The organism is Streptomyces sp. 2-1 (assembly GCF_048564895.1).
GTDB lineage: Bacteria > Actinomycetota > Actinomycetes > Streptomycetales > Streptomycetaceae > Streptomyces > Streptomyces phaeochromogenes.
The window spans coordinates 10,933,257-11,046,697 of sequence record NZ_CP183383.1; the positions used below are offsets into that span (position 1 = coordinate 10,933,257).

General features: G+C 69.1%; 104 protein-coding genes and 3 pseudogenes (2 of these 107 cut by a window edge). 60 read left to right on the top strand and 47 right to left on the bottom strand.

Annotation, left to right across the window (positions count from 1 at the left end; all coding sequences use genetic code 11):
- On the top strand, positions 1-1,014 hold the 3' end of the coding sequence (locus tag ACN20J_RS47775) for a glycoside hydrolase family 36 protein (RefSeq protein WP_419668565.1). 1,122 nt of this gene lie to the left of the window's left edge; only the last 1,014 of its 2,136 coding nucleotides appear in the window; the start codon falls outside the window, past its left edge; the stop codon is at positions 1,012-1,014.
- A gap of 68 nt (positions 1,015-1,082) precedes the next feature.
- On the opposite strand, the gene ACN20J_RS47780 is transcribed toward ACN20J_RS47775, so the two are convergent.
- Complete coding sequence (locus tag ACN20J_RS47780) at positions 1,083-3,743, bottom strand: cellulosome protein (protein ID WP_419668566.1); 2,661 nt, start codon at positions 3,741-3,743, stop codon at positions 1,083-1,085.
- A gap of 680 nt (positions 3,744-4,423) precedes the next feature.
- Here ACN20J_RS47780 and ACN20J_RS47785 point away from each other — a divergent pair.
- The 9 genes from ACN20J_RS47785 to ACN20J_RS47825 all read left to right on the top strand — a co-directional run bounded on the left by ACN20J_RS47785 (position 4,424) and on the right by ACN20J_RS47825 (position 14,512).
- On the top strand, positions 4,424-5,479 hold the full coding sequence (locus ACN20J_RS47785; protein ID WP_419668567.1) for a LacI family DNA-binding transcriptional regulator: 1,056 nt from the start codon (positions 4,424-4,426) through the stop codon (positions 5,477-5,479).
- A gap of 215 nt (positions 5,480-5,694) precedes the next feature.
- Entirely contained in the window at positions 5,695-6,939 is a 1,245-nt protein-coding gene (locus tag ACN20J_RS47790) for a sugar ABC transporter substrate-binding protein (protein ID WP_419668568.1), read from the top strand.
- A gap of 19 nt (positions 6,940-6,958) precedes the next feature.
- Entirely contained in the window at positions 6,959-7,945 is a 987-nt protein-coding gene (locus tag ACN20J_RS47795; RefSeq protein WP_419668569.1) for a carbohydrate ABC transporter permease, read from the top strand.
- 80 nt (positions 7,946-8,025) lie between these two features.
- On the top strand, positions 8,026-8,787 hold the full coding sequence (locus ACN20J_RS47800; RefSeq protein WP_419669085.1) for a carbohydrate ABC transporter permease: 762 nt from the start codon (positions 8,026-8,028) through the stop codon (positions 8,785-8,787).
- 110 nt (positions 8,788-8,897) lie between these two features.
- Positions 8,898-10,655, top strand: coding sequence for an amylo-alpha-1,6-glucosidase (locus tag ACN20J_RS47805; protein ID WP_419668570.1), 1,758 nt, complete (start codon positions 8,898-8,900; stop codon positions 10,653-10,655).
- 130 nt (positions 10,656-10,785) lie between these two features.
- Positions 10,786-11,208 (top strand): hypothetical protein, encoded by a 423-nt coding sequence (locus ACN20J_RS47810; protein WP_361911314.1) that lies wholly within the window; start codon positions 10,786-10,788, stop codon positions 11,206-11,208.
- A gap of 201 nt (positions 11,209-11,409) precedes the next feature.
- Positions 11,410-12,387: an aldo/keto reductase gene (locus ACN20J_RS47815; protein WP_419668571.1), complete on the top strand. Its 978-nt coding sequence runs from the start codon at positions 11,410-11,412 to the stop codon at positions 12,385-12,387.
- A 293-nt stretch (positions 12,388-12,680) separates the two neighbouring features.
- The gene (locus ACN20J_RS47820) at positions 12,681-13,595 is read left to right on the top strand and encodes a hypothetical protein (RefSeq protein WP_419668572.1); all 915 of its coding nucleotides are present in this window, start codon (positions 12,681-12,683) and stop codon (positions 13,593-13,595) included.
- Positions 13,596-13,678: 83 nt separating this feature from the next.
- Positions 13,679-14,512: an alpha/beta fold hydrolase gene (locus ACN20J_RS47825; protein WP_419668573.1), complete on the top strand. Its 834-nt coding sequence runs from the start codon at positions 13,679-13,681 to the stop codon at positions 14,510-14,512.
- A gap of 114 nt (positions 14,513-14,626) precedes the next feature.
- Here the strand turns inward: ACN20J_RS47825 and ACN20J_RS47830 are convergent, their stop codons facing one another.
- The 6 genes from ACN20J_RS47830 to ACN20J_RS47855 form a co-directional block, all read right to left on the bottom strand.
- A complete protein-coding gene (locus ACN20J_RS47830) occupies positions 14,627-17,614 on the bottom strand; it encodes a glycoside hydrolase family 2 TIM barrel-domain containing protein (RefSeq protein WP_419668574.1) in 2,988 nt (995 codons plus the stop codon).
- Between the two features lie 51 nt (positions 17,615-17,665).
- On the bottom strand, positions 17,666-20,395 hold the full coding sequence (locus tag ACN20J_RS47835) for a glycoside hydrolase family 38 C-terminal domain-containing protein (protein ID WP_189842427.1): 2,730 nt from the start codon (positions 20,393-20,395) through the stop codon (positions 17,666-17,668).
- Between the two features lie 59 nt (positions 20,396-20,454).
- Positions 20,455-21,261, bottom strand: coding sequence for a carbohydrate ABC transporter permease (locus tag ACN20J_RS47840; protein WP_107102414.1), 807 nt, complete (start codon positions 21,259-21,261; stop codon positions 20,455-20,457).
- A 47-nt stretch (positions 21,262-21,308) separates the two neighbouring features.
- Entirely contained in the window at positions 21,309-22,115 is an 807-nt protein-coding gene (locus ACN20J_RS47845) for a carbohydrate ABC transporter permease (protein ID WP_419668575.1), read from the bottom strand.
- Between the two features lie 119 nt (positions 22,116-22,234).
- Positions 22,235-23,569 (bottom strand): ABC transporter substrate-binding protein, encoded by a 1,335-nt coding sequence (locus ACN20J_RS47850; RefSeq protein ID WP_189842425.1) that lies wholly within the window; start codon positions 23,567-23,569, stop codon positions 22,235-22,237.
- A 301-nt stretch (positions 23,570-23,870) separates the two neighbouring features.
- Positions 23,871-24,875: a LacI family DNA-binding transcriptional regulator gene (locus ACN20J_RS47855; protein WP_189842424.1), complete on the bottom strand. Its 1,005-nt coding sequence runs from the start codon at positions 24,873-24,875 to the stop codon at positions 23,871-23,873.
- A 179-nt stretch (positions 24,876-25,054) separates the two neighbouring features.
- On the opposite strand from ACN20J_RS47855, the gene ACN20J_RS47860 reads away from it, so the two are divergent.
- Entirely contained in the window at positions 25,055-25,240 is a 186-nt protein-coding gene (locus ACN20J_RS47860; RefSeq protein WP_055613218.1) for a hypothetical protein, read from the top strand.
- Positions 25,237-25,548, top strand: coding sequence for a hypothetical protein (locus ACN20J_RS47865; protein ID WP_190231479.1), 312 nt, complete (start codon positions 25,237-25,239; stop codon positions 25,546-25,548). The genes ACN20J_RS47860 and ACN20J_RS47865 overlap by 4 nt, the downstream gene beginning before the upstream one ends.
- Positions 25,549-25,605: 57 nt before the next feature.
- On the opposite strand, the gene ACN20J_RS47870 is transcribed toward ACN20J_RS47865, so the two are convergent.
- Both ACN20J_RS47870 and ACN20J_RS47875 read right to left on the bottom strand, forming a co-directional pair.
- Positions 25,606-26,196, bottom strand: a complete 591-nt coding sequence (locus ACN20J_RS47870; RefSeq protein ID WP_190231480.1) for a hypothetical protein — start codon at positions 26,194-26,196, stop codon at positions 25,606-25,608.
- A 92-nt stretch (positions 26,197-26,288) separates the two neighbouring features.
- Complete coding sequence (locus ACN20J_RS47875; protein ID WP_190231481.1) at positions 26,289-26,948, bottom strand: dihydrofolate reductase family protein; 660 nt, start codon at positions 26,946-26,948, stop codon at positions 26,289-26,291.
- A gap of 116 nt (positions 26,949-27,064) precedes the next feature.
- Between ACN20J_RS47875 and ACN20J_RS47880 the strand changes: the two genes are divergently transcribed.
- Positions 27,065-27,928: a LysR family transcriptional regulator gene (locus tag ACN20J_RS47880; protein WP_190231482.1), complete on the top strand. Its 864-nt coding sequence runs from the start codon at positions 27,065-27,067 to the stop codon at positions 27,926-27,928.
- 12 nt (positions 27,929-27,940) lie between these two features.
- Here the strand turns inward: ACN20J_RS47880 and ACN20J_RS47885 are convergent, their stop codons facing one another.
- Together ACN20J_RS47885 and ACN20J_RS47890 are read right to left on the bottom strand one after the other, a co-directional pair.
- On the bottom strand, positions 27,941-28,480 hold the full coding sequence (locus tag ACN20J_RS47885; RefSeq protein WP_190231483.1) for a DinB family protein: 540 nt from the start codon (positions 28,478-28,480) through the stop codon (positions 27,941-27,943).
- Positions 28,481-28,533: 53 nt separating this feature from the next.
- The gene (locus tag ACN20J_RS47890; RefSeq protein ID WP_190231484.1) at positions 28,534-29,232 is read right to left on the bottom strand and encodes a class I SAM-dependent methyltransferase; all 699 of its coding nucleotides are present in this window, start codon (positions 29,230-29,232) and stop codon (positions 28,534-28,536) included.
- Between the two features lie 134 nt (positions 29,233-29,366).
- Between ACN20J_RS47890 and ACN20J_RS47895 the strand changes: the two genes are divergently transcribed.
- The 4 genes from ACN20J_RS47895 (at position 29,367) to ACN20J_RS47910 (ending at position 34,052) form a co-directional block, all read left to right on the top strand.
- The gene (locus ACN20J_RS47895; protein ID WP_372505337.1) at positions 29,367-29,981 is read left to right on the top strand and encodes a helix-turn-helix domain-containing protein; all 615 of its coding nucleotides are present in this window, start codon (positions 29,367-29,369) and stop codon (positions 29,979-29,981) included.
- 106 nt (positions 29,982-30,087) lie between these two features.
- Positions 30,088-31,221 (top strand): ABC transporter substrate-binding protein, encoded by a 1,134-nt coding sequence (locus ACN20J_RS47900; protein ID WP_419668576.1) that lies wholly within the window; start codon positions 30,088-30,090, stop codon positions 31,219-31,221.
- 235 nt (positions 31,222-31,456) lie between these two features.
- Positions 31,457-33,340 carry an ABC transporter ATP-binding protein gene (locus tag ACN20J_RS47905; RefSeq protein ID WP_419668577.1) on the top strand — a complete coding sequence of 628 codons (1,884 nt, stop codon included), beginning with the start codon at positions 31,457-31,459 and terminating at the stop codon, positions 33,338-33,340.
- Positions 33,341-33,593: 253 nt separating this feature from the next.
- On the top strand, positions 33,594-34,052 hold the full coding sequence (locus tag ACN20J_RS47910) for an SRPBCC family protein (RefSeq protein WP_189842415.1): 459 nt from the start codon (positions 33,594-33,596) through the stop codon (positions 34,050-34,052).
- A gap of 143 nt (positions 34,053-34,195) precedes the next feature.
- On the opposite strand, the gene ACN20J_RS47915 is transcribed toward ACN20J_RS47910, so the two are convergent.
- Entirely contained in the window at positions 34,196-35,023 is an 828-nt protein-coding gene (locus ACN20J_RS47915) for an SDR family NAD(P)-dependent oxidoreductase (RefSeq protein WP_419668578.1), read from the bottom strand.
- A gap of 199 nt (positions 35,024-35,222) precedes the next feature.
- Here ACN20J_RS47915 and ACN20J_RS47920 point away from each other — a divergent pair, with 199 nt between their 5' ends.
- The gene (locus tag ACN20J_RS47920; protein ID WP_419668579.1) at positions 35,223-36,125 is read left to right on the top strand and encodes a helix-turn-helix transcriptional regulator; all 903 of its coding nucleotides are present in this window, start codon (positions 35,223-35,225) and stop codon (positions 36,123-36,125) included.
- A 30-nt stretch (positions 36,126-36,155) separates the two neighbouring features.
- Here the strand turns inward: ACN20J_RS47920 and ACN20J_RS47925 are convergent, their stop codons facing one another.
- On the bottom strand, positions 36,156-36,896 hold the full coding sequence (locus ACN20J_RS47925) for an RNA polymerase subunit sigma (protein WP_419668580.1): 741 nt from the start codon (positions 36,894-36,896) through the stop codon (positions 36,156-36,158).
- Between the two features lie 57 nt (positions 36,897-36,953).
- Positions 36,954-38,654: an L-aspartate oxidase gene (locus ACN20J_RS47930; RefSeq protein WP_419669086.1), complete on the bottom strand. Its 1,701-nt coding sequence runs from the start codon at positions 38,652-38,654 to the stop codon at positions 36,954-36,956.
- A gap of 369 nt (positions 38,655-39,023) precedes the next feature.
- On the opposite strand from ACN20J_RS47930, the gene ACN20J_RS47935 reads away from it, so the two are divergent.
- Positions 39,024-39,185, top strand: coding sequence for a hypothetical protein (locus ACN20J_RS47935; RefSeq protein WP_419668581.1), 162 nt, complete (start codon positions 39,024-39,026; stop codon positions 39,183-39,185).
- Between the two features lie 116 nt (positions 39,186-39,301).
- On the opposite strand, the gene ACN20J_RS47940 is transcribed toward ACN20J_RS47935, so the two are convergent.
- The 3 genes from ACN20J_RS47940 to ACN20J_RS47950 form a co-directional block, all read right to left on the bottom strand.
- A complete protein-coding gene (locus tag ACN20J_RS47940; RefSeq protein ID WP_419668582.1) occupies positions 39,302-40,051 on the bottom strand; it encodes an SDR family oxidoreductase in 750 nt (249 codons plus the stop codon).
- Positions 40,052-40,205: 154 nt separating this feature from the next.
- A complete protein-coding gene (locus tag ACN20J_RS47945; RefSeq protein WP_190231492.1) occupies positions 40,206-41,102 on the bottom strand; it encodes an RNA polymerase sigma-70 factor in 897 nt (298 codons plus the stop codon).
- A gap of 211 nt (positions 41,103-41,313) precedes the next feature.
- A complete protein-coding gene (locus ACN20J_RS47950; protein ID WP_419668583.1) occupies positions 41,314-41,787 on the bottom strand; it encodes a carboxymuconolactone decarboxylase family protein in 474 nt (157 codons plus the stop codon).
- 300 nt (positions 41,788-42,087) lie between these two features.
- Here ACN20J_RS47950 and ACN20J_RS47955 point away from each other — a divergent pair, with 300 nt between their 5' ends.
- The 6 genes from ACN20J_RS47955 (at position 42,088) to ACN20J_RS47980 (ending at position 47,347) form a co-directional block, all read left to right on the top strand.
- Positions 42,088-42,807: an alpha/beta fold hydrolase gene (locus tag ACN20J_RS47955; protein WP_190231494.1), complete on the top strand. Its 720-nt coding sequence runs from the start codon at positions 42,088-42,090 to the stop codon at positions 42,805-42,807.
- A 142-nt stretch (positions 42,808-42,949) separates the two neighbouring features.
- Positions 42,950-43,534, top strand: coding sequence for a nitroreductase (locus tag ACN20J_RS47960; RefSeq protein WP_419669087.1), 585 nt, complete (start codon positions 42,950-42,952; stop codon positions 43,532-43,534).
- A gap of 266 nt (positions 43,535-43,800) precedes the next feature.
- Complete coding sequence (locus ACN20J_RS47965; protein WP_419668584.1) at positions 43,801-44,715, top strand: patatin-like phospholipase family protein; 915 nt, start codon at positions 43,801-43,803, stop codon at positions 44,713-44,715.
- 26 nt (positions 44,716-44,741) lie between these two features.
- On the top strand, positions 44,742-45,932 hold the full coding sequence (locus ACN20J_RS47970; protein WP_419669088.1) for a macrolide family glycosyltransferase: 1,191 nt from the start codon (positions 44,742-44,744) through the stop codon (positions 45,930-45,932).
- Between the two features lie 3 nt (positions 45,933-45,935).
- The gene (locus ACN20J_RS47975; protein ID WP_362303457.1) at positions 45,936-46,418 is read left to right on the top strand and encodes a hypothetical protein; all 483 of its coding nucleotides are present in this window, start codon (positions 45,936-45,938) and stop codon (positions 46,416-46,418) included.
- Positions 46,415-47,347, top strand: coding sequence for a hypothetical protein (locus ACN20J_RS47980; protein WP_419668585.1), 933 nt, complete (start codon positions 46,415-46,417; stop codon positions 47,345-47,347). The genes ACN20J_RS47975 and ACN20J_RS47980 overlap by 4 nt, the downstream gene beginning before the upstream one ends.
- A 150-nt stretch (positions 47,348-47,497) precedes the next feature.
- Here the strand turns inward: ACN20J_RS47980 and ACN20J_RS47985 are convergent, their stop codons facing one another.
- Entirely contained in the window at positions 47,498-49,609 is a 2,112-nt protein-coding gene (locus tag ACN20J_RS47985; protein ID WP_419669089.1) for a LamG-like jellyroll fold domain-containing protein, read from the bottom strand.
- 245 nt (positions 49,610-49,854) lie between these two features.
- On the opposite strand from ACN20J_RS47985, the gene ACN20J_RS47990 reads away from it, so the two are divergent.
- Genes ACN20J_RS47990 through ACN20J_RS48000 form a run of 3 tightly spaced genes read left to right on the top strand, consistent with a single transcriptional unit; the run spans position 49,855 to position 52,342 of the window.
- Complete coding sequence (locus tag ACN20J_RS47990) at positions 49,855-50,679, top strand: metal-dependent hydrolase (protein WP_419668586.1); 825 nt, start codon at positions 49,855-49,857, stop codon at positions 50,677-50,679.
- Positions 50,676-51,251: a helix-turn-helix domain-containing protein gene (locus ACN20J_RS47995; RefSeq protein ID WP_190231500.1), complete on the top strand. Its 576-nt coding sequence runs from the start codon at positions 50,676-50,678 to the stop codon at positions 51,249-51,251. Before ACN20J_RS47990 ends, ACN20J_RS47995 begins: the two co-directional genes overlap by 4 nt.
- 29 nt (positions 51,252-51,280) lie before the next feature.
- On the top strand, positions 51,281-52,342 hold the full coding sequence (locus ACN20J_RS48000; protein ID WP_419668587.1) for a threonine aldolase family protein: 1,062 nt from the start codon (positions 51,281-51,283) through the stop codon (positions 52,340-52,342).
- Between the two features lie 81 nt (positions 52,343-52,423).
- Here ACN20J_RS48000 and ACN20J_RS48005 read toward each other — a convergent pair whose 3' ends face one another.
- From ACN20J_RS48005 to ACN20J_RS48025, 5 genes are all read right to left on the bottom strand, one after another.
- Positions 52,424-53,785 (bottom strand): dihydrolipoamide acetyltransferase family protein, encoded by a 1,362-nt coding sequence (locus ACN20J_RS48005; RefSeq protein ID WP_419668588.1) that lies wholly within the window; start codon positions 53,783-53,785, stop codon positions 52,424-52,426.
- A gap of 17 nt (positions 53,786-53,802) precedes the next feature.
- On the bottom strand, positions 53,803-54,777 hold the full coding sequence (locus tag ACN20J_RS48010) for an alpha-ketoacid dehydrogenase subunit beta (RefSeq protein WP_419668589.1): 975 nt from the start codon (positions 54,775-54,777) through the stop codon (positions 53,803-53,805).
- Positions 54,774-55,934: a thiamine pyrophosphate-dependent dehydrogenase E1 component subunit alpha gene (locus tag ACN20J_RS48015; protein WP_419668590.1), complete on the bottom strand. Its 1,161-nt coding sequence runs from the start codon at positions 55,932-55,934 to the stop codon at positions 54,774-54,776. Before ACN20J_RS48015 ends, ACN20J_RS48010 begins: the two co-directional genes overlap by 4 nt.
- A 71-nt stretch (positions 55,935-56,005) precedes the next feature.
- Positions 56,006-56,767: an SDR family NAD(P)-dependent oxidoreductase gene (locus ACN20J_RS48020; protein WP_189842398.1), complete on the bottom strand. Its 762-nt coding sequence runs from the start codon at positions 56,765-56,767 to the stop codon at positions 56,006-56,008.
- 91 nt (positions 56,768-56,858) lie between these two features.
- Positions 56,859-58,010: an acyl-CoA dehydrogenase family protein gene (locus tag ACN20J_RS48025; RefSeq protein WP_419668591.1), complete on the bottom strand. Its 1,152-nt coding sequence runs from the start codon at positions 58,008-58,010 to the stop codon at positions 56,859-56,861.
- Positions 58,011-58,173: 163 nt separating this feature from the next.
- Here ACN20J_RS48025 and ACN20J_RS48030 point away from each other — a divergent pair, with 163 nt between their 5' ends.
- The 4 genes from ACN20J_RS48030 (at position 58,174) to ACN20J_RS48045 (ending at position 61,093) form a co-directional block, all read left to right on the top strand.
- Entirely contained in the window at positions 58,174-58,623 is a 450-nt protein-coding gene (locus ACN20J_RS48030; RefSeq protein WP_189842396.1) for an Lrp/AsnC family transcriptional regulator, read from the top strand.
- Positions 58,624-58,759: 136 nt separating this feature from the next.
- A complete protein-coding gene (locus ACN20J_RS48035) occupies positions 58,760-59,569 on the top strand; it encodes a class II aldolase/adducin family protein (RefSeq protein ID WP_419668592.1) in 810 nt (269 codons plus the stop codon).
- A 95-nt stretch (positions 59,570-59,664) separates the two neighbouring features.
- Entirely contained in the window at positions 59,665-60,057 is a 393-nt protein-coding gene (locus tag ACN20J_RS48040) for a RidA family protein (protein WP_246575558.1), read from the top strand.
- 88 nt (positions 60,058-60,145) lie between these two features.
- Complete coding sequence (locus ACN20J_RS48045; RefSeq protein ID WP_419668593.1) at positions 60,146-61,093, top strand: alpha/beta hydrolase fold domain-containing protein; 948 nt, start codon at positions 60,146-60,148, stop codon at positions 61,091-61,093.
- A 200-nt stretch (positions 61,094-61,293) separates the two neighbouring features.
- Here ACN20J_RS48045 and ACN20J_RS48050 read toward each other — a convergent pair whose 3' ends face one another.
- From ACN20J_RS48050 to ACN20J_RS48060, 3 genes are all read right to left on the bottom strand, one after another.
- Entirely contained in the window at positions 61,294-61,788 is a 495-nt protein-coding gene (locus tag ACN20J_RS48050; protein ID WP_419668594.1) for a GNAT family N-acetyltransferase, read from the bottom strand.
- A 183-nt stretch (positions 61,789-61,971) separates the two neighbouring features.
- On the bottom strand, positions 61,972-62,727 hold the full coding sequence (locus ACN20J_RS48055; protein WP_419668595.1) for an SDR family oxidoreductase: 756 nt from the start codon (positions 62,725-62,727) through the stop codon (positions 61,972-61,974).
- 16 nt (positions 62,728-62,743) lie between these two features.
- Positions 62,744-64,222, bottom strand: coding sequence for an FAD-dependent monooxygenase (locus tag ACN20J_RS48060; RefSeq protein WP_419668596.1), 1,479 nt, complete (start codon positions 64,220-64,222; stop codon positions 62,744-62,746).
- Between the two features lie 94 nt (positions 64,223-64,316).
- On the opposite strand from ACN20J_RS48060, the gene ACN20J_RS48065 reads away from it, so the two are divergent.
- Together ACN20J_RS48065 and ACN20J_RS48070 are read left to right on the top strand one after the other, a co-directional pair.
- Positions 64,317-64,928 carry a TetR/AcrR family transcriptional regulator C-terminal domain-containing protein gene (locus ACN20J_RS48065; protein ID WP_364181137.1) on the top strand — a complete coding sequence of 204 codons (612 nt, stop codon included), beginning with the start codon at positions 64,317-64,319 and terminating at the stop codon, positions 64,926-64,928.
- A gap of 87 nt (positions 64,929-65,015) precedes the next feature.
- Positions 65,016-65,606 (top strand): cupin domain-containing protein, encoded by a 591-nt coding sequence (locus tag ACN20J_RS48070; protein ID WP_364181140.1) that lies wholly within the window; start codon positions 65,016-65,018, stop codon positions 65,604-65,606.
- 65 nt (positions 65,607-65,671) lie between these two features.
- Here ACN20J_RS48070 and ACN20J_RS48075 read toward each other — a convergent pair whose 3' ends face one another.
- From ACN20J_RS48075 to ACN20J_RS48090, 4 genes are all read right to left on the bottom strand, one after another.
- Complete coding sequence (locus ACN20J_RS48075) at positions 65,672-66,367, bottom strand: alpha/beta fold hydrolase (protein ID WP_419668597.1); 696 nt, start codon at positions 66,365-66,367, stop codon at positions 65,672-65,674.
- A 249-nt stretch (positions 66,368-66,616) separates the two neighbouring features.
- Complete coding sequence (locus tag ACN20J_RS48080) at positions 66,617-67,000, bottom strand: hypothetical protein (protein ID WP_189842387.1); 384 nt, start codon at positions 66,998-67,000, stop codon at positions 66,617-66,619.
- 259 nt (positions 67,001-67,259) lie between these two features.
- On the bottom strand, positions 67,260-70,553 hold the full coding sequence (locus ACN20J_RS48085) for a GH92 family glycosyl hydrolase (protein ID WP_419668598.1): 3,294 nt from the start codon (positions 70,551-70,553) through the stop codon (positions 67,260-67,262).
- A 318-nt stretch (positions 70,554-70,871) separates the two neighbouring features.
- Positions 70,872-71,711 carry a helix-turn-helix domain-containing protein gene (locus ACN20J_RS48090; protein WP_419668599.1) on the bottom strand — a complete coding sequence of 280 codons (840 nt, stop codon included), beginning with the start codon at positions 71,709-71,711 and terminating at the stop codon, positions 70,872-70,874.
- A 112-nt stretch (positions 71,712-71,823) separates the two neighbouring features.
- Here ACN20J_RS48090 and ACN20J_RS48095 point away from each other — a divergent pair, with 112 nt between their 5' ends.
- From ACN20J_RS48095 to ACN20J_RS48120, 6 genes and pseudogenes are all read left to right on the top strand, one after another.
- Positions 71,824-72,420 carry an NADPH-dependent FMN reductase gene (locus ACN20J_RS48095; RefSeq protein ID WP_419668600.1) on the top strand — a complete coding sequence of 199 codons (597 nt, stop codon included), beginning with the start codon at positions 71,824-71,826 and terminating at the stop codon, positions 72,418-72,420.
- A 669-nt stretch (positions 72,421-73,089) separates the two neighbouring features.
- Positions 73,090-73,784, top strand: a pseudogene (locus ACN20J_RS48100) (GNAT family N-acetyltransferase).
- A gap of 88 nt (positions 73,785-73,872) precedes the next feature.
- Entirely contained in the window at positions 73,873-73,941 is a 69-nt protein-coding gene (locus ACN20J_RS48105) for a putative leader peptide (protein WP_361911634.1), read from the top strand.
- Positions 73,942-74,075: 134 nt separating this feature from the next.
- Positions 74,076-74,447 (top strand): hypothetical protein, encoded by a 372-nt coding sequence (locus ACN20J_RS48110; RefSeq protein ID WP_419668601.1) that lies wholly within the window; start codon positions 74,076-74,078, stop codon positions 74,445-74,447.
- The gene (locus ACN20J_RS48115) at positions 74,444-75,526 is read left to right on the top strand and encodes an LLM class flavin-dependent oxidoreductase (protein WP_419668602.1); all 1,083 of its coding nucleotides are present in this window, start codon (positions 74,444-74,446) and stop codon (positions 75,524-75,526) included. The genes ACN20J_RS48110 and ACN20J_RS48115 overlap by 4 nt, the downstream gene beginning before the upstream one ends.
- Positions 75,519-76,646, top strand: a complete 1,128-nt coding sequence (locus ACN20J_RS48120; protein WP_419668603.1) for an LLM class flavin-dependent oxidoreductase — start codon at positions 75,519-75,521, stop codon at positions 76,644-76,646. Before ACN20J_RS48115 ends, ACN20J_RS48120 begins: the two co-directional genes overlap by 8 nt.
- A 199-nt stretch (positions 76,647-76,845) precedes the next feature.
- Here the strand turns inward: ACN20J_RS48120 and ACN20J_RS48125 are convergent, their stop codons facing one another.
- From ACN20J_RS48125 to ACN20J_RS48160, 8 genes are all read right to left on the bottom strand, one after another.
- The gene (locus ACN20J_RS48125; protein WP_190231519.1) at positions 76,846-77,835 is read right to left on the bottom strand and encodes a zinc-dependent alcohol dehydrogenase family protein; all 990 of its coding nucleotides are present in this window, start codon (positions 77,833-77,835) and stop codon (positions 76,846-76,848) included.
- Entirely contained in the window at positions 77,832-78,719 is an 888-nt protein-coding gene (locus tag ACN20J_RS48130) for a carbohydrate ABC transporter permease (protein WP_419668604.1), read from the bottom strand. The genes ACN20J_RS48125 and ACN20J_RS48130 overlap by 4 nt, the downstream gene beginning before the upstream one ends.
- On the bottom strand, positions 78,716-79,681 hold the full coding sequence (locus ACN20J_RS48135; protein ID WP_364181166.1) for a carbohydrate ABC transporter permease: 966 nt from the start codon (positions 79,679-79,681) through the stop codon (positions 78,716-78,718). Before ACN20J_RS48135 ends, ACN20J_RS48130 begins: the two co-directional genes overlap by 4 nt.
- Positions 79,682-79,766: 85 nt before the next feature.
- Positions 79,767-81,137: an ABC transporter substrate-binding protein gene (locus ACN20J_RS48140; RefSeq protein ID WP_189842378.1), complete on the bottom strand. Its 1,371-nt coding sequence runs from the start codon at positions 81,135-81,137 to the stop codon at positions 79,767-79,769.
- An 82-nt stretch (positions 81,138-81,219) separates the two neighbouring features.
- Positions 81,220-81,981 (bottom strand): DeoR/GlpR family DNA-binding transcription regulator, encoded by a 762-nt coding sequence (locus ACN20J_RS48145; RefSeq protein ID WP_189842377.1) that lies wholly within the window; start codon positions 81,979-81,981, stop codon positions 81,220-81,222.
- A 614-nt stretch (positions 81,982-82,595) separates the two neighbouring features.
- Positions 82,596-83,039 carry an HIT family protein gene (locus ACN20J_RS48150; protein ID WP_419668605.1) on the bottom strand — a complete coding sequence of 148 codons (444 nt, stop codon included), beginning with the start codon at positions 83,037-83,039 and terminating at the stop codon, positions 82,596-82,598.
- Between the two features lie 213 nt (positions 83,040-83,252).
- Positions 83,253-84,569, bottom strand: coding sequence for a cytochrome P450 (locus ACN20J_RS48155; protein WP_419668606.1), 1,317 nt, complete (start codon positions 84,567-84,569; stop codon positions 83,253-83,255).
- Between the two features lie 53 nt (positions 84,570-84,622).
- The gene (locus tag ACN20J_RS48160) at positions 84,623-85,978 is read right to left on the bottom strand and encodes a glutamine synthetase family protein (RefSeq protein ID WP_190231523.1); all 1,356 of its coding nucleotides are present in this window, start codon (positions 85,976-85,978) and stop codon (positions 84,623-84,625) included.
- A 359-nt stretch (positions 85,979-86,337) separates the two neighbouring features.
- Between ACN20J_RS48160 and ACN20J_RS48165 the strand changes: the two genes are divergently transcribed.
- The 8 genes from ACN20J_RS48165 (at position 86,338) to ACN20J_RS48200 (ending at position 94,294) form a co-directional block, all read left to right on the top strand.
- Complete coding sequence (locus ACN20J_RS48165) at positions 86,338-86,526, top strand: ferredoxin (RefSeq protein WP_190231524.1); 189 nt, start codon at positions 86,338-86,340, stop codon at positions 86,524-86,526.
- Between the two features lie 19 nt (positions 86,527-86,545).
- A complete protein-coding gene (locus ACN20J_RS48170; protein WP_419668607.1) occupies positions 86,546-87,754 on the top strand; it encodes an NAD(P)/FAD-dependent oxidoreductase in 1,209 nt (402 codons plus the stop codon).
- Positions 87,755-87,765: 11 nt separating this feature from the next.
- On the top strand, positions 87,766-88,572 hold the full coding sequence (locus tag ACN20J_RS48175) for an acetoacetate decarboxylase family protein (RefSeq protein ID WP_361995699.1): 807 nt from the start codon (positions 87,766-87,768) through the stop codon (positions 88,570-88,572).
- 34 nt (positions 88,573-88,606) lie between these two features.
- Positions 88,607-90,070, top strand: coding sequence for an aldehyde dehydrogenase (locus ACN20J_RS48180; RefSeq protein WP_419668608.1), 1,464 nt, complete (start codon positions 88,607-88,609; stop codon positions 90,068-90,070).
- Complete coding sequence (locus ACN20J_RS48185; protein ID WP_419668609.1) at positions 90,063-90,998, top strand: 3,4-dihydroxyphenylacetate 2,3-dioxygenase; 936 nt, start codon at positions 90,063-90,065, stop codon at positions 90,996-90,998. The genes ACN20J_RS48180 and ACN20J_RS48185 overlap by 8 nt, the downstream gene beginning before the upstream one ends.
- A gap of 20 nt (positions 90,999-91,018) precedes the next feature.
- Positions 91,019-91,864: a fumarylacetoacetate hydrolase family protein gene (locus ACN20J_RS48190; protein WP_189842369.1), complete on the top strand. Its 846-nt coding sequence runs from the start codon at positions 91,019-91,021 to the stop codon at positions 91,862-91,864.
- A 143-nt stretch (positions 91,865-92,007) separates the two neighbouring features.
- A complete protein-coding gene (locus ACN20J_RS48195; RefSeq protein WP_189842368.1) occupies positions 92,008-92,634 on the top strand; it encodes a TetR/AcrR family transcriptional regulator in 627 nt (208 codons plus the stop codon).
- A gap of 202 nt (positions 92,635-92,836) precedes the next feature.
- Complete coding sequence (locus ACN20J_RS48200; RefSeq protein ID WP_361995693.1) at positions 92,837-94,294, top strand: APC family permease; 1,458 nt, start codon at positions 92,837-92,839, stop codon at positions 94,292-94,294.
- 90 nt (positions 94,295-94,384) lie between these two features.
- Here the strand turns inward: ACN20J_RS48200 and ACN20J_RS48205 are convergent, their stop codons facing one another.
- Entirely contained in the window at positions 94,385-95,095 is a 711-nt protein-coding gene (locus ACN20J_RS48205; RefSeq protein ID WP_361995691.1) for a type 1 glutamine amidotransferase, read from the bottom strand.
- A gap of 116 nt (positions 95,096-95,211) precedes the next feature.
- Between ACN20J_RS48205 and ACN20J_RS48210 the strand changes: the two genes are divergently transcribed.
- Both ACN20J_RS48210 and ACN20J_RS48215 read left to right on the top strand, forming a co-directional pair.
- Complete coding sequence (locus tag ACN20J_RS48210; RefSeq protein WP_361995690.1) at positions 95,212-96,702, top strand: aldehyde dehydrogenase; 1,491 nt, start codon at positions 95,212-95,214, stop codon at positions 96,700-96,702.
- Positions 96,699-97,421 carry a gamma-glutamyl-gamma-aminobutyrate hydrolase family protein gene (locus ACN20J_RS48215; RefSeq protein ID WP_246575559.1) on the top strand — a complete coding sequence of 241 codons (723 nt, stop codon included), beginning with the start codon at positions 96,699-96,701 and terminating at the stop codon, positions 97,419-97,421. Before ACN20J_RS48210 ends, ACN20J_RS48215 begins: the two co-directional genes overlap by 4 nt.
- Before the next feature lie 244 nt (positions 97,422-97,665).
- On the opposite strand, the gene ACN20J_RS48220 is transcribed toward ACN20J_RS48215, so the two are convergent.
- Together ACN20J_RS48220 and ACN20J_RS48225 are read right to left on the bottom strand one after the other, a co-directional pair.
- Positions 97,666-98,238, bottom strand: coding sequence for a MarR family winged helix-turn-helix transcriptional regulator (locus tag ACN20J_RS48220; protein WP_189842571.1), 573 nt, complete (start codon positions 98,236-98,238; stop codon positions 97,666-97,668).
- Positions 98,239-98,355: 117 nt separating this feature from the next.
- Positions 98,356-99,393: a helix-turn-helix transcriptional regulator gene (locus ACN20J_RS48225; protein WP_189842364.1), complete on the bottom strand. Its 1,038-nt coding sequence runs from the start codon at positions 99,391-99,393 to the stop codon at positions 98,356-98,358.
- 240 nt (positions 99,394-99,633) lie between these two features.
- Here ACN20J_RS48225 and ACN20J_RS48230 point away from each other — a divergent pair, with 240 nt between their 5' ends.
- The 6 genes and pseudogenes from ACN20J_RS48230 to ACN20J_RS48255 form a co-directional block, all read left to right on the top strand.
- On the top strand, positions 99,634-100,668 hold the full coding sequence (locus tag ACN20J_RS48230; protein WP_419668610.1) for a sugar ABC transporter substrate-binding protein: 1,035 nt from the start codon (positions 99,634-99,636) through the stop codon (positions 100,666-100,668).
- 9 nt (positions 100,669-100,677) lie between these two features.
- Positions 100,678-102,303, top strand: a complete 1,626-nt coding sequence (locus ACN20J_RS48235; RefSeq protein WP_419668611.1) for a sugar ABC transporter ATP-binding protein — start codon at positions 100,678-100,680, stop codon at positions 102,301-102,303.
- On the top strand, positions 102,300-103,298 hold the full coding sequence (locus ACN20J_RS48240; protein WP_190231534.1) for an ABC transporter permease: 999 nt from the start codon (positions 102,300-102,302) through the stop codon (positions 103,296-103,298). Before ACN20J_RS48235 ends, ACN20J_RS48240 begins: the two co-directional genes overlap by 4 nt.
- A 22-nt stretch (positions 103,299-103,320) precedes the next feature.
- Positions 103,321-105,018 (top strand): amidohydrolase, encoded by a 1,698-nt coding sequence (locus tag ACN20J_RS48245; RefSeq protein ID WP_419668612.1) that lies wholly within the window; start codon positions 103,321-103,323, stop codon positions 105,016-105,018.
- Positions 105,019-105,105: 87 nt separating this feature from the next.
- Positions 105,106-106,047 (top strand): TIGR03619 family F420-dependent LLM class oxidoreductase, encoded by a 942-nt coding sequence (locus ACN20J_RS48250; protein WP_419668613.1) that lies wholly within the window; start codon positions 105,106-105,108, stop codon positions 106,045-106,047.
- Between the two features lie 11 nt (positions 106,048-106,058).
- A pseudogene (locus ACN20J_RS48255) lies at positions 106,059-106,267 on the top strand (IS5/IS1182 family transposase); the annotation flags it as partial.
- Here the strand turns inward: ACN20J_RS48255 and ACN20J_RS48260 are convergent.
- The 4 genes and pseudogenes from ACN20J_RS48260 to ACN20J_RS48275 form a co-directional block, all read right to left on the bottom strand.
- A pseudogene (locus tag ACN20J_RS48260) lies at positions 106,268-106,414 on the bottom strand (dihydrofolate reductase family protein); the annotation flags it as partial.
- 21 nt (positions 106,415-106,435) lie between these two features.
- Complete coding sequence (locus tag ACN20J_RS48265; RefSeq protein WP_419668614.1) at positions 106,436-107,419, bottom strand: hypothetical protein; 984 nt, start codon at positions 107,417-107,419, stop codon at positions 106,436-106,438.
- Between the two features lie 106 nt (positions 107,420-107,525).
- Positions 107,526-107,975: a hypothetical protein gene (locus ACN20J_RS48270; RefSeq protein WP_419668615.1), complete on the bottom strand. Its 450-nt coding sequence runs from the start codon at positions 107,973-107,975 to the stop codon at positions 107,526-107,528.
- 442 nt (positions 107,976-108,417) lie between these two features.
- A complete protein-coding gene (locus tag ACN20J_RS48275; RefSeq protein WP_419668616.1) occupies positions 108,418-109,338 on the bottom strand; it encodes a LysR substrate-binding domain-containing protein in 921 nt (306 codons plus the stop codon).
- Positions 109,339-109,397: 59 nt separating this feature from the next.
- Here ACN20J_RS48275 and ACN20J_RS48280 point away from each other — a divergent pair, with 59 nt between their 5' ends.
- The 4 genes from ACN20J_RS48280 (at position 109,398) to ACN20J_RS48295 (ending at position 112,226) form a co-directional block, all read left to right on the top strand.
- The gene (locus tag ACN20J_RS48280; protein ID WP_189842355.1) at positions 109,398-110,063 is read left to right on the top strand and encodes an RraA family protein; all 666 of its coding nucleotides are present in this window, start codon (positions 109,398-109,400) and stop codon (positions 110,061-110,063) included.
- The gene (locus tag ACN20J_RS48285; RefSeq protein WP_189842354.1) at positions 110,060-110,725 is read left to right on the top strand and encodes an RraA family protein; all 666 of its coding nucleotides are present in this window, start codon (positions 110,060-110,062) and stop codon (positions 110,723-110,725) included. Before ACN20J_RS48280 ends, ACN20J_RS48285 begins: the two co-directional genes overlap by 4 nt.
- Positions 110,722-111,336 carry an RraA family protein gene (locus ACN20J_RS48290; RefSeq protein ID WP_189842353.1) on the top strand — a complete coding sequence of 205 codons (615 nt, stop codon included), beginning with the start codon at positions 110,722-110,724 and terminating at the stop codon, positions 111,334-111,336. Before ACN20J_RS48285 ends, ACN20J_RS48290 begins: the two co-directional genes overlap by 4 nt.
- A 68-nt stretch (positions 111,337-111,404) precedes the next feature.
- Positions 111,405-112,226, top strand: a complete 822-nt coding sequence (locus ACN20J_RS48295; RefSeq protein WP_419668617.1) for an alpha/beta fold hydrolase — start codon at positions 111,405-111,407, stop codon at positions 112,224-112,226.
- A 75-nt stretch (positions 112,227-112,301) separates the two neighbouring features.
- Here the strand turns inward: ACN20J_RS48295 and ACN20J_RS48300 are convergent, their stop codons facing one another.
- On the bottom strand, positions 112,302-113,126 hold the full coding sequence (locus ACN20J_RS48300; protein ID WP_419668618.1) for an HpcH/HpaI aldolase/citrate lyase family protein: 825 nt from the start codon (positions 113,124-113,126) through the stop codon (positions 112,302-112,304).
- Positions 113,123-113,441: the 3' portion of a hypothetical protein gene (locus tag ACN20J_RS48305; RefSeq protein ID WP_419668619.1), read on the bottom strand. It continues 551 nt past the right edge of the window; 319 of the gene's 870 nt are visible here — the last part of the coding sequence; its start codon lies beyond the right edge, outside the window; its stop codon occupies positions 113,123-113,125. The genes ACN20J_RS48300 and ACN20J_RS48305 overlap by 4 nt, the downstream gene beginning before the upstream one ends.

Here is a 113,441-nt window from a genome sequence, read left to right on the forward strand (position 1 = left end):
TTTCCCGACGCCGGAATCCAGGCGGTCCTCGACCGGATCCGGGAGCGCGGCATGGTGCCCGGGCTGTGGCTGGAGCCGGAGGTCGTGGGCGTGCGCAGTCCCGTCGCGGATTCGCTCCCGCCGGACGCCTTCTTCCAACGCGACGGCTGGCGCATCACCGAACAGGGCCGCCACCAGCTGGATCTGCGACACCCCGCCGCCCGTGCGCACCTGGACAAGACGGTGGACCGGCTCGTCGGCGACTGGGGGGTGGGCTACCTCAAACTGGACTACAACATCGTGGTCGACCCGGGGACCTGTGCCCCCGGCGACACCGCGCCGGGAGCCGGGCTGCTCGGCCACGCAGAGGCGTACCTGGACTGGCTGTCGGAGGTGCTGGACCGGTACCCGGGGCTGGTGATCGAGAACTGCGCCTCGGGCGGGATGCGGATGGACGGGGCGACCCTGGCCGTCACCCAGCTCCAGTCCACCAGCGACCAGCAGGACCCGCTGCGCTTCCCCCCGATCGCCGCCGCCGCGCCGACGGCGGTACCGCCCGAGCAGGGCGCCGTCTGGGCCTACCCGCAGCCCGAGTTCGACGACGACCTGATCACCTTCACCCTCGGCGGGGCGCTGCTCGGGCGGATCCATCTTTCGGGCCACCTGAACCGGATGTCGGAACGCCAACTCGGGCTCGTACGGGAGGCGGTGGCCGTGTACAAGTCGATCCGCGGGGACCTCGCGGAGGCCGTACCGTACTGGCCCCTCGGCCTTCCGGGCTGGACGGACGAATGGCTGGCCCTGGGCATGCGGGTGCCCGGAGACAACACGTCGTACCTCTCGGTCTGGCGCCGCGGCGGGGAGAGTGAACTCCGTTTGCCGGTGGGGCACTTGGCGGGCGGGGACGTTCGTACGGAGATCCTGCACCCGTCAGCTCCGGCAGGCGGCTCGGCGGTCTGGGACGGGGACGGATTGCGGGTTTCGCTGCCGCGCACGCCCGCAGCCCTGTTGATCCGTCTCACGTCGGGCGCATAGAACACGGGCCGCCCAGGCGCCGGCCGGAGTCCGGTCGGCACCTGGGCGTTCCGAGGACGCTCAGGCTGCTACTCCTCCGTCAGCTGGGTGACGGCGACCTGGTCGATCACCGGTGCGTACGGGGATCGCTGGTCGTACTGGTTGTAGGTGTCGCCGTTGAAGTCGGGGAGTTCCTGCGCGGTGAAGGTCAGCCGATTCGTGCCCTTCTTCAACGTGACCGGGACGGTCAGGTCCCGGAAGCTGTTGAAGTGGAAGGTGGTCGGGAACAGCACCCGGTGGGCCGGCCCGCCGTTGACCGAGAGGTCGGCGTGACGGGCGATCGGGTCGGGGTTGTAGTGGGTGGCGGGCGCCTGTTCGGCGTTGGAGTAGCGGATGGTCACCGCGTGCTGTCCGGCGCGCTTGGCGACGACGTCGAGGGTGAGGGCGTTGGCTGTTCCGTTGCCGATGTCCGTGACCGCCTTGCCGCCCGTGGCGAAGGTGTACGCCTCGGTGGCCTTGGCGGTGCCGGTCAGTGTGCCGGTCTCCGCCTGGTAGACCTTCGTCGCCAGGTTGCCGCTGGACGGCGCGACCCGCAGCCGGTCGAGGACCAGTTCGCGTGAGTCGCCGGTGACGGTGATCTTGTTGATGCCTGCGGACAGGAACACCCGCATGACGTCCGTGCCACGCTTGCCCGCCCCCACCTTGGGGATGTCGAGCTTCTCGCCGTTGAGGGACACCTTCGCCCGGCCCCCGCCGAGGTGGTCGAGGGACACGGCCGCCTCGCCGTCGGTGGGGGAGTGGACCCAGAAGGTGGCGGAAGCGCCCTTGGGCAGTGGTACCGCGCCCGGCCCCGAGGCATTGCGGTAGTTGTAGCCGGGCCGGGTTCCGGAGACGGTGGCGTACTCGGCCTCGTAGATCGCCGGCCGGGTCACGTTCTCGTCGCGCAGCGCCAGGTCCAGCTTGTCGATGATCGCGTCGCCCTTGGTGACGCCGAGGTCGGGGTCCTGGGCGGCGAGCGTGATCCTGTGCTTGCCGGCGGTGAGGTTCACCGTCGTGTCGGTGTGGCCCCAGACCACCCACTTGTAGCCGAGCGGCAGCCGCAGTTCCTGTGGGTCCTTGCCGTCGACGCGCAGGAAGACGTTGGTGGGGCCCTGCTCCTTCACCAGGTCGAACAGGTTGTAGGAGTTGGCGAAGACGCTCAGGTCGTACGTCCCGTTCTGCGGGACGTCCACGTCGAAGGAGAGCACCCCGTCGGAACCGGTGCGCAGGCCGCCGACGTTGTAGTTGCCCGACGTCGCGAACTTGCCGACGTCGGAGGGCGTGCCCTCAGGACCGTTCTTCGAGTAGCCCTTGCCGGTGTAGGTGGCGTTCTCCGCCTCGTACGTCTTGCGCCAGCTGACCGACGGCTCGGCAGGCTCCCCGCTGTTCCCGCCGGGGGAGAGGATGACCTGGTACGCCGACATCTCGTTCATGGCGGTCATCGGCAGAGTCACCGTGCCGTCCGTGCCGACGGTGACCTCTTGGTCCGCCAGCCGCAGCGGCTGCGCCGAGTCGCCGACCTGCCCGGTCCACGGGATCTCCTGCACGGTGGCGTGCACCGTCTTCCCGAACAGCCTCGGGTCGATGTTCTGGAAGACGATGTCCGCGTCGCCGCTCTTGCCGCCGAAGATGGCCCGGGACTGCTTCTTCTTCTCGTCGAGGGTGGCCACGCCCTGCAGCGTGTACTGCTGGTTCGGATGCGGCGCGGTCACCTTCACCGTGTGCCCGGACATCTGGCCGTAGGCGTTGAACAGCCACCACTGGCCGTTGCCCTTGTTGGCGTCGACGGCCGAGTCGTTGAGGTTGCCGTCGATGTTCCAGTACGCCAGGTCGGCGTCGATCTTCGACTCCTCGATGGCGGAGACCCACTGGACGACCTGGCCCGGTACGGAGAGGTGGTAGTTGTGCCCGTACTCGTTGACGTTGATGGGCAGCGGGTCGATCCCGACCTCCTTCTCCCACTGCCGGTACTTGGCCACGCTCGTGCGGACCGTGGCGGGGCTGGACAGCTCGTGCCAGGTCATCACGTCCGGGACGACGTCGTTGGCCTTGGCGTACTGCAGGAAGCCCTTGACCTGGTCGAAGAGAAGGGAGGTGTTCGGGCCTGCGATCCGCGCGTCCGGATCCAGGCTCTTGATGAGGTGGTAGGTCTCCTTCCAGGCCGCGAAGAAGTCCTTCGGGTCGTTGAGCCAAGAGGTCTTGTTGTAGCTCCAGTTGCCGGTGCCGAACATGTTCCCTTCGGGCTCGTTGAAGGGGACGTAGACGACGTGGTCCTTGTAGTCGCCCATGGTCAGGACCTGCCGGACCTGCTTCTTGATCTTCTCCTGGAAGTCGGCGAGCTTCGCGGGACCGTCCGCGCCCGGCCACTCGTAGGGAAAGCCCCGGTAGATGTCGGTCATGTAGATGTAGACGTCCTTGCCGCCGGAGTCGACGAACGGCGGCAGGATCTCCAGCGCGTCGGCGCCGGGGTGTTGCGGGCCGTCCTGCGCCTTGGTGGACACCGTGCGCAGGTGCATGCCCTCGATGAGGTTGCGGCTCGGGGCTCCGTCGCCGTAGATCCCGTACAGGGAGCCGCTGGCACCGCCGTGGAAGGCGCCGGTGTCGGTGGCGAGATCGATGACGAGCCGTTCCGGTTCCGCCGCCTGGGCCGTGCCGGCGGACGGTACGGCGAGCATGGTGGTGAGGACCGCCGCCACCGCGGCGGCGCCCATCGTTCTCTTTCCTGGTCGCACTGGGTCTCCGTGGGTTCGGTGGCTTCTCGGACATGGGGGTCCGACGCGTTTCGTACGTGGAGGGGCGGGCCGTGCAGCGGTCCGGCCCCCCGCTCCGTGGGGAGTGCCTTTCAATGGTCGAACCGGTTCGATTTCGCACAGCGAGACAGGAGTCGTTCCGGTTGGGCGGCGCTGAGGTTGCGGGCTTCGGACGCACCCGGCCGGAAGATGCGCAGGGGGCAGGGGCCTGGCGATGCCCCAAGGCATGGGTGACGCCTCGATTGCGGTCGTGGGCCCTCGAACTTCATCGAACCGGTTCGGGGAAGCTAGCACCGAGGAAACCGGCCAGCAATAGCCCCGACATCTATCTCTTTGACTCTCTCAGAGCCGCGCACGGGCGGTCGTCCCGACGGGCCAAGGGTGCCCTGGCCCGTCGGATCCGGCCCCTGGCCTGCTGGTGAGCGGATGTGCAGCTGCTCAGGCCAGGAGTCGGGCCTCCGTCTGTCCAGGCTTCCGGGCCGTTACGAGAAATTCGGTGCGAGGCGTTGACAGTCGTCCGGGTTGCTCCTAGCTTCACTTCACGCGAACCGGTTCGACGGTCGGCGTCAGTCCGATCTCGTTGATCGCAATAATCGAACCGGTTCGCACGACCTCGGCAGGATCTCAGCAAGGGGAGTCCCGTGAACATCGGTGAGATTGCCAAGCGGGCCGGTGTCTCGCGGAGCACCGTGTCCTACGCACTGAGCGGGAAGCGCCCCGTGTCCGAGGACACCCGCCAGAAGATCCAGCGGGTCATCGACGAGCTGGGCTACCAGCCCAACGCCAGTGCGCGTGCCCTGGCAAACGGCCGGACCAACACCATCGGTCTGGTATTCCCGCCGGCCGGGAACCACTACACCGGCATGCAGCTGGACTTCATCGGCAGCGTCACCGAGGCTGCCGCGGCGTACGACTACGACGTGCTGCTCTCTCCGAGCGGTGCGGACAGCGACCGCTCGTTCCAGCGGCTGCTGGGCGAACGCCGGGTCGACGGCGCGATCCTGATGGAGATTCGGCTGGAGGACGACCGGCTGGAGCACCTCGCCGCGGTGGACTTCCCCTCCGTCGCCATCGGACGCACCGCCCGTCCGGAGGGCAGCTGGTGGGTGGGCCTGGACCACACGGCACTCGCGGCGGCCTGCGTGCACCACCTCGCGGACCTCGGCCACCGCAGGATCGCCTTCGTCAACCGGCCCGAGCAACTCCTGCGGGCCGGGTACGAGTCGGCCCACCGAGGTCTCGACGGGTTCACCAAGGCCGCGGCGGAGCGCGGGCTGACAGTGCGGACGTACTGCTGCGGGGACGACGCCGCCTCGGGCCTGGCCTGTCTGGAGCGGATCCTGCACGACGAGCCCGCCACGACGGCCCTGGTCACGCTGAACGAGGCAGCGCTCGGTGGCCTCTACCGAGGGCTGGCCCAGGCCGGCCGCCATGTACCGCGCGACTTCTCCGTCACCGGAGTCGTGGCCAGCAGGTGGGCGGAGACGGTGACCCCGCAGCTCACCGCGGCGGACGTGCCGGCGGAACAGCTGGGCCGCCTGGCCGTCGAACTGCTCGTCGAACGGCTCGACCACCCCGACGCACCGGCCCGGCACCACCTGCTCGCGCCGCCGATCTCGCTGCGGGCGAGCACCGCGCCTGCCGGCACCACGCCCACCGACCCGGCTCCGGACCTCGGCTCCTCCACGAACGGCTGACCGCCGCTCGACCCGGCTCCGGACTTCGGCGCCTCTGCGAACGGCGAACTGCCGCCCCGCTCGTGCCCCTTCCCGTCTCCGATCCCTTCACCGGCGGCTCGTAAAGCTCACCGCTCGATCTCGGCGAGCCCAGCAGCCCTCGACGACCCCTCCTAGGGCACGCACGTGTGCCGATGCCAGGGCACGCCTGTGCCAAAAACCATGAGGAACACGCCATGAACAGATCTGCCGGACGGCGTCTCACCGCCGCAGCCCTGACCGTCGTCGCCGTCACCGCCAGCGCCACCGCGTGCTCCTCGGGCGAAGGCGGTGGCTCCTCGAAGGCCGCGGACAGCGGCACGTACACCATCTGGGACCCGTACCCGCAGTTCGACAAGGGCTCGGCGTGGGTCAAGCTGCTCGACGACTGCGGCACCAAGGCCGGTGTGAAGGTCAAGCGGACTGCCTTCGACACCAGTGACCTGACCAACAAGGCACTGCTGGCGGCACAGCAGGACAATTCCGCGGACGTCCTCATCGTCGACAACCCGGTCGTGTCGACCCTCGCCGAGGCGGGGGTGCTCACGACGACCGAGGACAACAAGCTGGACACCTCGGCCGTGGACCCCAACCTGCTCGCCGCGGGCCAGGCCGGCGGGAAGACGTACGGCACACCGATCGGCGCGAACACCCTGGCCCTCTACTACAACAAGGCCGTGCTGAAGAAGGCCGGAGTGGACATCGCCTCCGTCAAGGACTGGAGGACGCTGACCGCGGCACTGGAGAAGGTCGACAAGGCGGGGAAGAAGGGCATCACCTTCTCCGCGATCGGGACCGAGGAGGGCAGCTTCCAGTTCCTGCCGTGGCTGTGGGGCTCGGGCGCGCAACTGACCGAGCTGGACTCGGCCGAGGCCGTGTCGGCGCTCTCGCTGTGGAACGACTGGCTGAAGAAGGGCTACGCCCCCAACTCGGTCATCAACAACACCCAGACCACCAGCTGGCAGGAGTTCGCGAGCGGCGACTACGCGTTCGCCGAGAACGGCACCTGGCAGCTCGCCAACGCCGAGAAGGCCGGCTTCGACTACGGGGTCATCCCCGTCCCGGGCGCCAAGGGCGGCAACGCCGCGGCCCCGACGGGCGGCGAGTTCGTCACCATCCCGGCGCAGGGCGCGACCGACCGCTACACCACCTCGCAGAAGCTCGTGTCCTGCCTGACCAGCGGCCAGAACCTCCTCGACACCGACACCACGCTGTCCTATGTCGCACCCACCGGCGAGGTCCAGGACAAGCAGGTGGCCGCCGACGCCAAGCTGAAGCCCTGGGTCGACGCGGTCAAGGCGGCCAAGGGACGCACCAGCGACGACCTCGGCACCAAATACCCGAAGATCTCGGAGCAGATGTGGAAGGCCGTCCAGTCGGCACTGAGCGGGTCCAAGTCGCCCAAGGACGCGCTGACGGCCGCTCAGTCCGCCGTCAAGTGACCGGAACACGGGCCCGCCGATGAAGCACACGACACAGCTGCCGGACCGCCGGCCTGTACGCGACCGGACCGGGGCGGCGACCGCCGCCGCCCCGCCCCCGGCACGCACCACTGCCCGACGCCGACCCAGCTCTCAGCAGTGGGCAGCCTGGGGCTTCCTCGCCCCGGTGACCCTCTACCTCGCCCTCTTCTACGCCTATCCGCTCTACCGCAACATCGATCTGAGCTTGCGCAACTACACCGTCCGCTCCTTCGTCCAGGGCGACGCGCCGTTCACCGGCCTGCAGAATTATCTGACCGTCTTCGACGACCCGACCTTCGCCCCCGCACTGCTGCACACCGTGGTGTTCACCGTCGTGTCACTGGTCTTCCAGTACGCCATCGGCCTGGCGCTCGCGGTCTTCTTCACCCAGCACTTCCGGCTGTCCGCGACCCTGCGCGCGCTGTTCCTGGTGCCCTGGCTGCTGCCGCTGATCGTGTCGGCCTCCACCTGGTCGTGGATGCTCAACAGCGACTCCGGCATCGTCAACGCCGCCCTGCACGCCGTCGGCATCGGCCCGGTGAACTGGCTGACCTCACCGGACTGGTCACTGACCTCGGTGATCCTCGCGAACATCTGGATCGGCGTCCCGTTCAACCTCGTGGTCCTCTACAGCGGCCTGCAGTCCATCCCGGCCAGCCTGTACGAGGCGGCGGCCCTGGACGGTGCGAACGCCTGGCAGCGGTTCTGGCGCATCACCTTCCCGTTGCTGCGCCCGGTCTCCGCCATCACATTGCTGCTGGGCCTGGTCTACACACTGAAGGTCTTCGACATCATCTGGATCATGACCAAGGGCGGCCCGGCGGACTCGTCCACCACCTTCGCCACCTGGTCCTACCAACTCGGCTTCGGCAACCTGCTTCCCGCCTTCGGCCCAGGTGCCGCCGTCGGAAACCTGCTCGTCGTCGCCGCTCTGGTGTTCGGCCTGGTCTACATGCGCGTCCAGCGAAAGCAGGGACTGTCATGACAGGGGTTGTCGTGACCCGACGCAATCGACACAGCCGTACGTGGTGGAAGACAGCCATCGGCCTCCTACTGACCGCGATCATGCTCTTCCCGGTCTACTGGATGCTGAACGTGTCCTTCACCCGCGACCAGGACATGCGCAAGAGCCCGCCCGGCCTCTTCCCGACCGACGCCACCCTGGAGGGCTACCGGGCAGTCGTCGACCAGCAGTTGCCCTACCTCGGCACCAGCCTCGTCATCGGTCTGGGCACCGTCGTGCTGACCGTGGCACTGGCAGCCCCCGCCGGGTACGCGCTGGCCAAACTGCGCCCGCGTGGCGGCGGCCTGCTCAGCTTCGTCCTCCTGGCCGCCCAGATGATCCCCGGAATCATCATGGCGATGGGCTTCTACGCCATCTACCTCAGCCTCGGCCTCCTCCAGTCCGTCCCCGGCCTCATCGTCGCCGACTCCACGCTGGCCGTCCCCTTCGCCGTACTCATCTTCACCGCGTTCATGTCCGGCATTCCAAGTGAACTGCTCCAGGCCGCGAAGACGGACGGAGCCGGAGCCGTGCGGACCTTCTGGTCCATCGTCATGCCGATGAGCCGCAACGCCGTCGTCACGGTGTCACTGTTCGCGTTCCTCTGGTCCTGGTCCGATTTCATCTTCGCCAGCACCCTCGCGAGCGGCGGCGCGCACCAGCCGATCACCCTCGGCATCTACCAGTACATCGGCAACAACAACCAGGAGTGGAACGCCATCATGGCCACCGCCGTCGTGGCCTCGCTGCCGGCCGCGGTCATCCTCGTCCTCGCCCAGCGCTATGTCGCCGCCGGCGTGACCGCCGGAGCAGTCAAGGACTGACACCGGGTGACCGTTCCACCCGCCACACCGCCCCGGACCGGTGCGCGACCGCCGTCACCCCGCCCCGGCAGCCGCTGTCCACCTCTGCTCGAGAAACGAGTACCGCTCTCATGACCGCCGTCCCATCCGGCCCGGCCTTCTCCGTCCACGACATACCGTTCAGCGCGCACGGATCCTGGTTCGGCATCTCTCCCGTGCTCGCGGAGAAGGTACGCGCCGAGGACCTCCACCTCGTCTCGCACCAGAACGGCATGCACGCCGTCCTGTGTTTCGTCCCCCTGGAGATGGTGACGGGTGAGCGGGCGGAGACCGCCGTCGACGCGACGCCGAGCCGGCTCAGCTGGACGGGCTCGGACGGGCGCATCGATCTCGCCTACGAGACGCCGGACACCGTCCGCCTGCGCGGCGAAGGACTGGGCCTGCGCGTCACCGCGGCGGCGAAGATCCTGACCCCCTTCAGTGGGACCTACTTCTACCGCGACCCGGTGGACGGCACGCATGTGTTCACCTCGTACGAGACCGGGCGCCGCTACCGGATCACCGTGCTGTCCGGCACGGTCGCCGATGTGTCCGGCGCTCAGGCCCTGGGCACCGGTGACCGCGGTCTCACGGTCACCGCCGACGCCGACGGACCGTGGGAGATCGCGGTCGAGGAACTCGACAGCGCGCGACGGCCCTACAAGTCGTCGTCGACGTTCGGCGAGGTCACGGAGACCGCGCAGCGCTCGTTCGCCGAGTTCGCCGACACGGTCGCCCCGTGGCGCTCGTTGGGCACCCCGGCAGCCGAACTCGCCGCCTACGTGGTGTGGTCCGCGACCGTACAGCCGGCCGGCCTGGTCACCCGGCCCGCCGTGCTGATGTCCAAGCACTGGATGGACAAGGTCTGGAGCTGGGACCACTGCTTCAACGCCCTTGCCCTGGCCCCCGGTTCGCCCGGTCTCGCCTGGGACCAGTTCTCGCTGCCCTTCGACCACCAGGACGACAGCGGCGCACTGCCCGACTCCGTCACTCACTCCGAGGTCCTCTACAACTTCGTCAAACCTCCCATCCACGGCTGGACCCTGGGCCATCTGCGCCGACGGCTTCCCGAACCTCTCGGCCGGACCGAACTGGCCCACGCGTACGACGGACTGGCGCGCTGGACGGACTTCTGGCTCACCGCACGGCGTGCACCCGGTGCCGCCCTGCCCCACTACCAGCACGGCAACGACAGCGGCTGGGACAACGCCACCACCTTCGACCCCGAACGCCTGATCGTCACCGCCGATCTGGCCGCCTTCCTCATCCTCCAACTGCGCGAACTGGCGGACCTGGCAGCCGAACTGGACCGACCGCACGAGGCCCGCCGCTGGACGCGTACGGCTGACACCACCCAGGCCGCGCTGCTCGACCGGCTCTGGACCGGCGAGCGGTTCGTCGCTCGCGGCGTCGACAGCGACGACACGTGGACCAGTTCCAGCCTGCTCGACCTGATGCCCATCGTGCTGGGGGAGCACCTGCCCGAAAGCGTCAGCAGTGTGCTGGCCACCCATATCGAGGCCCACCTGACTCCGTACGGTCTGGCCACCGAACTGCCGGTCTCGCCGCACTACCGTTCCGACGGTTACTGGCGCGGCCCGATCTGGGCTCCCGCGACGGTTCTCATCGAGGACGGCCTGCGCCGTGCCGGACATCAGGGCCTGGCGGACGAGATCAGCGCCCGATTCCGCGCCCTGTGCGAGACCTACGGCTTCGCGGAGAACTTCGACGCCCTGACCGGCACGGGTCTGCGCGACCGCGCCTACACCTGGACCGCCAGCAGCTACCTCCTCCTCGCCGAGGCCCACGAACTCCGCCGCGCCGAGACCGCCAGGGCAGTCGGCGGCTGAGCTCCGTGGGCGATGGCTCTCGTTCGGTAGCCGGTGTCGGGCCGGAGCGCCCCATCGCATCGCGTCGCCGGAATCATGAAGAGGGACGGCAGGGATCGAACGGAACACACATCAGCAGCGTCTGAGATGCATGAACGTACCGCGCCAAGCCGTCGTCGTGCTCCTGAGTGCCGGGCTGCTGCTCTCCGGCTGCTCGTCCTCGTCCGACACCCCGGAGGACGAGGGCTACACCGGCCCCACCCTGCCCGCCCGCACCGTCGTGAAGGACAAGTGGCAGGAGGGGCCGGCCAAGCCGAAGCAGCACAAGCCGTATCCGTACGACATCTACACGCACTGCGGGATCAAGTGGGTGAACTTCGGCGGCCGTTGGTGGGTCCTCGACTCCGTGTTCCCCGGGCCCGAGCAGGTGAAGGGTGAGCCGCCCGCGCAATACACCCAGAGGCTCGCCGGCTACATGACTCTGATCGGCCCGGACACCGCCAACTTCGACGCCGCCGGGATGCCCACGATGCAGTTCGTACCGAGCGAGGACGAGCCGCCGGGCTGCGCCTAGGCATCTGCTGTTAAGGGGGCTCTGTCACGCCCCCGAACAGCGCTCCCTGGCTCAGCGGGGTCTCCCTTGTGACGGCCGAAGCGGGCAGGGTCGATGTTGGTCAGAGACTGGATCGGATCGACACGCACGGCGGCGGAACGCCGCCGCAGGTGGGCCCGAGCCCCGTCCGCAGGCAACCGAGAGATGCACGGAGCAGCAGTAATGAAGCACATCGAACTGGGGGACCTGGACGTTTCCCGTATCGGCCTGGGCACGATGGGCATGAGCGCCTTCTACACGGGCCACAGCGCGGACGACGCCGAGTCGATCCGTACCATCCACCGGGCGTTCGAGCTGGGTGTCACCTTCATCGACACCGCCGAGGTCTACGGGCCGTTCACCAATGAGGAACTCGTCGGCCGGGCCGTCAGGGGCCGTCGTGACGAGGTCGTCGTGGCGACGAAGTTCGGTTTCGTCTCCCACACGGGGCGCCCCTCCGGCTCCCTCGACAGCAGCCCCGCGAGCATCCGCACCGCGGTCGAGGGCTCCCTGAAGCGGCTGGGCACCGACTACATCGACCTGTACTACCAGCACCGGGTCGACCCGGACACGCCCATCGAGGACACCGTCGGCACCCTGGCCGAACTGGTCGCCGAGGGCAAGATCCGCCACATCGGGCTCTCCGAGGCAGGCGCGCAGACGATCCGCCGCGCCCACGCGGTCCACCCGGTCACCGCCGTGCAGTCCGAGTACTCGCTGTGGACCCGTGACCCGGAGGAAGACGTGCTGTCGGTGGTGCGCGAGCTGGGCATCGGCTTCGTGCCCTACTCCCCGCTGGGCCATGGGTTTCTCACCGGCCAGATCCGCTCGACGGCCGACTTCGCCGAGGACGACTGGCGCAGGACCAACCCGCGGTTCATGGGCGAGAACCTCCGGCGCAACCTGCGGGTGGCCGACGAGGTCAAGGCCGTCGCCGACGAGGTCGGCGCCACCCCGGCGCAGGTGGCCCTCGCATGGCTGCTGGCCCAGGGCGACGACATCGCCCCGATTCCCGGCACCAAGCGCGTCGAACGTGTCGAGGAGAACACCTCCGCCGACGGAGTCGAACTGAGCGCCGAGCAGATCGCCAAGCTCGACAACCTCACCCCCGCCTCCGGCGACAGCCACAACGAGGCGGGCATGCGGCTCCTGGAACGCTGACTCCAGCCGCCCGAAGGCAGGTTTGGGAGGTGCCCCGATCCACGGTCGGGTGATGTTCACCAGCTTTGTCAGTACCGCGGTTCTTGCCAGGGCAGCCTCGGGGTGAGGTACGCGCCTCTCACCGGAAACCGTCTCATCGGAAGCCCTCTGGCCGGAAACTACGTACGGAAGGAAGCGGTGTGGACTCGACAGGCCGCCGAATGATCAGGCACCCCCGACCGCCTGGCGTGGAAACCCTCCAATGCACCGCGCGGAGCGGCCTCGATGCGGTTCCGGATCCCCGTCATCGCGCCATGGTCGCCGGCGTCGTGGGCTCGGGTCTCGTCGACGAGATGATCGCCCTGACCGAAGCCTTCGATCCGCCCGTCGACCTCGCGCGGGCCCGTGCCCATGCGGACGTGCTCACCACCGAGTTCGCGCTGTTCGGCGTCACCGTCCCCGCCGCCACGACCTACAACATCACGCTGATGCGCGCCCTCATGGTGCCCATCGCCGACGAGGCGCTCGCCCTCGCACTCGATCGCATCTGGGTGTTCACCACCAACGCGGATGACGTGTGCTGCCACGACCCCGCGGAGGCCGAAGCCATCCTGCGGGCCGGCGCACTGCCCGAGCAAGGCGCGTCATCGCCGAACACCCGGTACATCCGGCACATGTTCAACGAGGTCGCGCCCTTCTGTGATCCGACGTTCCTCGCCGTCTTCAAGACCTTCTTCTACAACGCGATGACCGGCGTCCTCATGGAGGCGGAGTTCACGCCGGAGGCGTCCGACGAGGTCGACAGCGACTTCGTCCGCGTCTTCAACGGCTTCTCCCAGTTCTGGTTCACCGCACTTCAGTTCACCGACCCCTGCTTGAGCGCCCAGCACCATCGGGCGTTCTGGTCGGCGGCGCTGAGTTCCTGTGTCGCGTTTCTGAACGACGTCAACGACGTCCTGTCCTTCTACAAGGAGGCGGTGGACGGCGAGGACTTCCTCGCCAGCCGGATCTACCGCCGCTCGGTGAGCGAGAACATCCCCTACCTCGCCGCCTACCGCCGAAGCCTCGACAGCGGCCTGGCCGCCTACCGCCGCGTCCTGGACCTCGCCACCGACGAGCAACGCCCGCACCTCGACCGGTACATGACCGGCTTCGCGTACTTCCACTTCCACTGCCGTCGCTACCGCTGGCACGACATCTACCCGGGGCTGACCCCGATCGACATCTGATTCAGTGACCATCGCCTCCGTGCTGATGTCGTGGCACGATCAGTATCTGACGTCCAATCAGATAATCGGCGCGAGGGGCAGCCATGGAGTCGGTGTCGGTCGGTGGCGAGGTGCGGATCGCGTACGAGCGTTGTGGGGCCGGGCGGCCGGTGGTCCTGGTCGGGGGTACCGGCATGCCGCCGGTCGCATGGGAACTGTGCGGTCTGCGCGGTGCGTTGGTCGACGCGGGCTTCGAGGTGGTGACCTATGCCGCGCGTGGTGTGGCACCATCCGACGCACCGCCTGCCCCGTACACCGTCGAGGCCCTTGCCGCGGACCTGGCCGGCCTGCTGGACGCGCTGCAACTGACCGAGGTCACGGTCATCGGCTACTCGCTCGGCAGCTTCACCACCGAACTCCTGGCCCGTACCCGTCCGGATCTGGTGCGCGCGGCGGTGCTGCTGGCCGGCGCCGGGCCGCTGACGGGTGTGCTGGACGCTGTCCTTCAGGCGGAGACCGAACTGGTCTCGGCCGCCGGTCACGTTCCCCCGGCGTTCGTGAAGCTGCAGACCCTGCTGAGCTCACTGTCGCCGGAAGTGCTGCGCGACGACGAGGAACAGGTGCGCACCTGGCTGGAGTTGCTCGACGCACAGGAGTCGCTGTGGGCCTCCCGCGAGGGAGCAGCCGGGCAGTTGGCGGCCTCGGACCGGTGGTTGCGTGACGAGTACCGCATGTCGGCTCTCGCGGACATCCAGCAGCCGGTGCTGGTCGCGGCTTTCGAGCATGACCTGTATTTCCCGGCGCGGTCCGGAAAAGTCGCAGCCGAGGTCCTTGCGCGAGGCGAGTTCGTTGCGATTCCCGGGGCCGCTCACGCGGGCCTGCTGACCCATCCGAAGGAGACCACTGAGGTACTCCTCGGCTTCCTCGCCCGCACCTGAACACTACGGCACGCCAACTCCCGGCGCAGCGCCGGGAGTTGGCCGGTGTCCCGCGGCGTGCGCGGTCTGCGGATCGCAGGCCGCGCACCACGCCACAGGCACCGGCGCGGATCTCTATCCCGCCGAGATACGCAGCCTGATCGTGCGCGACTCGGGCCGAAGCGCGAACTCGGGCCAGACATCAGGTCCGCACGTCCGTGAGCCGAGACCGTGCTGGGCCGCGTCGACGATCAGGTGGCTCGTCGTCGAGTCGCCGAGCTCGAACGGGTGCTGCGCTCGGGCGATCTGCTGGGGGGTGTGGCGGCTGAGTGTGAAGCCGGGGCGACGCCCCCGGGTGTCGGGCAGGGCCTCGATGCGCAGCACCTCGGTGGAGCCGCTCGTCAGTGCCAGTCGGCGCAGTTCGGAGCGGTGGCCGGTCTCCTGGGGGCGTGCGTAGTCGACCGAGAGGTCCTGGATCGTGGCGGAGAAGCGGCCGGTGCGGGCCGCGCGGAGACTGTCGGGGTAGGTCTCCAGCGGGCCCAGGCCGAACCACTGAGCCCCGTCGACGGGAGCCGCGCCGTCGGGCAGTTCGAAGCGGACCCCGATCCGGGGCCACACCGTCTGCCAGCCGCGCGAGGGCTCGATCTCCACGCGCAGTTCCAGCTCGCCGTCCACCAGCGACCAGAGGGACTCCACCATCACGCTCAGCGCGGAGTCCGCCGCGGAGACCTTGTCGAGGGTGCGCAGGGCGTCCGAGGTGTGTTCCACGGAGACGCGCCGGGTTGTCAGCCGGTCGAGTCCGTCACGACGCCACAGGTCGGCGCTGGACACCCCGGCGATGCTGTTGTCGCTCTCCTCGATCCCGTCGGACGGGCTCTCGTCGTTGTCGGTCGGTGCGCGAAACAGCTCCAGCCGAGGCCCGGTCACGGCACGGTCGGCGAGGCGGACAAGGGATCCACCGGCGAACTCGGCCATTCCGAGCGACAGGGTTCCGTCGCCTGGTCGCCAATCGGCCTGTGGCTGTGGCCGGACCGCGGGCACGGGACGCCGTGTCGAGCAGTCCAGTTGGGCCGTCGCGATCACGTGTCCTTCAGGTGCCCAAGGAGTTGGCGCCGCCAGCGTCGCGTCGATCGTGAGCCACGTCTCGGCGTCGGGGGCGACGGCGATCGGGGGCAGTGACGCCCGCTGCGACTCGCCCGCGACGACGACAGGGATCTCCAAGTCCCCCGAGGCGACAGGGAGTCCGTCGTGTTCGACGCGCCAGCGGAAGCGCAGGTCCGACGTGTCGGTCGAATGCCGCAGGTTCGTGACCGCGACCTTCCCGCCGTCGAAGACGAACTCGACCGGCTGCACGACCGCCTTGTACTCGTGGAGGCTGGGAGTGGGGACGTCGTTGCTCAACAGCATGCCGTCCATCACGAAGTTGCCGTCGTGCACGACTTCTCCGAAGTCGCCGCCGTAGGCGTAGTACGGCGTCCCGTCCGGGGCCGTGGCGAGGATGCCATGATCGCGCCACTCCCACACGAAGCCACCGTGCAGCCGCGGATACTGCCGGACGAGCGCCTCGTACTGGTCGAACGCGCCCGGCCCGTTGCCCATCGCGTGCGCGTACTCGCACAGCAGGAACGGCTTGGTGCGCTGCCTGGCGCTCTGCGCGGGAGTGCAGTTCAGCAGCGCCGAACGTGTGCCGTCGGCTCCGATCTGCTCGGTCTCCGGCACCGACGCGTACATGCGCGAGTAGATGTCGGTGTACTCGCCGGTGTAGTCGCCTTCGTAGTGGACCGGGCGTCCGGTGTCGCGGGCGTGGACCCACGCCGACATGGCCGCCAGGTTGCTGCCCGTGCCGGATTCGTTGCCGAGTGACCAGATCACGATGCTGGGATGGTTCTTGTCCCGTTCGACGGTGCGCCGGATGCGGTCCAGATAGGCCTCGCGCCAGGCCGGGTCGTCACTCGGATTGCCGACCCAGTCGAGCTTCTCGAAGCCGTGCGTCTCCAGGTCGCATTCGAGGACCACCCAGAAGCCGAGCTCGTCGGCCAGGTCGAGGAGCCGGGGATGCGGCGGGTAGTGACTGGTGCGGATGGCGTTGACGTTGAACTGCTTCATGCGGGCCAGGTCCTCGCGGGCGTGCTCCTCGTCGAAGACGCGGCCACGCTCGGGATGCGTCTCATGACGGTTCACCCCGTGGAAGACGACGCGGCTGCCGTTGACCAGGAACCGGTCGCCGAGGATCTCGACCGTACGGAAGCCCACGCGCAGCGCGATGCTCTCCGCCGCCGTGGACACAGTGGCGTCGTACAGGCGGGGATGCTCGGCGGACCAGGGCTCCACGCCGGTGACGTCGAAGGGGGCCACCTCGGCAGGAGTGGCCCAGACGTGTTCGACGCCGAGTTCGGGGATGCGCAGGGTGACCGGGAACGCGGCCGTGTCGGCGGTGATCTCCGCTTCGACGCTTCCGCTTCCGCGCTCGTGGTCGAATCCGGTCCGCAGCCAGACGTCCTCGATGCCTCCGGCGGGCCGGGCGATCAGGGTGACGTCGCGGAAGATGCCCGGCAGCCACCACTGGTCCTGGTCCTCGACATAGCTGGCCGCCGACCACTGGTGGACCCGTACGGCGATGACGTTGTCGCCCGTGCGCACCGCGGAGGTCACGTCGAATTCGTGGGCGAGCCGGCTACCGCTCGCGCTGCCGATCTCGACGCCGTTGACCCACACCCGGAACAGCGACTCGACACCGTCGAAGCGCAGCACCACGCGTTCGGCGTCCGACCAGTCGGCGGGGACGTCGAAGTGGCGGCGGTAGTCGCCGGTCGGGTTCTCGTCCGGGACGTGGGGCGGGTCGATCGGGAAGGGGAACTGGATGTTCGTGTAGATCGGCCGGCCGTAGGCTCCGTCACCTTCCAGCACCCAGTGGGAGGGCACGGGGATGCTGTCCCAGCCGTCGTCGACGAAGCCGTCGGCCGCGAAGTCCTCAGCCACCGACGCCGTGGGGGACAGCCGGAACCGCCAAGGCCCGTTCAGTGAACGCGAGGGCGCGTCGGAGTGCAGCCACGAGCGCGCCGGGCGCAGTGCACCACGGCCTGGCGCGATGTCCGAAACATGGGGGGAGAGCTCGCTGGGCAAGAGGTCACAACTCTTTCTGTGTGTCACGTACGACGCTGATACGACGGGGCTCTACCGGAGTACGACCGTGCGGATCTCCCATGGACCGAGGGCCAGTTCGAGTTCGTCCTGGGCCTGGGTGCTGGAGATCGGCCGTCCGAGCAGGTCCACGGTGGTGGCCTCGGAGAACGTGCCCGTCACACGGACGGTGGACACGCTGTCGTTCATCGCGGCCAGCCGCAATTCGATCCCGGCCCCGGACTGGTCGTCGGTGACGCGGCGGACGCCGGACACGAGGACGTCCTGGCCGTCGACGTTCAACCCGGCTGTGTCGGGAGGCAGTTGGCACCCGGCGGGCGCTGTTCCGCGCGTGACGAGCACGTCGTTGCGGAACTCCTCGGCGAGGGCCACCGCGTTCGCACCGCGCCAGCCGGTCGCCGAGGGGACGACGGCGAAGCGGTTCTCGACGCGCATGCCGAGGTCCTGCGCACCCGGCGCGGGGATCTCGCTCGCCGCGGGTTCGTCGCGGAGAGGATGGATGTTGACGCTGATCGAGCCGATCGCGCGCAGCAGGGTGACGGCGAGTTCGGTGCCGTCGCCCACGAGTTCGTACTCGCTGGAGTGGTCGAGCAGGACACTCGCGGCGCCTGCCGACACGAACGTACTGGCCGGGAAGGTCGGCAGCGGGAACTCGCCCCAGCCGCCCTCGGCGGTGAGCCCGCGCTCGGTGACGGCGAACTGCCCGGCGGACGAGGACGTGGCAACCGGCTCGGGCAGCGGCACGTGGAAGCGCAGCCGGTGGTCCGCGGACTGGTTCAGGAACGAGGTCGAGACCCGTACGAACGGTTCACCGGTACGTACTTCCACGAGCGTCTCCACCGGTGTCGGCACGATCCGTTCGTCGCGCAGATCGCGGTCGGAGGAGAGCGCGGCGGGCCACGCGTAGACGCGGGTGACTCGAAGGCGTGACCGCAGTGGGCCGTCCTCGAGGAGCTCGACGGTGATCTCCGACGGGTCCGAGACGAGGATGTCGTGCGCCGGGGGAGCGTAGTTGTAGCTGTCGCCGCGGTCACCGCCGTCGACGAGCCGACCGACTCCGTTCAGTACGGTCCCGTCGGAGCCGGTGATGTCCAGCGTGCCGTCGGCGGCGACCGTGACCTCGACCAGGCCGTTGGAGAGCGTGCGGTCCGCCGCCGTCGCGGGCTCGTACGAAGTCGGCGAGGGAGCGGTGTCCTCGCGCGGCTCGACCCGGAAGGCGGTCAGCCCCGAGGCGGGGACCTGGACGGGTACGAGCGCGGTGGCCCGGGCTTCTTCCACCGTCAGCACCCGCCACTCACCGGGATACTCGGCGGCTGCGGCGGCGACCTCCTGGCGCAGGATCAGCAGGTCGAAGGGCCCGCTGGTGGGGACCTCGGCGAGGTGGAAGACGAGCTGGCCGGGGGTGAGTTCGTAGCGGTCGATGAGTCGGCCGAACAGTTCACGGCGGTGGATACGGCGCAGCACGCGTTCGAGTTGAGAGGCGTCCATGCGCTCGTCGCTGAGGACCGTCGGTGCCTCCGCGATCAGCTGTACGGGGTGCGCCGAGCCGTCGGTGGCGATCGCGGCCAGGCCCGTTCCCGCGGGCGGGGCCGCGACATCCACCTCGACCAGCGCCGTACGCCGGAACGGCAGCGGGTTGGCGACGAGGTAGCCGTCGCTCGGCACCAGGGCGGCGGGTTCGGCGAGTGCCGCGTCCCGCACGGCGCGTGCGGTCTGCGCGGCCTCCGCCAGACGTGCCGCGACCTGGTCGCAGGTCTCGTCGGTGCCGGAGCCGACGACCGAGTCGTGCGCCGTCGACTCGATGATCTTGTGCCAGGCGAGGGAGAGGAACGGGGAGTCGTCGCGCCGGGACCACAGCGCGTTCATGCGCTCGGCGTGGTCGATCGTGCGCTCGGCGATCGCCATCCGCTGCTTGAGCCCGAGCCGCACGGAGAGCACGCCCGGCAGGATGTTGCCGCGCACATGGCTGCGCAGTTCCCCGGTGACGACGGCGGACACCTCGTCGCGCACATGCTTGCGCAGGTACTCGTCGAGGGTCGCGATGGTGATGGTCCGTCCTTCGCCGGACGCCTGCCGCAGCCAGGCCGCCAGGTGCGGGTCGGGCGCGTTGTGATCGGTGCCGGCCATCGCCAGTACCGGATCGCCGCCCCACCGCTCGGTCGTCATCTGCGCGTACTCGCCCAGCGCACGGCCGATCTGGTCGGGCACCAGCAGCACGTCGAGCCCGTTGTCATAGCCGTCGAAGAGGAACTCGGTGCGCACCTCGGAGCCGTCGGGCGCGCGCCAGCGGAAGGCGTGGCCGTCGACGGAACCGGGCACACCGCGCCACAGCGCCGCGTGCTCGATGCCGGCGCGCGCAAGGATCTGCGGCATCTGCGCGACATGGCCGAACATGTCCGGCAGGTAGCCGATGGGCATCGCACCGCCCAGGTTCGCCGCGGCTGCCCAGCCCATCTGGAGGTTGCGGACGATGGTCTCGCCGGAGCACAGGAACTCGTCGAGCAGGATGAGCCACGGGCCGATGGCGATCCGCCCCTCGGTGACCAGGGCCACGAGGCGGTCGCGGTTCTCCGGCCGCATCTCCAGGTAGTCCTCGATCGCGGCCATCTGCCCGTCGACGGTGAACCGGAAGTCCGGGTTCGCCTCGGCCGTCTCCAGCACGGTGTCGAGGGCGGTGACCAGCCGGTGCCGGAACACCTGGAACGGCTCGTACCACTCCCGGTCCCAGTGGAAATGGGGCACGAAGACGGCGGAGTTGCTCATGGCGGGAGGAACCTTCTGTGCGGGCGGGGCGTGCGGAGACAAGAAGTGGGCGAAGGCGGTCACTTGAGGGAGCCGGCGGCGAGTCCGGTGCGCCAGAACCGCTGGAGGACGATGAACAGGATGATCACGGGCACGATCGACACCAACGAGCCCATGATCACGGACTCCTGGAGGAGCGGGGTGCGGGCGGTCTGCCCGTTCCAGGTGAAGAGGCCGAGCGTGATCGGGAAGAGCTCCTCCTTCTGGAGCATCACCATCGGGAGGAAGAAGTTGTTCCAGATGCCGACGAACTGGAACAGGAAAATGGTCACCAGCGCCGGCGACATCAGCTTGAACGACACCGAGAAGAACGTGCGGAACTCGCCGGCACCGTCGAGCCGCGCGGACTCGATGAGTTCCTGCGGCACAGCCGCGTTCGCGAAGATCCTCGCGAGATAGACGCCGAACGGGCTCACGATGCTCGGCAGGAACACCGCGAAGTAGGTGTTGACGAGTCCTACCTCGGAGAACAGCAGGAACAGCGGCAGCGCCAGCGCGGTACTGGGGACCAGCACGCCGCCGAGAATCACCGAGAACAGGAACTCCCGGCCGCGGAAGCGGAACTTGGCGAGCGCGTAACCGCACAGCGCGGAGATCAGGGTGCCCACGGCCGCGCCCAGCACGGCGTAGACGACCGTGTTGAGGATCCATCGGGCGAAGATGCCGTCGTTGAAGGTGAACAGGGTGTGCAGGTTGTCGAACAGCTGGAAGTTCGAGAACGTCAGGCCGCTGGTGGAGGCGAGATCGCCCTGCGGTTTGGTCGCCGCGACGATCAGGAAGTACAGCGGCAGCATGAAGTAGATCGCCAGCACGAGCATCAGGGCCATGACGGCCGTACGGCTCACGCGGCTTTCCTGCGAAGGGGGTCGATTGCTCACAGTCCCGCCCTCTTGGAGGTCAGTCGCATGAACCCGAAGCTCAAGACGAACGTGATGACGGCGATGACCACCGAAATGGCGGCGGCCTGCTGGTAGTTGTTCCCCACGGCCACGGTGTACGCCAGCATGTTCGGGGTGAACGTGCTGGAGATGTTCGAGGAGATCTGGCGCAGCACGGCCGGCTCGGAGTACAGCTGGAGTGTGCCGATGATCGAGAACACCGTGGTCATGACGATGGACGGGGCGATGATCGGGACCTTGATGCGCCAGGCGATGACCCAGTTGCTCGCCCCGTCGATCCTCGCGGCCTCGTACAGTTCCTGCGGGATGGACTGCAGCGCCGAGAACATGATCAGCATGTTGTAGCCGGTCCACAGCCAGGTCGAGACGTTCGCCGCCGACCACAGCACGGCACCGGGGCCGAGGAAGTCCGGCTTCAGACCGATGCCGTTCAACAGGTCGACGACCGGGCTCAGTTGCGGCGAGTAGAGATACGACCACATGATCGCGGCGATGACGCCGGGTACCGCGTAGGGCATGAACGCGGCGGTGCGGAAGAACCCCTTGAGCTTCAGCAGGTGGGTGTCGAGGAGCAGCGCCATGACCAGCGCGGTGAACAGCATCACGGGCACCTGCACGATGCCGAACAGTCCGATACGGCCGATGCTGGCCCAGAACTCGTCGTTCTGGAACACCTCGACGTACTGCTCGAAGCCGCCGAACGTCGTGTACGAGGTGCCGTACTGCCCGCCGGAGCGGCGTACCACGCGGAAGCTCTGCCAGAGCGCGTAGCCGATGGGCACCAGGTAGAAGAGGACGAACGGCAGGAAGAAGGGCGTCAGGAACGCGACGATGGTGCCGGCCCCGGGGCGGTGGTGACACCGCGTCGGTGGGGCGGGTGGCGATGTCGGTCATTCCGCGGTCACTTGCCTGCCGTGGCCGGGATGGCCAGGTCGTCCATCGACTTGAGCGCGGAGGCCTGGGCGGCCGCGAGGGCGCCGGTCAGCTTGCCGTCACCGGCCACCGCCTTGGCCATCGCGTCCTGCAGTGCCAGGTTCACCGTCTTCTGGGTGGGACCCCAGCTGAAGTCGGTGTCGATCTTCTTGGACGACTCGGCGAAGACGTCGAAGATCTTCTCGTTGTTGTAGTAAGGCACACCCTTGGTCAGCGCCGGAAGCTTCAGCCCGTCGGTGGACGCCGGGTACAGACCGCCCACCTCGTTGGCCAGCGCGAGCGCCTTGGGGTCGGTGTTGAGCCATGTGTTGAACTCGGCCGCCTCGTAGAGGTGCTTGCCGCCCTTCATGAACGCGACCGTCGAGCCGCCCCAGTCACCGGAGTTGCCGCCCGCACCCCAGGTCGGCATCGGGACGATCGACCACTTGCCGGCCTGGCCGGGCAGGTTGTCACGGATGCCTGTGTAGCCCCAGGCCGCCCCGAGCTGGGTGGCCATCTGGTCGTTCTGGTAGGCGGCGAACATCTGCGTCGACCCGTTGGCGAGGTCGGTGCGCACGAGCTTGTCGTCGATCAGCTTTTGCCAGTACTCGGCGACCTGCTTGCTCTTGTCCGAGTCGACGGTGACGTGCCACTTGTCGCCGGAGTAGCTGTACATGTTCGCGTTGTTCTGCCAGAGGAGCCCGTTGAACCATTCGGCGTTGTTCGGGTCGAAGAACGTCATGGTGAGCTTCGGGTTCGCCTTGTGGAGCTTCTGCGCGGCGGTGGTGTACTCGTCCCAGGTCGTCGGAATCGGGACGTCGTACTTCTTGAAGATGTCGGTGCGTACGTACATGGCCATCGGGCCCGTGTCCTGCGGAAGGGCGTACACGCCTTCGCCGCCGAAGCTGGCCTGCGACCAGGTCCACGGAACGAACTTCGACTCGGTGCCGGCGGCCGTCTTGCAGGCCGTGGCGTCCACGAAGGCGTCCTGGGAGCGCAGGGTGGGCAACTGGTCGTAGCCGACCTGGGCGAGGTCCGGGGCCTTACCGGCCTTCAGGGCGTTGCCGATCGCGCCGTACTGGTCGTTGGAGATGTTCTTCGACTCGACCTGGATGTCGGGATGGTCCTTGTTCCACAGGTCGACGACCTTGTCCATGCCGTTGACGGTGTTCCAGTACTGGAGGGTGACCTTGCCCTTCGAGGGCTCACACGATGCTGCGGATGACTTGTCCGACGAGTCGGACGACGAGCATCCGGCGAGTACGAGGACGCCGGCTGCCGCGGCGACGACGGCGAGGCGGATACGCGTGACTGTGTTGCTCATATTTTCCGTTCCAGACAACGGCTAGCGACGGTGCTAGGCGGCTCGATGCTGATCCCTGGGGCGGAACGCCCGCTGGGTGGAAGGGACAGGACGCAACGGTGTCGGTTCAGGCGCCGAGCGCCGTGGCGAGGTGGGGAAAACACTGGTTATGGGTACTTGTGAGCGGTCCCGTGAACGCTCACGGGAGCGCTCACGGGGGTTCTCGGGGATACCCCGCGAGGTGCAATGCGAAGTGCTCGGAAGTCTGCGCTTCGGCGCCGTTCAATGTCAAGACATTCGGAGCGGACGCGTTTCCGGCGGGTTACGCGGACTCGCTCAGCCGCAGCTCGGCATGGACGACCAGGTCCTCGACCGCGAGGGCGCGCGGGTCCGAAAGCAGCCGTGCGACCTGCTCGATCGCGAGCACCCCGAGCTGCCGCGTGTCGAGGGCGACGCTGGTGAGCGGGGGCTCCATGAGTGCTCCGAGCTGAAGACCGTCGAAGCCGACGACCGCCAGATCCTGCGGCACGCTCCTGCCCAGCCGGCGTGCTTCCCGCAGGGCGCCGATCGCGATGATGTCGTTGAACGTGAAGACCGCGGTCACGTCGGGATGAGCGGTGAGCAACTCCCTGAGCGCCGAGCCGCCGCCGTCGGCCGTCTGATCCGCACCGACCACCATGCCGCCGTCGATCCCGTGCGCCGCCGCGGCAGCCGTGAACCACGTGTGGCGGATGCTCGGCTCGGCCCGGGCCTGGTGGTCGATCATGCCGATCCGTGTGTGCCCCTTCGCGACCAGGTGCGTCACCGCGGCGTGGACCCCCTCCCGGCCGTCGATCCGGATCGAGGTGAACCGCGTGGACCTGCCCTCACGGCCGATGAGCACGACCGGCATGCCTCGGGTGAACGACTCGAGTTCGCTGTCGGAGCAGCTGAAGTAGCCGATGACCGCGTCGACCTGCGAACTGATCACCTGGAGCGTGCCGAGCTCCTCTTCCGCCCGGTCGGCGGTGTCGTACACGACGACATGCCACCCATGGGTCCTGGCGGCCTCCAGCGCGGAGGCCGCGACCTCGGTGAAGTACGGATTGAGCAGGTCGGGGATGACCAGCCCGATGGTCATGGTGTCCTGGCGGACCAGGCCCCGGGCGAACCGGCTCGGCCGGTAACCGAGCGCGCGAGCGGCGTCCAGCACGCGCTGTTTGGTGTCGCTGTCGATCTCGTCCTTGTCGTTGAGTGCCCGCGACACGGTCTGCCTGGACACCCCCGCGGACTTGGCGACGTCGTTGATCGTGATCTTCCGGGACTCCGCTCCCGATGCCGACACCATCGCCCACCTCCTGCTTCTCGCGAACGCCGGTGCGCGCGCAAAGCCTGAGTATGCACGTACGGGGCTTCGGTACGTCGCCAGGCCTTGGACGAACCGGCCGACCCCGGTCAGGGCTTCCGGGGGAACGGCATCGGGGGAAGGGGTGCGGTGATGGCAGTCGTGGCACTAGATTTGGTGGCATGACTGCCATCACCGTTCGGATTCCGGACTCCATGGACAAGCCGTTGCGCGATGCCGCGGCCGGCGCTGCTTCCCTGAACGAGTACATCGTCAAGGCCGTGCGCCGTCAGATGACCCTCGACGCCGCCGGTCGGCTCGCCTCCCTGGAGCGCCTCGATCTCGATGGCGAGGGCGACGCTCTGTGACGATCCGCAAGGGCGACGTGTGGGACGTCGACACCGGCAAGGGCAACCGGACCGTGCTGATCGCCAGCCTCGACGGGCTCGCCGACCGGTACGGGGCCGTGGTCGCCCTGGTGCTGCACGCCCCCGCGGCTCATCCCGATACGGCGATGAGCGTGCGCCTGGCGACTCCGGTCGACGCCTCGGTCGTGGCCGTCAACCTGCTTCAGCTCTCCGCGGCCCGCTTCGAGACAGGCACCTGCCTCGGCAACATCGGCCCCGAGCAGCAGGCCCTGGTCGACGACGCGCTTCGAGCGGTGCTCGACCTGTAGTGAATCGCTTCGCGCGGCGTGCCGGGTTCACGGCCCACCCCGCACGGTGGCGCGGCTTCAGCTCGATGCCCTCGCTCGGGACACGTCCTCGACGCTGTCCCAGCCGGAGACGAACCAGTCGGCTTCGCCGGTCGCGGGATCGTACGAACGCCGCCTGATCGTACCGATGTTGCCGCCGTAGACATGGATCCCGACGGTGGGTTCGCTGCCGACGGCTGTCACGGCATGGACGTCGTCGTCGGTGGTGCAGCAGACGGTCACCTGCCCCGGCACCCACCGCGTTTCACCGGCCGGCGTCAGTGGCGCGTTCATGGCCGACACCGTCGGCTTGAGGTACCGGACCTCGTGCTCGACTCCCGCGTAGATGCCGGCGACGCCCCACGTCTCGTGCGAATGCACCTTGGTCCGCTGGCCCATGTCCCAGACCACGGACGCCAGCGACCAGCTGTCGTCTGGAGCGATGTAGAGCGGATACGTCAGATGCCGCTCGGACGATGACAGCGTGACCTCCGACGGAAGCCGGTAACCGGACGCCAGCAGGGCGGACAGCCGCTCGGCGACCCGCGCCGTGATCTCGTGCTCGTCGTCGGTGCTGCGCACCACGAGTCCCACGTCGTCGATGAATGTCTTCAGGCGATCGAGCTGCATGGTGCTCTCCTCTGCAGGGTGCCTTCAGGTGGTCCTCTGTGCCCGCCTGTGGGTGTGCGGCTGGGTGTGCCGGCCCAGGATCGCCGAGCCGGTCAAGAGGAAGTGCCGGGCAGGATCCGGTACTTGAGGTGGGTGACGCCGGGTGCCTCGACGGCCCGGACCTGTTCGAGTCGCACATCCGCGTCGCCGAGGTTGTCGAGGAGGCGGGAGCCGCCACCGAGCAGCACCGGAACGACGTGCATTTCGAGCTCGTCCAGGAGCCCCGCCGCCAGATACTGCTGCGCGACCTGGCCGCCGCCCCACAGCATGACGTCCTTACCGTCGGCGGCCTTCTTCGCCTGCTCCAGCGCGGACTCGATTCCGTCGGTGACGAAGTGGAACGTGGTCCCGCCCTCCATCTCCACCGGCTTCCGCGGGTGATGGGTCACGACGAACACGGGGTAGTGGTAGGGCGGGTTGTCGCCCCACCAGCCGGTCCACTGCTCGTCGCCCCAGGCGCCGCCGCCGATGGGGCCGAACATGTTCCGGCCCATCACCGCGGCGCCGATGTTCTGGAGCGACTCCTCGAACACCGGTGTGCTCGCGTTGACTTCGCCCCCCTGCTCGCCGTGGGGCTGGCGAAAGGCGGCCAGCGGAACCACCCAGTCGTGGAGCCCCTCGCCACCCTCGCCGAGCGGGTTCTCCTCGCTCTGGTTCGGGCCGGCGACGTAGCCGTCCAGCGAGATGGAGATGTGACACCTGAGCTTGCTCATCGTGTCTCCTCGGTCGGCTCGGCACCGCCATCGGCGCCCTCACCAACGAGCATGGACCGAGGCACAGATGACGTCTAATGCCAGTACTTCGAAGAACACATTGATATCCTTGATATGTGCTGAACCTGGTCCATCTCAAGGTGCTGGCCGCGGTGGCGCGACACGGATCGGTGACCGAAGCGGCGAGGGAACTGCACTACTCGCAGCCGTCGGTGAGTCATCACCTGTCCCGCCTGGAAGCGGCCACGGGTGTAAAGCTCGTCCAGCGGGTGGGCCGGGGGATCCGGCTGACCCCTGAGGGCGTGCTGCTGGCCAACCGGGCCACCGAGATCGTGGGACGGGTCGACGCGGCAACGAACGAACTGGCCGCGCAGGTCGGTCTGGCGTCGGGGAGGGTGCGCCTCGCCGCCAACGCGTCGGTACTGAGCACGATCGTGCCGAAGGCTGCCACCATGCTGACCGAGGCGCACCCGGGCCTCACGCTGAGCGTGATCGACCGTCATCCGGTCGAAGCGCTGCAGATGCTGCGACACGGCGAGATCGACGTCGCACTCGTCTTCCGGTACGCGCACGCTCCGCTGGAGGACGAAGGGTTCCGCATGGTCCACGTGGCCGACGACCCGATCTACCTGGTGAGCCGGAGCCCCGACGACAGCGTCGCGAACCATCGCGACTCCGCCTGGATCGGCGGTTGCGAACGGTGCCAGGGCGAGCTGACCGCCGTCTGTCGGCAATATGGTTTCGCCCCACTCATTGAGTCCGTCTGCGACGACATGGTCGTCGTGCAGGCCCTCGTCGCCGCCGGTATCGGAGTCACCACCCTGCCCGGACTCGCACTCCGCGCCCACCGTCTGCCCGACGTGCACACCACCGAGATCCCCGACTTCCCCCGCCAGATCTACACCGTCACCTACGGCGATCCACCCGACCCACCGGCCACCACGGCGCTGATCCAGGCGATCCAGGGCTCCGCCCGGTAGGTGGTCGGCCGGTCAGCGGCCGGTGGATCCGTCGATCTGCTCGCGGAGGATGTCGGCGTGGCCGGCGTGTCGGCCGGTCTCTTCAATCATGTGCACCAGAACCCAGCGCATGGATGGCGCCTGTCCTCGGCGCGGGGGTCGCGGGGCGGGAAGAGTCAGGTCCGGACAGGCGTCGATGACTTGGTTCGCCCGCTCGACGGTCTTCCGGTAGTCGGCGAGGACACCGTCCACGGTGTCCTCCGCGGACGGCCGCATGGTCGTACGCCAGTCGCCGACATCCTCGCCGAGGAAGTAGAACCGTTCGACGAACGCCAGGTGCTTGACCAGCCCCAGGAGGTTGGTGCCCGAGGGCACTCCGCCGGTTCGGACTTGGGGTTCCGGTACGCCCTCGACCTTGTCCGCGACCGCGTTCCGCAGATAGTCGAGGAAGCCCCGCAGGGTGGCCTTCTCGTCGGCGCCGGTCAGCGGAGGTCCGGTGTCCTTTGCCCGGGATCGGGATCGGGATAGGGGTTGGGATCGAGGTTGGGGTTGCTGCGCGCCATTTCCTGACATCGAGTCACTCCGTTCCGACGTGATGTCGTGTGGTTCGGGCGTTCATCCGTCGGTCATCCGCCGATGAACCGGACGAGCAGGACATTGTCGATGACGGTGGCCGTCTCCCCAGCGGGTCCGGTGGCCCCGCGCCGAGGCATGTCGGCGCGCAGGACGGACCAGTGCGCGGGGTCGAGATCGAGTTCGGCGGCGGTCTCGGTGGGTGTGGGGTAGTGGATGTCGGGGTCCTGATTCCACGACCAGGGCGCGGTGGAACCGTGGTCGACGACCAGCAGGAGACCGCCGGGTCGCAGAGCCCGTGCGGCGGTGCGCAGAACCCGGCTGCGGTGCAACGGGAGTGGGGTGTGGAAGTACTGGGCGGAGACGAGATCGTACTGACCGGCCGGGAAGCTTCTGGCCAGATCGTGCTGTGCGGTGACGACCTGGTCCTCGACGCCGATATCGCGGGCACGTTCCCGCACCCGTTCGACGGCCGTGGTGGAGATGTCCACGGCGGTGACGTGCCAGCCCCGCTGGGCGAGCCAGATGGCGTCGCCGCCGGCGCCGCAGCCCAGATCCAGGGCCGCGCCGGGATGCAGCGGTGTGGCGGTCTCGGCGAGCAGTGGGTTGACCCGTGCGCTCCAGGCACGCGGGGTGCGGTAGTGCTGCTCCCAGAACCGCTCGGCGTCGTCGTCCGCCGTGCCCTGGTCGCCCGAGCCTGAGCCCGCGCCCGTGGCGTCGGCGGTGGGCCGTCGGTGTCGGGTGGAATCCATCTGAGTTGTCCCCTCGTCGGCCGACGTGCCGAGCGTGATCCGTTCCGCACATTCGACGCCGGTGATGTACGCACAGCATCGCCACCGCCGTTTCGCCCTTGCAAGAAAAATTGCGGATCCGCATCATCGGGCTCATGGAGGACAACATGGACGGCAACACGGACGGCAACATGGGCAACCCCGCAGGAGACGTTCTGGCCGGAGTCGGGCCCCGACTGCGTGCCCTGCGCCGGGCGCGGAGCGCCACGCTGGCAGCGCTGGCAACCGAAACCGGCCTCACGGCGAGCACCCTCTCCCGCCTCGAGAACGGCAAACTCCGCCCCACGCTGGAGCAGTTGCTTCCCTTGGCCCGGGCGCATGGCGTCCCGCTCGACGACCTCGTCGCGGCGCCGCCCACCGGTGACCCGCGCGTCCACCTGCGACCAGTGCGACGATCCGGCCTGGTGATGGTGCCACTGACCAGGCGGGCCGGCGGCATCCAGGCCTACAAGGTGATCTATCCGCCGGCCGGTCAGGCACCCACGATGAACCTGCAGACCCACGAGGGATACGAGTGGTTCTACGTCCTCAACGGACACGTCAGGTTCGCGCTCGGCGAGCAGGAGTTCAGGCTCGGCGTCGGAGAGGCCGCGGAGTTCGACACCCGCACACCACACTGGATCGGCAGCGCCGACAGCCGGCCCGCGGAACTGCTCGCCCTGTTCGGCCCGCAGGGAGAGCGCGCACACCTGGCACCCTCCAGGCACTGACCGTCTCAGCCTCCCGCCCCTTCCGCCGGTCGTTCGGCATGGAGCTGGAGGGCAGGATGCCAGTCGAGGAAGGATGGCCAAACGACACACGGGGAGACGCCAACACATGACCACGCCACCATCGCGACCCGGAGCGGAGCGGACCGACGGATCGTCCGTACAGATCGGCGCTCTCGTTCCGTTGACCCGGCCCGGCTGGACCGAGGCGGGCCAACACCTGCTCGCCGGACTCGAGTTGGCCGTTCGCGAGGTCAATGACGCCGGCGGCATCGCCGGAAGACCACTTGAGCTGGTGGTCCGAGACACCGCGGCCGACCCACAGAGGGCCGCCGCGGCCGTAGACGAATTGGCCGGCCTGGGCGTGGCTGCCCTGGCGGGGGAGTACCACAGCGTCGTCGCCCGTGCCGCCGCCACCAGGGCCGACGCCCTCGGCCTGCCGTTCCTCTGCTCGTCAGCGGTGCTCGATGCGCTCACCGAACAGCCGACGGAATGGGTCGCGCGGCTCCCCCCGCCGCAGTCCCGCGGCTGGCAGGTCTACGCGGACTTCCTCCTCGCCGCGGGCCACAGCCGAATCGCCGTAGCAGCCCAGCCGAGTGTCTACTGGGCAGCTGGGACCCGCATTCTGCGGGACTACCTCGCTCCACGCGGCGGCACCGTCACCGAACTCGACATGAGTGCGTTCGACGCCACGGCCGGCTGCGACGCCACGGCCGTGTGCGACGAACTCGCCGACAATCGCGCGACTGTCCTCCTTCTCCTGGTCGGCCACCCCGAACCGGCAGTGTCGATCGTCAAGTCCGTCCGCCGCGACCAGCGGCTCGCCGAGATCATGATCGGAGCTCCGGCCGGGCAGCCGGAGTTCGCCGAATGGGCGACGTCGCTGGGCGACGACAGCGCCGCGATCCCGTTCCTGCGCTACCTGCCCGAGCGCCTCACCCCACTCGGCGAACGAGTCGGGACGGCTCTCCGCGAGCAGTTGGCCGCAGCGCCCTCCTTCGTCGCCTTCGAGGGCTACGACACGGTCGCCGTCCTCGCCGATGTGCTGCGTACCGACGGCGTGGACCGGGCGGCGCGCACCGCCGACTCCTGGCCGCGCGTCGCAGTCGAAGGCACTCGTGGGCAGATCCGGTTCTCCCGCATGCCGGGCATCAGCGTTTGGCAATGGGCCGGGACGCCGATCCAGGTCGTCGACCGGGATCCGGCGGACCTCGACCGCTTCCGGATCCTTCACACCGGCTGAGAGCCCGGAGTTCGGACTGCCTCACCCGCAACACACGTATCCGCACCGGCGTTTCGGCCATCGGGCCGCACGCGGCGACCCGTGTGCGTCAAGGGTGGATGCATCCGGCACGTTGGCTCTTCGCGCTCCTGCAAGGAATCCGCTCCGTCCAAAACACGTGTGTTCGATTCGTGGTCGATGTCGTTGAGCCCGGTAGCTCCATCTCGTTCCCAACGACCGTGCAGGAGAAGTCCAGTTGACCTCAGCCGCCACCAACGACGCGCACTCCGTACCCCCACCGCCGCCGGCCGAGATCACGTACTCGGGGCAGTACTCGGTGAACCCGCTCGGCGAAGTGACCTTCCGCAAGCTCTGCGCGCAGCTTCCCGCAGTCCTGCGCCGCATCGCGCGGATGTCCTGGTCCATTGATCGCCGAGCCGTACTCCTGCTCCTGGGCTGCCAGTTGATCACTGGTGTGGCCGCCGCCGTGCAGCTGACCGCGACGGCCAGGGCGATGAGCCCCATCCTCGGCGACGACGCCGTCGCCGATCGCCTGTACGCGGCCCTGCCGGCACTCCTCGTCGTGGCGGGCGCGAGTGCGCTGGCCCGCGGGTCGGGGGCCGTGGCCACGTACGCCGAGCGGCGCATCACACCCAGGCTGACAACCGCGACCGACACAGCCCTCGTCGAGGCCGTCTGCCGGGTCGAGGCGGCGGCGTACGCGGTCGACGGCTTCGCGGACCGTCAGGAGGCCGCCGAGATGGGGGTGATCCGCACGCACGTCATGGTCACGGACGCACAGCGCTTCATGTCGGCACTCGTCAAGATGGTCACGGCCAGTGGCGTCCTGTCGGTGCTGAATCCCTTGATGCTGCCCTTGCTCCTCCTGGCCGTGCTCCCGGCCGGCGTCGGAGCGGTACTCACCGCCCGCGTCGACTACGAGATCCACTACGCCAACGTCGCCGACCGCAATGTGCGCGGCATGATGCGCTGGTGGTCCACGACCCCCAAGTACGGTGACGAGGTCCGCGCGAACGGCATGACGGACTACCTCCTGTACTGGAACCGGGCACTGTCCGAGCGAGTCGACAAGCGCACCCTGGCCGCCGCACCCCGGACGCTGCGGATCGCGCTGCTGTCATCTCTCGCCGGTGGCGGTCTTCTCCTCGCCACCTGGGCGGTCCTCGCCTGGCTGGCCGTGACCGGGCGGATCGCACTCGCCATCGCGGCAACAGCGGTCCTCGCGGTCCAGACGACCCTGGCCGCGCTGTCCCAGGTCGTCATCAACGGGGCTGCCGTCTTCCACACGAGCCTCTACCTGAGCGACATGCAGGCGTTCCTGGACGACGCCGGCGAACGGGCTCCCCAACGCGGTGAACTGACAGTCGGTGCGCCGGTGGACGAGATCCGGCTGGACGAAGTCACGTACACCTATCCCGGGAAGGACAAGCCGGCCGTCGACGATGTCACCCTGACACTGCGCCGGGGAGAGATCCTCGCCATCGTCGGGGTGAACGGCTCCGGCAAGAGCACGCTGACACGTCTGATCACCGGTATCTACCTGGCGGACAAGGGACACGTCACCTGGAACGGCCAGGACCTCGCCCAGGTCGACCCGGCCACCGTCTGGAACTGCATCGGGCTGGTGCCGCAGATCTTCGCCCAGTGGCCACTGCGGGTCAGGGAGAACGTGACACTGGGCCAGCCCCGCAGCCTGGACGACGCGCAGGTGTGGGAAGCGGTCGACGCGGTCGGCATGCGCGAGGCCGTCGAAGACCTCCCGGCCGCCCTCGACACACTCCTCGCCCGAGAGGTCTTCGGCGGAGCCGAACTGTCCGGCGGCCAGTGGCAGCGCCTGGCCTGCTCCAGGGCTCTGTACCGCCGCCCCCAGCTGCTGATCCTTGACGAGCCGACCTCCCAGATGGACCCGAGGGGTGAACACGGGATCTTCGAAAGGATCAGGACCATCGCCCCCGACCGCATCACGATCGTCGTCACGCACCGGCTGGAGAACACCAAGACCGCCGACCACATCGTGGTCATGGAGCAGGGCCGCATCACGGAACAGGGGGTGTACGAGGACCTCGTCCACGCGGGCGGTACCTTCGCCGAACTCCTCGCCCTTTCGCAGGACCGCTGACAGATTCCTCGGTTGCCCCTCCAGATATCGGAGGGGCCCGCTCCCTCCTGCTCGTGGTTGTGTCGCTTACCGCGCGGGATGCCCGGTGGTCCCGTAGGGTCGCGGTGCCGCCACGACAGGACGGGCGGTACGGCGCGGCCCTCGCGTTCCTTCGCGTGTACGCGAGGCAGTTCCCACGCGGCATGGCGGTCCGGCCGACATCAGCGGAAGGGGGCGCGTCGGCGCGGAGCGGCTCGACCTATCAGGAGTGCCGATGTCAGGACAGTTCGAAGCGACGGTCGAGGTCGATCGGCCCGTCGAAGAGGTGTTCGCCTACCTCGCCGACGGACGCAACGACCCGCAGTTCAGCCCCCGGGTGCTCAAGATCGAGCGGATCCCCGACACCCCCACGGCCGAGGGCACAGTCTTTCGGAGCACCGTCAAGGACGCCGGGATGAAGACCGCCAGGGAGTTCCGCATCACCACCCTCGAAGCCCCGGTCAAGATCCGGTGGGCCGAGGTGACGAAGAACAGCGTGACGGCACGCGAAGGCGGCTACGACCTGGAGTCGCTGGCGGACGGCAGGACCCGGGTCCGTATCTTCAACGTCCTGGAGGGCCACGGACTGGGCAAGCTCCTCGTCGGCCTGGCGCTCGCCGCCGCCCGCAAGGACGCCGACGGTTTCGGCTCCCGCATCAAGACCGCGGCCGAAGCGGCGATCAGCCCGCGCTGACGCCGCACGGACGCCGCGCTGACGCCGCACGGGCGGCCCTGTCCGGTCCCGCTCGGCTCCAGTCTGCGTCGACCGCGCACATCGGCACGCCGCCGGGCCCGCAGGAAGCGGGGCCCGTTTCGTGCGTCGCTGGTGTGGGACGGTCAGGCCGGTTCGCCCGCCGGTACGCGCGGGAAGTGCTCCCAACGGTCGAGTTCGGCCAGGCGGGAGCGGAGCGAGGCCCGGATGTGTTCGACGGCGTCCGCGCCGACGGCCAGGCGCAGAGGCGGCTCGTCCAGCTCCGCCACGGCCATGATGGCGTCCGCGACGGTGTCGGGGGCGCCGAACGCCTGGGGCGGCAGCGCGGCGAAGTCGGTGAGGAACTGTCCGACGGTCGGCAGGTAGACGTCGTTCGGGGCGACGACGTGGAGGCTGGTGGAGAACTCGGTGGCGTAGGTACCCGGTTCGATGACGGTGACCTTGACACCGGTGGGGGCCAGTTCGTGCGCGAGGGCCTCGCTGATCAGTTCCACGGCGCCCTTGGACGCGGAGTACAGGCCCGAGGAGGGCCAGGCGAACTGCCCGATGAGCGAGGAGGTCTGCAGGATCCGGCCCCGGGCGGCTCGCAGGGCGGGGAGGGTGGCGCGCAGGACGGTGAGGTTGGCCAGCACGTTGGTGTCGAAGATCGCGCGCGCCGCGTCCGCGTCGACCTGTTCGACGGCACCGAACAGCCCGTAGCCGGCGTTGTTCACCAGCACGTCCAGGCCCCCTGCGGAACGCACGGCCTCGGCCAGGACGTCCTGTGCGTCGGGTGCGGTGAGGTCGAGGGCGACCGGCGTGACCTGCCCGTGCGGGGCACTCTCGGCGAGTTCGGCGAGCCGGTCGCGGCGCCGGCCGACGGCGATCACATGGGCGCCACCGGCGAGTGCACGTTCGGCGACGAGGCGGCCGAAGCCGGAGGTCGCGCCGGTGATGAGCCAGGTGGAAGACATGGCGGAGCCTTTCTGCGGTGGGCCGTGCGTCAGTCGTACGGTCCGGTGGACGAGGCGGGAGCACCGCGGTGGTGTCCCGCTCTCCAGCCAACCGCCGGCACCGGCGCGCGGCGGCCATGGGATTGGCCCGCTTCTTCCTGGGATCCGCAGGGCCACCTTCACCGGGACACGGCGGGCAGGCACCGGCGACCATGGGGTCATGGAGCGCAACGAGGGACTCGGCGATTTCCTGCGCGCCCGGCGCGCGGCACTGGACCCGCAGCAGTTCGGTATCCGTGACGCGGCCCCGCGCAGGGTCCCCGGCCTGCGCAGGGAGGAACTGGCGGCTCTGGCGGGCGTGAGCGTGGACTACTACACACGCCTCGAACAGGGCAGGCCCATCACACCCTCGGAAGCCGTCCTGGACGCCCTCGCGGACGCTCTGCAACTCGATCCGGCGGAACGCAGCTACCTGCACGCGGTGGCGCGCCGACCGGCCACGAGCCGACGCCGCACACCCCGAACCGTGCAGAAGGTGCGCCCCGGGGTGCATGCGCTGCTCGCGCGTCTCGGGGACACCCCGGCCTTCGTGCTGGGGCGCCGGACCGACATCCTGGCGAGCAACCGGATGGCCCGCGCCCTGCTCGCCGACTTCGGCGCGATGCCGGTCCGGGACCGGAACGCCGTGCGCTGGGTCATCCTCGACGAGGCCGCGCGCTCGCTCTTCGCGCAGGACTGGGAGAAGGCCGCCTCCATGTTCGTCGGGACGCTGCGGATGGACGCCGCCCGTCACCCCGACGACACACGTACCGCCGAACTGGTGGGGGAGCTGTCCATGAAGAGCGACCGCTTCCTGCGCTGGTGGGCCGGACAGAAGGTCGTCGAGCCCAGCCACGGCACCAAGACCCTCCACCACCCGATCGCCGGCCGCCTCACCCTCCGCACCGAGGCACTGACCTTCCCCGGCGACCCCGACCAGACCCTGTTCACCTTCCTGGCGGACCCCGGATCACCGTCGGACGAGGCCCTGACGGTGCTCTCCGCATGGGCCGCCGACTATGCCCGCGCAGCCGGATCGACATCCGACGTCTCGGAGACACCGAGGGCCACGCCGCATGGGTGACGCAGGCAGCCGTCGACAAGGTGGAGTCCCTCAGTTCCCTTGACCGGGGCCGCCCCCGTCCCGTGACCGGTTCCAGGAGCGGAGCTTGTCCGGGTTGAGGGTGACCCAGACCTGGACGACATGGCGACCGGCGATGTCGAGGCTGATGACGGCGGCGACCTGGTGGTCGTAGCGCACAACGATTCCGGCGTGGCCGTTGACCGAGTGGGTGTGCAAGGTGATGCGCGGGTGCCGGGCGACCAGGGTCAGCAGGCTGCGGGCGACCTCCAGGTTGCCGTGGACGGGCCCGGTCGGTGCGCGGACCTTGCCACCGCCGTCGAAGAACGCCATGGCGTTGGGTGCCAGCAGGGAGGCCAGGAGGGGCGCATCCTCGGTGACGCAGGCCTGCTGGACTGTAAGGACCACGGCGTCATGGCGCTGCGTCGTGGTGGGACGCGAGCGCGTTGCCCGCAGACTGTGCAGCGCGCGGTCGGCCGGTTCGGCGTACTCCGGTTCCGCCCGTCCCACGAGGTCCACGGCCGTGGACATGCAGTCCAGCACGTTCGGCCGAGCCTGGCCGCAAATACTGCCTACGGCCTCAACGAGCCAGGCCCCAGGGGCCGTGATCCGCGCCCGCTCCGCGCTGGACAGTGCGTACCACCGCCGGTAGGTCTCGGCGATGGCATCCTCCGCTTCGCAGCGGCTGCCGAGCATCCCGTGCGCGACGTCCAGGAGATGCCGCCGTTCGTCGAGCAGATCGGCGATGGACACCGATCCACCTGCGTCGTTCATACGGCGTCCTCCACTCGCACGGCACCGCACAGAACAGGCGACCGCTCCGATCGTCGGTCACTCCACGAGCTTGCCTTCGGTGGACACCTCTTCCATCACGGCTGCGATCTCGTCCGGAACGGGTGCGATGCTCTCGCGTGTGATTCCCGTCTTCGGGGACCAGACGAGATTGACCTGCAGTGCCGGATCCATGTCCGGGTAGTCGCCGCGGTTGTGGCAGCCCCGGGTCTCCCGGCGCTCGATCGCCGCTTCGATCGTGGCGCGGGCGGCGAGGGCCGCGGACTTGAGGTCGAAGGCGTGCGCGAGGTCCTGGAAGCCGGCGATGTCCGGGTGGATCCCGACGTTCTCCATGCGCGCGTCGATCTCGGCCAGCTCCGCCAGACCGGCGCGCAGTCCTTCCTCGTCGCGGACGACACCCGCGTGCTCGGTCATGGTGTTACGGATGGCGCGCTGCAGGGCACGGACGTTCTCGGGGCCGTCCGCGGCGAGCAGGCCGTCGATCTCGAACCGGGCCTCGGCCTCCGCGACCGCCGACCGCGGCTGTGCCGTCAGGCCCTTCGAGTAGGCGGCCGCGGCCTGTCCCGCGATACGACCGAAGACCAGCAGCTCGATGAGGCTGTTGCCACCGAGGCGATTGGCGCCGTGCAGGCCGCTGGAGGCCTCGCCGATGGCGTACAGACCGCGTACGTCGGTGCTGTGGTCCTCGGGACTGACCCACACCCCGCCCATCGAGTAGTGAGCGGTCGGCGCGATCTCGATCGGGTCGCGGGTGATGTCCAGCATCTGCAGGTCCAGAAGAGTCTGGTAGACCCTCGGCAGCCGGCTCATGATCGTCTGACGGGGCAGGTGGGACACGTCGAGCCACACACCCCCCTTGGCTGTGCCGCGGCCTTCCCGGATCTCCGTGTAGGAGGCGAGGGCGACGCGGTCCCGCGTGGAGAGTTCCATGCGCTCGGGGTCGTAGCGGGACATGAACCGCTCACCGAGCGCGTTGCGCAGGATTCCGCCCTCACCGCGGGCAGCCTCGCTGACCAGCGTGCCGGCCGCGTTCTCGGGCTCGATGATTCCCGAGGGGTGGAACTGCACGAGCTCGGGGTCGCGCAGACGGCCACCGGCCTCCACCGCCAGCCGGAACGAGTCCCCGGTGTTCTCGTCGCGCCGCGAGGACGTACGTCGCCAGATTCGGGTGTGGCCGCCCGCCGCCAGAATGACGGCGTCGGCGTGGATCAGGTAACGCGTCCCGTCGTTGATGTCGAAGCCGTAGGCGCCGAACACCGCACCGTCGTGCACCAGGAGCCTGGTGATGTAGACGCTGTCGAGCATGCGGACCTGCAACTGGCTCGCGCGCCTGACCAGCGTGCGCTGGATCTCCAGACCGGTGTAGTCACCCGCGAAGGCGGTGCGCCGGAACTTGTGCGCACCGAAGAAGCGCTGGGAGATGCGGCCGTCCTCCTCCCGGGCGAAAGCCATGCCGTAGCGCTCCAGGTCGTCGATGCCCAGGGCGGCGCCCTGGGTGACGATCTCGACCGTGCGGGGATCGGCGAGGAGATAGCTCTCCTTGAGCGTGTCCGCGGCGTGCTGCTGCCAGCTGTCCTCGGGGTCCATGGTGGCCAGGGCCGCATTGATGCCCCCCGCCGCCAGGGCCGTGTGCGCGTCCTCCTTGGGCCGCTTGCCGACGGCGAGTACGTCCATGCCTGCCTCGGCCAGCTCGATGGACGCCCGTAGTCCCGCTCCGCCCGTTCCGATCACCAACACCATGGTGGACAGGCGTTGCTCGGTGATAGCCACGTTCCGCTCCGATCACTTGGTTCGTCACTGAGTACGACCGGTTGATCCCGCCGTTTGTGACATCGGGCCCATGACTCCCGCACCTGATCAGGCGTTTCTGCGCCATCCGCGCGGCATGCCCAGGCCGACCACGCCACCTCGCGCCGACCGCGCCACCTCGCGTCCCACCATTTTCGCACCGGGCCCGCCCCCGCGCCCTGCCGTGCCTGCGGTGCGCCATCGGTCCGCTACGCGGTGGCGGTGGTGCCCTGCCGTGATGCCGCGGGCTCGGCGAAACCCGTTCGCCGACGCCGCGGCCGGCAACAAGAACGTCAAGGCACTCGTCCCGTCCTGGACCTGGTGGCCACCCAGGACCTCAACATCCCGGCGAAAACCCAGGACTTCATGGCTGAGCGGGCCGGATCCCACACGGTCAAGGTGAAGGCCTCGCACGCCGTGAGTGTCTCCCACCCCGGCAAGGTCACCGACCTCATCGAGGAGGCGGTCCGCACGGTCCGATGACCGGCGAAAACCCTTGAGGACGGCGGGGTGGCGAGACACGGCCGCCCCGCCCCTGCGCCCGCGCCCGTATGAGAACGCCCGTCGGCAGGTACGTCGTTGTACACGGGGGTGCGGGGCTACGGCTGCTGCGCGAACCAGTCGGCGAAATGGGTTTCACCGATGCGGGCTCCGGTGCCGGGGAGCAACGTGGCTTCCTCCAACTGGGCTCCGAAGTACGGGGCCTTGGGGTCCGCCACGACCTTTCGAGGGTCGTTCTTGGCTTCGAGCCCCGTACGGATCAACTCGTCCAGCTGGAACGTGTCGGGACCGGCCACTTCGAACACGCCGTTGACAGGCTCGCCGATCGCGGTGCGGCCGACGGCGGTTGCGACGTCGTCGGAGTAGATGGGCTGGATCTTGATCGGCGCCAGGTGGACGGTGTTGTCGTCCTTGGTCGCTCCCGCAGCGATGCCCTTCATGAACTCGAAGAACTGCGTGGCGTGGACGATGGAGAAGGGAACCCCGGAGTCCTTGATCAGCTCCTCCTGCACCTGCTTGGCACGGAAGTAGCCGCTCTCCTGGAGCCGGTCGGTACCGACCACGGACAGCGCGACATGGTGCGTGACCCCGGCCTCCCTCTCGGCCTTGAGGAGGTTGGTGGTGGATGTGCGGAAGAACTCCATCACGTCGTCGTCCGCGAACGAGGGGGAGTTGGAGACATCCACCACGACGGAAGCGCCCTTCAGGACCTCGGCCAGGCCCTCGCCCGTCAGCGTGTTCACACCGCTGTCGGGGGAGGCCGGCACCGCCTCGTGATCGTGCGCGGCGAGCTTGCTCACCACCTTCGAACCGATGAGACCGGTGCCGCCTATGACTACGACCTTCATGATGACGATCCTCTCGGCGCTCGGTCCACTGCGTGGCGCGCGTGAGGCCAGCAACTGGGACCGCACCTTTCGATGGCGTATGTGCTGACAAAGACAGGATAGTGAGGGTCTGGGCGGCGCCGCATTCGGGCCGCGGTCCTGCCTCGGACGACGATCAGGCCGCCAGTGACGCCACGTAGGGTGCCAGCTTGGCCGGATTCATCACCCACATGATGCGTTCGAGGCCGCGGGACGACGCGTCGACGCACAGCAGCGCGACCGGCTTGTCGCCGGAGGAGACCAGGACCGCGGGCCGGTCGTTGGCCTCGACCCAGCGGATCTCCGACCCGGGCCAGAAACGCGGGGCGAACGCCTCGAGGTACCGGGAAACACGCTGACGCCCCACGACCGGGATCTTCGACGCGCCCCGGATGCCGCCCCCGTCGGCGTAGCTGATGACGTCCTCGGAGAGGACGTGCTCGAGCGTGGCCAGATCACCCGTCTGTGCCGCGGTGAGGAACACCTTCAACAGGCGCTGGTGCTCCGCCCGGTCGACCGGCTCCCGCCGTTCGTCGGCCAGGTGCTTGCGCGCCCGGCTCACCAACTGCCGGGCGTTGGCCTCACTGGTGTCCACGATCTCCGCGATCTGCGGGTACGGGTAGTCGAACGCCTGCCGCAGGACGTAGGCGGCCCGCTCCACCGGGTTCAACTTCTCGAGGACGAGAAGAACCGCCATCTCGACCGCCTCGGCGCGTTCCGCACCCACGTTCGGGTCCTGGCTGGTGTCGACCGGCTCGGGGAGCCACGGGCCCACGTACGCCTCGCGCCGCATCCGGGCGGACTGCGCCAGGTTGATCGCCAGCCGGGCGGTGACGGTCGTCAGGAAGGCCTTCGGCTCGACGATTTCCCGGCGGTCGGTGTTCTGCCACCGCAGCCAGGCCTCCTGGACGATGTCCTCGGCCTCCGTGGAACTGCCGAGCACGCGGTACGCGACACCGAACAGTTGCGGTCGCGCCGCGATGAACTCCCGCGTCGCTCTCTCGAGCGAGTCGGCGTCATCCTCGGCATGCATGGTGGCCCCCTTCGGCCAGGACAATGTTACAGCCGCCACGGACCGCACGCTCCTGGGCGCCAGCGACTCGCACTGCGTCTGACCTGCTGTTTGTGTCCTTCTTGCGAGGTGAGAGGGAGTCGATCCGGTTGCGGACGGAGGAGCCCGCCTCCTCGTTGTGGGCCGCAGCGACGAAGAGACGGACGGTGATGTCCGGCGAGGCCGGATCGCCTCAGCCGAACATGCCGGGCTCGTAGTCCCCGGCAGGCTGCTGGTTGATGACGTTGATGCGGTTGTAGGCGTTGATGATCGCGAGAAGCGAGATCAGCGCGGCGAGCTGGTCCTCGTCGAAGTACTTCGTGGCCCTGGCCCAGGCGTCGTCCGGGACACCGCCCGCGGCGTCGGCGATGCGGGTGCCCTGTTCGGCGATCTCCAGCGCCGCGCGCTCGGCGTCGGTGAAGACCTTCGCCTCACGCCAGACAGCCACCAGGTTCAGACGCTGCTGGGTCTCACCGGCGGCGACGGCGTCCTTGATGTGCATGTCGGTGCAGAATCCACAGCCGTTGATCTGGCTTGCGCGGACCTTCACCAGCTCCTGGGTCGCGACCGGCAGCGTCGACTCGGCCACCACCTTGTTGGCGGAGTTGAGGTGCCTCATGACCTTGCCGGCAAGAGCGTTTCCGAAGTAGTTGACACGCGAATCCATGACGGGATCTCCTCGGTGATTGGGCGCTTACACCGAATTGACCGGGTCGCCCGGTGATCCGTGACAGCAGTGGAACGTGACGTGCGCCTCCTTGGGTCTCCTCGCCCTCAGGGGTCAGGTCCGCAGACCCGCCCAGACGCGGCACCGGTATGAAACCGAGGCGCGCACGCCCCGGACACTTTGCGCCAGGGCCGTGTCACACCCGGGCGGCCAGTTCGGTCCTTCGTGATGAAACAGCCTTTTCGATTCACGGGTACGCCCGACAGCGCGCGCCCGTGCAGGCAACTGAAAGGTCTCACCATGAGTGGACAGAAGCCGACCGTCGTCCTCGTGCACGGTGCGTTCGCGGACTCCTCCAGTTGGAACGGCGTCGTGGAGAAGCTCCAGTCGCACGACTATCCGGTGGTGGCCGCCGCCAACCCGCTGCGCGGACTGACCAGCGACGGCGAGTACGTCAGGCAGCTTGTCGCCTCCATCGAGGGCCCGGTCGTCCTCGTCGGCCACTCCTACGGGGGTGCCGTCATCAGCAACGCCGCGAAGGGCCTCGACAACGTCAAGGCGCTCGTGTTCGTCGCTGCGTTCATGCCCGATGAGGGCGAGAGCGCAGTGGACCTCGCGGGCAAGTTCCCGGGCAGCACCCTTGGTGAGGCGCTCCGCCCCGTGCCGATCACGCTTCCCGACGGCAGCCGGACCGCGGACCTCTACATCGAACGGGGCAAGTTCCACCACCAGTTCGCCGCCGACGTTCCCGAGGAGACGGCGGCGGTCATGGCTGCCACCCAACGTCCCGTGACGAACGACGCCTTGACCGAGGCCGCCTCCGCCCCGGCGTGGAAGGAGATCCCGTCCTGGGTTCTCCTGGCCACGGAGGACCTCAACATCCCCCTGCAGACACAGACGTTCATGGCCGAGCGGGCCAAGGCCACCGCGGTCGCCGTCACCGCCTCTCACGCGGTCGGCGTCTCGCGCCCTGGAGACGTCGCCCGCCTGATCAACGAGGCGGTGGAGGCCACCGCCTGAGTGCGGGACGAAAGCCTCGTGGCCGCAGGCCTGCAAGGCTGAGGCCCGCACAAAGGTGGTCACGTACGAGATGGTATTGATTGATACTATCGTTGGGATGGCCAGGCGGGGACGCCGAGCGGATGGGGTGGCGGTCTTGGACATGTATGAAGCGGTTACGAGCCGACGGTCGGTGTGCGGATTCACCGACCGGCATGTCCCACGGGAGGTGCTGGAGCGGGTACTGTCCGCTGCCGTTTGGCCGTCGTCCGTGCCTGACCCCCAGCCGCGGCGCGTCTATGTGCTGACCGGACGGCCGCTGGCCGAGCTGGAGAAGCTGCTCGGTGAACGTGGTGCGGCCGTCGGCTCGCCGGCCGCCCTGCTCTGCTACGTCGACCGCGACCTGGGCCCGGTGCAGTGGTCCGACGTCGGCATGTATCTGCAGACCGTCAGTCTCCTGTTCCGCGTCGAAGGGCTGCACAGCTGTACGCGGATGGCGTGGGCGAAGTATCACCGGACCGTCGCGGAGATCCTGTCGCCCCCGGAGGGGCTCACCCTGTTCTGTGGCATGTCGATCGGGTTCGAGGGTGCCGCGGAGCCGACGGAGGGCGCGGAGGCGGCGGCGACCCGCTCGACCTCGACGCCCCGCGATCGGGGAGTTGAAGCCGTGAATGCTGCCGCGTATCTCAACGACGTACTCACGAGAAAAATCCGGCGGATAATGTCACAAATAGGACTCCCGCCCTGACGTGAGTGAGGAACCAAAAACGATTCCGTGCGGCGCTGGGAGAGTTGATCTTGATGATTGCTTGTGGTCGGAGGCCGGTTTCATGGGCTCCCTCGGGCTTCGGCCGGGGTGACTCGGCAAGTGGTCTTGGTCGCGGCCGTGGCCGTGGCCGTGAGGAGCGTCGAACCCCGAAGGTCGACCAGGGACCGCATCCCCTGCCGTCGAGCCGACAGAGCCGACTGCCCGAGGGTCCCGCATCGGCGGGCCTGCACGCCCTTCCCCGTCCCGTGGCCGTCGTGGTGGGTGCCGGTGGTGTGCTCGGAGCGGCGCATGTCGGAGTCGGGAGCGCTCTGGAGCAGCGCGGGTTCGTCCCGGACATGATCATCGGCACCTCGGTGGGCGCTCTCAACGGCGCCATAGCGGCCGCCCACCCGGACACGGCCGCGCCCTGGCTGGACGGCGTATGGACCCGGTTGAGCCGCCGCGAGGTATATCCGCTCGGCTTCCCCGCCTCGCGGGCCAGTGTCTTCACCGACCGCGGGCTGCGCCGACTGATCGCCGGGGCCGGGCTGCCCTCCCGGATCGAGGAGCTTGCGGTCCCGTTCACCGCGGTGGCGACGGACCTGGCAACTGGTGGTCCGGCACTGCTCGACCACGGAGACCTCGAGTCCGCGCTGCTGGCCAGCGCGGCCGTTCCCGGCATGCTGCCCCCGGTGGACCGAGACGGCAGGACGCTGGTCGACGGAGGTGTGATCGCCTACGTCCCGGTGCTCGCGGCGTTGCAGGCCGGGGCGGCCAGCGTGGTCGTGCTGTCGACCGGTCCGGAGTGCTCACCGTTGAGCCCGATCGTCCCGCGCCGGAGGGCCGACGCGATCGCCGCGAGGGCCGGGCTGCTGTTGATGCACCATCAGATCGAGCGTGATCTGAACGAGGTGGCCCAGCACATCCCGACCGTCGTGCTGCCGACCGGCATCGAGGAATGGCCCGCCCCGTGGGACTTCGGACACTCCCAGCGGCTCATCAGCACCGCTTCCCGCACGGCGGGACGCTTTCTCGACGGCCTGCGCGTCAGCGGGCCGGGCCTGTACCGGGCTGACAGCTCCCCGGAGACATCGGCGATACCGGAGACACCGGAATCATCGGCGACTTCGGACGGCCCGGGCGAGGCATCGACTTCCTCAGTGCCGGAGGTGGCCCTGTGAGTACCATCGCGTTCCTGAACATCGCCATGCACGGGCACGTCAACCCGACGCTGCCGGTGGCGGCCGAGCTCGTTCGCCGCGGTCACTCCGTCACGTACTACACCTCGCCCGCCTTCCGTGAGGAGATCGAGGCTGTCGGTGCGACGGTGTATCTCTACCCCGGGGGCGACCAGCCGCTTCCTGATCCGCCGACGCCGGTCACGTTGATGGAGGGGCTCGCGAGCACAGCCGTCCGCCTGCTGCCTCCGGTGCTCGCCGACCTGCGCCGGATCCGGCCCGACCTGATCATTCACGACAGCGCCTGTCTGTGGGGCGCGGTCGCCGCCCGCGAACTCAGAGTGCCGGCGGCTTCGTCGTTCACCACGTTCGCCTTCAACCATCACGTGCCCAGTCCCACCCGCGGTTCATGGGCCCTGCTGGCCGAGGCGGCGACTCGGCGGAACAGCCTCAAGGGCTACCTGCGCGCGCGCCGGGGGCTGCGCCGCTTCGACACGAGTGGGCTGCCCCTGCTGGACCTGGGAAACATCCGCCAGCCACTCAACCTGGTCTACACCTCACGGGTGTTCCAGCCCGCCGTCGAGGAGTTCGACCGGTCCTACCAGTTCGTGGGCGCGAGCATCGGCGCCCGACCGGACGACCCGTCGTTCCCGGCCGATCAGCTGCGGGACCCGGTGCTCTACGCCTCGCTCGGCACAGTCTTCAACGCCGACCCGCGACTCCTGCGCGGTTTCGCCACGGCGCTCGCCCCGCTGGGCGGCAGCGTCGTCGTCTCCACCGGGCAGACCGACCCGGCCGCGCTGGGCCCGTTGCCGCCCAACGTGCTCGCGCGCCGCTTCGTACCGCAACCGGAAGTACTGGCCCGCGCGGCGCTGTTCATCACCCACGGCGGTATGAACAGCGTCAACGAGGCCATGTACGCAGGCGTTCCGATGCTGGTGGTCCCACAGGGCGCCGACCAGCCGATGGTGGCCCGTCGTGTCGCGGAGCTCGGCGCGGGCCTGTCGATCCGTACGCAGGACGTAACCGACGACTCTGTACGTGCCCTCGCCGCGCGTCTCCTCAACGAACCCCAATTCAGGGCGGCCGCGGTCACCTTGCAGGGTGCTCAGCGCGAGGCGGGCGGATACCGGCGTGCCGCCGACGAATGCGAGCGGTACTTGCACACGAACGTCGTGGCCGGTCGGTCGGCCCCCGTGGATCCGTCCCAGCGAGGCTGAATCATGGCACTCGTCGTCCTGTTGCTGCTCGCCGGAGTCTCGGAGGCCGCCGGGCGCATCCTGCCCGTGGCAGTGGGCAGGCCTGGCATGTCGCGGACCCGGGTGGCCGGACTGCTCTGTGCCGGTGGCCTCGTCGAGGCTGCCGTGTTCGCGCTGTGGCCGCTGACCGCGTGGACCCTGGCCGAACTGGTGCTGTCCTCGACGCCGGAAGGCGACGGGCTGGTCTGGACACCCGATCTGGTCGCCCCGCTGGTGCTGGCCGCCATCCTGGCGTTCCCCTTGCTCGGGCCTTTCCTCCACCTGCTGCTCTTCGTGGCGGTCGGTGCCGGTCTGGCCGGCCCGCTCGCCGCGGCGACCGACCTGGGCTGGTGGGGCGCCGCAGGATGTGTGGCCGTCGCCGGGGCCGGGCTCGGTATCGCCGTGGAGGCCGTTCGGCGTCTGGTCGTGCGGATCAGCGCCGCCGAGGCACGGGGGCCCGTCACATGAACGCGTACCTGCTCTGGGTCTTCGCGATCGGGCCGGTCCTCATCGCGGAAGCCCTGCTCGCCCGCTACGAGGTGCTGGCCTACGGCGCCGGCTGGCGGGACCCCGTCACCGAGCTCCCGGAGGGCGTGCCCTACGCCAGGGGTGCGGCGCCCGACAGCCCCCCGGATGCCTACCTGGTCTACCTGGACGGCATCGGCAAGCGCCGCGTCCGCGACAGCCGGGACGGTGGCCAGCTGGTCAAGGCCTTGATCGCCAGAGCTCCCGAGCTGCGGGTACTGGGTCAGGTGCAGCCCTACTCGCCACTGGCCGCCCCGCTCGCCGAGCGACCGGTGTGGAAGTGGCTGCGCCGCCGCATCGGCCTGCTGCTGTTCCTGCACAACGTCATGCAGATCTTCGTCGCCGCCGACCAGCGATACCGCCCTCTCTACAACCGTGCCGTCGGCTCCCAGATCTCCACGCAGCTCCGGCTCGCCGGTTACCGGCCCGACAGCGGTATCCCCGTGGTCCTGCTCAGCTACAGCGGCGGTGCCCAGGTCGCCGGCGGCGCGGTCGACGAACTGCACACCCAACTGCGCTCCCCGCTCCTGCTGATCACGCTCGGTGGCTTCCACAACGGCGCCAACGACCTCACCAGCGCCGAGCACCTGCACCGGCTGACCAGCGCGAGCGACCGGATCGAGCGAGTCGGTACGTGGATCTTCCCGCAGCGCTGGCCGCTGTTCCGGGGGAGCGCATGGAACCGGGCCCACCGCGCCGGGAAAATCACCGTGCACCGACTCGACCCGGCCACCCACGTCGGACCGTCCAGCTACGTCAGCCCGACGGCTCAACTACCCGACGGCCGCAGCCACCTCGACCGCACCGCCGACACGGTGATCGCCCTCATCCGTGACCGCCACAGCGCGACCGGGTCGCCCAATGACCCGTAGCCACGAGGGGCTTGGGCGGAGCGGGTGGTGCATAGGCCACCGGCCGGGAACAGTGCCCCCGATGTTGCCGATTGCTTCCCGCGAACCAAGCAGGACGGCCCGCCGGAACCTGGGTTCGGGCGGGCCGCCGGGGAGGTCAGGGATCAGGGATCAGCACAGACAAGGATCAGTACCCCACCCCAGTCCGGGGATGTCCCTGTCCCTCAGCGCGCCGGAATAGGCCTGTACCTCGTCCACGTCGCCGTGTAGGTACTCGTCCCAGCCGTCACCGGCCCTGGCCCGGCCGATCTGCAGGGCACCGCTGCTGTTCCAGCCGTTGGGCAGGCTCGCGGTCGCCTGGGCGTTGGTGTAGCCGTCGAGATAGAGCTTGATGGTGTCGGTCGCGTCGTCGTAGACCACGGCGAGGCGCTGGCCCTGGCCCTCGCCCCCGTCCGCGCCCGCGATCTGGGACACCACCTTCTCCTGGGCTCCGGCCTCGTCCTTCTCCGGCATCACCAGTTGCCAGGTATGAGTGGACGGCACGTAACGCACCTTGAGGGCGTCGGTGTGCTCGCCTGCCTGCGAGAGCACGGTCATCGGGTGGGTGGGCTCGGAGTCCGCGAGGCGCACGACCACACCGAGCGTGAAACTGTCCCTGGTGTCCACGACGGGCCCCGCGGCAGCGGCATACCCGCTCTCGCCGTCCAGACGCAGATGCCCGTCGCCGACGAGTGGCGGCGGCACGAAGGTGCAGTCGGGGTCGAGGTCCGGGATACAGGAATTGTCGGAGCCCCGGTAGATCGAAGCCCTCGTGCCGAGCCGCAGGGGCACGCCGTCGGACTGCTCGGGACTCGCACCGTCCGTCGCGTTCTCCAGCGACCAGTGGCCGAGCAACTTCGGCTTGCGGTACGCCAGTCCGGCTGCCTCGCCCGGCACCACGACCCGGTCGTGAACCTGTACGTCGCCGATGTCCCCCTGCCACCGGTCCCGATAGCCGGCCGCTCCGCGGGCACGCCCGATCTGGAAAGCTCCGGCCGCCTCGGCCGGAGCCGCGTCCGCTGCCGTCCCGACCTCTTGGCCATTGACGTACAGCCGCGCCTTTGCGGTCTCGGCGTCATACAGACCCAGCACATGGGCCCACTCGCCGGTCTCGGGGGTGCCGCCGGACACCCGCGCGGAGCCGATCGCGAACGACCAGGCGGAACCGGTGTCCTGACGGCGCAGCCCGAGGCCGAAGCCGGGCGCCCCGTTGGCGTCCTGGCTGGCGACGGTCATGTTCCGGCCGGTTTCGGCGGGCCGTACCCACGCGCTCACCGCGAAGGTCTTGCGGATGTCGGTCGCCGGGGCGTCCGGGGTGAGGAAACCGTGGCCGCTGCCGTCGAGAGCCACCGTGGTGGAGGTCTTGGTGCCCGAGGGCACCGGGCCGCCGAACGTCACCCCGGTGCCGGCACGGGCGGCGGTGCCGGTCTCGGCAACGGCCGAGCGGGAGCCCGCCGGATCGTCAAGTTTCCAGCGGGCGACGGGAGCACGGCCGGCCTTCACGTTGAACTCGTACCGGGATTCCCCGCTGCTTCGGCCCGACCGGTCGATCGCGCGGACCGTCAGCCAGTTGGGCCCCGAAGTAAGCGGCAGGTACGGAATGGTCACGGCCGCGCCCAGACGCTCCGCGGAAACGGTTCCATAAGGGCCGCCCACGAAACCGTACGTGTACGACACCACGTCGTCGGAGGGGGAGTCCACGGTGAAGTGGCCGTAGACGCCCACTCCGTCCACCCAGAACACGTCCTCGGGGTTGGGGTATTCGGGAGAGGTGATCGTCGCCTTCGCCGGGCTCACGTTGTCGTACACGAACGAGCAGATCGAGCCGTCGCCCTCGTCGCTCCACGCGGAGGTGGCCTTGCCGTCGTTCGCGCGGACGTGCCAGGAGACGACGGTGTTCGCCGGGATGTCGTCCGGCATCGTCCAGTAGTGGTGCGCCCCCGACGGCTGGGTGACGGTGCTGTGGCTGCGCCGCTGTTCCACTCCTGTCGCGTCCGTCCACCAGGCTTCGAACTCGCCGTTGACCGGGCTGAATTCGGAGGGCTGGTTGTCCTCCTCCGGGTCGTACAGCACCGCATTGAGCCTGGGCGGCGCCGAAACGTACGCTGTGTCGTCGCCGGTGGCGCAGGCCTTGCTTCCCGACTGGAGATCCTGGACGAGCGGCTGCTTCGGCGGCAGGTTGTCCACCGCGTAGGCCGTCCCGGTAGCAGTGACGAGCAGCGCCACCGCGCAGCTCCCCACCACCGTCCGTCTGCGTCTGCCCGTCCTTCTGAACCTGGTCAAGTGTCCCTCCCCTGTGAGCGCTTGAGGCTCGTGGTTCACACGAGCGCCTGAAGTTAACAGAGACCACTGACATGGATCGAAAGGGTTTTCCCGCACGCCAACGCCGGTAACTGACATCCCGCTCGCAGTGTCGACGCCTCGACCAGAGTGTTCAGTAAAGTGAACGTCAGGTTCACTGCATCTCGATGGTTCGGTATAGTGAACGCATGGTTCACTCAGCCGGAGCTCTTGGGGTAGGCGCGCAAGTCAGTGCCTACCTCGATGACACCTACCTGGAGCAAGTCGATACGCGGGTGATCGCGGTCGGCGAGAAGGGCGGAACGCCATGGGCGGCCGTCGAGCACTGCCTGTTCCATCCGCAGGGCGGCGGTCAGCCCGCGGACCGGGGGTGGCTGGAGGACACGGAGATCATCCCGGTCCGGGACCGTGAGTCGGGGCTGGTCGTGGCGACGGTGCCCGGGGGCGGCAGCCTTCCGCCCCTCGCCGAGGGACAGAAGGTGCGGGCCCGGATCGACCTTCGGGCCCGGACAGCTCACGCCGCACTGCACACGGCCGGACACCTCGTCGAGGCGGTTGGGCGGATGCAGGGGTGGGAGATGGTCGCCAGTAATCATTTTCCCGGTCAGGCGCGTATCGAGTTCCAGGCTCCCCGGGCGGACACACGGCTGGCCGACCCGGAAGGGCGGGAGGAGGTGACTGCCGTGCTGCGCGACGCGGTGGCAGCCGTGGTCGCCGACGATCTGCCGGTCTTCGCACGGTGCCTCGCCGACGGGCGGCGCGTGGTGCACCTGGACGAGCTGCACTCCGCGCCCTGCGGGGGCACGCACGTGCGCAGCCTCGGCGACCTGGCCGAAGTGGTGCTGCCGACGCTCAAGGTCAAGAAGGGCCGCATCCGCGTGTCCTACTCCGCGACGCATGTGCCCTTTACCGCGACGCAGGTGTCCTGCGCCGGGACACACTTGCCGTACGCCGCACCCCACGTGCCGCACCCCGCGTGCCAGGCACCGAAACGCGTAGGAGCCACTGAATGACGCCCCCGCCGTCCGGCCGTCAGCCGGTGAGCAGTACCGCAGCCGCGGTCGGTGCGAAGATCCGGCTGCGCCGTCAGCAGCGCGGAATGAGTGCCGCCGAGATGGCCCGGCGTGCCGGGCTGAGCAAGGCCACGCTGTCGCAGCTGGAGGCCGGCAACGGCAATCCGACGATCGACACGCTCGACGCGATCGCCATCGCACTGCGCATCCCGATCGCCGACCTGCTGGCGCGTGACGCCGACACCGGGCCGGTGTTCCGGCCGGGTACGGACGTCGAGCCCGGCGAGGTCTCGCGGGAACTGCTGCGCCGCATCAGCAGCGGCAACAGCCTGGAGATCTGGCGGCTGCGCATCCCGGCCGAGACGGAGCTGCCCGGCGTCCCGCACGCCACCGGCACGATCGAGCACCTGCTTGTCGCCACCGGGCACGTCACCGCCGGTCCCGTCGACGCCCCGCAGGATCTGGGCCCCGGCGACATGCTCGCCTTCGCCGGAGACGCCCCGCACTTCTACCGCACCGGTGCCGAGGAAGTGGACATCACCGTCGTCTTCGCCTCGCCCATCAGCACCTGAGACGCTCCCCAAGCCTAGGAAGACCCCTCATGAGCACCGCCATCGCCATCACCCCCTCCAGCCGTGCCTTCAGCAGCGACAACATGGCCGGGGCGTCCCCGCAGATAGCCCAGGCCGTCGCCGACGCCGCCACCGGACAGGTCCTCCCGTACGGCAACGACCCCTACACCGACAGCGCCCGCCGCAGGCTCGGCGAGATCTTCGAGCGGGACGTCCACATCTTCCCGGTCTCCACAGGATCCGCCGCCAACGGCCTGAGCCTGGCCGCTCTCACCCCGCCCTGGGGCAGTGTGCTCTCCCACCCCGACAGCCACATCAACACCGACGAATGCGGCGCCCCGGAGTTCTTCACCAACGGTGCCAAGCTCGTCGGTGTCCCGGGCCCCGACAGCAAGATCGACCCCGATGCGTTGCACGCGGCGGTGCGCCGTCGGGCCGGTGACGTGCACAGCGTGCAGCCGTCCGCGGTGAGCATCAGCCAGGCCACCGAGAGCGGCAGTGTCTACACCCTGGAGGAGATCCGCCGACTGTCCACCATCGCCAAGGACGCCGGACTGCGCGTCCACATGGACGGCGCGCGCTTCGCCAACGCCCTGGTTCATCTCGGTGCCACCGCGGCCGAGATGACCTGGAAGGCCGGCATCGACGTGCTGTCCTTCGGTGCCACCAAGAACGGCGCGATGACCGCCGACGCCATCGTCTCCTTCGACCCCGCACTCGCCGCCGAGCTCGCCTTCCGCGCCAAGCGCGCCGGCCAGCTCGCCTCCAAGATGCGCTTCCACACGGCCCAGATCGACGCGTACCTCACCGACGGCCTGTGGCTGCACAACGCCCGCCATGCCAACGCGATGGCCACCCGGCTCGGTGACGGCCTCAAGGCCATCCCCGGCGCCGGCCTGCTGGCCACACCGCAGGCCAACATCCTCTTCTGCCGCCTGCCCCAGGAGGTCACCGAAGGACTCCTCGCCGAGGGCTATGCCTTCTACCACGACCGCTGGGAGCCGGGCATCGTCCGGTTCGTCACCGCCTTCTCCCACAGCGCCGACGACATCGACCAGCTCCTCGACGCGGTCCGCCGCCACACACACTGACCGACGCCCGGGGACGGGCACACCTGGCCAATAAGTGCGTCCAGCGCACGCCGTGAGTACGTCCAGCGCACTCACGTCCCCTCAGAGCATCGCCAGCCCCGGGTCGTGCAGGAAGGAGGCCAGGTCGGCCAGTAGTTGCGAGCCCTGCTGGCCGTCCACCAGGCGATGGTCGAAGGACAGTGCCAGCTGAGTGACCCACCTTGGCTCGATCGTCTCGGCGCCCGACGCGTCGGTCACGACCCAGGGGGTGCGGCGGATGGCGCCGACGGCGAGGATGGCCGCCTCACCCGGGTTGAGGATCGGCGTTCCTGTGTCCACGCCGAACACACCGACGTTCGTGATGGTGATGGTCCCGCCCGTCATCGACTGGGGCGTTGTCCTGCCGTCTCGGGCCGTGCTGGTGAGAGCGGCGAGTGCTTCGGCGAGTTCGCGCAGCGACATTCGGTCGGCGTGCTTGATGTTGGGGACGATGAGCCCTCGCCCGGTCGCGGCGGCGATGCCCAGGTTCACGTAGTGCTTGAGTACGATCTCCTGTGCCGGCTCGTCCCAACTGGCGTTCGCCTCAGGGGTGTTGCGCAGGGCCAGCAGCAGTGCCCGGGCCACGAACAGCAGCGGTGTCACGCGCAGATCGCGGAACTCGCGGCGGGCGGCCACGGTGTCACGGAGTCGCATGGTCGCCGTGACGTCGACCGTCATGAACTCGGTGACGTGCGGTGCCGTGAACGCGGAAGCGACCATGGCGGCGGCCGTGTGCTTGCGCACGCCGCGAATCGGGATGCGGGTCTCGGCCGAGGTCTCCGAGGTCTCCGGGGTCCCGAGCTTCGGAGGTTCCGCCGCCACGAGTTCGACCTCCGCTGCCCGGCGTACGTCGTCACGCGTGACGGTGGCCCCAGGGCCCGTGGGCGTGACGACGGTGATGTCGACCCCCAGGTCCTTGGCGAGTTTGCGGACAGGGGGCTTGGCCGCCGTCCGCTCTGTGGCGGTTGCCGCTGCCGGTGCTGCGGCCGGTGCCTGGACGGGAGTTGGCGCTGCCGTCTGCTGTGCGGGCGGGGCCCCGGGCCGACGACGTCTGCGGCGACCGTTACTCTCCTGCGGGCCGTACCCCACCAGCAGCGCCTCCCTGTCAGGAGCCGTCGCCGCGTCCGTGGACGGAGGTTCCGTCACAACGGGAGTGCCGCTTACATCACTGAGGACGGTGACATCACTGAGGACGGTGATGAGGGGTTTGCCCACAGGCAGGGTCTCCCCTTCCTTCGCGTGCAGTGTCCCGACAACACCCGCATACGGAGAGGGGAGTTCGACGGCGGCCTTCGCCGTTTCCACCTCGACGATGACCTGGTTGATCTCCACGGAGTCACCCACCTGCACCGACCACTGGAGAATCTCGGCCTCCGTGAGGCCCTCGCCGACGTCGGGCAGCAGGAAGACTTGCTCTTTCGACATGGTGACCTGCCCCTCCTCTAGTAGCTCAGGCTGTGGTCGAGGGCGTCGAGGATCCGGTCGACCCCCGGCAGCCAGTCGGACTCAAGGCGGCTGGGCGGGTACGGGGTGTCGTATCCGGTGATCCGGAGAACCGGCGCTTCGAGGAAGTGGAACTCCTCCTGCTGGATCCTCGCGGCGAGCTCCGCCCCGAACCCGTGGGACAGCGAGGCCTCATGGGCGACCAGGGCCCGGCCGGTGCGGTGGACGGACTCCCGTACGGTGTCCAGGTCCAGCGGCGACAGGCTGCGCAGGTCGATGACCTCGACGCTGCGTCCTTCCTCGGCAGCGGCATCGGCCGCTTCGAGAGCCGCCGGGACCATGGGGCCGTACGCGATGAGTGTGGCGTCGGTGCCGGCCCGCAGCACACGAGCACGGTCGAACGGCGTCGGCGTCGACGGCTCGTCGGTGACCTCTCCCTTGGTCCAGTAGTGCCGCTTGGGCTCCAGGAAGATCACGGGGTCGTCGTCGTCCACGGCCTGGCGGATCATGTCGTACGCGTCCTGAGGGTTGGAGCAGGTGACGACCTTGAGCCCGGCGGTGTGGGCGAAGTAGACCTCGGGCGATTCCGAGTGGTGCTCGATGGAGCCGATGCCGCCACCGAACGGGATGCGGATGACCACGGGCAGGGTGATCACACCGCCCGAGCGGTGCCGGAGCTTCGCGAGCTGGCTGATGATCTGGTTGACGGCCGGGTAGACGAAACCGTCGAACTGGATCTCGCACACCGGGCGGTAGCCGCGCAGGGCGAGACCGATCGCGGAGCCGACGATGCCCGCCTCACCGAGGGGAGTGTCGATGACTCTCAGGCTGCCGAACTCCTTCTGGAGCCCGTCGGTGACGCGGAACACCCCGCCCAGCCGCCCGATGTCCTCACCCATCAGCAGGACTTTGGGATCGTCAGCCAGGGCTTTGCGCAGCCCGTTGTTGAGGGCCTTGACCATGGAGATGCTCATCGAGTGGCTCCGATCTCCTGGCCGGCGGCGAGGAATCCGGCGGCGAGGTACTCCGAGTGCTCGGCCAGTTGACGCTTGAGCTCGGGCGGCATGTTGGCGTAGGTGTTCTCGAAGGACGAGGCATGGTCCGGAGTGGGCAGTGCCCGGCAGCCGGCCCTGAGGTGTTCGGCCAGTTCTTGTTCTCGTCGCTCGATGTCGGCGAAGTACTCCTGACCGACACCACCGACACCACCGCTCGCGGTGAGATGAAGCCGCAGCCGCTCCAACGGATCCTTGGCCACCCACTCGTCGGTCTCGGCGGACGGGCGGTAACGGGTGGCGTCGTCGGCGGTGGTGTGTGCGTTGATCCGGTAGGTCACCGCCTCGATCAGGGTCGGCCCGCCGCCGGACCGGGCACGGGTCAGCGCTTCACGGGTCGCCGCGAGACAGGCCAGTACGTCATTGCCGTCGACGGACACACCGGGGAAGCCGAAGCCGGCCGCGCGCTGAGCGACGGGCACACGGCTCTGCACGCTGTAGGGAGCGGAGATGGCCCACTGGTTGTTCTGGCAGAAGAACACCACCGGGAGGTTCTGGGCCGCGGCCCAGAGGAACGCCTCGTTCGTCTCGCCCTCGCTCAGAGCCCCGTCACCGAGGAAGACCAGCACCGCGGTGTCGCGGGAGTCGTCTCCTGAGCCGATCACGTCGTCCCGGACCAGGCCCATGCCGTAGCCGACCGCATGCAGGGTCTGTGCGCCGATGACCAGGGTGTAGAGGCCGAAACGACGCTCGTACGGGTTCCAGCCGCCCAGGGTCGAACCGCGGAAGAGACCGAGGAGCGACACCGGATCGAGCCCGCGGCACCAGGCCACACCGTGTTCACGGTAGGTGGGGAACACCATGTCCTGCTCGGCCAGCGCGTAGGCCGCACCGACCTGGGCGGCCTCCTGGCCGCGCAGTGAGGGCCACAGCCCCAGTTCCCCCTGGCGCTGGAGCGCGATCGCCTCGGTGTCCAGGCGGCGTACCAGTGCCATGTCCCGATAGAGGGCCAACAGATCGATCGCGGAAGGGAGTTCGAGCCTGCTGTCCGGCTCCAGCACCCCCTCGGGGGAGAGCAACTGGATCGGACCGTCGGCGGGCTCGGCGCCTGCGGTCGGCTTGGCTTGCTTACGTGGCATCACGGCTCTCGTTTCGGATGCGCCGGTCGGGGCGCCGGCGGATGACTGGACAGCACAAGCACCGCTGCGTGTCAGCGCGGTGCCATACGGAGTGCTCCATCGAGGCGGATCACACAGCCGTTGAGCATGGGGTTGTCGATGACGTGCTCGACCAGCGCCCCGAACTCGTCCGGCGCACCCAGCCTGGAGGGATGGGGCACGCAGACCTCAAGCGCCGCACGTGCCTTCTGAGGCAGCCCTGCCATGAGCGGGGTGTCGAACAGTCCGGGCGCGACGGTGACCACGCGGATGCCTTTGTCCGCCAGGTCCCGTGCGGCGGACAACGTCAGCGAGGCGACTCCGCCTTTGCTGGCGGCGTACGCGGCCTGACCGATCTGCCCGTCGTACGCGGCGATGGACGACGTACAGACGATGATTCCGCGGTCGCCGTCGAGGGGGTCATTGCCCGCCATCACCGCGGCGGCGTTGCTGAGGACGTTGAAGGTCCCTACGAGGTTGATGTCGACCACGCGGCGGAACTGGTCCAGCGGGAGCACACCCCGGCTGCCGATGATCCGTCCAGGTGTGGCCACCCCGGCGCAGTTGACTGCCACACGCAGCGTGCCGAGTTGGGCGGCCGTGGCGAACGCCGCCCGTACCTCGGACGCGTCCGTGACGTCGGCCGGTACGAAATGTGCGCGCTTGCCGAGGTGGTCGGCGAACTCACGGCCCGTTCCGGTGGGCAGGTCCAGAACCACCACGGTGGCTCCCTCGAAATGCAGCCGCCCGACCACGGCACGCCCGAGGCCGGAAGCGCCGCCGGAGACGACAGCTACGGCATCGCGATACTGCACGGCAGTTCTCCTTACGTATGGGCATGAAGGGTTGGCGTCCGGACAGGAGGGTTGGCGGCGTCCGGACGCGAAGGGTTGGCGTTACGGGTGGTCAGCGTGCGGGACCCGCGAGTTGACGGCTGATCACCAGGCGCTGGATCTGGTTGGTGCCTTCGAAGATCTGCGTGATCTTCGCTTCCCGCATGAACCGTTCCACCGGGTGGTCGAGCACGTATCCCGCGCCGCCGAGCACCTGGACCGCGTCAGTCGTGACCGCCATCGCGGTGTCGGTCGCGATCAGCTTGGCGACACTGGCCTGCCGGGTGTACGGCTGACCGTTGTCCTTGTGACGTGCGGCGACCAGGTAGGTCGCTCGGGCGGCTTCGGTTTTTGCGGCCATGTCGGCCAGCAGGAATCCGACGCCTTGGTGCTCGATGACCGGTCGCCCGAACGTCTGCCGCTCCCGGGCGTATTCGACGGCGTAGTCCAGAGCGGCCTGCGCGATACCGACGGCGACCGCGGCGATCCCGAGCCGGCCGGCGTCGAGAGCCGACAAGGCGATCTGCAGTCCCTGACCAGGAGCGCCCACGAGCCTGTCCTCGGGGATGACCGCGTCCTCGAAACGCATCTCGGCAGTGGTCGAGCTGCGCAGACCCATTTTGCGTTCCGGTGTTCCCGCGACAAGCCCTGCCGTGTCGGCGTCGACGTGGAAGCACGAGATGCCGCGGTCTGCGTCAGGAGAGGTGCGCAGGAACACGGTGTAGAAGTCGGCCTGACCACCGTGTGTGACCCAGGCCTTCGTGCCCCGTGCGGTCCAGCCGTGCGGCGCTTGGTCGGCGGACGCGCGCAGCGCCCCGGGATCGGAACCCGCGTGGGCTTCGGACAGGGAGTACGCGCCCAGGGCCTCGCCGCTCAGCATCCGCGGCAGGAGTTCGGCCCGCTGCGCCTCGGTGCCGAACGTGGTCACCGGGTGACAGGACAGCGTGTGCACACTCATGCCGACGGCCACCGCGGCCCAGCGAGCGGCGATCTCTTCCAGCACCTGGAGGTAGACCGTGTAGGGCTGGCCCCCGCCGCCGATGTCCTCACCGAACGGCAGAGTCAGCAGCCCGACCTCGCCGAGGAGACCGAAGACTTCGCGAGGAAACCGGCCCTTGTCCTCGAACTCGGCGACCCGTGGCCCCAGTTCCTTGTCTGCGATGTCCGTGACCAGTTCCAGCAGGTCATGGGCCTCGCGGGATGGCAGTTCACGTTCTACTTTCACTGCTGAGCCCTCTCCTGCGGTCGCGTCCTCGTGGATGGGACTACAGTCGACAGCGCGCTGCCCAGGGTGCAATTAACCTGCTGAGATCTTGTCGTGCGCGCAAAATCCAGGTAGTTCGATCAAGGTTCTGCGCAAAGAACCTGCTCGCGAGTGAGGTGTGTCCATGTCCGGCACCGAGCACGTCGACAGTGTCGACAGCATGATCATCGACCTGCTGGTACAGGACGGCCGGCGGACGGTCACGGAGATCGCCGAGCAGGTCAGCCTGTCCCCCTCCGCCGTGAAGCGGCGCATCGACCGCCTCGAACGGGTCGGGGTGATCGCGGGCTACACGGTCGTCCTGGACCACGGCAAGCTCGGGTCCAGCTTCGAGGCCTTCGTCGAGCTGAGATTCTCGGGTGACGTGAAGGTCGAGATGATCACCATGGCGGCCACCAGCGTCAAGGAGGTCCTGGAGGTCTTCACGGTGGCCGGGGATCCCGACGCGCTGGTCCGGGTCCGTGTGTCCGGTGTCCAGCATCTGCGGGATGTCATCGACCGACTGCGCCGCTCGGGGCCGGTGATCGGGACGAAGACCTTGATGGTGCTGGGGGCGTGGCGGCGGGACGGCTGAGTCCTGGGGTAGGTGGAAGCGCGACCTCAAAATTTGCCCAGCAGGCACATCGATTTGCCTACTGGGTTGACTTCCCTGGTTTGCCGGGCGCACGCTGAAGGAGGCCCAACCGCACCGAACAGGGAGGCGTGAGCACATGTCCGTGTCGACTGAGAGCGCCGGCGCAGAGGATCTGGACAGCATCGGCGAGCTCGACATACCGCAGCTGGCAGACGTGAAGGGGTCGGTCGAGTCCGAACGCCGGCACCGCAAGGAACAGCTCGCGATCGCGTTCCGGGTCTTCGCGCGGTACGGGTTCGACGAAGGCATCGCGGGACACATCACGGCACGCGACCCGGAGTTCCCCAACCGCTTCTGGGTCAACCCGTACGCCGTGCACTTCTCGAAGATCCGGGTGAGCGATCTGCTCCTCATCGACGAGCAGGGACAGGTGGTCGAGGGCGATCGCCGCACCAACAAGGCCGCCTTCTGGATCCACTCCTCGATTCACCACGCACGCCCCGACGTGGTCGCCGTGGCGCACGCCCATACGATCCACGGCCGGGCCTTCGCCTCACTGAACAAGCTTCTCGACCCGATCGTCCAGGAATCGTGCGCCTTCGCCGGGGACCACGTGCTCTTCGACGAGTACAAGGGCCTCGTACTGGAGAAGGCGGAGGGCGAGCGCATCGCCGAGCGGCTGGGAGACAGCAGGGCGGCGATCCTGCGCCATCACGGCTTGCTCACCGCGGGCCGGTCCGTCGAGGAGGCGGCCTGGTGGTTCATCACCATGGAGCGGGCCTGCCAGATGCAACTGCTGGCCGACGCGGCGGGCAAGCCGCGGATCATGAGCGACGAGGAAGTCGCCCTGGCCCACCGGCAGTTCAGCAACGCCAACATGGCCCGGCACAACTTCAACCTCCTCGCCGGACTCGTGGTGGACGAGGAGCCCGACGTCCTGCAGTGACGGAGCAGGCCGGGGTCGCGGCGGGGCGCCGAGGTGTGCGCCAACTCGTGGGCCGACCCCGAAACGAGACTGGAGACGCAATGCCAATTCAACGAGTGAACCCGGACACTGTCGCGCCCCCGGTTCAGGGCCTCTACACCCACGCGGCAATCGCCACAGGCAGCCGCTTCATCGCGATCGCCGGGCAGGTCGCGCTCGATGCCGACGGCGACCTCGTCGGACCCGGAGACCATGAAGCGCAGGCCGAACAGGCCTTTCGCAACTTCAGGGCCGCCCTGGAAGCCGCCGGCGCCACCCCGGACGATCTGATCAAGAACACGATTCACGTCGTCGGCCACAAACCCGAATTGATCGGCCCCATCTTCGCCGCGGGCCAGCGCGCCTTTGACGGCACATGGCCGGTGTCAGCGAGCACCTTCCTCGGTGTGCAGACGCTCGGCCTGCCCGAGTGGCTCATCGAGGTCGACGGGTTCGCGGTTCTGCGGTGAGGCGCGCCGAGCGACTACGCGATTCGGGCTCACCCACCTTCGGCGTATCCACGCGTCCAAGACACGCATCCACGACACAGGAGTCCTGATGCCGCTTCTCCCTGGCGTGCAGCGCCTCATCGACATGGCCGCGGACGGCCCGTCGTTGGCGGACATCCCCATCCAGCAGGCCCGGCTCCAACTCGACACGCTGGCCGCGAGCTTCGGCACGGGTGACCGGGTCGGCTCCACGTCCGACGTCAACATCCCGACGCCGTCAGGAACCGTACCCGCGAGGGTCTATCACCCGGAGGGTGGCGGTGCTGACCTGCCGCCACTGCTGTACTTCCACGGCGGCGGATGGTCGGTCGGCGGGCTCAGCACCTCGGACGCCCTGTGCCGCAAGCTCTCCGCCCGCAGCGGGGGAGTGGTGGTGAACGTCGACTACCGGCTGGCACCGGAGAATCCGTACCCCGCCGCCATCGAGGACGCACTCGCCGCAGCGGCCTGGCTCAGCCGGAACGCCGCCGAACTCAACGCCGGCGGTCCAGGGATCCTCGTCGGCGGTGACAGCGCCGGGGGTAATCTCGCCGCGGTCGTCGCACAGGCCTCGCGGTCCACGGAGGAGTTCACGGTACGTGCTCAACTGCTCATCTGCGCGCCAGTGAACCTCGCCGACCGCCGTGGATCCTATGTCGAGTTCGCCAAGGGCTACTTCGTGTCGACGAGCGAATTCGAGCACTGGATCAGCCTCTACGCCCCTGGCCAGGACCTGTCGGACCCTCAACTGTCCCCGGCCGCCGCCACCGATCTGGCGGGCACGCCTGCTGCCCTGGTCGTCACAGCCGAGTACGACCCACTCCGTGACGCCGGGGAGGAGTACGCCCGCGCCCTGCAAGCGGCCGGGGTCCACGTATCCCTGTTCCGCGTCGCCGGTCAGGTCCACGACTTTCCCGTGCTGGGCGACCTCATTCCCGAGGGTGACGCGGGGGTCGACGACATCGTCGACCGGTGGCGCGCGCTGCTCGCGGGCGGGTCTGACGCCAACTCCGCCTGATTTCCCCGGCACAGCGATGTGGAGCCGGACCTTGCCGGCATCCACCTTGACCGTCCCGCGTAGTTGAAGCTGCTCTTGTCGGAGGGGCCAGGTCAGGGCGCCCCTGCGATCGTTCGCGGTTGGCCGACCAGTAGGACATGGCAACCCTGGCTGGCCCCGGCCGAACAGGTGCTGCATGCAGTCCCGGGTGGACTCAAGGCTTATGGCTGGAGGTCGCGCTGGTACCAGGTGCCTGACTTGCCGCCGAGATCGGCCGGGGTGGCAGGGCCAACCGCTACGAACCCGGCCTTGGTCAAGACGTTCTGGGACGCGGCGTTGTCGTGGGAGGTGGCCGCCCGCAGTGTGCGCAGGCCGTACATGGCTGCCGCCGTCCGGCACAGCTCCCGGACGGTCGCGGTCGCCACGCCGCGGCCGGCGACCCGCTCCGCGACCCGGTAGCCGAGTCTGGCGGTGCCGTCCTCCAAGTCGTACAGGTTGAACCTGCCGAGTACCGAGCCGTCCTCGGCGACGAGCACGTAGAAGGCGCAGACGCCGGACTCCTGCTCGGCCAGCGAGGCGTTGTACCGGTCGGTGAACTGGTCGAAGAAGTCGTCACCGCGGTCGGAGACCGAGGCAGCGAAGTAGGCGCGGTTCGCCAGCTCGAAGGCCAGGACCGCCGGGGCGTGGCCGGCATCCAGCCGCTTCAGCTCGGGCATTACCCGACTCTACCCAGAGCGTGCGCTGGGGCCACCTGAGTTTTTCGTTGGCAGACAGCCCCAAGGCCAGGGGCACATGACGATCTACGGCAGCGGTTGCGCAGCGGAGGTCCGGGCAGGGGACCGACGGGCAAAGGGCACGGGGAGCTGTGTAGGCGCCCCGCACCCTCTGGTCGAACGACGTCAGAAACCGCGCCGGGCCCCGCCGTCCACCGACAGCATCACCCCGGTCACGTAGGAAGCCGCCGGCGACAGCAGGAACGCTCCCGCGCGCCCGAACTCCTCCGGCGCCCCGTACCGCCGTAGCGGAATCCCGGACTCGTTGGCGGCCCTCCGGCTCTCGGGATCGGGGGACAGCCCGTCCAGCTCGCGCATGCGATCCGTGGCGATCCGCCCCGGGAGCAGCCCGAAGACGCGGATGCCGCGCGGGCCCAGCTCGTCCGCGAGTGACTTGGCGAACCCGGCGAGTCCGGGCCGCAGTCCGTTGGAGATGGCCATCCCGGGGGCCGGCTCGTACGCCGTGCTGGACAGGACGAACCCGATGGAACCCCCGTCCTCCAGTTCCGCGGAGGCCGCGCGGGCGAGCCGTACCGCGCCCAGGAACACCGACTCGAACGCCGCCTGCCACTGTTCGTCGGTGTTGTCCGCGACGTTGCCCGCGGGCGGTCCGCCGACGCTGACGAGGATGCCGTCGAAGCCGCCGAACAACTCCCGTGCGGTGGCGATCAGTTGCTGCGGCGCCTGCGGGTCGGAGTTGTCCACGCCGACTCCGGCCGCGTTCGGCCCCAGCTCGGCCGCCGCCTCGGCGGCGCGCTTCTCGTCGCGGCCGGTGACGACCGCCTTGGCCCCGTCGGCGACCAGTTCGCGCGCGACGGCGTAGCCCAGCCCGCGCGTGCCGCCGGTGACGACGTACACCCGGTCCTTCAGTCCGAGATCCATGACTCCGGTCCCCCTTCTAGCGGCCGAGCGCCGTGCTGACGACCGCGTCCACCTGCGCCCCCAGCTTGGTGTCGTCCTCCTCCGTCCAGGCCCACGTGACATGCCCGTCGGGCCGGATCAGGGCGGCGCGTACGTCCTGCCAGGCGTCCCGCGTCCGGTCGGGCGCCCCGCCGTGCACGGTGATCCGTTCCTGGGCGCGGTCGGCGAGCACACCGTCGGCCGTGAGGTCGAGAAGGAGGTACGAGTTCGCGCGCAGCGCGCCGAACAGCGTGTTCTCCGAGGCGGTGAGGGGGAGGTCGGGGGCGCGGGTGCCGGTCACCGGGTGGGCCGTCGGGTCGGTGCTCGGGTAGGCGACGTCGAGCGCGGTGAGTCGGCCGGCCAGAAAGTCGCTGAACTGCCGTGACTCGGGGACCATCCGGCTGAGCAGATCGCGAAGGGCGAGCCCCTCGGGCGTGAAGGCGTGGAACAGGTAGGTCTGGGCGCGGCTGTGCTCCATCAGCTGCTCGCCGACCGGGTAGCGGTCGGAGTGGTAGGTGTCCAGCAGCCCGTCCGAGGCCCAGCCGTCGATCGTCGCGGCCAGCTTCCAGCCGAGGTTGAAGGCGTCCTGAAAGCCGACGTTCATGCCCACGCCGCCGGTGGGGAAGTGCTGGTGGGCGGCGTCGCCCGCGAGCACGACGCGGCCGCGCCGGTAGTGGGTGGCCAGCCGGGTGGCGTTGCCGAAGCGGGAGAGCCAGGACGGGTCGCGCATGCCGAAGTCGTCCCCGGCGATGTCGATGGCCTTCTGCCGCAGTTCGTCCAACGTCAGGTCGCCGGGCCACTCGGCGGTCATGCTGTCGGGGCTGGTGCCGACGACGCGCCACTGCTTGTCGGGCAGCGGCACGACCATCAGCCCGCCACGCTCGTTGAAGCGGCTGAAGCCGGGCGCCGGCGGGTTGTCGAGGAGGACGTCGCCGAGCCAGCCGAGACAGGTGGAGGGCGTGCCGGGGAAGTCGATGCCTCCGGCCTCGCGCACGGTGCTCTTGGTGCCGTCGCAGCCGGCGATGTACTCGGCCCCGATCTCGTACGGTCCCTGCGGACCCTCCACCTGCACGGTCACCGAGTCCGCGTGCTCGGTGAAGCCGGTGACCCGGTGCCCGCGCCGGATGGTGGCGCCGAGCCCGCGGGCGTACTCCTCGAAGAGCGCCTCGGTGCGGGCCTGGGGGATGAACAGGGTGTACGGGAACGGGGTGTCCAGGACGGAGAAGTCGAGCCGGTTGGACAGGTTGGCGAAGTGGCCGTTGGAGATCCTCAGGCTCTCGTCGATGAACCGCTGGTGGATCCCGCGTGAGGCCAGCACCTCGACGCCGCGCGGGTGCACGGTGAGCGCCTTGGAGCGCTGGTCGATGTCGGTGCGTGCTTCCAGGACGGTGACGGAGATGCCGTTCAGCCGCAGTTCGGCGGCGAGCCAGAGCCCGACGGGGCCGCCTCCGGCGATGACGACCTGCTGTGTCTCCATACGATCACCCTTTTCTTGGTCGGCGACCAGGGGTCTGATGTCGCAACGGTTCTAGGTCGGTGACCTAGGGGTTGCCATGCAGTAAACTAGGTCAGTGACCAATAAGCAACAGGGGGACCGGCTGGCTCCGGCCACGGTGATTCGTGCGGCACTGAGCCTCCTGGACGAGAAGGGCCTGGACGCGGTGTCCACGAGAGCGGTCGCCGACCGCCTCGGCGTGCGGATCAACACCGTGCAGTGGCATGTGAAGACCAAGGCCCGAATGCTGGAGCTCATGGCCGACGCCGTACTCGGCGAAATCCCGCTGACCGACCTGCCGGCCGACCCCGAGGAACGCGCCCGCGAGTTGACCCGCCGCTACCGCCGCGCCTTGCTGTCCCATCGCGACGGTGCCGCACTGGTGGTGGGTACCTACGCCGCCGAGCCGCACACCCTGCGCTTCGCGGAGGCCCTGGTGGAGGCGCTGCTGAAGTGCGGCCCAGGTGACCGCGAGGCCGCGTGGACGGCGTGGGCGGTCATCTACTTCACCCTGGGTCTCACGCAGGAGGAGCAGGCGGTTGGCCAGCGCCCGCTGGGCGACATCCTGGCCGGAGTGATCTCCGAGACGGCCTATCCCTCCCTCCATCGCGTGGCCGGACATCTCGCGCCGACGTCCTTCGACGAGCGGTTCGAATCCGGGGTGGCCGCGATCCTCGCCGGCCGGTGAGGGAGGCCTGCCGCACCGGCTGACCGGTCCCACGGTGTTTGCCAACCCGGCAACATGCTTTGTCTATGAGGTGTGTATGTTACGAGCATGGCGCACGAGAACGAGCTAGACGCTTGGGTGGGTCATCGGCTGAAGGATCTGCGCAGCGAGCGCGGCATCACGCTGGTGACCTTGTCCGAGCAGACCGGTATTTCCGTCACCCACCTCTCCCGCCTGGAGAAGGGGCACCGGCAGCCGTCGATCGGCAGCCTCCTGCAGATCGCCCGGGTGTACGGGATCTCGGTGAGCGAGCTGATCCAGGAGCAGGAGCCGGAGGACTACCACCTCGTACGAGCCGACGATGCGGTCGAGCACCCCGGGCAGGACGGGCAGTACACCGTCCTGAGCGGCCCGGGGTCGACGATCGCCGTCATCCGTGTCGAGGTGGAGCCCGGAAAGTCGACCAAGGACGCCAAGCATGCGGGCGAAGAGTGGCTGCACGTCCTGTCGGGCGAGGTCCTTTTCCGCTTGGAAGGCAGGGACATCACCCTGAGTTCCGGCGATTCGCTTCACTTCGACTCGTCGAAGGTCCACCGGTTGACCAACAAGAGCGAGAAGCCCGCCACCGTGCTGGTCGCGTCGACTGCCGCGACGATGCCGATGCATCACCCGGTTCCGTCAGCGAAGTCCCGGCGCTGACCGATCACCGGCCGGTGAGGGACGCGATCCGGTCGGAGAAGTGATCCGGTCAGAGGGGTAATCGGTCAGAGAAGCAGCAGCAGTTCGCGGGCCAGGACCTGCGGTTGCACCAGCACCTCGACGTGAGTGACCTCGGTGAGGGTGACAACGCGGAACCCGCGCTTGGTCACGGCGGCAGCGGTGTCGTTGAAGAACTCCTGGGCCGCGCAGTGGATGTAGGTCACCTGCTTGCCGTCGAGGACGTCCTCGCTGCCGGGTCCCAGCGGCTCGGCATGGGTGAGGCGAGGCATCGGGGTCAGGCGGCCCTCCATCCAGGTGGCGCCGTCCTCGTCGGCGCCGAGCGCACGCGGGTCCAGCGGGGCGACCTCCCAGTCCGGGCCTCCCTCGGGGGCCACGAACGCGTCGGCCAGCCATGGCAGCACCGTGAAGGCCGACTCGCCGGTGGTGGGGGCGAAGGCGTCGACGTACACGACCTGGCTGATGCGATCCGGGACAAAGGCCGCCACCCCGGTGATGACCATGCCGCCGTAGCTGTGGCCCACGAGAATCGCGTCGCCGATCTCCTCGGAGGTCAGCAGGTCGGCGATCTCCTGGACATTGGCGGAGAGCCCCACCTCCGGCCGGGACAGATCGTGTTTCTCGGCGAACCCGGTGAGCGTGGGAGTCAGAACACGGTGGCCGGCCTCTTCCAGGACGGGCCGCATACGGTCCCAGACCCAGCCTCCACCCCAGGAACCGTGGATCAGTACGAACGTCGCCATTTTGCTCTTCCTCCTGCGAGTCGCGGGTCCCTGCGGATGCACCCAGGATCGGCTGAGTGACACACTGGGTCAACCCGTGGGGCGATTTAATTTGCCCAATAGGCAAACGTCGTCCGTCCCCGCATGCAGCGCGCACAGAAACACCTTCGGTGCGCGCCACGGGATTGACCACACCCTGGGCGCGCACCGAAGGCGCGCTGGATCGCTGACCAGCAACTTCAAGTCGGAAAGGGAGCAGTGCTCATCCGGTCAGCAGTGCGTGATGGCGCCATTGGATGCGGCGCTGTTGTCCACGAACGGCGCGTACGTCCACCCGGTCACCGTCAGCTCGAGTCCGTTGAGGTGGTTGTAGCGTTCGTAGACGGTGAGGTACCACCGGTTTCCTCCGCCGAGGTTCTCGCCGGTGTTCCAGCAGGTGGCGAGGAGCACATCCCCGGACCAGAGGTCCGGGACTCCGACCGTGCCGGAGGCCAGGTTGCGGCCGTTGAAGACAGCCGCCCCGACCTCCACCCTGAGCAGCACGGACGCTGACGCAGCCGCCGAAGCGGACGCGGTCGACAGAACCATCCCAGCAGCACTCAGTGCCGCGACCACCGCGGCCATGGCCCCTCTGCGTCGTAACTTGCCTCTCATACCTGCCTCCTGATCAATGCCGACTGCGCACTGCTCCGCTGAGCATGCACGTGAACAGCTCGCCCCTACAGGAAGGCTTTGTCAGGCCCGACGAGCCAGTAGCGACAGTGCCGTGTGCCGCTGCGGCATGGCATGAGTAACCACTACTCAACCGCCCCCGAGACAGGAAAAGCCCCCGCCTCCGCTCCGGCCGACAGGCTGGAGCGGAGGCGGATGGGGGGCTGGGGGAGGGCTTCCGACGGCTGGCTGCGCAAGCCGCCTACGACAGCGTGATCGCGTACACCTCGATCCGAGGATCGTCCGGGAGCGTCAACGAGCGCATCTCCTTGGCGTCGTTCAGCTCGACGGAACTGCCGAACAGCCGCACCGGCGGCCCGTCGACGCCCTGGCCGGCCTTGATCCGGTGGGGCATGTCGAGGACGACGGTGGTGCCTTCGGGGGCCTGGCCGGCCCAGTCACCGACCTTGAGCGGGACCTCGGAACTGCTGCCGTCGGTGTATCGGACGGTCAGCGCGGTCGTCACCGGCCCGTTGTGCGACGCCGCCACCAGGCGAAGGGTGCCGTGGCTGCGTGTGGGCAGGAGCAGTGTCTGGCCGCGGGCCTCGACGAAGTTCGCCGCGGTCCCCGTCGGATCCGGTGCCTCGTACGTCACGCCGTCCCAGGTGACAGGACCGGCGGCCGGAAGGAGACCGGCGTCGTAACTCCAGCCGGACCCGTCGAAGTCACCCTGACCGGGATTGTCCGTGGTGGCCGTCCCGTCGTGCGCCATGTCCTTGCTCAGGTCCACCGCGCACTGCTTGTCCGTGGCTGTCGCACACTTCGCGGCCGGGCGAACCTCGACAGTGGCTTCCCGGGTGACCCGAGCCGCCCCGTCGGCCTCGACCGTGAAGCGCACCGGATAGGACCCGGCGGCGGTGCCGGGAGGCACGGTCACCTTCACTGACACGGTCTTCTGTACGGGCAGATGCTGGGACCGGATCCGCAGCGGTGAGCGCGGAGTCGTCGTCACCTGCCAGCCGGTGGGCGCCTTGGCCTTCACCGACGCCCGCAGCTCACCGGGGGCCTGGCCGAGGACGTCCAGGGTCAGGTGGGCGGTCTGGGCCGTGTCGCCGACCGGGACGACATCGGAGGAGCTCCGCAGGGACGCGTCCAGCTGCCGCCGCCCGTCGGCGTCCGCCTGATTGACCGACGGCGGCTGGGCACCCGCACCGGTACCCCAGGCCGACGGCTTCGTGCCGAGCCGGTGGACCAGGGTGCCGCCGCGCGACACCTTGTCCCAGTCCAGCCAGGTGCGCCGTACGTCCCGGCCGTCCAACGACACATCCTGTACGTACCGGTTGGTGTCGCTCGCGCCCGGCGCCTTGATCGTCAGTGTGCCGCCCTGCCGCTTCCCGTACCGGCCGATCGTGATGGCCGCGGAGTCGAACTGCGGACTGGACAGCGCCAGGAAGTCGCCGCCGCTCATCGTCGGGTAGAGGCCGAGCGAGGAGAACACGTACCAGGCCGACATGGTGCCCAGGTCGTCGTTGCCGGTCATGCCGTCGGGCCCGTTGGTGAACAGGGTCATCGCGGCGCGCACCACGGTCGCCGTCTTCGCCGGCGCGCCCGCCCACAGATACATGTAAGGCGCGTGCAGATCAGGCTCGTTGTTCGGGTTGTAGGTCGGCTTGCCGTAGTAGTCGTACGGCTGGGAGATCCAGTCGTTGCGCGCCGTGCCCTCAGGGTCGGTGAGCAGCTTGTCGTAGGCGAAGAAGGAGTCGAGCCGCTTCTCCGTGGCCTTCCGGCCGCCCATCAGATCGACGAGACCGGCGGGATCCTGCGGCACGAGCCACTGGTACTGGTAGGCGCCGCCCTCATGGAACTGGTGGCCCGCTTCGACCGGGTCGTACGGCGTCAGCCACGTCCCCGCGGTCGTGCGGGGCCGGAACTGGCCGATCGAGGAGTCCCACAGGTTGCGGTACCACTGGCCGCGAGCCGCGAACATCCGCGCGTCGGAGCCGTGCCCGAGCCCCTTGGCCATCAGGGCCAGTGACGCGTCCGCCGCCGAGTACTCCAGGGTCGCCGAAGCCGGGTGGGTGCAGTCGTTGTCGCCGCCCTTGTCCGCACAGTCCTTCTTGAGCTCCAGGCCGGAGGGGACGTAGCCGCGCTTGCTGTACTGGTCCACGCCGGAGCGGCCGTTGTACGGGGAGTCTGCGGGCGGGGTGCTGGTCGCGTTCTTCTTCAGCAGCGCGTACGCCTCGTCCTCGTGCCCGGCCAGCATGCCCTTCGACCATGCCTCGACGAGGAACGGCGTCACGGGGTCACCGGTCATGATGTTGGTCTCGCTGTTGGCGAGGGCCCACCGGGGCAGCCACCCGCCGTCCTTGCCGATCGCGAGGACCGACAGCGCGACGTCCCGGGCGACGCGTGGCTCCACCATCTCCAGCAGCTGGTTCTGCGGCCGGTAGGTGTCCCACAGCGACAGGTTCTGATACGGCGTGAAGTCGGAGGCGGTGTGCACCGCGCCGTCGAACCCCGTGTAGCGGCCGTCCACGTCACCGGCCAGGTTCGGGTGCAACTGCGCGTGGTACAGGGCGCTGTAGAACACCTTCTGCCGTTCTGGAGTCCCTCCGCCGACCTTGATCGAGGAGAGCTGCTTCTCCCAGGTGGCGCGCAGCGCGGCGCGCGTGGCGTCGAAGTCGTACGAGTCCCCGGTCTCCTCCGCGAGGTTCTTACGGGCACCGTCCATGCCGGTGTACGACAGGCCGACCTTCACGACGGCGTCCCGGTCGTCGGTCGCGTCGAAGGTCACCCAGGCACCGTTGCTGCCCTCTCCTTCGGCATCTCGCTTGCCCGGCTCGGGTGTTGAGCCGCGCCAGGTGCCGTGATCCTTGAAGGGCCGGTCGAAGGTGGCGGTGAAGTAGACGGTGTGCTTGTCCTTCCCGGCGCAGAACCCTCCGGCACGCACCCGCCCCTCCACCGTCCGGTCCCCGACCACGTGCACCTCGGAGTCGAACACGTTCTGGTTGGCCTTGCCGGTGTTGAACAGCACATTCGCCGCGCCGGTGGCCGGGAAGGTGTACCGCTGCCAGCCGGTGCGCTTCGTGGCGGTCAGCTCGGCATCGATGTCGTACGTCGACAGGCCCACCCGGTAGTAGCCGGGGGTGGCTTCCTCGTCGTCGTGCGAGTACTTGGAGCGGTACGTGTCCGGGTTCACGCTGTCGACCGCGCCGGTCGTCGGCATGATGGGCAGCTCTCCGGAGACACCGCAGCCGACCCCGGACAGGTGGGTCTGGCTGAACCCGTGGATCTTGTCCTGCTGGTAGTCGTACCCGCCCTGCCCGCCGGTGTCCGGGCTGACCTGGACCATCCCGAACGGGGCGGCGGCCCCCGGGAAGGTGTTCCCGAAGTTCTGCGTGCCGATGAAGGGATTCACCAGTGCGGCGGGGTCGGAGACCGGCTCCGCGGCGGCCGCGACGGGCGGCAGCACACCCCCGAACAGCAGCCCTGGGATAAGCAAGCTGACGCCTGCGGTGATTGCGCGGGCCGTTATCCGTCTGACGGACAGCCGCATCGGGCAGACCTCCTTGACAACGTTGTCTCGGCTGGACAGACCGAGAACCTGCCATGCCGACCGGATCGCTGTCAATGGTCCAAACACCGGTGGGTGCGGTTGAGTTCGCCTATCGGTCGGTGCGAACGGAAGCCTGGGCCGACGTGCCGTCGTCCTCTGCGCCTTCGGGCAGGGTGAAGAACTGGCACTTGGGGGATCGGGAGTGGTACGAAAGGTTGCTGCAGCAGCTCGCGGCACTCTCCCGGTTCCCTGGCGGCGGGCAGCTGCGAGACACCGTGTGAGGTTCGCCGGCCTGTCGAGCACCTCGCCTGGCACACGTCAGGAGATGGCCCGCAGCGTGCTGCTCCGGCTCCTGCGGCGGAGTTGTTCGACGGCCTCGGCGGTCTCGTCGTCCGCGGGGAGAAGGACGGTCAACTGCTGGGCGTCAGTGGGGAGTTCGAGTGTCTCCCGCAGCAGCCGAAGCTCGCATCCGGCTGGATGGCTGAGTCGGAGGACTCCGCGTTGCGGAACGACGTGCCGGTTCAGGCGCCGGGTCAGTTCAGGGCCGGCAAGGGGCGCGAGTTCCGTGGTGAACCACTCGGAGCTCTCGACGGACGGGGCGAGCCACAGGTCGAATGTCTGCTCGTCGGCGATGTCGTCCCAGTCTGTGAAGAAGGCGCGGGCGCGGGGGTCGGTGAAGACGTAGCGGGTGAGGTTCGGGGCTTCGGTGTCGAGCAGTCCGCTGCCGTTCGTCACCGACTGGTACGCGGAGGTGTGGGCGAGGATGTCACCCAGCCGGTTGGTCACCACGGCGATGCCTGGTTCGAGGAGGCGGAGCGTCTGCCGAACGGCGTCTCGCACATGCCGGGGCGGGGGTGCGGGTCGGGTGTGGGCGTTGCACTCTCCGCCCGTGATCTTCGTGAGGTAACGCAGGTGGCCGCGCTCGGCGGGGGAGAGGCTGAGGGCGTCGGCGAGAGCGTTCACCACCGCCACCGAGGGATTGCGGTCGCGGCCCTGCTCGATGCGGGTCAGGTATTCGACACTGATGCCGGCGCGCGCCGCGAGATCCGTGCGGCGTAGCCCCGGTGAGCGGCGGCGGCCCCGATCCGGGAGGCCGAGTGTCTCCGGCTGGACACTGTCGCGCTTGCTCCGGATGAAGTCTCCCAACGGCGTACCCATGTCTTGAGGATAGGCCGGGCCGGACCGGTCGTGGCGGGCTCAAGGGGGCCCTGCGGGGGCCAGCCTGAGCTCGGCCTGGCTGCGGCCGAGGGCCGGCCCGATGGTGGTGGGCATGGAGAACAACACACACAAGCTGGTGGTCATCGTGGCGAGCGTCCGCGAAGGGCGGTTCGGTCCGGTGGTGGCGTCCTGGTTGGCTGAACAGGCCGAGTCGCACGGCGGTTTCGACGTCGACGTCGTCGATCTGGCCGACGTCGAGATCCCGCTGTCCCTGCCCGCGGCATCGCCGAAGTACGCCGGCGACGACTACCCTCGCCCGGCCGGGATGAGGCACCTGACCACCGCACTCGAGAGCGCGGACGCGTTCGTCGTCGTCACACCCGAGTACAACCACAGCTACCCCGCGTCCTTGAAAGCGGCCATCGACTGGCACTTCACCCAGTGGACGGCCAAGCCTGTCGCCTTCGTCAGCTACGGGGGCGCGGCGGGCGGCCGTCACGCTGTCCTGCACCTGGAGAACGTGCTGACGGAACTGCATGCCGTGACGATCCGCGACGGTCTCGCCTTCCCCAACTACTTCACGGCATGGCAGGACGGCCGTCCGCTCGACCCCGAGACCCCCGGATATGCCAAGACACTCCTCGACCAGCTGGCCTGGTGGGCAGGTGCGCTCAAGTCGGCACGCGAGGCTGCCCCTTACCCGGCCTGAGCACGGCCGCGACGCACGCCGACGTGGGGCGCCACCTCCTGGGTCTTGGGCAGACCGGCGCGCACGTGCAGATGAGCATCAGAGCCGGTCCGTCCGACCGGCGCAGCCCACCGAGGAGTGCCGGTCTCCACTCCTGGAGCAGGTACTCCTCACCGCGCAGGTGCTTGCGCACATCTGCTGAGGCCCAAGGGCGCCGAGGCAGTCCGCAAACCCGCGCCCTGAACTACGGAGGCGAGCCACACCCAGCTCGGCAAGTGGCTTGGCGAGTAACAGGATGTCCGTGCGGCCGGTGTTCTCGCTGTCGAGGCGATGCGTTCGACCGCGAGGAGGAACAGAGGCCGGTCCGCAGGCGGAACCGGTCCACCGCCGAGCAGCCACCAATGGCCGTGCATGCGCCCGCAGTTGACGAGACCTTCGCGAAGGCTGCCGACGGGGAACGGCCGGACCTCGTTCATCGGCATGACCCGAACGGAATTTCATGCAGCTGCAATGATTAATCCCTCAACTGCCTGCTAGACATGGTGTGGTGAAGCCTCAGCACTGCCCACGGTCTGAAGACGTCCGGTGAAGCAGAACCCCACCTCCGCACCGTCCTCGTTCCTCACGGACTCCGCCGCCGTGCCGCGTCCGGCCGACGCTCAGAGTGGCGAAGCACCGGCGAATCCGAGCATGCGCCTTCTGGACAACGCGGTCTGGGCCGCGCTGCCGGACCGCATGCTCGCTTCGCGGAACGAGTGGGCCAAGCGGCCCGGTATCCGGCCGACGTCTACGCGTTCGCCGCCCTTGCCGATCCGGCGGATCCTGTCGCGTGGGCCGACCTGTGCACGCTGGTGGGGGCCGGAACCACTGTACGGATCAAGGGAGTTGACAGTGTCCCCGGTGGCTGGGTGGTCGTCGGTGGCGGCGAGGGTGTCCAACTGGTCGACACCGGGCTGCGGGCCGAGCATGCTCCGGAAACGGTACGGCTCGGGCCCGACGATGTACCGGAGATCCTGGACCTGGTCGCACGCACCAGACCGGGCCCCTTCCTGAAGCGGACCGTCGAACTCGGCACGTATCTCGGCATCCGGGAGAAGGGCCGGCTCATCGCCATGGCCGGCGAGCGGCTGAGGCTGCCCGGCTGGACGGAAATCAGTGCCGTCTGCACCGACTCGGCGTACCGCGGCCGGGGACTGGCCACCCGGCTGGTGCGCGCGGTCGCCGCGGGCATCCGCGAACGCGGGGACACCGCACTGCTGCACGCCTCCGCGACCAACACGCAGGCGATCCGGATGTACGAGTCGATCGGCTTCACCGTGCGCCGCCGGACGAGGACCGTCCAGGTGCGCACGCCAGGAACGGACCACGGAGCGGAAGCGTTGTGACTCACCAGGGAAGCCACCATGGCGCGCCGGACGGGGGTGCGGCACCTTGAGGCACCTGCGCCCCCCTCGTGCGCTGAACCCGCACCGAGTGGTCCACCTCCATTCCCGCCCGCACATCGACCTGCTTCGCGTGGCCGGCGCGCTCTGTCGTTCCTGACCTTCCCTGGGGCACCCCGGCCAGAGGCTGGTGGCTTCGGCCGGGGCCCCATCCCGCTGCGCTCGCCACCGCTGTGCCCGTCCCTGTGGATGGGCCGGCGATCTCGTACGGTCGATCAGGAAGGCACACCCCTCGTGTCCTCAGCACCTTCTGCCCTGCCCTCTTCACCGCAGCCGCACCTCGCCGTGGCGCTCGACGGCGCCGGCCGGCACCCCTCCGCCCGGCGCGAACCGGTGGCCCGGTCCCGGGAACCGTTCACCGCCGAGTACTGGGCCGACCTCGTCATCCTCATCCCGTACAACACCCCCGGCGGCCTCGACGTCCTCGTCGACACGGAGCTCCCGCCGCTCCGGGAGCGCGGAGTGTTTCGTACGGAGTACGAGGGCGCGACCCTGCGCGACCACTTGGGTCTGGCTGATCCCGATGCCCGTGCCCGTGCTCGTGCCCATGCGCATGGCGTTGCCGCCGCTGACGACGACGCGCGGAGTGCGCAGGTGACCTCGTGAAGTTCCTCGCCATCACCCTGATAGTGCACCGCCCGGATCCGATCACCGGCGTGCAGAAGCCGACCCACGACCGCTTTCGCGAGGTCCTCGACAACGCCCTGCTCGCCGAGGAACTCGGCTTCGACGGCTTCGGGGTGGGGGAGCGGCACGAGCGGCCCTTCATCTCGTCCTCGCCGACCGTGGTCCTCAGCCACATCGCAGCACTGACCCGGCGCATCCGGCTGTTCACCGCCGTGACCACGCTCAGCCTTCTGGACCCGGTGCGCGCCTTCGAGGACTACGCCACCCTCGACCATCTCTCCGGCGGGCGCCTGGAGCTGATCATCGGCAAGGGCAACGGCACCGCCCAGCGTGAGCTGTTCCATGTCACGGCCGAGGACCAGTGGGACCGCAATGCCGAGAGCTACGAGGTGTTCCGGCAGATCTGGCGGCAGGACAAGGTCACCGCCAAGACCCGGTTCCGGCCCGAACTGAAGGACGCCGAGGTGTGGCCGAGGCCCTACCAGCAGCCCGTCCGCGTCTGGCACGGGAGCGCCACCAGCAAGGAGTCGGTGGACCTGGCCGCTCGCTACGGCGATCCGCTGTTCTCTGCGAACGTCACCAACCCCATCGAGCCGTACGCCGAGTTGATCCGGTACTACCGCGAACGCTGGGAGTACTACGGCCACGATCCGGCGACGATCGCGGTCGGCGCCGGCACCGCCGGGCTGCTGGTGGCCCGCACCTCCCAGGAAGCGGTCGAGGTGTACCGGCCGATCTTCGAGTCGACGCTGGCGTTCCAGAAGCAGTTCGGCCTGCCGGTCGTCTTCGAGACAGTGGAGGATTTCGTCGCGCGGAGCTCCGCCCTGATCGGCAGCCCACAACAGGTCATCGACAAGGTGCACCGCTACCACGAGCAGTTCGGACACACAGTGCTCCATCTGCACGCGGACGCGAGCGGATTGACGGATGCCCAGCACCGCGCCTCCCTCGAGCTCTTCCAGTCCGAGGTCGCCCCCGTGCTGCGCCGCGAGATCCCCGACCCGCCCTTCGCCTGGGGACCGGTCCTGCCCGTCACAGGGGAGTCCGTCCATGCCTGACATCCCCCTCGGCGTCCTGGACCTGGTGCCGATACCGTCCGGCTCGACGGCCGCCGACGCCCTGCGCAACTCCATCGACCTGGCACAGCAGGCCGAGCGCTTCGGATACGCCAGGTACTGGTTCGCCGAGCATCACCTCAACCCGGGCGTCGCGGGCACGTCCCCCGCGGTCGTGCTCGCGCTGACCGCCTCCGCCACCTCCACGATCCGGCTCGGCTCCGGCGCCGTACAGCTCGGCCACCGCACGGCACTGAGTACGGTCGAGGAGTTCGGGCTGATCGACGCCCTGCACCCGGGCCGATTCGACCTCGGCCTGGGCCGCTCGGGCGGCCGCCCGCCGGGACAGCCGACGCCGGAACCCGCGACAGCCACCCCCGTCCTGGACGGCCGGGCTCCGAACGGCCTCCTCATCCCGCCCCGCTTCAACTTCGAACGCCTCCTCGGCTCCCCCCGGATCGCACTCCAGGGCAGGCTGCTTCTGCTGCCCGGTGCCCAGTCCCAGGGCTACGCCGAGCAGATCGACGACATCCTCGCCCTGCTGGCCGGTACCTACCGGTCCCCGGAGGGCGTCGAGGCACATGTCGTACCGGGGGAGGGCGCCGAGGTCGAGGTGTGGATCCTGGGCAGCAGCGGAGGCCAGAGCGCCGAGACAGCGGGGGCGCGGGGGTTGCGGTTCGCCGCGAACTACCACGTCAGCCCTGCCACGGTACTGGAGGCCGTGGACGGCTACCGGGCCCACTTCCAGCCCTCCGACCTCCTCGACAAGCCGTACGTCAGCGTCTCGGCCGACGTCGTGGTCGGCGATGACGACGACACCGCCCGGGAACTGGCCGCCGGATACGGCCCGTGGGTCCGCAGCATCCGCACGGCCGAGGGGGCCATCGAGTATCCGACCCCGCAGGAGGCCCGCGTCCATCCATGGACCGATGAGGACCGCGAACTGGTGCGCGACCGCCTCGACACCCAGTTCGTCGGCTCGCCCGGCCGGGTCGCCGACCGGCTGGCACAGCTCCAGGAGGCCACTGGCGCCGACGAGTTGCTCATCACGACCATCACCCACGACCACGCCGACCGGGTGAGGTCGTACGAACTGCTGGCGGAGGAGTGGAGCCGGAGGTGAACGGGAGGCCCGGCGCGCGGGAAACCGCCGCCGGGCCTCCCCTGCACAGGTCAGCGAGGAGTGACCGCGGGACCGACCGGAGTGTCCCCTGCGTCTTCCTTTCGTCGGTACGGTGGGTCAGGCCGCGGCGGCGGACTTGACGGCGTGGGCGCCCTCTCACGGGCACGTCGGGTGGGACATCCGAACCTGGCCGCCTGAGTCAGGGCACTATGACGATTTTCCGCCCCTGGCCCGCGGCGAACTGGGCGAGAGCCTGCGGGTAGTCGTCCAGCGGGAGACGGTGGCTGATGAACACCTGGGGGTCGAGCACTCCCGTTGCGAAGAGGTCCGCCGCGCGTTCGAAGCTGTGCAGGACGGCCATGGATCCCGTGATGGTGATTTCCTGGTTGTAGATGCGGTAGGGCGAGATGGTGGCCGTTGTCGCGTAGTCCGCGACGCCGAACTGCAGGAATGTCCCCGCCTTCGCGACGCGGTCCAGGCCGTCCTGGATGGCGGCCGCGTTGCCGGTTGCGTCGATCACCACCTGCCAGCCGGCAGGCTGCTGGAACTCCTCCGCCGAGGCGGCCGCCCTTGAGCAGCCGAGTTTCTCGGCTGTGGCGAGGCGTTCGGGGTTGAGGTCGATGACGTCCACCGAAGCGGCACCGGTGCGCTTGGCCAGCTCCAGCATCATCAGGCCCATGGTGCCGCTGCCGTAGATGAGGACGTTTGCCCCGATCCTGGCGTTGAGCACGTCGTATCCCCGGACCGCGCAGGACAGCGGCTCGATGAGGGCGGCGTTCGCCACGTCGACATGCTCGGGCAGCCGGACGCAGTTGGCGACAGGGGCCACGGCGTATTCCGCGGCGCCGCCGGCAACGGTGACGCCGATCGCGGCCCACCGGTCACAGAGGTTGTTGCGGCCGTTGCGGCAGTAGCGGCACTCGTTGCAGTACAGGGACGGGTCGACGGCGACCCGGTCGCCGATGGCCAGTTCGGTCACCTCGGTGCCGAGTCCGACGACCTCTCCGGCGAATTCGTGGCCGGGGACGATGGGCAGCCTCGGCGCGAACTCGCCCTGGAGGATGTGCAGGTCCGTGCCGCACAGCCCGCAGGCTGCCACGTCCACCACGACCTCGCGCGGCCCTGGGGTGGGGTCAGGGACTGTGGTGACAGTGACCTTGCCGGGGGCTTCGATGACGGCGGCTTTCACTTGACTGCTCCTAGGGACAGGCCGCGAACCAGCTTGTCCTGGGCGGCCCAGCCGGCGATGAGGACAGGCAGGGACACCAGGGTGGCGGCGGCGCACAGACGGGCGAGGAAGAGCCCCTCGTTGGTGATGAACCCGACGAGGAAGACGGGAGCGGTGGAGGCGTTGGTGGCGGTGAGGTTGACGGCGAAGAGGAATTCGTTCCAGCTGAAGATGAAGCAGATCAGCGAGGTGGCGGCGAGTCCGGGCATGGCGACGGGGCCGACGATGCGCAGCAGCACGGTGGGCAGGCCGGCGCCGTCGACCTCGGCGGCTTCCAGGATCTCCCTGGGGACCTCGGCGAGGAAGGAGCGCATCATCCAGACCGCGATCGGCAGGTTCATGGCGGTGTAGAGGACGATCAGCGTCCACACGTTGTCCAGCATCCCGGCGTCCTTGACGATCAGGTACACGGGCAGCAGGGCCGCGATGGCGGGGAGGAACTTCGTGGACAGGAAGAAGAACATCACGTCGGTCCACTTCTCGACCGGCTTGATGGACAGTGCGTAGGCCGCCGGAACCGCAAGAGCGAGGACGAGAAGCGTCGAAATCACGCTGGCCATGGCCGAGTTGAGAAGGTACGGGGTGATGTCCCGGCCCAGCAGCAGCTCGTACTGGTCCAGGGTGAGGGGCGCGAGCAGGCTGGGCGGGTTGGTCGCGGCGTCGGCCTCCTGGTGGAAGGAGGTGAGCACCATCCACGCGACCGGGGCGAAGAAGGCCAGCGTGGCCAGCCAGGCGGCGAAGGTCCACCCCGGTGTCAGCCGCGGTGGGCCGCCGTGGTCGTCCTTGCGGCGGAGGAACTTCCTGAGCCCGGTCCTGGGGGCGGCGACTGCTGCGTGCGCGGTCATCGGGAGACCTCCTCGCGGAACAGCGACGCGATGGTCCGCAGGGCGAACGTGGCGACGACGATGGAGCCGATCACGACGACGACGCCGGCGGCGGCCGCCTCGCCGTACTCGTACTTGCGGAACATGGTCAGGTAGATCTCGTAGGGCAGGTTGGTCGTCTGTGAGCCGGGACCGCCCTGGGTGATGGTGAAGACCGCGTCGAAGGTCTGCACGACATAGATCGTGCCGAGCAGGACGCCCAGTTCGATGTACTGGCGCAGGTGCGGCAGGGTGATGAAGCGGAAGGTCGCCATGGCCGACGCCCCGTCGACGCGGGCCGCCTCCAGGACGTCACCGGGCTGCGCCTGCAGACCGGCCAGCAGGATGAGCATCATGAACGGCGTCCACTGCCACACCAGCGCGACGACGACGGCCGGCATCGCCGAGTTCGACACCCAGTCGACGGTGGGGCCGTTCTCGGCTCCGAAGAGCCGGTAGAGGGCGTTGAGGGTGCCGTTGAGCAGTCCGTAGTCGGGGTTGTAGATGGCGTGCTTCCACAGCAGCGCGGCCGCGACGGGCATGACCAGGAACGGCGTGATGAGCAGGGTGCGTGCCAGGCCCCGGCCGGGGAAGCGGCGGTCGAGGAGGAGTGCCAGACCCAGTCCGAGGACCATGCTGATACTCACCACCGACGCGGTGAGCACGATGGTGTTCAGTACCGCCGTGCGCAGCCTTTCGTCGGTGAAGACGAAGGTGTAGTTGGACAGGCCGGTGAAGTGCCTCTCGCCCGGCTTGAGGATGTTCCACTGGAACGTGGAGATGACGAGCGTGGCCACGAAGGGCAGCTGCGTCACGATGACCGTGAAGATCAGCGCCGGCAACAGTGGGAAACGGCGACGCCACTTGTGCACCGTTTCACGCCTGCCTGGCTGATGCGGAGGGTGTGTGCGCACCGCTTTGGGCGCGGGAATGAGCGTGGTCATGAGGGGTCCTTGAGCCGGCCGGTGACGGCCGGGGGATGGGGAAGCGGTGCCCGGCCGGCGCCACGGCCGACCGGGCGAGGGGAGGTCACTGGTAGGTCTTGGCGGTTTCCTCCGCGAGCTTCTGGCCCTTGTCCAGAGCCTTGTCCACGCTGGTCTTGCCTGCGATGGCCGCGGAGATCTCCTGCGTCACCTTGGTGCCGAGATCCTGGAACTCGGGGACGGCCACGAACTGGACGCCCACCGTGGGCCGCGGCTGCACGCCGGGGTCGGTCGGGTTCGCCTGCTCGATGGACTTCAGAGTGATGTCACCGAAGGCCGCGGCCGCCTTCTGGTACTCGGGAAGCTCATAGGTGCTGGCCCGCTTCCCGGCGGGAACGCGCGACCAGCCGAGCTCCTTGCCGACGAGCTTCTCGTAGTCCTTGCCGGACGCCCAGAGCATGAACTTCGAGGCGGCGTCGGCCTTCTTGGTGGTCTTGGGCATCGCCCACGCCCAGGTCCACAGCCAGCCGGAGCTGTCCGTCCTGTCCACCGGTGCGTACGAGTAGCCGACCTTGCCGGCGATCTTGCTGGACTTGGGGTCCTCCAGCGATCCGGCCGCGCTGGTCGCGTCGTACCACATCGCGACCTTGCCCTGGCTCAGTGCGTTCAGGCACTCGGTGAACCCGGCCTGCGGGGCCCCCACCTCACCGTGCTTCCTGACCAGGTCGACGTAGAAGTTCGTCGCCTTCTTGAACGCCGGGCTGTTGACCTGCGCCTTCCAGTCCTTGGTGAACCAGGTGCCGCCGAAGGTGTTGACCACGGTCGTCAGTGGCGCTCCGAGCTCGCCCCAGCCGGCCAGACCGCGCAGACAGATGCCCTTCATCCCCGGGCGGGCGCCGTCGACCTTGGCCGCGATGTCGGCGACCTGCTGCCAAGTGGGCTTCTCGGGAACGGTGATGCCCTTCTCGGCCATCACCTCCTTGTTGTACATGAGCATGGAGGACTCGCCGTAGAACGGCAGGGCGTAGAGCTTGCCGTCGTCTCCGGACAGCGACTGGACCATGGGCTTGAGCAGGTCGGCCTCGTCGAAGGCGGAGTCCTTGCCGGCGTAGGAGCTCAGCTCGTGCAGCCAGCCGTTCTTGTGCCAGATGGGCACTTCGTAGGCGCCGATGGTGGCCACGTCGTACTGGCCGGCCTGGGTGGCGATGTCCTGGGTGACTTTGTCGCGCAGTTCGTTCTCGGGAAGGATCGTGAAGTTGACCTTGATGCCGGTGTCCTTCGTGAAGGTGCTCTTCGTCAGCTTCGCGATGTCCTCCATCTGCGGGTTGCCGACCATGAGGACGTTGATGCTCTCGCCCCCGCCTCCGGAGCTCGACCCGCCGGCCCCGCTGCACGCTGCCAGCATCGAGCCTGCGGCCACGGCGGCGAGCACAGCGCGAGCGCTTCTCCCGGCATGGGTGATTTTTCGGATGGTCATGGCTGACTCCAGAGGTGTTCGAGGGCATGGGAGGCCCAGGCCCGGTCGAGCGAGTGCGTGATGAGTTGGAGAAGGACGCAGGTCAAACCCGGATGACTTGCGGCCCCAGAAGGAAGTAGCGATGGGCTTCGGATGCGGGAAGCCCGGTGTCGGTGACGATCGCCTCGATGTCTGCGATCTCGGCGAAACGACAGAAGCTGGTCGCTCCGAACTTGTTGTGGACGCCCGAGAAGACCCGGCGTCTGGAAGCGGCCACGACCTGCGCCTTCACATCGCTCACAGCGGGGTCCGGAGTGGTGAGCCCCCATTGGCGAGAGATGCCGTTTGCGCCGACGTACGCCAGGTCGATGACGAGGCCGGACAGCATGTGGGTCGCCCAGTGATCGACTGTCGCCAGCGTGGCGCCTCGTACGCGACCACCGAGCAGCAGCACGGTGACGCTCTCCACGGCGGCCAGGGTGCCGGCCGCGGCGAGGGAGGAGGTGATCACGGTCAGCGGACGGTCGCGAGGCAGAGCCGCGGCGATGAGCTGTGGGGTGTAGCCCTCGTCGATGTACACCGTCTCCGCGTCACCGAGCAGTTCCACGGCGGCGGCAGCGATCCGCGACTTCTCTCTGACCTGACTGGTGGTCCGGTAGGAGAGGGTCGTCTCGAAGCCGGCGCTCTCGACGGGGTAGGCGCCGCCGTGGGTCCGCCGCACCAGCCCGTGAGCATCCAGCAGGTTCAGGTCGCGCCGCACGGTTTCCTTGGAGATACCCAGGTCTGCGGCGGTCTTGCCCACGTCCACGGAGCCGACACGACGCGTGGCCTCCAGGATGGCGCGTCGGCGTTCTTCGGCGTCCACGGCGACACCTCCCCTCCGCGATTCCGACCCGACACTCGGCCCGGCCTTTTCCGGTCTGGCGCATTTACGCCTTCACAGAGCCCGGCCCGTTCGGGTTCATGCGGACTATTTATAAGCACGCGCAGCCTCATGAACAGGCAAAACGTCACGAGTTCCATGACCGGATGTGACCGTTTCGAATGCGGTATTTCCGCAGACAGGGACCTTCTTCGGCCAATAACGGAGCAAGATCCCCACCCGGGTCGGCTCGGAACGTGCCCGTTTGCTGCCTGCTCCCCGACTGAGGGGGAGCCGATGACGGTCATCAGCCGATGACGGTCGTCATCGTGCGGCGGGGGCGCTGAAGTGCGCAGGCCGGGACGCCAAGGGCTGCCCCACCGTCAACGCCTGGAACGGCGACGTGGACCGGCGGAGCACCTGCCTCAGGCGGCCGCACGCTCGCGGCACGCGGCCGAGTTGCCCATTCCCTGCGCCATGAGCGGAAGGCATTGATCATGCTTAGCCGTCATCGGGACGTCTTGAAGTGACCCGGGAATTGGTGCGCGCAGGGAGCACTCGATGAACTTCCTTGGTTTGACGCCGAAGACGGTGTCCGGCCCGGAGACCGATGGTCGTCAGCGTTGCCCGGCGTCGAGGGCAGCGAGGCCGCCACGGACGGCTGCAGCCGTCTTGTCGAGCTGGTTTCGCTCCTGCACCCGCCAGTCGGCATCAATGCGAAATGGGTCACCTTTGAAGCGGGGGAAGACATGCAGGTGAACGTGGAAAACCTCCTGGAAGGCGGCCTCCCCGTCCGCAAGGAACAGGTTGACGCCCTCACATCGCAAGCCTGATCGGCGCAGTGCGCGCCCGAGCTGATGCGCCACTTTCCAGACCTGGACGCCGACGTCCTCCTGTAGATCCTCCAGTCCCACCGAGTGGGCCTTGGGGATGACCAGCAAGTGGCCTGGGGTGACGGGCTGGAGATCCATGAAAGCGATCACTGATTCGTCTTCGTGGACGATGCTGGCGTCCGCCCGACCCCTCGCTATTGCACAAAAGACGCATCCGTCGTCCGTCACAGGCTGCCCCCTCAAAGGCCCGAGTACCTCGTGCCGCTCACAACACCAGAGGCGACACCCAGGCGCGAGCAATTTGCAGGCCTGGTCGGACGCGAGTGCGATACCGCCTGGTCACCTCGTCGGCCAAGTCTGCCGGGCTCAGCACACCGCGATGAGAACAGCGCTGCCGCGCCCCGAGAGCATGGGACGCGGCAGCGATTCTTGGGTCGGTCGTCAGGCGAGGGTCACCTCGACCGGCAGCTTCTTGATGCCGTTGACGAAGTTGGAGCGCACCCGGGGGACGTCGCCGGCCAGCTTGATGTCGGCGATCCTCGGGATCAGCTCCTCGAACATGATGCGGATCTCGGTGCGAGCGAGGAGGTTGCCCAGGCAGAGGTGGGGGCTGCCCTTGCCGAAGGTGACGTGGTCGTTGTCGGTGCGGGCGACGTCCAGGTCGTAGGGGTTGTCGAAGATGTCCTCGTCGCGGTTGCCGGAGGCGAACCACATGACGACCTTGTCGCCCTCCTTGACCTGCTTGCCGCCGAGTTCGACGTCGCGGGTGGCGGTACGGCGGAAGTGGTAGACGGGTGAGGCCCAGCGCAGGAACTCCTCGACCGCGGTGGGAATCAGTGAGGGGTCGTCCTTGAGCCTGGCCAGCTGCTCGGGGTGCTGGAGCAGGGCCAGCATCGAGTGGGAGATGGTGTGGCGGGTGGTCTCGTTGCCGGCCACGACCAGGAGCAGGAAGTAGTTGTCGAAGTCCTGCGCGGACAGCGGGACTCCGTCGCGCGGGGTGGTGTTGACCAGTTTCGACACCAGGTCCGTGCCGTCGCCGCCGCGCCGCTGCCGGGCCAGCTCCCGGCCGTACTCGAAGACTTCGAGGGAGGCGGGGGAGCGGAACGGGAGGTCGCGGTACTGCTCGCTCTCCGCGCTGTTCAGCAGGACGTCCGCGTAGTCGGGGTCGGTGTTGCCGATGATGCGGTTGCCCCAGTCGATGAGCCGCTGGTTGTCCTCCGGCGGTACGTCGAGCAGGCGCGCCAGCACGTTGATGGGGAAGTCGGCGGAGACGTCGGCCACGAAGTCGAAGGTGCCCTTGGCGAGGGCCGCGTCCAGGGTCTTCGCGGTCAGGCCGCGCAGGAAGTCGCCGTAGCTGTTGATGACGCCCGCGCCGAACTGCCGCTGGATCACGCTGCGCATCGCGCGGTGGCGGACGCCGTCCAGCTCCAGGATGGAGGCGCGCTTCTTGATCTGATCGTCGTCGACCTCTTCCAGGTTGACGAACCTGGTGGAGGTGAAGGTCTCCGCGTCGCGGTCGACGCGGGCGATGTCCGCGTGCCGGGTCACGGCCCAGAAACCGGAGTTGGGGGCCTCCTCCGGCTGCCAGTGGACCGGGTCCTCGTGGCGCAGGGTGTGGAACATCCGCCATGGGGTGACGCCGTCGGCGAAGTGGTCGAGGTCGGCGAGGTCCACCTGGTCGAGCGGCATGGGCTCGTCGAGGGCGGCGCGCAGCTCGGCGCGGGTGGTGGGGACGGCGCGGGCCGTGGGGCTGGTCATGGTGGTGCATCTCCTGGGCGAGGGCGACGAGGGCCGGCGGCCTTTCGGCGGGCTTACAGGTGGTAGGCGTACTCGGTGAACTCCCAGTCCGTGACGTGCCGTTGGAAGCGTTCGACCTCGTTCCGTTTGTAGGTGAGGAAGGAGGTGGTGAAGTCCTTGCCGAGGACGTCGGTCAGGGCGGTGTCCGCCTCCAGCGCGTCGAGCGCGGTCGGCAGGCTCGCGGGCAGCAGGGCGGACTTGGCGGTGTCGTAGCCGTAGCCCTCCAGCGGGGCGGGCGGCTCCTCGCCTTCCTGGATGCCGAGCAGGGCGGCGGCGATCGTGCCCGCGATCAGCAGGTATGGGTTGGCGCTGGCGTCGCCGAGACGGAGTTCGAGGCGGGCGCCGCTGCCGCGCTCGGGCGGGATGCGGACCATGGCACTGCGGTTGTCGAGTCCCCAGTCGATCAGCCAGGGCGCGAGGGTGTCCGGTCCGAAGCGCTTGTACGAGTTCACGGTCGGGTTGGCCAGTGCGGCGAGCGCGGGTGCGTGGGCGAGGATGCCCGCGACGGCGTGGCGGGCAGTGGCCGAGAGGCCGTACGCGCCGGAGGGGTCGTCGAAGGAGTTGTGTCCCTCGGCATCGCTGCACGACAGGTGGAGGTGGAACCCGGAGCCGCCCGCGTCGCCGAAGGGCTTGGCCATGAAGGTGGCCATGTTGCCTTCCTTGCGGGCCAGTTCCTTGACGGCTGCCTTGAAGCGGAAGGCGCGGTCGGCGGCGTCCAGGGCTTCCGAGTGGGTGAGGTTGATCTCGTACTGGCCGCCGTCGAACTCGTGGTTGCCGGTGACGACGCCGAGGCCCAGGTCGCGCAGCTGCCGCAGGGTGCGCAGCAGGTGGTTGTCGGGATCGGCGCGCAGGCCCGCGGTGTACACCGCGCCGGTGGCTTCGGGTGAGCGGCGCCAGCCGGTGGGCGTGCCGGGGTCGGGCGTCAGGAGGAAGTACTCCAGCTCGGGGCCGACGACGGGGCGCAGCCCTTGCTCGGAACATCGGGCCAGCACGGTACGCAGCAGGTCGCGCGGTGACTCGGGGGCGGGGCCCCCGGTCGCCGGGTCGGTGACCTCGCCGAGACAGGTGGCGACGCCGGGCTCCCAGGGCAAGGGGGCCGCCGTGGACAGATCGGGGCGTACGCACACGTCCGGCAGACCGGCGTCCAGGCCGCCCGCGACCGGGACCACGTCCCCTTGGGGTGAGGTGTGGTAGACGGCGCGGCAGAAGGCCAGGCCGTGCTCGGATGCCGACGGCAGGTGGTCCAGCAGGACGTCCCGGGCACGGTCGGTGCCGATGAGGTCGGGGTAGATCACCCGGACCACGTCGACGCCCTCGGCGGCGAGCCGCTCCATGTGCCGGCGGATGTCTGGGGTGTCGGATGCGCTCACCAGTGTCTCCTTGGGAGGCTGGGTGGGGACATCCCCCGTGCCTCGGGGCTCTGGGGATGGGTGGTGTGCAGAGAACGGAAGCCGGGGTGCGGGTTCGGGAGGGCAGACCCCGGTGGTACTCGTTTGGTCCCGAACGGTATGGAGTGCAGTCACCGTCCCGCAAGAGGTTGGTCGAGAAAATTTATCCACCTGGACAGGTATTGACCAGAGAGGAGCGGCTTCCTATCTTGTTTGAAGCCAAACGAGTAAGGGGTGCGGCTCCTTCGCACCTCTTTGGCCGAGGGGTCCGGCCACATCCGGGCCGGGCCCCTCTTCAGCCCTCTCCCTGATCCGACGCCCTCACCCTCAGGAGGACCGCCATGAAGGTCGTCGTCGACATGAACAAATGCCAGGACCACGGCCAGTGCGTCTTCGCGGCACCCGACGTCTTCTCCATGGATGGCGACGGACACCTGGTGTACGTCTCCGGCCCCGACCAGGCGCTGCTCGACGAGGTCGAGGAGGCAGCGGACGTGTGCCCGCTGCAGGCCATCCGGATCGAGGCCTGAGTTCCCCATGGCCGCAACCATGACCGGACGCGTAGTCGTCGTGGGCGCTTCGATGGGTGGCCTGCGCGCCGCCGAGCAGCTCCGCGCGGCGGGCTGGGCCGCGGCGATCACGGTCGTCGGCGACGAGCCCCACATGCCCTACAACCGGCCACCGCTGTCGAAAGAAGTGCTGGCAGGGAAGGCACCGTTCGAGTCGCTGGCCCTTACGCCGAAGGCGGCCGCCGCCGACGTGGAGTGGCGGCTCGGCAGGAAGGCCGTCGCGGCTCGCCTGGACGAACGGACCGTCGAACTCGACGACGGCGAGGCCATTCCGTACGACGGACTGGTCGTCGCCACCGGAATGCGCCCCCGGCGGCTGCGCTGCCCGGGCCCGCTCCATGGCCGTCACACGGTCCGTACCCTCGCCGACGCCCAGGGCCTGCGGGACGAACTGACCCGGCCGCACGCCCGAGTGGTCGTCGTAGGCGCGGGATTCATCGGCTGCGAGGTCGCCGCCACCGCCGTAGGACTCGGTGTCCGCGAGGTGACCGTCGTCGACCCGTTGCCGCTGCCCATGGTGGGCCCGCTCGGCGAACTGCTCGGACGTGCGCTGCTCAGGCGTCACGAAGAGCGTGGGGTGCGTTTCGCGCTCGGTGCAGGAGTCGCCGGGTTCGAGGGCGAGGACCGGGTGACCGGGGTCGTCCTCGACGACGGCACGGTCCTGCAGGCCGATGTGGTGGTGGAGTCGGTGGGCTCGATCGCCAACGTCGAGTGGCTGCAGGACAACGGGCTCGACCTGTCCGACGGTGTGCTCACGGACGATCGGCTGCGGATCGGCGGACGCCCGGAGGCCGTCGCGGTCGGCGACGTAGCCCGCTTTCCCAACGCCCGTTACGACGGCGTACCCCGCCGCGTCGAGCACTGGTCCATCCCGACGGACACCGCCAAGCATGCCGCGAAGGTGCTTGTCGCCCATCTTGCCGGTGCAGGTGGCGAGCCGGCTCCTTTCGCGCCACTGCCCACCTTCTGGAGCGACCAGCACGAGTTCCGGCTCCAGTCCTTCGGTGCTCCGGTCCTCGGCAAGGACGACGTCTGTGTCCTGGACGGCGATCCGGAGGGCGACGTGCTGGTCGGCTATCACGCCGGCGGTCAGTTGGTCGGCGTCGTCGCGCTCGGCGGCCAGGCCGCCGCGATGGGCGCCGCCCGATATCGCGCCCAGTTGCTCAAGTCGCCCGCCCTCACCGTGTAAGGAAGCCCGTCATGTCCCCTGTCCGTGGTTACTTCCACCCCAAGACGGCGAGCGGCGCCTCGTCGCTGATTCCGTCCCCGCCGTGGCGCTACTCGGGTGACCTGCTCACCGTCGAATACCGCACCGACCCCGCCCGTGTGCGCGAACTGCTGCCCGAGCCACTGGAGTTGGCCGACGAGGACCCTGGCGCGGTCGCGTTGATCTGGGCCGACTGGCAGTCCTGCTCCACTTCCGGAGACGAACTGCTGGACCCGGTGCTCGCCCAGTACAAGGAGGCATTCGCGGTCGTCCGCTGCAAGTACCGGGGGCAGACCTACACCCGGTGCGTGTACATCTGGGTCGACAAGGACTTCGCCATCGCCCGCGGCCTGCACCAGGGCTATCCGAAGAAGCTCGGATCGATTCACCAGACGCGGCCTCATCCGTACGGTCCCGCTCCGCGGATCGAGGCGGGGGCGCGCTTCGGGGCAACCCTCGCCGCAGCGGACCGGCGGTTGGCCCAGGCCGTCGTGACCCTGCGAGAGCCGTCCGGGACGAACGGCTTTGTCAACAGCCACCCCATGGCCCACCACCGGTGGCTGCCGTCGATCGAGAAGGGCAAGGGCCTGGCACTCGACGAGCTGATCGAGTCCGGTGCGTCCTCCTTCGAGGGCGGGCAGGCGTGGGTCGGTGACGCCGAGCTGGAGATCTTCGAGGCGCCCACCGAGGAGCTGGCCCGGCTGGAGATCCGTGAGCCGATCGCCGCCTACTACCGCCAGGTCGGCGTCGTCTGGGACGGCGGCCGACTGCTGGAGTCCGGCACGTCCGGAGTTGAGTAACCCCCTTACGCACCAAAGGACTTGGAGACCGGACATGACCGAGCACACCCTCACGGTGGCCGGGGTCGCCGTCGACACCCGGCACTGGATCGGCGGCCGGCGCGTCGCCTCCACCGAGACGTTCACCGATGTCTCGCCGATCGACGGCGGCACGATAGGTGAGATCTCCCGCGGTACGGCGCCGGAGGCCGCGGCAGCGGTGGCCGCCGCGAAGGCCGCCTTCCCCGCCTGGGCCGCCACCTCACGCGCCGAACGCGCTCGCATCCTGCACGCCATCGCCGACGGCGTGGAGAAGCGGATCGAAGAACTCTCGATCGTCGAGACCACCGACAACGGCGCGCTGCTGCGCTCGCACCGTCGGGGCGTGATGCCCCGTGTCGCCCACAACTTCCGCTTCTTCGCCGACTGGCTGCTGCAGATGGAGCACGAGGACTTCGAGACACGCGGTCACACGAATCACGTGAGCTGGGACCCGGCGGGCCCGTCCGTGCTGATCACCCCGTGGAACGCGCCCCTGATGCTGGCCACCTGGAAGGTCGCCCCCGCCCTGGCGGCCGGCAACACGGTCGTCCTCAAGCCCGCCGAGTGGTCCCCGCTGACCGCGTCCCTGCTCGCCGACATCGCGGCCGAGGCCGGGCTTCCCGCCGGGGTCCTCAACGTCGTCCAGGGCTACGGCTCGGAGATCGGCGACGCCCTCACCTCGCACCCGGACGTACGGCGGATCAGCTTCACCGGATCGGTGCCGACGGCCCAGCGCATCGCCGGGTCGGCGGCCGCGAACCTCACCCCGCTCAGCCTCGAACTGGGCGGCAAGTCACCGCTGTTGGTCTTCGCCGACGCCGACCTCGATCTCGCCGTGGACCTCGCTGTCGAGCAGTACGACAACGCCGGCCAGGTCTGCCTCGCCGCCACCCGCTTCCTCGTCGAGGAGTCGGTCGCCGAGGAATTCACGCGCCGCTTCGTCGAGAAGGCCGCGACGCTCACGCAGGGCGACCCGCGCCACGAGGCCACCGACATCGGGCCCAACATCCACCCCCGCCAGCTGGAGAAGATCGACGCCTTCGTACAGCGGGCGCTCGCCGCCGGAGCCCGTGCTGTCATCGGCGGACACCGCAATGACACCCAGTACTACGCACCGACCCTGCTCACCGATGTCGCCCAGGACTCGGAGATCGTGCAGGAGGAGGTCTTCGGCCCGGTCCTGACCCTGCAGACCTTCAGCACCGAAGACGAAGCCGTCCGCCTCGCCAACGACACCCGCTTCGGCCTGGCCGCCACCCTCGCCACCGGCGACCCCGAGCGCGCCGAGCGCGTCACCGCACAGCTCGTCGCGGGAACCGTCTGGGTCAACTGCTTCTTCGTACGCGACCTCCAGGCACCCTTCGGCGGCTCCCGCCACTCCGGCGTGGGCCGCGAGGGCGGCACCTGGAGCTTCGACTTCTACTGCGACGTCAAGAACACGGTCACCGCACCGAACGGATGGAAGAACCATGGGTGAGATCGTCGGGGCGGGCCTCCTCGCCCACGTCCCCACCATCGTGCTCCCGGAGGAGGACCGCCTGGAACTCAACGAGGGCAAGGAGATCACCCTCGTCACCGGGCTCCGGCAACTCCGCGGGGACGTCTTCGAACGCGACGACTACGACACCGTGGTCGTCCTCGACTCGCACTGGGCGACGACGGTCGAGTTCGTCGTGACCGCCCAGCAGCGCCGCGCCGGCCTGTTCACCTCCGAGGAGCTGCCGCGCGGCATGTGCAGGATGCCGTACGACTTCCCCGGTGACCCCGAACTCGCCCGCAACATAGAGAAGTTCGCCGACAAGCACGGCACCTGGATCACCGCGATCGACGACGACTACCTGCCGATCTACTACGCCACCACCAACCTCTGGAAGTTCCTGGGGGAGGGGTTGCCCGACAAACGGTGGGTGACCATCGGGGTCTGCCAGACCGGCGACATGGAGGACCACCTGCGCCTCGGCCGAGCCCTGGCGGACGGCATCGCCGCAACCCCCGGACGCCGCGTACTGGTCATCGCCTCCGGCGCCCTTTCCCACACCTTCTGGCCGCTGCGCGAACTGCGCGACCACGAGGCCGGCGACCCGGTGCACATCTTCACGCCTCAGGCGCGCGAGGCGGACCACGAGCGCATCGCCTGGTTCAAGGAGGGCCGCCACGACAAGGTCCTCGACACCATGCCGGAGTTCTGGAAGCACAAGCCCGAGGCCAAGTTCTTCCACTACCTCATGATGGTCGGCGCCCTGGGTGAGCAGGCGTGCATCGCCAAGGCCCGTCAGTACGGGGAGTACGAGAACTCGATCGGCACCGGTCAGGTGCATCTGTGGTTCGACCGTCCGGCCGACGGCTGGACCGGCACCGGCCTGCCCGCAGCCTCGTCCCCGCGCACCCCTCACAGCCGCGTCTAGCCGTATCCAGGAGCCCTGTCATGTCCGAGTACCGCCGCATCCTCCTCGACGGCGCCGCCGTCCAGGTCACCGTAGAGGGCGACGAACTCGTCGCCGGAGACGGCCGCCGTGTGAAGACCGAGGAGGCGAACCACCTGCCGCCGGTCGTGCCCTCCAAGGTGGTCGCCGTGCACCTCAACCACCGCAGCCGCGTGGACGAGTTCCAGATCCGGCTCACCCCGACGCCCACCTACTTCCACAAGCCGACCTCCTCTCTCAACTCCCACAAGGGCGCGATCGTGCGCCCCGAGGGCTGCAAGTGGCTCAACTACGAGGGCGAGGTCGCCATCGTCATCGGCAAGACCGCACGGAACATCTCGCAGGCCGAGGCGGGGGAGTACATCGCCGGTTACACCGTCGCCAACGACTACGGCCTGCACGACTTCCGTGACACCGACGCCGGTTCGATGCTCCGCGTCAAGGGCTCCGACACGCTGTGCCCGCTCGGCCCCGGCCTGGTCACCGACTGGGACTTCCACGGCAAGTACCTGCGTACGTACGTCAACGGCGAGGTCGTACAGGACGGTTCGACGGACGAGATGGAGTGGGACATGCACTACCTCGTCGCCGACATCGCCCGCACGATCACCCTCTACCCGGGCGACGTGCTGCTCTCCGGCACGCCCGCCAACTCCCGGCCCGTCCAGCCCGGCGACGTCGTCGAGGTCGAGGTCGAGGGCCTCGGACGGCTGACGAACCACATCGTCACCGGGCCGACCCCGATCCGTACCGATGTCGGCGCCCAGCCCACGGAGTCCGAGGAGGTTCTGTCCACCGCGCTCGGCGGCGACTGGGAGTTCCGCGGCATCAGGGCGCCCAAGCGCTGATGCCGTCCACGAGGCGGCCCCGCACCGGGACCGAGGGCGGAGATCCCCCGGGTGCGGAGCTGCCCGCAACCCGCCCCCGACCGGTCCGACGGGCCGCTCCGGCGAATACCTGGCCTCGAAAGCGGCCGGGTAGGGTCGCAGCCATGACCGAATCCGCCGAGACTCCTGATGGCCGCAAGCCGCGCCGGCGCATGAACTACGGGGAGGGCCGGGAGGCTCTCCTCAACGCCGCCGTACGGGTCGTGGCGCAGGGCGGACTGCGCAAGCTCACCTACCGGGCGGTCGCGCAGGAGGCGGGTACCACCCACGGTCTTGTGGTCCACCACTTCGGCTCCCGTGACGCGCTGATCGAGGAGGCACTCGCTCACGCGATCCGTACCTCGCTGAACACCAGCGCCCTGGAGCCGGGCACCGGCAAGGTCGCGGACTTCTCGGTGGGGGTGTCCGACATGGTCACCGCCGATCCGGACATACAGGCCTTCCAGTACGAGCTGCTGCTGGAGTCCCGGCGCCGCCCCGAACTGCTGCCGCACCTGCGCGCGCTGTACGACGAGTACTTCGACGCCAGCGGGCGCGAGCTGGCCCGCATGCTGCCCGACGGTGCCGGCCGCCCGCTGACCCGGCTCGTCTTCGCGGCCCTGGACGGTCTTGTGCTGCACCAGCTCGTCTTCGGTGAGCCCGAGACCACCGATGCCGCGATCGAGGAGCTGCGCGCCCTGCTTCGGCTGCTCGTCGCCGCCGGGAACGACACTCCGGGAGGCGACGTCTGACCCGCTGACCTGCGTGTTCCGAGGCCCTGGATGTCCGCGGCCCGGGCCACGGACATTGCGCAGCGGTTACGGCCCCGTAAGGAAGCGCGAGGAGTCCGAGAATCTCCGCGCGACCCCTTGTCAAACGGATAGTTCCACCCCACTATGAGGCAACTCGTTTGGCCTGAAACGATTCCCTCTTCCTCCCTGGCAGGTGATCCGAGTGGACAGTCAGACGGCGGTTGCGAACCAGACCGCGCCCGACGCCTCCACCGCAGGCAAGCTCAAGCCCAACTCGCTCGGCGTCATGGGCATCCTCTTCTTCGTCCTCTCCGCGCAGGCGCCGCTCACCGGGGTCGCGGGCGCGGTGCCCATCGCCGTGGCCATCGGCAACGGCGCCGGCGCTCCCGCCGCCTATCTGGCGGCCGGTGTGATCGTCCTCCTGTTCTCGGTCGGCTTCGTGGCCATGGGGCGGCACGTCGTGGACGCCGGCGCCTTCTACACGTACATAGGCAAGGGCCTCGGTAAGTCCCTCGGGGCAGGCAGCGCAGGGATCGCGCTGTTCGCCTACTGTGCGATCCAGGCCGCCATGTACGGCCTCTACGGCGCCACCGTGAGCGGTCTGCTGGATCACTACACGGGTGCGGACGTGCCCTGGTGGGTGTGTGCCGTGGTCACCATGGCGATCGTCCAGGTGCTGGGCGCCGTGGGCATCGAGATGGGCGCGAAGGTGCTGGCGGTGTTCGTGCTGGCGGAGTTCAGCATCCTGGCGGTCTTCGCACTGGTCACCCTCTTCAAGGGGGGTGGGCCCGAGGGGCTCGGTGTCGCCCAGTCGTTCTCGCCGAGTGCGGCCCTCGACGGGGCGCCGGGTGTGGCGCTGATGTTCGCCGTGGCGTCGATGATCGGCTTCGAGGCCACCGCGATCTACGGCGAGGAGGCGCGCGAACCGCGCAAAACAGTGCCGCGGGCCACGTATCTGGCTGTCGCCCTGGTCACCGGCTTCTTCGCGTTCGCCTCCTGGATGCTGATCTCCTCGTACGGTGCCTCGAAGGCCACCGACGCCGCGGGCAGGGCTCTGGAGGGCGGCGACTCGACGGCTTTCGTCTTCGCGCCGATCGCCGACCTGTTCGGCACCTGGGTGAACGACGTCCTGCCCATCCTGCTGGCCACCTCCCTGTTCGCCGGCATCCTCGCCTTCCACAACTCCGCCAACCGCTACCTGTTCTCGCTCAGCCGTGACGGTCTGCTGCCCCGCAGGCTGTCGGCCATCAACCGCCGTCACTCGCCCGCCGTGGCCGGTTGGGTCCAGACGGCCATCGCGGTTGTCCTGGTCGTCCCCTTCGCACTGGCCGGCAAGGACCCCGTCCTCGCCCTGTTCTCCTGGGGCAGCGGAGTGGCCGTCCTGGGGATCATGCTGCTGTACCTGCTCACCTCGCTCTCCGTGGTCGCCTTCTTCCGCCGCGAGCGGCTGGACACCCGGCCGTGGAACACGCTGATCGCCCCGGCCCTGGGTGCGCTCGGCATGGCCGGGGCGATCTGGCTGATCATGGAGAACTTCACCACGCTCATCGGCGGCGAGCAGAGCACGGCCATCTGGCTGGAGCTGACCGTCCCGGCGGTCCTCGTCGCGGGAGTGGTGACGGCGCGGCTGACCCGCGGCAGGGCGACGGTCGACGGCTGACGTGGGACGGCGGGCGGGGCCGGCAGCCGGCCCCGCCCGCCACTCGGTCCGGGAGGTCGGCCGGGTATCGCTCTCCGCTCCGGCAGGCGGTCAGTCGGCCGAGGCGGCCACCCGGTCGAGGAACGCGTCGATCAGGCGGTGGGCGTTTACCCGGGCAGGTAGCTCCAACTCCCGGCATCGGGCGAGCAGTTCGCCGGGGTCCACGCCGTGCTGTGCACACTGCTCCGCGCCGCCGAGGTCGAGCCAGTCACGCACTATCCCGGTGGTGACCTCCGGGTGGAACTGCACCCCCAGACTGCGGCCGACCCGGAAGGCCTGCACGCACACGGCGTTGCGGGCCACCTCCACGGCTCCGGGCGGCGGGACACAGCGGTCGTAGTGCCACTGGAACCAGGGGCCGGTCCCCACCAGGGAAGGATCGTCCGTGTCGACCTCGACCCAGCCGATCTCGGGGCGCGGCGACGCCTCGACCGAACCCCCGAGCGCCGCGGTCAGCGCCTGGGCGCCGAAGCAGACGCCGAGGACCGGGATGCCGAGGTGGTGGGCCTTGCGCAGTAGTGCCAGCTCACCGCCGATCCAGCTGCCGACGGCGCTCTCGTCGTACACCGACCACGGGGCGCCGAGTGACACGACCAGGTCCCAGCCGTCGGCCTCGGGGAAGTCGAACGTCACGTCCGGGGCCTGGTGGCGGTGCTCGGGTACGACGGTCAGAACGGTGAGGTCGTATCCGCGTTCCATGAGCCTGGCCCCGACCAGCCCGGGTTCCGTCACATGGTCGTGCTGAAGGACGAGTGCGCGCACGGTGTCGCTCCTTTCCCCGGGGTCCGCGGACCTGCCGGATCGATTCAGTGGGCGCTTGCGAGCGCTCCACGCACAGCTTATCGTTTGGATTCAAATAAACTCCAGGAGGTCTCCGCATGCTGGACGTCACCCACGAGGAGTGGCAGCGCCGCGCCAAGTCCCTGGACCTGTCCGGCGCCCATCACATCGACGGCGCCGACGAGGGTGGTGGCGGTGCGGTCTTCGCCGCCGTCTCGCCCCGTGACGGCCAGGTGCTGACTCAGGTCGCCGACGGCGGCACCGCCGAGGTGGACGCGGCCGTGGCCGCCGCCCGTCGTGCCTTCGACACCGGTCCGTGGCCGCGCCTGGCGCCTGCCGAGCGGGGTCGGGCGCTGCTGCGGATCGCCGATGTGCTCCAGGAGCGACGCGAGGAACTGGCGCTCACCGTCAGCCTGGAGATGGGCAAGTCCATCACGGACGCGTACGAGATCGAACTGCGTGCCCTCATCAACACCTTCCGCTGGTACGGGCAGTTGGCGGACAAACTGACCGACGAGTCCCCGCACACCGCCGCGGACTCCCTCGCCCTGATCACCCGGGAGCCGGCCGGGGTGGTCGGAGCGGTCGTTCCCTGGAACTTCCCGCTGACGCTGGCGGGTTGGAAGGTCGCCCCCGCGCTGGCCGCAGGTTGCACGGTCGTACTGAAGCCGTCGGAGAACTCACCCCTGTCCGCGCTGCTCCTCGGCCGGATCGCGACCGAGGCCGGGCTTCCCCCCGGCGTACTCAACGTGGTCAACGGCAACGGGCCCGTGGCGGGGCGGGCGTTGGGCCTCCATCCCGACGTCGACGTCCTGGCCTTCACCGGCTCCACGGCCGTCGGACGCCACTTCCTGCGCTACGCCGCCGACTCCAACCTCAAGCGCGTCTGGCTGGAGCTGGGCGGCAAGTCGCCCAACATCATCCTCCCGGACGCCCCCGACCTCGAAAGGGCCGCCGCCACCGCCGCCTGGGGCATCTTCTTCAACCAGGGCGAGATGTGCACCGCCCCCTCCCGGCTGCTGGTCCACTCCTCGATCGCCGACCGCGTCACGGAGACGATCGTCCGGCGCGCCCGCGAACTGCGCATCGGCGACCCGCTCGACCCCGCCACCGAGATGGGTGCCCTGGTCGGCGAGGACCACCTGGGGCGCGTACAGGACCACATCGGTACGGGTCTGGCCGAAGGTGCCCGCCTGCTCACGGGCGGCTCCCGCACCCTTGCCGACACCGGCGGCAGCTACTTGGAACCGACCGTCTTCGACCACGTCGACCCAGGAATGAGGCTGGCCCGCGAGGAGATCTTCGGCCCGGTGCTGTCCGTGCTCGCCTTCGACGACCTGGACGAGGCGGTACGGCTGGCCAACGCCACCGAGTACGGCCTCGCCGCCGGCCTGTGGACCTCCGACCTGTCCACCGCCCACAAGGTCTCCCGGGCCTTGCGGGCGGGCACGGTGTGGGTCAACTGCTACGAGGAGGGCGACCTGACCGTTCCCTTCGGCGGCATGAAGCAGTCGGGCAACGGACGGGACAAGTCCGCCCACGCCCTGGAGAAGTACACCGAGCTCAAGACCACCTGGATCCAGCTGTGACCCGCACTCCTGTCACCCCTGTACGCCCCCTGATCGCCATCCCCGCCCGCTTCTCCGCGACGACTTCCGCGCTCCGGTACGCCGCCGAGGTCAACGCCCGCGCTCTGATCGAGGCCGTCTGGCGGGCCGGCGGCGAACCGGCGAGCATCCACCCCGCGTCCGGAGACGTCGCATCCCGACTGGCCCGCTTCGACGGCATCCTGCTCCCCGGCGGCGGAGACATCGCCCCGCACCACTACGGCGCGCAAGGTGTCCACGCCAGCGTCTACGACGTCGACGACCTCCAGGACGCCTTCGACCTCGAAGTCGCCCGCCAAGCACTCGACATGGGCCTGCCCGTGCTGGCGGTCTGCCGCGGCCTTCAGGTCGTCAACGTCGCCCTGGGCGGCACCCTCGAACAGGACATGGGCGGTCCCGAGCGCGAACACCGGCACGTCGTGCACCCGGTGGCGATCCAACGCGGCACCCTGCTGGAGCTGGCCACCGGCGTGGAGAAGACGGAGGCATCCTGCTACCACCATCAGCGGGTGGACCGCCCCGGTGCGGGACTCACGGTCAGCGCGCGTGCCGCCGACGGAACGGTCGAGGGACTCGAACACCCGGGCCTCCACGGATGGTTCACCGCCGTCCAGTGGCACCCGGAGGACACCGCCCACGAAGACCCCGCGCAGCAGGGCCTCTTCGACGCCTTGGTGCGAGCTGCCCGCGACAGACACTGACCCCGCCATGGCGAGGTGGAGAACTCTCTGCTTCAACGAGTCGCCGGTCGATCTGCCGCGATGGGCGACCGCGGCCGGACGGACCGAAAGGCCCTTGCCGCGCGAACTCGGCCAGAGCTCGCGCATCCCCGGCAAGGAGATACGAGAACCGTGACGGACATCCTGCGGCGGGGCACGTCGGCCGATGTGTCGATGATCCCGGCCGAGTTGCCAGAACTCCTCGCGGCCGTTTCGCGAGGGGCTCTCAGCCCTTCGCGCGCCGCCCGCTGCGGCGCTGTGTCGGCTTGGCACCGTCGAGGAGGGTCAGGCGACGCTCCTCACCATGCTCCTCGACCTGCCGCACGACCTGTCGCAGCCCTTCCGCGACGTCCCGGCACTCCTCGTCACTGAGCCGTGAGGCGACGAACGCCTCCTCCTGGTTGAACTCCGGGAACAGCCGCTGCATCAGCGCCTCGCCCTCCTCGGTGAGACTCAGCAGCACCAGCCTGCCGTCGGAAGGGTGACCGGTCCTCTTGACCAGCCCCCGCCCCTCCAGCGTCCGCGACACCCCGGTCAGAGTCCCCTTGGAGATCCCCGCCTCTTCCGCGATGTGCCGGGTCTCCGACTCGCCCCAGACCCACACCACCCACAGCACGACGAACGCCGTCCAGGTCAGATCGGCGCCGCGCAGCACCGAGTTCTCCAGGTGCTGACGGACGGCCGACGCGGCGCGGTAGATGTTGGCGACCACCGCCATCTGCTCGCGGTGGATCGGCGTCCCCCCGAGCTTCGCCGCTGCCAGCTTCTCCGCTTCGGTGATGGACCGGTGGCCGGGCACAGGCATGCTCCTTTGATCGTTCGGAGCCAAATTGTACGAGAGCTAGAAGAAGGTGGGGGGATTCAGGGACCGGCGTTCCATCTCTTGCAGCGGGCGCTGGTTGCACGCTCGGTCTTCTCAATCGGCGGGCACCCGCTCGACGAAGTGCTCCACGTCCTGCGGGGTGGGCCTCAGCACGCCATCGCGCACGGCGAGGGCTGTGGCCTCGGCCCGTGAGGCACAGCCCGTCTTGCGGAGCAGGTGCTCGATGTGGCTGTGAACCGTCCGCGGGGACAGGAACAGCGCCTGTGCGATGGCCTGGTTGGTCTGGCCCCTGGCGGCCCGTGTGAGCACTTCCAGTTCGCGCGGACTCAGGCCGTACGGCAGTTGCGCGGGCGTCTCGGACACGAGGACCGCCCTTCGTGCGATCGGCGATCCCGTCGTGCACCGGCGCAGCATCACACGGTTCCATCCTTGGCCGACCGGCCACAGGACCCGCAGTCGAAGGCCGCCCGAGTCGGTGAACGCGCTCACCAGACGACGGAATTCGTTGTCGGCCAGAACGTCGGCAGGGTGCCGGCCCGGGAGGTCGACGACGCCCTCGGCCGTGACGAGGTTCGCTCCCGCGGCCGCCGGAAGGTCGTGCAGGTCACCGATGTGGCCCGTTGGGTCGGCGAGGGCGCCCAGTGCAGGCAGGATCGAGGCGAGCAGGTGCCGCGCCTCCGTGTCGTACGTGCCTGATCCCTCGACGGACACGTTGACCAGGCCGACCAGACGGCCGTGGTGGCGCAGGGCGCCGGTGAGCGCGTCGCGGAACCCGGCCGGCCGAACCCGCTCGGCGTAGAACCAGCCGTTGCGGAAACGCTGCCCGACGGACGCCGTGTCCTCGGCGTCCTCGGTGATGGACGGCGGGAGTGTCTGCCGTACGACATTGGCGTACCACGGGGTCGAGACGAACTCGGCGGCCAGCGACTCGGACGTCGTGGACGTGTAGCCGATGCCCGCGACCTGCAGATGTGCTCCGGTGATCGGATCGATCGCGAGCAGAGTTGCGGCGTCGAGGGGCAGGGCGCGGCGGAGTTCGTGCAGCGCCTGGGTGCAGGCCGAAGCGGTGTCGCGTTCGCGGGTGAGCATTCCGATGCGGGTCGCTGCCGCGAGCTGATGGTGGCTGACCATGAGGGCCTCCGGGAAGCCACGACCAAGGATGTCGTTTGGCTCCTAACGATATGGGCTTCGGGTGGGCCGGACAAGCCGTTCACCGTTTCGCAACCGAGTTCCCGCTGGTCACTGCCCGGTCTCTCCGACAGTCGGTATTTCTACGGATGGCGTGGTCGGGACGCCTGGGTCTTTCCTGTTCGCCACAGCCGGATGCCCGACGCAGCCGTTTCGGGCCGCATCCTCACGGAGAGTCCCGCCATGACCAGAACCCCGTACCCTTCCCCGGCCTCGCGCCGGCAGTTCCTGGCTCTCTCCGGCGGTGTTCTCGCCGCTACCGGGCTGGCCGCCGCGGGCTGCTCCGCCCCGGACGACGGCACGAGCACGGCCGACCCCGCCAACGCGTCGGCGGGGTCGAGGACCCTTGCCAAGATCGGCCTGGACTATCCCTTCACCCAGCTCCCGCTCTACTCGACGCTCGTGAAACTCTCCACCGCCGCCGCGAAGAAGCACGACGTCTCCCTGCTGACCACGAGCGACGCGAGCAACCCCGACACCCAGGCCACCAACCTCAGTACATGGGTCACTCAGAAGATCCCGGCCATCGTGTCGTTCCCGATGGTCTTCGAGGCCACCGAGGCGACTGCCAAGAGGGCGTTGGACGCGGGGCTGATCTGGGTGACGTACGGCGGATCGCTGGAACACCAGAGCGCGGACATCCAGTTCAGCTTTCTCGAGGGTGGCAGGCTGCTCGGGGAGGCCGCCGCGAAGTGGGCCAACGAGGAGCTCGGCGGAAAGGGAAAGATCGCCTTCCTCACCGACAGCACGATCCAGCTCGGCCGCGAACGCACGAAGGGCATGATCGACGCCTTCACCAAGAACGCGCCCGGTGTCGACGTGGTTGCCCGGGAGCAGGCCATCGACCCCGACACCGGACTGTCGAAGTCCCGCGCCGTCCTCGCCAAGCACCCCGACCTCAATCTCATTCTCGGGGTCACGGACGCCGCCGCGTACGGCGGCTTCAAGGCGCTGCAGCAGACGGGCCGGAAGGCGACCGACGCCAAGACCTTCGTCGGCGGGCAGGACGGAGCCGCCCCCTCCCTCCTCGCCATCAAGAAGGGCACGTTCTACCGTTCCTCGGCCGCACTGGCCCCGAAGGACATCGCGAACGCCGTCGTCGACGTGCCCCTCGCGGTTGCCGCGGGAAAGGCGAAGCCCAGTGTCCAGGTGCCGATCACGCTCGTCGGGCGCGGCGACACCGCGAGGATCGACGACCTGCTCGCGCAGAACTCCTAGGCGCCGGCCATGACGGATCCAAATCTCCGGATACGCGGGCTGAGCAAGTCCTTCGGTGGCGTCAGGGTCCTGGACGGCGTGGATCTCACCGTCCCGGCCGGTCAGGTGCACGCTCTCCTCGGCCACAACGGCGCCGGCAAGTCCACCTTGATCAAGTGCCTGGGCGGCGCCTTTCCGCCGGACGCAGGCACGATCGAAGTGGGCGGGATCTCCCATGCGCGGCTGAGTCCGCGCGAGTCGATCGCCGCGGGCGTGGCGATCATCTTCCAGTCACTCAGCGTCGTCGACTCCCTGACGGTGGCCGAGAACATCTTCCTCGGTCAGGAGTGGACCCGGTACGGCACCGTTCACCGCCGTGCCCAGGAGGAAATGGCGGCCGGACTGCTGGAGCGGGTCGCGGCAAGTTGTTCGCCGCGTGACCGGGTGGGTGAACTACCCATGGGGCAGAGGCAGTTGGTGGAGATCGCCAAAGCCCTCAGCCGCAGCGCCTCCGTGCTGGTCCTGGACGAACCCACCGCCGCCCTGTCCGGGGCCGAGAGCGGCGCCCTGGCCGAACGGGTCGAGGACCTGCGCACCCAGGGTCTGGCCATCGTCTACGTCACCCACCTGCTCGCCGAGGTGGAACGGTTGGCGGACGCGGTGACGGTGTTGCGTGACGGCAGGGTCGCCCACCACTCGACAGTGTCGGGGTACACACGGAGTGAGTTGGTCGACGTCATTGTCGGTCGACCGGAGCCCGTTCCGCACGGCACGGCAGAAGACAAGACGGCAGAAGACAAGACAGCCCACAACCTCGGGACAGCCGACAACCTCGGGACGACCGGCGGTGCCGTGGCTGAGACTGCCATCGGCGCCCCCGCAGTTCCGCGAGCCCCCCGGCTCATGGCGGACGGGCTCCGTGGTCCCGGCTTCGGTCCCGTGGAGATCGGCGTCGGCGAAGGCGAGATCGTCGGACTGTACGGGCTGATCGGCTCAGGCCGTACGCGCATCCTGGAGACCCTCTTCGGCGGGCGCCGGGCCTCGGGCGGAACGGTGCGGGTGGGGGAGCGGGTCGTCACGCCCGCACGTCCCGCGGACGCGCTGGCCGCGAGGATCGCCCTCGTACCGGCGGACCGGCGCAGACAGGGCCTGTTCCCAGTGCTGAGCGCCCAGGACAACGCGCTCCTGCCGACGATCCGTCCGCTCGCCCGGTACGGGCTGCGGGCGCTGGGCACCGAACGGCGGGTCTTCGACGCGATGTCCCAGGCGGTCGGGCTGCGCCCCGCCCGGCCGCGACTGCCGGCGGCCGCCTTCTCCGGCGGCAACCAGCAGAAGCTCGTCCTGGGCCGGTGGATCAACGAGGCCCGCAGCGTCGACGTCCTGCTCCTCGACGAGCCCACCCAGGGTGTCGACGTCGGCGCCCGGCAGGAGATCTATCAGGTCGTCTCGGCGCTCGCCGAACAGCGGGGTACCGCCGTGCTGTTCGCCTCCAGTGACCCGGAGGAGGTCGTCGCGCTCGCCCACCGATGTCTGATCGTCTCCGCAGGCCGCATCGTGGGCGAACTGAACGGTGCCGAGCTCACCGAAGCCGCCCTGCTGTCGGCCGTCCACGACGCCGACGACCCGGCCTCCATGACCTCGGAAGGAGCGGCATGACCACCGCGACCACGGCCCCCACCAACCGCCTGACACCGGGCCCGCGCGCCCTGGCCGGAGGCGGCCTGAACTCGGTGCGGCGGAATCCCCTGCTCGTCGTCCTCGCCCTCATGGTGCTGGTCTTCCAGCTGACGACCGGCAGTTTCCTCGACCCCGGCAATCTGCGCGGCATCGCCGTCGACGCGGCCACCCTCGCCATTGTGGCCGTGCCCTTGGCCTTGTTGGTCATCAGCGGCTACCTCGACCTCTCGGTCGGCTCCACGCTCGCCGTCGGCGGACTCGTGGCCGGCTGGCTCGCCGGACAGCAGCACCAGCCGCCCGTCGTCGCCGTACTCGGCGCGCTCGCCGTGGGTGCGGCGGTGGGCGCTGTCAACGGCATCCTGTGCTGCTACCTGGGGCTGTCCGCCTTCATCGTGACGCTGGGCATGCTGACAGCGGTGCGCGGACTGGCACAGCAGCTCTTCCCGCTGCCACTGAGCAGCTTCGGGTCCGGGTTCGCCTGGCTCGGCGGATCGCGGATCGCGGGGATCGACGCGCCGGTCGTCATCGCCGCGCTCGTCCTCGTGGCGGGTGCGCTGTTCCTGGCGCTCACCCCGGCCGGGCGGCACGTCTTCGCCATCGGCGTCAACCGGGAGGCCGCCCACCTCTCCGGCATCGACATCCGCCGGACGCCCTTCGCGCTGTTCGTCGTCACGGGCGTGGCGGCGGCCCTTGCCGGGGCGATCAAGGCGTCGGTGCTGGACAGCGTGGTCGCCGGGACCTCGGGCGCGGGTTTCGAACTGACCGTACTCACCGCCGTACTGCTGGGTGGCGTCGCGCTCACCGGTGGCTCCGGTTCCGTCTTCGGTGTCCTGCTCGGCGTGCTCTTTCTGGGTTGCCTGCAGAACGGACTGACACTGCTGAGCGTGCCGACGTTCTGGCAGCAGATGGCCCAGGGCACCGCCCTGGTGGCAGGCGCGGCACTCGCCTACTTCGGCCCGCGGCTGACCCGGTGACTCCCACTCCGAGAGGACTCACGTGAACGACAACGCCCCCTCCCTCATCCTGACCGGCGGTCAGGTCCTCACCGTGGACGACGACTTCGGCGTGGCCGAGGGCGTGGCCGTACGCGGCCGGGACATCGTCGCCGTCGGCGGCGACGCCGAGATGCGCGCCATGGCAGGACCCGGCACCCGGGTCGTCGAACTCGACGGCCGGACCGTCCTGCCGGGCATCAACGACTCCCACCTGCACGGGGCCGCGTACGGCATGACGAAGCCGCCGTTCGCCCTCGACGTCGGCCACCCGTCGGTCGGGTCCATCGCCGACATCGTCGCCGCCGTGGAGCAGGCGGTCGAGGTGGCCCGGCCCGGCGAGTGGATCATCGGACTGGGCTGGGACGCCGGGTATCTGGCGGAGTGCCTGGCCGACCCGGACCGCTTCCCGCACCGCCGGGACCTGGATGCGGTCGCACCGCGGAACCCGGTCTGTCTGACCCACTTCTCCTCGCATCTCGTGTGGGTCAACAGCGCCGCGCTGCGCCTGTGCGGCATCGACGCGGCAAGCGCGCCGCTCCCCGGCGGCGTCATCGACACCGACTCCGCAGGGGAACCCACGGGCATCCTGCGCGAGGCCGCTCAGGAGCTCGTACAGGCCGAACTGCCTTCGCCCGACGCCGGTCAACGCCGTCGGGCCATCCAGAGCGTGGTGCGTGAACTGCACTCACGTGGCATCACCAGCTACACAGAACCGGGCCTCGGCCCGGGCGGGGCCACCTCCCTCTTCGGCGGGTTGAGCACCGACAACTGGACCGCCTACGCCGACCTCGCCGCGAGCGGCGAACTCCAGGCCCGGGTCAGCGTGCTGCTGCTGCCCGCGCCGATCGGCGGCTCGGCCGACGACGTGCGTAAGGGGCTGGCCGAGCTACGGCGCCCCGAGTCCGGGGACCCGCGCCTCCTGAACGCCATCGGCGTCAAGATCTTTGCCGACGGGGTGCCGCCCAACGGCACGGCCTTGATGAGCGAGCCGTACGCCGACGGCGGCAACGGCGCGCTGTGCGTGCATGGAGACACCCCCGGGCTCCGGAGCGACGAGTTGTCCGAGATGATCCGCGTCGCCCACGAGGCGGGCTTCCAGCTCGGCGTGCACGTCACCGGCGACCTGGCCATCGACACGGTGGTCGACGCCTTCCTCGCGGCGAACGCGGCTGTGCCCCGTCCGGATGCCCGGCACTACGTCATCCACGGCGACTTCGTCGGTGCGGCCAGCCTCGCAAGGCTTGCCGCGCACGGCTACGGCGTCAACATGAACCCCGCCATCAAGTGGACCATCTCCGACCTGATGGACGAGGTCGTCGGCCCCGACCGCTCCGCCTACCAGTGGCCCGTACGGTCCGCCGTCGAGGCCGGCGTCACGGTCTGCGCCAGCTCCGACGCGCCGATCACCGAGCCCGACTGGCGGCAGGGAGTGGCCGCGATGATGCTGCGGGAGTCGAAGGCCAGCGGTCGGCCGAGCGGGCCCGAGCAATGCGTGTCGCTCGTCGAGGCCGTGCGCGCCTACACGATCAATCCGGCCCGTCAGGACTTCGCCGAGGGCTGGAAGGGGTCCATCGAGGTCGGCAAGGTCGCAGACCTGTGCGTGCTGGACCGCCCGCTGCTGGACCTGGACCCGCACTCGATCACTGACGCAGAGGTGGATCTGACGGTGTTCGACGGGCGCGTCGTCTACGAGCGCTGATCTTCCCGGCTACCCGCCCCGCTAATACATTTGAGATCAAACGATATGCTGGTCTTCTGCGGCCGGCGCAAGTGAAGGATGCCCACGATGATCGACACGCCACGCATGCTGCTGGTCCTGAGCGAGAACTGGACCCTGACCGGCGGCCGGGCCGACCTGCCCGCCGCCGTGCGATGGGCCCGCGAGGCCGAGGACGCCGGCTTCGACTCCGTCATGGTCAGCGAGCACGTCGTGCTGGGCCCGGACGCGGCCGCCGACGGCATCATGGGCAACCCTCGCGACTACGCCCTCCCGGGCAACCAGGACCCGTACACCCCCTGGCCGAACTCACTGCTCCTGCTGTCGGCCATCGCCTCCGTCACCGAACGCCTGCGCCTGGCCGCCGCCGCGGTGCTGGCACCCCTGCGCCATCCTCTGCTCATGGCCCGTGAACTGGGCACTCTCGATCTGATCAGTGAGGGCCGCTTGCTGGTGCAGCCGACGGTGAGCTGGAGCAAGGACGAGTACGAGGCCCTCGGTGTCCCCTTCGGCAGGCGCGGGCGGCTGCTCGACGAACACCTCGACATCTGGGCGAAGGCCTGGGGGCCGTCCCCGATTTCCCACGAGAGCGAGCACTACACATTCCGGGACGTCTACTTCGAGCCCAAGGCCTTCCGTCCCGATGGTCCGAGGCTGTGGTTCGGCGGTCAGCGTCTCAACGGCCCCGTCCTGCGCCGGCTCGTACAGTACGGCCACGGCTTCCATCCGCTGGGCCGACCGACGCCGCAGGACATACAGGTGCTCAAGGACGCCATGGCCGCGGCAGGCCGGAACGTCGCCGAGATGGAGATGATCGGCGGTACCCAGGCCGTGTTTCCCGACGACCACTCCACGGCGGACCTCGGCGCGGCGCTCGCAAGCATCCCGGAACAGCTGGAACAGGGCTTCACGACGTTCTGCGTCAAGCCCAACCAGTTCATCGACGACCCGGACGCGATCGGCTCGTTCTGCCGTGACGTGATGCGCCGCGTGAACGCGCTGACTGCTTGATGCCGGGGGCGGACACGGTTCCGGCCGGCAAGGCGCGTTCCTCCCGCGCGATCCGCAGCCACTTGCGCAAGCACGGTATCCGGACGGTGGTCCCTGCCCAGGCAGACCAGCGACGTCACCGGTTGCGGCGGGGAAGCCGGGCGGCAGGCCACCGGCCTTCGGCCGCGAGACCTGCAAGCAGCGCAACATCGTCGAGCGGTGCATGAACTGCCTGAAGCAAGACGACGACGATGGTGCCGCCCTTCGTCGTCGAGACGCTGACCGGCTCCAGCGCAGGGGGGATCGCTCCGTCGGCGAACAGCCGTTTGCCGCTGCTGATGATCACCGGATGGATGGTCAGCCGGTACTCGTCGACGAGGCCGTGCTGCCGCTCCCGCCGCAGTGCTTGTCAGCGTCGCCCAGCCAGTGCCTGGTCGGCGTTGGCCAGTTGGGTACGCATGTCCTTCTTGACGGCGGTGAGCTGCCGTTGCTTCGCAGCCATCGCCCGCCGCTGGTACGCCGCGTCGACCGACGACCAGACGCCGATGACGTTCGTCTCCCGTTTGCAGGCCACGTCCGCGCTCGCGAGCGCGAGCTCGGCCCGGCCGGCCGTCGGACCGTTGAACTTGGGGTCCTTGCCCGGCACCCGGGTCGGGTCGGCGTAGGTGTAGTCGTTGTTCTGCCGCTTCATGCACCGTGACCAGGCGCGGAAGACCGCCACCACACGAGGATCGCGCTGTGAGTCACGGTAACTGCCGATGTTGACCGCGCCGACGAGCTCCCGGTTCCCCAGCTTCTGTGGGTCCCCCGACAGCGCCTTCGTGGCCTCGGCCTGGCAACCGCCCGCAGGGAGCCGACGACCGCGCGAGTCGGCGGCCGCCGGTGTGCCGTCCTGATTCAACCCGCGCAGAACGAGCATGGCCTCACGCCCCGGCTGCGGCCCCGTGGGCTTGTCCTTGACCTGCGGCGGCACCGAGCCGGGAACCGGGTGGTAGCCATAGCGTGCCGCCTTGGCCGCGTCCGTGATGCCGTACCGGTGCGCCGTGTTGGCCGGGTTCAGCGTGCCCGTCTCCGGGATGGGACCGGTGGGGGCGGGCCAGGAATGGCCGAAGCGCCGCATGCACGACTCGGTCAGCACCGCCTTGGCCCGGAACAGGCGCCCCACCTGGCGATCAGTGAACAGGTAGGGCTCGACAGGCAGTACCAGGGAACTGACATCGAGCATTTTCGGCACCGCGACGACGGGAAGCGGCCCGGAAGCCGTCGGCGTCCCGGATGGAGTGGGCGCCGGCGTCGACTCCGCCGCCTGCCCCTGCGCGCACCCCGCCGTGACGGCGAGCAGGACGACGGCCGCCCCGAGACGCCGGGCCCTGTGAATTCGTCGCGCCGGCATGTTGTCGTATCCCTTCCGGGGGGGGGGGGGGGGGGGGGGGGCGGGTGCGGGTGTGCGTGCGGCAGTGCGGGCCCGCCCGCCAATGCGCGGGCGGGCCGGACTGGCCTCAGCCGGCGTAGTACCAGCCGAGCGAGGCGTTGTTGTTCTGTACTTCGGAGTTCAGCGCGCGGGACTCTCCGGGCCAGACGTCGTCGTAGGGAGCGTCGCCGCTGGCGTTCTGGTTCTCGTTGTAGAAGATGCGGGCCCTGAAGTTCTGATCGTTGTTCCAGGCGCGGTACACGTTGTTCTTCACGTTCTGGCCGTGGCCCTCGCCGTCGGCCGCGAAAGTGTGCCCCGCGAAGTCATTGACCCCGGTGCCGTACTTGCTCCAGGAGCTGTTGCTGGAGCCGCTGTAGTAGAGGTAGACGTTGCTGTCCCAGCTGGCCAGCTGGACCTGGGCGGGCGCGGCTTCGGTTCCCCCCTTCGCGGCAGCCGGCGCGGTGGCCAGGACGGTGCTACCGGCGATCAGTGCTGCGGCGACCGCGATGGATCCCACCACACGACGTGCAGTTGTCACGATGCTCCTCCGTTGGCGTACGGAACGGGGTGGCGCTTCGGCAGTAGTCGGCCGCCTGCGCGAGCCCCCCGTGTTGATCGGCCCTGAGACTAAGTCGGGCGAGGCACTGCACGGTCCTGACAGGTGTCAGGGCAGTGCTGCTATCGGGACCGACCGGTGCGTCAGCCGCCGGAGCCCGGCTCGGTGTCCTGCCGGTGTGCCTCACCTCGCATCGGCGTAGCACTCCATCACCGCCGTCGTGAACGGAATCAGCACCGGCGGATCACCGGCCGGCCCGGGCATGAACTCCTCCAGGCAGTCCGCGAGTTCCCGGGCACTCCGGACAGGCTCCGCCTCGCCTCATGCCCGGTGGGATGAGGCGAGGCGGCGAATCGGTGGCGGATTTCCGGGACGGCCGACACGATCCGCTCGTGGCCGGGGTGCTGTCGAGGGCCGTCCGCAGTCAGTTGGGCGGTGGCGGTGCCTGTGCTGTGGTCAGTTGTGCCGCCAGGGCGGTGAGGAGTTCGGCCAGTGCGCCGGGGTCGGATCTCGTCATGGCGGTGAGTTCGATGGTCGCCGTCGCGTGGCGGAGTGCTCTGAACCGGACAGCGGGATGTGACGCGGACGCGGTGGCTGGCACGACGGTGACGCCGAGGCCGCATTCGACCATGGCGATCTGTGAGGTCACCGACCGTGCCCAGTGGTTGGGGACGGGGCTGAAACCGGCTGCTCGGCACAGGGCCGCCATGGCGTCGTGGTAGTCGGGTGAGATATGGCGGTGCAGCCATACCCACGGAGCGCCCGCAAGGTCCGCCAGATCCAGCGGCCCGGAGGCTTCGGCGACTGGATGGCGGACCGGCAGGGCGGCGACGAACCGGTCGGCGTAGAGCGAGGTCGCCGTGGTTCCGCGTACGGGGGCGGTCTGGCGCACGATCGCCCAGTCGAGCGAGCGGTCGAGGAGCCCTGCCGCGGCCTCGTGGGTGTCGATCTCCTGAGTGCGGATATCGACGTCCGGCAGTTCCTTGTGGAACTGCTCCAGCACCAGCGGCAGGGGCCAGGAGAAGGCCGAGGCGACGGCGCCCAGACTCAGTCGTCCGCCGCGCCCGGTGGCGGCCTGACGGGCGGCGGTTTCGGCTTCCTCGGCCTGCCGGATCAGGGCGCGGCAGTGGTCCAGGAACACGGCTCCGGCGGGGCTGAGGGCGGCCGACCGTTGGGTGCGGTGCAGCAGTTCGCAGCCGAGCTGCTGTTCAAGCTGCTTGATCGCCTGGGACAGCGGTGGCTGGGACATCTGCAACCGCTGCGCCGCACGGCCGAAGTGGAGTTCTTCGGCGACCGCGACGAAATAGCGGGCCTGCCGGACCTCAACCATTATTCGCTCAGCCACTTACTGATAGAGGAAATCAGACCTTCCGAATATATCTGGCGGCTGTTGAAGTGGAAGCCATGAGCAACTCATCTCTCCTGGACCGCTTCACGGCGCTCGACTCCGCCGCGGTCAGCGACGCGCTCGACCAGCTCGGGCTTCCTTCCGGAGTCGGGGGCGTCCGTCCGGTGTGGGGCCCCGCGGCCGTGGTGGGATTCGCCGTCACCGTGGAGCTCGAACCGCGCGCCGAAGGCCCGGCCGGAGCCCACATCGCCACCACGGCCGTTGAGAACTCGGACGACCGGAGCGTGATCGTCGTCGACAACCAGGGCCGCACCGACGTGTCGTGCTGGGGCGGCATCCTGAGCCTGGGGGCTTCCCTTCGAGGTGTTCGCGGTGTCGTCGCCGACGGCGTGTGCCGCGACGTGGCGGAGGCCCGTGAGCTGGATTTCCCGGTGTTCTCGCGGGGGGCGGTCCCGACCACGGCGCGGGGCAGGCTGCAGCAACGCTCCACCGGCGAGCCGGTCGGCGTCGCCGGACTCACGGTCGAACAGGGCGACGTCGTCCTGGCCGACGAGACCGGTCTCGTCGTCGTCCCGCGGGACCGGGCCGAGGAAGTGGCGGCGATCGCCACCGCGATCGCCGCCCGGGAGCGAGCCATCGCGGAAGAGGTGCGCGCGGGCGCGCCCCTCTCCCAGGCCATGCACGACGCCCGCCTCGCCGGAGAGAAGGAGTCGGTCCGATGAGTGACCCCACCGCCACCTCGAACCTCGCCACCGACCTGTCCACCGCGTCGGTCTCCGATGCCCTCGACTCGTTCGGGCTCCCCGGATCCCTCCACGGCATCGGAACGCTGCGCCAGGGCCAGCGGACGGTCGGACCCGTCTTCACCGTCGCCTACGAACCGGTCGACGAGGCCGGCGGCACGGTGGGCGACTTCCTGGACGACGTCCCCGCCGGCGCGGTGATCCTCATCGACAACGCCGGACGCACCGACTGCACGGTGTGGGGCGGCATCATGAGCCGGACCGCCCACGCGCGCGGCGTCGCGGGCACCGTCATCCACGGGACCTGCCGAGACGTGGCCATCGCGACCGAGGCCGGCTACCCGATCTGGTCGGTCTCCCGGTTCATGCGCACCGGCAAGGACCGCGTCCGGGTGGCCGCAGTACAGACGGCCGTCACCATCAAGGGCGTACTCGTCCATCCCGGCGACATCCTCGTGGCCGACGACGACGGTGCCGTGGTCGTCCCGGCCGCCCGCTGGGACGAGGTCGCCGACATCGCCCGCCGTATCGACCGCGTCGAAGAGGCCATCGTCGAGGCCGTCCGCGACGGCGCCACACTCGCCGAGGCGCGTGCGCAGCACGGCTATCACTCGCTCCAGACCCGGAAGGACCCCTCGTGAGCACGCACGACCACGCCCGCAGTCACTCCAGCGCGACCCTGTCTGAGGCGTCCGGCTTGCCCGTGGCCCTGTCCCCGGAGATCCGGTCGCTGTGGGCCGGTGCCCGGCTGTGCGGCCCGGCGTTCACCGTGCAGGGTGCCGGCGGCGACAACCTCGCCCTGCACCACGCCGTACTGCAGGCCCCGTCCGGGGCGGTCCTGGTCGCCGACCTCGGCGGCGCCCGCTTCGGCCACTGGGGCGAGATCCTCACGGTGGCCGCCCAGCACCGCGGGATCGCGGGCCTCCTCGTCGACGGTGGCGTCCGCGACGCGGCGGAGACAGAGGCGCTCGGCTTTCCGGTCTTCTCGCGCAACAACTCCATCCTCGGCACCCGTAAGGACTTCCGCGGCGTTGTCGGGCGTCCCGTCAAGATCGGTGGCGTCACGGTCCACACCGGCGACCTCGTCGTCGGCGACGTCGACGGAGTCGTGGCGCTTCCGGCGTCCGGCGCCGGTCGGATCCTCGACCGCGCCGACGCGCGCGTGGCCCACGAGAACGAGCTGATGAAGCGGCTGCGGGAGGGCCGCAGCACCCTTGACCTCTACGACAACTTCGAAACTGCCGGGCGGTGACGACACCGATGACGGACAACCCGATCTTCGCTGTGGCCGCCAAGGCGGAAGCAGCTGGAGGAGGTCCGATGAGCCCGGTGAGGAAGCTCGAACGCTTCACGCTCCCCCTTACCATCGGCGCGACCCGCGTCGAGGTGTCCGGCCTCCACCGTGGTGGGTCGGGCACGCCCCTGGTGTTCCTGCACGGCTTCGGCTCGACGAAGGAGGACTACGCGGATGTCGTCCAGCAGACCGCGCTGGCCGACCGGCCCGTACTGGCCTACGACGCACCCGGCTGTGGCGCCAGCACCTGCGCGGACCCGGGCGCCGTCTCCATCCCCTTCCTCGTCTCCGTCGCCGAACGGGTCCTAGAGGCTCGGGAGATCGATCGCTTCCACGTCGTCGGGCACTCGATGGGCGGCCTGACGGCGCTTCTGCTCGCCGACGGTGACCCCGGCAGAGTCGCGAGCTTCACCAACATCGAGGGCAACGTCGCACCCGAGGACTGCTTCCTCAGCCGGCAGATCGTCACTCACTCCCAGGACGATCCCGACGAGTTCCTGGCCCGGTTCGCCGAACGCGTCGGCGGCTCCCGCTTCCACGGCGGCGCCCTGTACGCGTCGAACCTTCCCCACAAGGTCCGGGCGGCAGCGGTCAGGGCCATCTTCGAGTCCATGGTCGACCTCTCCGACCACGGCAAGCTGCTCGACCGGTTCCTCGGGCTCCCCGCGCCGAAGATGTTCATGTACGGGGAGCAGAACAGCACGCTGTCCTATCTGCCCGCCCTGGCCGAAGGCGGCGTCGAGCTCGCCGAGATCGAGCACTGCGCGCACTTCCCGATGTACTCCAACCCGGCGCAGATGTGGGCTCGTATCTCCGACCTCGTCCACCGCGCCGACGCCAGCACCTGACTGCTCGGACCGCGGGGCGATGTACCGGCGCGGCTCAGCCGTAGAGTCGCACCCCCGCTCGGAGCATCAGCCCTGTCAGGTTGCGGTGTGCGGTCCGTGTGGTCCGTGGGCCAGTGCCAGGACGCGTCGTGCGCGTTCCAGCACGGGTTTGTCGACCATGTGCCCGTCGACCGTGGTGACCGAGTCCCCGGCACCGAGGACCGCGCGTGCCCACTGCACTTCCTCGGCTGAGGGGGCGAACCCCTCGGTCACGGGGAGGAGCTGGCACGGATGGACACAGAGTTTGCCTGTGAAGCCCAGCCGTCGGGCGTGGGCGACGTCGGCGGAGAGCGTGTCCATGTCCCGTACGGCGGTGGTGACGCCGTCGATGGGCGGGGAGATGCCCGCTGCGACCGAGGCGACGACCAGTCTGGAGCGTGCGTAAGCCAGGGCCGTGTGATCGTCCTGGGCGACGCCGAGCTGGGTGGCCAGGTCGACGTTGCCGAAGGCGGCACGGGCGACGCCCGGTGTGGCGCACACCTCGCGCGCCCGTTCCACGCCGAGTGCGGTCTCGACGAGTGGGACGAGGCCGCATCGGCCGTCCGTCCGGGCGGCCAGGTCGGCCAGTACGGCGCAGTCCTCTGCCTTGGGCACCATGACCGGGCAGCCGTGGTCGGCCGCCACGCGCAGGTCGGCCTCGGACCACGGGGTTCCGGGCGCGTTGATCCGTACGATCGCGCGGTTGCCGAGAGCGAGCCAGGCTGCGGCGTTGTCGCGGGCGCGGTCCTTCTCCTCGGCGGCGACCGCGTCCTCAAGGTCGATGATCACCACGTCGGCGCCGGAGGAGGCGGCCTTGCCGAAGCGGTCGGGCCGGTGTCCCGGCACGAAGAGGAGGCTGCGAGCGGAGGAGATCGGGGTCATGCGAAGGTTACCTCCGCCTCGGCGTGCCGTTCCTCCCGACGGGTGGCGATGTGCAGTTCGGCATGGTCGCCGCGGGGGGTGCCGCAGGCCACGAGGTGTTCGGCGGCGAACACCGGCCGAAGCAGCCGGTACGACAGGGAGCGCACCTGCCGGTCGGGGGCGTGACGGCGGGCGAGTTCCAGCATGAGCAGGGCCAGCAGGGGGCCGTGGACGACGAGTCCGGGGTAGCCCTCCTCGTCCCGGCAGTACGGGGCGTCGTAGTGGATGCGGTGGGCGTTCGCGGTCACGGCGCTGAAGCGGAAGAGCAGCGCCGGG

Bases quoted from the DNA above. Each gene is read 5' to 3' on its own strand.
- ACN20J_RS47950 (WP_419668583.1), bottom strand. From the start codon at position 41,787: ATGGATTCGCGTGTCAACTACTTCGGAAACGCTCTTGCCGGCAAGGTC.
- ACN20J_RS47895 (WP_372505337.1), top strand. From the start codon at position 29,367: ATGGAGGACAACATGGACGGCAACACGGACGGCAACATGGGCAACCCC.
- ACN20J_RS48265 (WP_419668614.1), bottom strand. From the start codon at position 107,419: ATGCCGGCGCGACGAATTCACAGGGCCCGGCGTCTCGGGGCGGCCGTC.
- ACN20J_RS48300 (WP_419668618.1), bottom strand. From the start codon at position 113,126: ATGACCCCGATCTCCTCCGCTCGCAGCCTCCTCTTCGTGCCGGGACAC.
- ACN20J_RS48030 (WP_189842396.1), top strand. From the start codon at position 58,174: ATGTCCGGCACCGAGCACGTCGACAGTGTCGACAGCATGATCATCGAC.
- ACN20J_RS48090 (WP_419668599.1), bottom strand. From the start codon at position 71,711: ATGGGTACGCCGTTGGGAGACTTCATCCGGAGCAAGCGCGACAGTGTC.
- ACN20J_RS47795 (WP_419668569.1), top strand. From the start codon at position 6,959: ATGAAGCACACGACACAGCTGCCGGACCGCCGGCCTGTACGCGACCGG.
- ACN20J_RS48035 (WP_419668592.1), top strand. From the start codon at position 58,760: ATGTCCGTGTCGACTGAGAGCGCCGGCGCAGAGGATCTGGACAGCATC.
- ACN20J_RS48135 (WP_364181166.1), bottom strand. From the start codon at position 79,681: ATGACCACGCTCATTCCCGCGCCCAAAGCGGTGCGCACACACCCTCCG.
- ACN20J_RS47900 (WP_419668576.1), top strand. From the start codon at position 30,088: ATGACCACGCCACCATCGCGACCCGGAGCGGAGCGGACCGACGGATCG.
- ACN20J_RS48080 (WP_189842387.1), bottom strand. From the start codon at position 67,000: ATGAGAGGCAAGTTACGACGCAGAGGGGCCATGGCCGCGGTGGTCGCG.
- ACN20J_RS47840 (WP_107102414.1), bottom strand. From the start codon at position 21,261: ATGGCCCTGATGCTCGTGCTGGCGATCTACTTCATGCTGCCGCTGTAC.
- ACN20J_RS47910 (WP_189842415.1), top strand. From the start codon at position 33,594: ATGTCAGGACAGTTCGAAGCGACGGTCGAGGTCGATCGGCCCGTCGAA.
- ACN20J_RS48070 (WP_364181140.1), top strand. From the start codon at position 65,016: ATGGCGCACGAGAACGAGCTAGACGCTTGGGTGGGTCATCGGCTGAAG.
- ACN20J_RS47885 (WP_190231483.1), bottom strand. From the start codon at position 28,480: ATGTCAGGAAATGGCGCGCAGCAACCCCAACCTCGATCCCAACCCCTA.
- ACN20J_RS47955 (WP_190231494.1), top strand. From the start codon at position 42,088: ATGAGTGGACAGAAGCCGACCGTCGTCCTCGTGCACGGTGCGTTCGCG.
- ACN20J_RS47940 (WP_419668582.1), bottom strand. From the start codon at position 40,051: ATGAAGGTCGTAGTCATAGGCGGCACCGGTCTCATCGGTTCGAAGGTG.
- ACN20J_RS48185 (WP_419668609.1), top strand. From the start codon at position 90,063: ATGGGTGAGATCGTCGGGGCGGGCCTCCTCGCCCACGTCCCCACCATC.
- ACN20J_RS47825 (WP_419668573.1), top strand. From the start codon at position 13,679: ATGGAGTCGGTGTCGGTCGGTGGCGAGGTGCGGATCGCGTACGAGCGT.
- ACN20J_RS48005 (WP_419668588.1), bottom strand. From the start codon at position 53,785: ATGTCGAAAGAGCAAGTCTTCCTGCTGCCCGACGTCGGCGAGGGCCTC.
- ACN20J_RS47960 (WP_419669087.1), top strand. From the start codon at position 42,950: ATGTATGAAGCGGTTACGAGCCGACGGTCGGTGTGCGGATTCACCGAC.
- ACN20J_RS47995 (WP_190231500.1), top strand. From the start codon at position 50,676: ATGACGCCCCCGCCGTCCGGCCGTCAGCCGGTGAGCAGTACCGCAGCC.
- ACN20J_RS48010 (WP_419668589.1), bottom strand. From the start codon at position 54,777: ATGAGCATCTCCATGGTCAAGGCCCTCAACAACGGGCTGCGCAAAGCC.
- ACN20J_RS47990 (WP_419668586.1), top strand. From the start codon at position 49,855: ATGGTTCACTCAGCCGGAGCTCTTGGGGTAGGCGCGCAAGTCAGTGCC.
- ACN20J_RS47970 (WP_419669088.1), top strand. From the start codon at position 44,742: ATGCACGGGCACGTCAACCCGACGCTGCCGGTGGCGGCCGAGCTCGTT.
- ACN20J_RS48015 (WP_419668590.1), bottom strand. From the start codon at position 55,934: ATGCCACGTAAGCAAGCCAAGCCGACCGCAGGCGCCGAGCCCGCCGAC.
- ACN20J_RS48060 (WP_419668596.1), bottom strand. From the start codon at position 64,222: ATGGAGACACAGCAGGTCGTCATCGCCGGAGGCGGCCCCGTCGGGCTC.
- ACN20J_RS47945 (WP_190231492.1), bottom strand. From the start codon at position 41,102: ATGCATGCCGAGGATGACGCCGACTCGCTCGAGAGAGCGACGCGGGAG.
- ACN20J_RS47890 (WP_190231484.1), bottom strand. From the start codon at position 29,232: ATGGATTCCACCCGACACCGACGGCCCACCGCCGACGCCACGGGCGCG.
- ACN20J_RS48230 (WP_419668610.1), top strand. From the start codon at position 99,634: ATGACCAGAACCCCGTACCCTTCCCCGGCCTCGCGCCGGCAGTTCCTG.
- ACN20J_RS47805 (WP_419668570.1), top strand. From the start codon at position 8,898: ATGACCGCCGTCCCATCCGGCCCGGCCTTCTCCGTCCACGACATACCG.
- ACN20J_RS47800 (WP_419669085.1), top strand. From the start codon at position 8,026: ATGCTCTTCCCGGTCTACTGGATGCTGAACGTGTCCTTCACCCGCGAC.
- ACN20J_RS48180 (WP_419668608.1), top strand. From the start codon at position 88,607: ATGACCGAGCACACCCTCACGGTGGCCGGGGTCGCCGTCGACACCCGG.
- ACN20J_RS47915 (WP_419668578.1), bottom strand. From the start codon at position 35,023: ATGTCTTCCACCTGGCTCATCACCGGCGCGACCTCCGGCTTCGGCCGC.
- ACN20J_RS48170 (WP_419668607.1), top strand. From the start codon at position 86,546: ATGACCGGACGCGTAGTCGTCGTGGGCGCTTCGATGGGTGGCCTGCGC.
- ACN20J_RS48085 (WP_419668598.1), bottom strand. From the start codon at position 70,553: ATGCGGCTGTCCGTCAGACGGATAACGGCCCGCGCAATCACCGCAGGC.
- ACN20J_RS48190 (WP_189842369.1), top strand. From the start codon at position 91,019: ATGTCCGAGTACCGCCGCATCCTCCTCGACGGCGCCGCCGTCCAGGTC.
- ACN20J_RS48165 (WP_190231524.1), top strand. From the start codon at position 86,338: ATGAAGGTCGTCGTCGACATGAACAAATGCCAGGACCACGGCCAGTGC.
- ACN20J_RS48055 (WP_419668595.1), bottom strand. From the start codon at position 62,727: ATGGATCTCGGACTGAAGGACCGGGTGTACGTCGTCACCGGCGGCACG.
- ACN20J_RS48240 (WP_190231534.1), top strand. From the start codon at position 102,300: ATGACCACCGCGACCACGGCCCCCACCAACCGCCTGACACCGGGCCCG.
- ACN20J_RS48155 (WP_419668606.1), bottom strand. From the start codon at position 84,569: ATGACCAGCCCCACGGCCCGCGCCGTCCCCACCACCCGCGCCGAGCTG.
- ACN20J_RS48235 (WP_419668611.1), top strand. From the start codon at position 100,678: ATGACGGATCCAAATCTCCGGATACGCGGGCTGAGCAAGTCCTTCGGT.
- ACN20J_RS48210 (WP_361995690.1), top strand. From the start codon at position 95,212: ATGCTGGACGTCACCCACGAGGAGTGGCAGCGCCGCGCCAAGTCCCTG.
- ACN20J_RS47875 (WP_190231481.1), bottom strand. From the start codon at position 26,948: ATGAGCAAGCTCAGGTGTCACATCTCCATCTCGCTGGACGGCTACGTC.
- ACN20J_RS47920 (WP_419668579.1), top strand. From the start codon at position 35,223: ATGGAGCGCAACGAGGGACTCGGCGATTTCCTGCGCGCCCGGCGCGCG.
- ACN20J_RS48175 (WP_361995699.1), top strand. From the start codon at position 87,766: ATGTCCCCTGTCCGTGGTTACTTCCACCCCAAGACGGCGAGCGGCGCC.
- ACN20J_RS47870 (WP_190231480.1), bottom strand. From the start codon at position 26,196: ATGCAGCTCGATCGCCTGAAGACATTCATCGACGACGTGGGACTCGTG.
- ACN20J_RS48000 (WP_419668587.1), top strand. From the start codon at position 51,281: ATGAGCACCGCCATCGCCATCACCCCCTCCAGCCGTGCCTTCAGCAGC.
- ACN20J_RS47855 (WP_189842424.1), bottom strand. From the start codon at position 24,875: ATGGTGTCGGCATCGGGAGCGGAGTCCCGGAAGATCACGATCAACGAC.
- ACN20J_RS48095 (WP_419668600.1), top strand. From the start codon at position 71,824: ATGGAGAACAACACACACAAGCTGGTGGTCATCGTGGCGAGCGTCCGC.
- ACN20J_RS47980 (WP_419668585.1), top strand. From the start codon at position 46,415: ATGAACGCGTACCTGCTCTGGGTCTTCGCGATCGGGCCGGTCCTCATC.
- ACN20J_RS48130 (WP_419668604.1), bottom strand. From the start codon at position 78,719: ATGACCGCGCACGCAGCAGTCGCCGCCCCCAGGACCGGGCTCAGGAAG.
- ACN20J_RS47815 (WP_419668571.1), top strand. From the start codon at position 11,410: ATGAAGCACATCGAACTGGGGGACCTGGACGTTTCCCGTATCGGCCTG.
- ACN20J_RS48295 (WP_419668617.1), top strand. From the start codon at position 111,405: ATGAGCCCGGTGAGGAAGCTCGAACGCTTCACGCTCCCCCTTACCATC.
- ACN20J_RS47810 (WP_361911314.1), top strand. From the start codon at position 10,786: ATGAACGTACCGCGCCAAGCCGTCGTCGTGCTCCTGAGTGCCGGGCTG.
- ACN20J_RS48195 (WP_189842368.1), top strand. From the start codon at position 92,008: ATGACCGAATCCGCCGAGACTCCTGATGGCCGCAAGCCGCGCCGGCGC.
- ACN20J_RS47780 (WP_419668566.1), bottom strand. From the start codon at position 3,743: ATGGGCGCCGCCGCGGTGGCGGCGGTCCTCACCACCATGCTCGCCGTA.
- ACN20J_RS47790 (WP_419668568.1), top strand. From the start codon at position 5,695: ATGAACAGATCTGCCGGACGGCGTCTCACCGCCGCAGCCCTGACCGTC.
- ACN20J_RS47930 (WP_419669086.1), bottom strand. From the start codon at position 38,654: ATGGTGTTGGTGATCGGAACGGGCGGAGCGGGACTACGGGCGTCCATC.
- ACN20J_RS48225 (WP_189842364.1), bottom strand. From the start codon at position 99,393: ATGGTCAGCCACCATCAGCTCGCGGCAGCGACCCGCATCGGAATGCTC.
- ACN20J_RS47860 (WP_055613218.1), top strand. From the start codon at position 25,055: ATGACTGCCATCACCGTTCGGATTCCGGACTCCATGGACAAGCCGTTG.
- ACN20J_RS47835 (WP_189842427.1), bottom strand. From the start codon at position 20,395: ATGAGCAACTCCGCCGTCTTCGTGCCCCATTTCCACTGGGACCGGGAG.
- ACN20J_RS47850 (WP_189842425.1), bottom strand. From the start codon at position 23,569: ATGAGCAACACAGTCACGCGTATCCGCCTCGCCGTCGTCGCCGCGGCA.
- ACN20J_RS47975 (WP_362303457.1), top strand. From the start codon at position 45,936: ATGGCACTCGTCGTCCTGTTGCTGCTCGCCGGAGTCTCGGAGGCCGCC.
- ACN20J_RS48075 (WP_419668597.1), bottom strand. From the start codon at position 66,367: ATGGCGACGTTCGTACTGATCCACGGTTCCTGGGGTGGAGGCTGGGTC.
- ACN20J_RS48050 (WP_419668594.1), bottom strand. From the start codon at position 61,788: ATGCCCGAGCTGAAGCGGCTGGATGCCGGCCACGCCCCGGCGGTCCTG.
- ACN20J_RS48280 (WP_189842355.1), top strand. From the start codon at position 109,398: ATGAGCAACTCATCTCTCCTGGACCGCTTCACGGCGCTCGACTCCGCC.
- ACN20J_RS47925 (WP_419668580.1), bottom strand. From the start codon at position 36,896: ATGAACGACGCAGGTGGATCGGTGTCCATCGCCGATCTGCTCGACGAA.
- ACN20J_RS48045 (WP_419668593.1), top strand. From the start codon at position 60,146: ATGCCGCTTCTCCCTGGCGTGCAGCGCCTCATCGACATGGCCGCGGAC.
- ACN20J_RS47820 (WP_419668572.1), top strand. From the start codon at position 12,681: ATGGTCGCCGGCGTCGTGGGCTCGGGTCTCGTCGACGAGATGATCGCC.
- ACN20J_RS48250 (WP_419668613.1), top strand. From the start codon at position 105,106: ATGATCGACACGCCACGCATGCTGCTGGTCCTGAGCGAGAACTGGACC.
- ACN20J_RS48285 (WP_189842354.1), top strand. From the start codon at position 110,060: ATGAGTGACCCCACCGCCACCTCGAACCTCGCCACCGACCTGTCCACC.
- ACN20J_RS48140 (WP_189842378.1), bottom strand. From the start codon at position 81,137: ATGACCATCCGAAAAATCACCCATGCCGGGAGAAGCGCTCGCGCTGTG.
- ACN20J_RS48120 (WP_419668603.1), top strand. From the start codon at position 75,519: ATGCCTGACATCCCCCTCGGCGTCCTGGACCTGGTGCCGATACCGTCC.